The organism is Catenulispora subtropica, assembly GCF_039531675.1.
Classification (GTDB): Bacteria; Actinomycetota; Actinomycetes; order Streptomycetales; family Catenulisporaceae; genus Catenulispora; species Catenulispora subtropica.
Genome location: NZ_BAAAQM010000017.1, coordinates 1 through 113823, shown reverse-complemented (window position 1 = coordinate 113823; position 113823 = coordinate 1). Strand labels below are relative to the sequence as shown.

The 113823-nt window shown below is 70.0% G+C and carries 109 protein-coding genes (1 of these 109 only partly in view); 61 read left to right on the top strand and 48 right to left on the bottom strand.

Annotated elements, in window-relative coordinates; genetic code table 11:
* Positions 1-1063, top strand: partial view of a glycosyl hydrolase family 57 gene (locus ABD466_RS16910; RefSeq protein WP_344658014.1) — the 3' portion only. 383 nt of this gene lie to the left of the window's left edge; only the last 1063 of its 1446 coding nucleotides appear in the window; its start codon lies off the left edge, out of view; it ends in the stop codon at positions 1061-1063.
* Positions 1064-1312: 249 nt separating this feature from the next.
* Here the strand turns inward: ABD466_RS16910 and ABD466_RS16905 are convergent, their stop codons facing one another.
* Together ABD466_RS16905 and ABD466_RS16900 are read right to left on the bottom strand one after the other, a co-directional pair.
* Positions 1313-3097, bottom strand: a complete 1785-nt coding sequence (locus ABD466_RS16905) for a thiamine pyrophosphate-requiring protein (protein ID WP_344658013.1) — start codon at positions 3095-3097, stop codon at positions 1313-1315.
* Between the two features lie 280 nt (positions 3098-3377).
* Positions 3378-4031 (bottom strand): alpha-hydroxy acid oxidase, encoded by a 654-nt coding sequence (locus tag ABD466_RS16900; RefSeq protein WP_344658012.1) that lies wholly within the window; start codon positions 4029-4031, stop codon positions 3378-3380.
* Positions 4032-4172: 141 nt separating this feature from the next.
* Between ABD466_RS16900 and ABD466_RS16895 the strand changes: the two genes are divergently transcribed.
* Complete coding sequence (locus ABD466_RS16895; protein WP_344658011.1) at positions 4173-4514, top strand: STAS domain-containing protein; 342 nt, start codon at positions 4173-4175, stop codon at positions 4512-4514.
* Positions 4515-5218: 704 nt separating this feature from the next.
* Here the strand turns inward: ABD466_RS16895 and ABD466_RS16890 are convergent.
* From ABD466_RS16890 to ABD466_RS16880, 3 genes are all read right to left on the bottom strand, one after another.
* Entirely contained in the window at positions 5219-5602 is a 384-nt protein-coding gene (locus tag ABD466_RS16890; RefSeq protein ID WP_344658010.1) for a DUF2255 family protein, read from the bottom strand.
* Between the two features lie 35 nt (positions 5603-5637).
* A complete protein-coding gene (locus ABD466_RS16885; protein ID WP_344658009.1) occupies positions 5638-5760 on the bottom strand; it encodes a hypothetical protein in 123 nt (40 codons plus the stop codon).
* A 76-nt stretch (positions 5761-5836) separates the two neighbouring features.
* Positions 5837-6673, bottom strand: coding sequence for a class II glutamine amidotransferase (locus ABD466_RS16880; protein ID WP_344658008.1), 837 nt, complete (start codon positions 6671-6673; stop codon positions 5837-5839).
* A gap of 177 nt (positions 6674-6850) precedes the next feature.
* Here ABD466_RS16880 and ABD466_RS16875 point away from each other — a divergent pair, with 177 nt between their 5' ends.
* On the top strand, positions 6851-7456 hold the full coding sequence (locus ABD466_RS16875; RefSeq protein WP_344658007.1) for a dihydrofolate reductase family protein: 606 nt from the start codon (positions 6851-6853) through the stop codon (positions 7454-7456).
* A gap of 277 nt (positions 7457-7733) precedes the next feature.
* Complete coding sequence (locus tag ABD466_RS16870) at positions 7734-7859, top strand: hypothetical protein (RefSeq protein WP_344658006.1); 126 nt, start codon at positions 7734-7736, stop codon at positions 7857-7859.
* Positions 7860-7926: 67 nt separating this feature from the next.
* Here the strand turns inward: ABD466_RS16870 and ABD466_RS16865 are convergent, their stop codons facing one another.
* Complete coding sequence (locus ABD466_RS16865) at positions 7927-9645, bottom strand: hypothetical protein (RefSeq protein ID WP_344658005.1); 1719 nt, start codon at positions 9643-9645, stop codon at positions 7927-7929.
* A gap of 295 nt (positions 9646-9940) precedes the next feature.
* Between ABD466_RS16865 and ABD466_RS16860 the strand changes: the two genes are divergently transcribed.
* Positions 9941-10522: a TetR/AcrR family transcriptional regulator gene (locus tag ABD466_RS16860; RefSeq protein ID WP_344658004.1), complete on the top strand. Its 582-nt coding sequence runs from the start codon at positions 9941-9943 to the stop codon at positions 10520-10522.
* 65 nt (positions 10523-10587) lie between these two features.
* On the opposite strand, the gene ABD466_RS16855 is transcribed toward ABD466_RS16860, so the two are convergent.
* Entirely contained in the window at positions 10588-12000 is a 1413-nt protein-coding gene (locus tag ABD466_RS16855) for a luciferase domain-containing protein (protein ID WP_344658003.1), read from the bottom strand.
* A gap of 79 nt (positions 12001-12079) precedes the next feature.
* Between ABD466_RS16855 and ABD466_RS16850 the strand changes: the two genes are divergently transcribed.
* The 3 genes from ABD466_RS16850 (at position 12080) to ABD466_RS16840 (ending at position 18055) form a co-directional block, all read left to right on the top strand.
* Complete coding sequence (locus tag ABD466_RS16850) at positions 12080-12472, top strand: winged helix-turn-helix transcriptional regulator (protein ID WP_344658002.1); 393 nt, start codon at positions 12080-12082, stop codon at positions 12470-12472.
* A gap of 196 nt (positions 12473-12668) precedes the next feature.
* The gene (locus ABD466_RS16845; protein ID WP_344658001.1) at positions 12669-16274 is read left to right on the top strand and encodes a hydantoinase B/oxoprolinase family protein; all 3606 of its coding nucleotides are present in this window, start codon (positions 12669-12671) and stop codon (positions 16272-16274) included.
* A 317-nt stretch (positions 16275-16591) separates the two neighbouring features.
* Positions 16592-18055: a non-reducing end alpha-L-arabinofuranosidase family hydrolase gene (locus ABD466_RS16840; protein ID WP_344658000.1), complete on the top strand. Its 1464-nt coding sequence runs from the start codon at positions 16592-16594 to the stop codon at positions 18053-18055.
* A 225-nt stretch (positions 18056-18280) separates the two neighbouring features.
* On the opposite strand, the gene ABD466_RS16835 is transcribed toward ABD466_RS16840, so the two are convergent.
* A complete protein-coding gene (locus ABD466_RS16835) occupies positions 18281-20941 on the bottom strand; it encodes an MGH1-like glycoside hydrolase domain-containing protein (protein WP_344657999.1) in 2661 nt (886 codons plus the stop codon).
* 182 nt (positions 20942-21123) lie between these two features.
* Here ABD466_RS16835 and ABD466_RS16830 point away from each other — a divergent pair, with 182 nt between their 5' ends.
* Together ABD466_RS16830 and glgB are read left to right on the top strand one after the other, a co-directional pair.
* Entirely contained in the window at positions 21124-22431 is a 1308-nt protein-coding gene (locus tag ABD466_RS16830) for a glycosyltransferase family 4 protein (protein WP_344657998.1), read from the top strand.
* On the top strand, positions 22428-24434 hold the full coding sequence (glgB, locus tag ABD466_RS16825; RefSeq protein WP_344657997.1) for a 1,4-alpha-glucan branching protein GlgB: 2007 nt from the start codon (positions 22428-22430) through the stop codon (positions 24432-24434). Before ABD466_RS16830 ends, glgB begins: the two co-directional genes overlap by 4 nt.
* Before the next feature lie 317 nt (positions 24435-24751).
* Here glgB and ABD466_RS16820 read toward each other — a convergent pair whose 3' ends face one another.
* Together ABD466_RS16820 and ABD466_RS16815 are read right to left on the bottom strand one after the other, a co-directional pair.
* Positions 24752-26956 carry a sensor domain-containing protein gene (locus ABD466_RS16820; RefSeq protein ID WP_344657996.1) on the bottom strand — a complete coding sequence of 735 codons (2205 nt, stop codon included), beginning with the start codon at positions 26954-26956 and terminating at the stop codon, positions 24752-24754.
* A 151-nt stretch (positions 26957-27107) separates the two neighbouring features.
* Positions 27108-28112, bottom strand: a complete 1005-nt coding sequence (locus ABD466_RS16815) for an alpha/beta fold hydrolase (RefSeq protein ID WP_344657995.1) — start codon at positions 28110-28112, stop codon at positions 27108-27110.
* A 120-nt stretch (positions 28113-28232) separates the two neighbouring features.
* Here ABD466_RS16815 and ABD466_RS16810 point away from each other — a divergent pair, with 120 nt between their 5' ends.
* A complete protein-coding gene (locus tag ABD466_RS16810; protein ID WP_344657994.1) occupies positions 28233-30992 on the top strand; it encodes an AAA family ATPase in 2760 nt (919 codons plus the stop codon).
* A gap of 174 nt (positions 30993-31166) precedes the next feature.
* Here the strand turns inward: ABD466_RS16810 and ABD466_RS16805 are convergent, their stop codons facing one another.
* Positions 31167-32291 (bottom strand): glycosyltransferase, encoded by a 1125-nt coding sequence (locus tag ABD466_RS16805; RefSeq protein WP_344657993.1) that lies wholly within the window; start codon positions 32289-32291, stop codon positions 31167-31169.
* A gap of 309 nt (positions 32292-32600) precedes the next feature.
* Here ABD466_RS16805 and ABD466_RS16800 point away from each other — a divergent pair, with 309 nt between their 5' ends.
* Both ABD466_RS16800 and ABD466_RS16795 read left to right on the top strand, forming a co-directional pair.
* The gene (locus tag ABD466_RS16800) at positions 32601-33515 is read left to right on the top strand and encodes an NAD-dependent epimerase/dehydratase family protein (protein WP_344657992.1); all 915 of its coding nucleotides are present in this window, start codon (positions 32601-32603) and stop codon (positions 33513-33515) included.
* A complete protein-coding gene (locus ABD466_RS16795) occupies positions 33512-34447 on the top strand; it encodes an RNA polymerase sigma-70 factor (protein WP_344657991.1) in 936 nt (311 codons plus the stop codon). Before ABD466_RS16800 ends, ABD466_RS16795 begins: the two co-directional genes overlap by 4 nt.
* On the opposite strand, the gene ABD466_RS16790 is transcribed toward ABD466_RS16795, so the two are convergent.
* Positions 34444-35151: a class I SAM-dependent methyltransferase gene (locus tag ABD466_RS16790; protein ID WP_344657990.1), complete on the bottom strand. Its 708-nt coding sequence runs from the start codon at positions 35149-35151 to the stop codon at positions 34444-34446. The genes ABD466_RS16795 and ABD466_RS16790 overlap by 4 nt on opposite strands.
* A gap of 224 nt (positions 35152-35375) precedes the next feature.
* On the opposite strand from ABD466_RS16790, the gene ABD466_RS16785 reads away from it, so the two are divergent.
* From ABD466_RS16785 to ABD466_RS16715, 15 genes are all read left to right on the top strand, one after another.
* On the top strand, positions 35376-35615 hold the full coding sequence (locus tag ABD466_RS16785; RefSeq protein ID WP_344657989.1) for a hypothetical protein: 240 nt from the start codon (positions 35376-35378) through the stop codon (positions 35613-35615).
* A 62-nt stretch (positions 35616-35677) separates the two neighbouring features.
* Positions 35678-35956: a Na(+)/H(+) antiporter subunit B gene (locus ABD466_RS16780; RefSeq protein ID WP_344657988.1), complete on the top strand. Its 279-nt coding sequence runs from the start codon at positions 35678-35680 to the stop codon at positions 35954-35956.
* A complete protein-coding gene (locus tag ABD466_RS16775) occupies positions 35956-36375 on the top strand; it encodes a hypothetical protein (protein WP_344657987.1) in 420 nt (139 codons plus the stop codon). Before ABD466_RS16780 ends, ABD466_RS16775 begins: the two co-directional genes overlap by 1 nt.
* A 16-nt stretch (positions 36376-36391) precedes the next feature.
* Entirely contained in the window at positions 36392-36553 is a 162-nt protein-coding gene (locus ABD466_RS16770) for a hypothetical protein (RefSeq protein WP_344657986.1), read from the top strand.
* Positions 36554-36704: 151 nt separating this feature from the next.
* A complete protein-coding gene (locus ABD466_RS16765; RefSeq protein ID WP_344657985.1) occupies positions 36705-37265 on the top strand; it encodes a hypothetical protein in 561 nt (186 codons plus the stop codon).
* 5 nt (positions 37266-37270) lie between these two features.
* A complete protein-coding gene (locus tag ABD466_RS16760) occupies positions 37271-38344 on the top strand; it encodes an SRPBCC family protein (protein ID WP_344657984.1) in 1074 nt (357 codons plus the stop codon).
* 71 nt (positions 38345-38415) lie between these two features.
* Entirely contained in the window at positions 38416-38859 is a 444-nt protein-coding gene (gene gvpJ, locus ABD466_RS16755; RefSeq protein ID WP_425558665.1) for a gas vesicle protein GvpJ, read from the top strand.
* A complete protein-coding gene (locus ABD466_RS16750; protein ID WP_344657982.1) occupies positions 38856-39650 on the top strand; it encodes a GvpL/GvpF family gas vesicle protein in 795 nt (264 codons plus the stop codon). Before gvpJ ends, ABD466_RS16750 begins: the two co-directional genes overlap by 4 nt.
* Positions 39651-39652: 2 nt before the next feature.
* On the top strand, positions 39653-39904 hold the full coding sequence (locus ABD466_RS16745) for a gas vesicle protein GvpG (protein ID WP_344657981.1): 252 nt from the start codon (positions 39653-39655) through the stop codon (positions 39902-39904).
* 6 nt (positions 39905-39910) lie between these two features.
* Positions 39911-40399, top strand: a complete 489-nt coding sequence (gene gvpO / locus ABD466_RS16740) for a gas vesicle protein GvpO (RefSeq protein WP_344657980.1) — start codon at positions 39911-39913, stop codon at positions 40397-40399.
* On the top strand, positions 40392-40727 hold the full coding sequence (locus ABD466_RS16735) for a gas vesicle protein (RefSeq protein WP_344657979.1): 336 nt from the start codon (positions 40392-40394) through the stop codon (positions 40725-40727). Before gvpO ends, ABD466_RS16735 begins: the two co-directional genes overlap by 8 nt.
* A complete protein-coding gene (locus ABD466_RS16730) occupies positions 40724-41509 on the top strand; it encodes a GvpL/GvpF family gas vesicle protein (protein WP_344657978.1) in 786 nt (261 codons plus the stop codon). The genes ABD466_RS16735 and ABD466_RS16730 overlap by 4 nt, the downstream gene beginning before the upstream one ends.
* A 5-nt stretch (positions 41510-41514) precedes the next feature.
* The gene (locus tag ABD466_RS16725) at positions 41515-41754 is read left to right on the top strand and encodes a gas vesicle protein (RefSeq protein ID WP_344658057.1); all 240 of its coding nucleotides are present in this window, start codon (positions 41515-41517) and stop codon (positions 41752-41754) included.
* On the top strand, positions 41732-42061 hold the full coding sequence (locus ABD466_RS16720) for a gas vesicle protein K (RefSeq protein WP_344657977.1): 330 nt from the start codon (positions 41732-41734) through the stop codon (positions 42059-42061). The genes ABD466_RS16725 and ABD466_RS16720 overlap by 23 nt, the downstream gene beginning before the upstream one ends.
* 63 nt (positions 42062-42124) lie before the next feature.
* Positions 42125-42358 carry a hypothetical protein gene (locus ABD466_RS16715; protein ID WP_344657976.1) on the top strand — a complete coding sequence of 78 codons (234 nt, stop codon included), beginning with the start codon at positions 42125-42127 and terminating at the stop codon, positions 42356-42358.
* Between the two features lie 86 nt (positions 42359-42444).
* Here ABD466_RS16715 and ABD466_RS16710 read toward each other — a convergent pair whose 3' ends face one another.
* Positions 42445-43464, bottom strand: a complete 1020-nt coding sequence (locus tag ABD466_RS16710) for a polyprenyl synthetase family protein (protein ID WP_344657975.1) — start codon at positions 43462-43464, stop codon at positions 42445-42447.
* Between the two features lie 356 nt (positions 43465-43820).
* Here ABD466_RS16710 and ABD466_RS16705 point away from each other — a divergent pair, with 356 nt between their 5' ends.
* Genes ABD466_RS16705 through ABD466_RS16680 form a run of 6 tightly spaced genes read left to right on the top strand, consistent with a single transcriptional unit; the run spans position 43821 to position 50877 of the window.
* On the top strand, positions 43821-44477 hold the full coding sequence (locus tag ABD466_RS16705) for a methyltransferase family protein (protein WP_344657974.1): 657 nt from the start codon (positions 43821-43823) through the stop codon (positions 44475-44477).
* Positions 44474-45139: a nitroreductase family protein gene (locus ABD466_RS16700; RefSeq protein WP_344657973.1), complete on the top strand. Its 666-nt coding sequence runs from the start codon at positions 44474-44476 to the stop codon at positions 45137-45139. The genes ABD466_RS16705 and ABD466_RS16700 overlap by 4 nt, the downstream gene beginning before the upstream one ends.
* Positions 45136-47874 (top strand): PEP/pyruvate-binding domain-containing protein, encoded by a 2739-nt coding sequence (locus ABD466_RS16695; protein WP_344657972.1) that lies wholly within the window; start codon positions 45136-45138, stop codon positions 47872-47874. The genes ABD466_RS16700 and ABD466_RS16695 overlap by 4 nt, the downstream gene beginning before the upstream one ends.
* A complete protein-coding gene (locus ABD466_RS16690) occupies positions 47874-48806 on the top strand; it encodes a hypothetical protein (protein ID WP_344657971.1) in 933 nt (310 codons plus the stop codon). The genes ABD466_RS16695 and ABD466_RS16690 overlap by 1 nt, the downstream gene beginning before the upstream one ends.
* Entirely contained in the window at positions 48803-50107 is a 1305-nt protein-coding gene (locus ABD466_RS16685; RefSeq protein WP_344657970.1) for a cytochrome P450, read from the top strand. The genes ABD466_RS16690 and ABD466_RS16685 overlap by 4 nt, the downstream gene beginning before the upstream one ends.
* A complete protein-coding gene (locus tag ABD466_RS16680; protein ID WP_344657969.1) occupies positions 50104-50877 on the top strand; it encodes an AfsA-related hotdog domain-containing protein in 774 nt (257 codons plus the stop codon). The genes ABD466_RS16685 and ABD466_RS16680 overlap by 4 nt, the downstream gene beginning before the upstream one ends.
* 70 nt (positions 50878-50947) lie before the next feature.
* Here ABD466_RS16680 and ABD466_RS16675 read toward each other — a convergent pair whose 3' ends face one another.
* Positions 50948-52102, bottom strand: coding sequence for a hypothetical protein (locus ABD466_RS16675; protein WP_344657968.1), 1155 nt, complete (start codon positions 52100-52102; stop codon positions 50948-50950).
* A gap of 587 nt (positions 52103-52689) precedes the next feature.
* Here ABD466_RS16675 and ABD466_RS16670 point away from each other — a divergent pair.
* Both ABD466_RS16670 and ABD466_RS16665 read left to right on the top strand, forming a co-directional pair.
* On the top strand, positions 52690-54003 hold the full coding sequence (locus tag ABD466_RS16670) for an erythromycin esterase family protein (RefSeq protein ID WP_344657967.1): 1314 nt from the start codon (positions 52690-52692) through the stop codon (positions 54001-54003).
* Between the two features lie 45 nt (positions 54004-54048).
* Entirely contained in the window at positions 54049-55185 is a 1137-nt protein-coding gene (locus ABD466_RS16665; protein WP_344657966.1) for a serine hydrolase domain-containing protein, read from the top strand.
* Positions 55186-55216: 31 nt separating this feature from the next.
* Here ABD466_RS16665 and ABD466_RS16660 read toward each other — a convergent pair whose 3' ends face one another.
* The 8 genes from ABD466_RS16660 to ABD466_RS16625 form a co-directional block, all read right to left on the bottom strand.
* On the bottom strand, positions 55217-55612 hold the full coding sequence (locus ABD466_RS16660; RefSeq protein ID WP_344657965.1) for a hypothetical protein: 396 nt from the start codon (positions 55610-55612) through the stop codon (positions 55217-55219).
* Positions 55613-55686: 74 nt separating this feature from the next.
* Positions 55687-56544, bottom strand: coding sequence for a TNT domain-containing protein (locus ABD466_RS16655; RefSeq protein ID WP_344657964.1), 858 nt, complete (start codon positions 56542-56544; stop codon positions 55687-55689).
* Positions 56545-56688: 144 nt separating this feature from the next.
* The gene (locus tag ABD466_RS16650) at positions 56689-58152 is read right to left on the bottom strand and encodes a MurL-like N-terminal domain-containing (protein WP_344657963.1); all 1464 of its coding nucleotides are present in this window, start codon (positions 58150-58152) and stop codon (positions 56689-56691) included.
* A 206-nt stretch (positions 58153-58358) separates the two neighbouring features.
* Positions 58359-60035, bottom strand: a complete 1677-nt coding sequence (locus tag ABD466_RS16645; protein WP_344657962.1) for a SulP family inorganic anion transporter — start codon at positions 60033-60035, stop codon at positions 58359-58361.
* Positions 60036-60167: 132 nt separating this feature from the next.
* Positions 60168-60434, bottom strand: coding sequence for an alkyl sulfatase C-terminal domain-containing protein (locus ABD466_RS16640; protein WP_344658056.1), 267 nt, complete (start codon positions 60432-60434; stop codon positions 60168-60170).
* Positions 60435-60442: 8 nt separating this feature from the next.
* A complete protein-coding gene (locus ABD466_RS16635; RefSeq protein WP_344657961.1) occupies positions 60443-60880 on the bottom strand; it encodes a hypothetical protein in 438 nt (145 codons plus the stop codon).
* Positions 60881-61034: 154 nt separating this feature from the next.
* Positions 61035-61712, bottom strand: a complete 678-nt coding sequence (locus ABD466_RS16630) for a GAP family protein (protein ID WP_344657960.1) — start codon at positions 61710-61712, stop codon at positions 61035-61037.
* Positions 61713-61827: 115 nt separating this feature from the next.
* Complete coding sequence (locus ABD466_RS16625) at positions 61828-63222, bottom strand: sulfatase-like hydrolase/transferase (protein ID WP_344657959.1); 1395 nt, start codon at positions 63220-63222, stop codon at positions 61828-61830.
* A gap of 177 nt (positions 63223-63399) precedes the next feature.
* Between ABD466_RS16625 and ABD466_RS16620 the strand changes: the two genes are divergently transcribed.
* On the top strand, positions 63400-64425 hold the full coding sequence (locus ABD466_RS16620; RefSeq protein ID WP_344657958.1) for a formylglycine-generating enzyme family protein: 1026 nt from the start codon (positions 63400-63402) through the stop codon (positions 64423-64425).
* On the opposite strand, the gene ABD466_RS16615 is transcribed toward ABD466_RS16620, so the two are convergent.
* On the bottom strand, positions 64355-65137 hold the full coding sequence (locus tag ABD466_RS16615) for a hypothetical protein (RefSeq protein WP_344657957.1): 783 nt from the start codon (positions 65135-65137) through the stop codon (positions 64355-64357). The two genes, ABD466_RS16620 and ABD466_RS16615, sit on opposite strands and share 71 nt — an antisense overlap.
* 180 nt (positions 65138-65317) lie before the next feature.
* Between ABD466_RS16615 and ABD466_RS16610 the strand changes: the two genes are divergently transcribed.
* Entirely contained in the window at positions 65318-66292 is a 975-nt protein-coding gene (locus ABD466_RS16610; protein WP_344657956.1) for an ArsR/SmtB family transcription factor, read from the top strand.
* A gap of 63 nt (positions 66293-66355) precedes the next feature.
* Here ABD466_RS16610 and ABD466_RS16605 read toward each other — a convergent pair whose 3' ends face one another.
* Positions 66356-67342 (bottom strand): LuxR C-terminal-related transcriptional regulator, encoded by a 987-nt coding sequence (locus ABD466_RS16605; RefSeq protein WP_344657955.1) that lies wholly within the window; start codon positions 67340-67342, stop codon positions 66356-66358.
* Positions 67343-67638: 296 nt separating this feature from the next.
* Here ABD466_RS16605 and ABD466_RS16600 point away from each other — a divergent pair, with 296 nt between their 5' ends.
* The 4 genes from ABD466_RS16600 to ABD466_RS16585 all read left to right on the top strand — a co-directional run bounded on the left by ABD466_RS16600 (position 67639) and on the right by ABD466_RS16585 (position 71799).
* Positions 67639-67776 carry a hypothetical protein gene (locus ABD466_RS16600; RefSeq protein ID WP_344657954.1) on the top strand — a complete coding sequence of 46 codons (138 nt, stop codon included), beginning with the start codon at positions 67639-67641 and terminating at the stop codon, positions 67774-67776.
* 4 nt (positions 67777-67780) lie between these two features.
* The gene (locus tag ABD466_RS16595) at positions 67781-68104 is read left to right on the top strand and encodes a hypothetical protein (protein WP_344657953.1); all 324 of its coding nucleotides are present in this window, start codon (positions 67781-67783) and stop codon (positions 68102-68104) included.
* A gap of 58 nt (positions 68105-68162) precedes the next feature.
* On the top strand, positions 68163-69623 hold the full coding sequence (locus tag ABD466_RS16590) for an NlpC/P60 family protein (protein ID WP_344657952.1): 1461 nt from the start codon (positions 68163-68165) through the stop codon (positions 69621-69623).
* 82 nt (positions 69624-69705) lie between these two features.
* Positions 69706-71799 (top strand): glycoside hydrolase domain-containing protein, encoded by a 2094-nt coding sequence (locus ABD466_RS16585; protein ID WP_344657951.1) that lies wholly within the window; start codon positions 69706-69708, stop codon positions 71797-71799.
* Positions 71800-71952: 153 nt separating this feature from the next.
* On the opposite strand, the gene ABD466_RS16580 is transcribed toward ABD466_RS16585, so the two are convergent.
* Entirely contained in the window at positions 71953-72387 is a 435-nt protein-coding gene (locus ABD466_RS16580; protein ID WP_344657950.1) for an Hsp20/alpha crystallin family protein, read from the bottom strand.
* A 111-nt stretch (positions 72388-72498) separates the two neighbouring features.
* On the opposite strand from ABD466_RS16580, the gene ABD466_RS16575 reads away from it, so the two are divergent.
* The 3 genes from ABD466_RS16575 to ABD466_RS16565 all read left to right on the top strand — a co-directional run bounded on the left by ABD466_RS16575 (position 72499) and on the right by ABD466_RS16565 (position 75854).
* Positions 72499-73176: an HSP18 transcriptional regulator gene (locus ABD466_RS16575; protein WP_344657949.1), complete on the top strand. Its 678-nt coding sequence runs from the start codon at positions 72499-72501 to the stop codon at positions 73174-73176.
* A gap of 125 nt (positions 73177-73301) precedes the next feature.
* Positions 73302-75221 (top strand): molecular chaperone HtpG, encoded by a 1920-nt coding sequence (gene htpG / locus ABD466_RS16570; protein ID WP_344657948.1) that lies wholly within the window; start codon positions 73302-73304, stop codon positions 75219-75221.
* 93 nt (positions 75222-75314) lie between these two features.
* Complete coding sequence (locus ABD466_RS16565; RefSeq protein ID WP_344657947.1) at positions 75315-75854, top strand: hypothetical protein; 540 nt, start codon at positions 75315-75317, stop codon at positions 75852-75854.
* Here the strand turns inward: ABD466_RS16565 and ABD466_RS16560 are convergent.
* Positions 75839-76915: a class I SAM-dependent methyltransferase gene (locus ABD466_RS16560; protein ID WP_344657946.1), complete on the bottom strand. Its 1077-nt coding sequence runs from the start codon at positions 76913-76915 to the stop codon at positions 75839-75841. The two genes, ABD466_RS16565 and ABD466_RS16560, sit on opposite strands and share 16 nt — an antisense overlap.
* 228 nt (positions 76916-77143) lie before the next feature.
* Complete coding sequence (locus tag ABD466_RS16555; protein ID WP_344657945.1) at positions 77144-77683, bottom strand: TetR/AcrR family transcriptional regulator; 540 nt, start codon at positions 77681-77683, stop codon at positions 77144-77146.
* A gap of 136 nt (positions 77684-77819) precedes the next feature.
* Between ABD466_RS16555 and ABD466_RS16550 the strand changes: the two genes are divergently transcribed.
* Entirely contained in the window at positions 77820-79235 is a 1416-nt protein-coding gene (locus ABD466_RS16550; RefSeq protein ID WP_344657944.1) for a flavin monoamine oxidase family protein, read from the top strand.
* A 17-nt stretch (positions 79236-79252) separates the two neighbouring features.
* On the opposite strand, the gene ABD466_RS16545 is transcribed toward ABD466_RS16550, so the two are convergent.
* The 5 genes from ABD466_RS16545 to ABD466_RS16525 form a co-directional block, all read right to left on the bottom strand.
* Positions 79253-79543, bottom strand: coding sequence for a hypothetical protein (locus ABD466_RS16545; RefSeq protein ID WP_344657943.1), 291 nt, complete (start codon positions 79541-79543; stop codon positions 79253-79255).
* 288 nt (positions 79544-79831) lie between these two features.
* Positions 79832-81580 (bottom strand): flavin monoamine oxidase family protein, encoded by a 1749-nt coding sequence (locus ABD466_RS16540; protein ID WP_344657942.1) that lies wholly within the window; start codon positions 81578-81580, stop codon positions 79832-79834.
* An 86-nt stretch (positions 81581-81666) separates the two neighbouring features.
* Positions 81667-81879, bottom strand: a complete 213-nt coding sequence (locus ABD466_RS16535) for a hypothetical protein (RefSeq protein WP_344657941.1) — start codon at positions 81877-81879, stop codon at positions 81667-81669.
* A gap of 316 nt (positions 81880-82195) precedes the next feature.
* Positions 82196-83533, bottom strand: a complete 1338-nt coding sequence (locus ABD466_RS16530; protein WP_344657940.1) for an ATP-binding protein — start codon at positions 83531-83533, stop codon at positions 82196-82198.
* Between the two features lie 113 nt (positions 83534-83646).
* On the bottom strand, positions 83647-83817 hold the full coding sequence (locus tag ABD466_RS16525; protein ID WP_344657939.1) for a YciI family protein: 171 nt from the start codon (positions 83815-83817) through the stop codon (positions 83647-83649).
* A 15-nt stretch (positions 83818-83832) separates the two neighbouring features.
* Between ABD466_RS16525 and ABD466_RS16520 the strand changes: the two genes are divergently transcribed.
* Together ABD466_RS16520 and ABD466_RS16515 are read left to right on the top strand one after the other, a co-directional pair.
* Positions 83833-84081, top strand: coding sequence for a hypothetical protein (locus ABD466_RS16520; RefSeq protein ID WP_425558664.1), 249 nt, complete (start codon positions 83833-83835; stop codon positions 84079-84081).
* A 136-nt stretch (positions 84082-84217) separates the two neighbouring features.
* On the top strand, positions 84218-85270 hold the full coding sequence (locus tag ABD466_RS16515) for a zinc-dependent alcohol dehydrogenase family protein (RefSeq protein ID WP_344657938.1): 1053 nt from the start codon (positions 84218-84220) through the stop codon (positions 85268-85270).
* A 123-nt stretch (positions 85271-85393) separates the two neighbouring features.
* Here the strand turns inward: ABD466_RS16515 and ABD466_RS16510 are convergent, their stop codons facing one another.
* The 3 genes from ABD466_RS16510 to ABD466_RS16500 form a co-directional block, all read right to left on the bottom strand.
* Entirely contained in the window at positions 85394-85729 is a 336-nt protein-coding gene (locus ABD466_RS16510) for an RNA polymerase-binding protein RbpA (RefSeq protein WP_344657937.1), read from the bottom strand.
* Positions 85730-85912: 183 nt separating this feature from the next.
* Positions 85913-86116: a cold-shock protein gene (locus ABD466_RS16505; RefSeq protein ID WP_344657936.1), complete on the bottom strand. Its 204-nt coding sequence runs from the start codon at positions 86114-86116 to the stop codon at positions 85913-85915.
* Positions 86117-86341: 225 nt separating this feature from the next.
* A complete protein-coding gene (locus tag ABD466_RS16500; RefSeq protein WP_344657935.1) occupies positions 86342-88543 on the bottom strand; it encodes a hypothetical protein in 2202 nt (733 codons plus the stop codon).
* Between the two features lie 285 nt (positions 88544-88828).
* Here ABD466_RS16500 and ABD466_RS16495 point away from each other — a divergent pair, with 285 nt between their 5' ends.
* From ABD466_RS16495 to ABD466_RS16480, 4 genes are all read left to right on the top strand, one after another.
* A complete protein-coding gene (locus ABD466_RS16495) occupies positions 88829-89353 on the top strand; it encodes a hypothetical protein (RefSeq protein WP_344657934.1) in 525 nt (174 codons plus the stop codon).
* A 103-nt stretch (positions 89354-89456) separates the two neighbouring features.
* Positions 89457-90755 carry a phosphoribosyltransferase family protein gene (locus tag ABD466_RS16490; protein WP_344658055.1) on the top strand — a complete coding sequence of 433 codons (1299 nt, stop codon included), beginning with the start codon at positions 89457-89459 and terminating at the stop codon, positions 90753-90755.
* Between the two features lie 13 nt (positions 90756-90768).
* Complete coding sequence (locus ABD466_RS16485; protein WP_344657933.1) at positions 90769-91791, top strand: ATP-binding cassette domain-containing protein; 1023 nt, start codon at positions 90769-90771, stop codon at positions 91789-91791.
* Between the two features lie 12 nt (positions 91792-91803).
* Positions 91804-92682 (top strand): ABC transporter permease, encoded by an 879-nt coding sequence (locus tag ABD466_RS16480; RefSeq protein WP_344657932.1) that lies wholly within the window; start codon positions 91804-91806, stop codon positions 92680-92682.
* 28 nt (positions 92683-92710) lie between these two features.
* On the opposite strand, the gene ABD466_RS16475 is transcribed toward ABD466_RS16480, so the two are convergent.
* Entirely contained in the window at positions 92711-93637 is a 927-nt protein-coding gene (locus ABD466_RS16475; protein ID WP_344657931.1) for a universal stress protein, read from the bottom strand.
* Positions 93638-94036: 399 nt separating this feature from the next.
* Here ABD466_RS16475 and ABD466_RS16470 point away from each other — a divergent pair, with 399 nt between their 5' ends.
* Positions 94037-94399 (top strand): SPW repeat protein, encoded by a 363-nt coding sequence (locus ABD466_RS16470; RefSeq protein ID WP_344657930.1) that lies wholly within the window; start codon positions 94037-94039, stop codon positions 94397-94399.
* 87 nt (positions 94400-94486) lie between these two features.
* Here the strand turns inward: ABD466_RS16470 and ABD466_RS16465 are convergent, their stop codons facing one another.
* Positions 94487-95386, bottom strand: coding sequence for a slipin family protein (locus tag ABD466_RS16465; protein ID WP_344657929.1), 900 nt, complete (start codon positions 95384-95386; stop codon positions 94487-94489).
* A 287-nt stretch (positions 95387-95673) separates the two neighbouring features.
* On the opposite strand from ABD466_RS16465, the gene ABD466_RS16460 reads away from it, so the two are divergent.
* Both ABD466_RS16460 and ABD466_RS16455 read left to right on the top strand, forming a co-directional pair.
* Positions 95674-96540: a universal stress protein gene (locus ABD466_RS16460; RefSeq protein ID WP_344657928.1), complete on the top strand. Its 867-nt coding sequence runs from the start codon at positions 95674-95676 to the stop codon at positions 96538-96540.
* Positions 96541-96615: 75 nt separating this feature from the next.
* Complete coding sequence (locus ABD466_RS16455) at positions 96616-97476, top strand: universal stress protein (protein WP_344657927.1); 861 nt, start codon at positions 96616-96618, stop codon at positions 97474-97476.
* Between the two features lie 12 nt (positions 97477-97488).
* Here ABD466_RS16455 and ABD466_RS16450 read toward each other — a convergent pair whose 3' ends face one another.
* Positions 97489-98235: a sigma 54 modulation/S30EA ribosomal C-terminal domain-containing protein gene (locus tag ABD466_RS16450; RefSeq protein ID WP_344657926.1), complete on the bottom strand. Its 747-nt coding sequence runs from the start codon at positions 98233-98235 to the stop codon at positions 97489-97491.
* Positions 98232-98948, bottom strand: a complete 717-nt coding sequence (locus tag ABD466_RS16445; protein WP_344657925.1) for a CBS domain-containing protein — start codon at positions 98946-98948, stop codon at positions 98232-98234. Before ABD466_RS16445 ends, ABD466_RS16450 begins: the two co-directional genes overlap by 4 nt.
* A gap of 183 nt (positions 98949-99131) precedes the next feature.
* Between ABD466_RS16445 and ABD466_RS16440 the strand changes: the two genes are divergently transcribed.
* Genes ABD466_RS16440 through ABD466_RS16415 form a run of 6 tightly spaced genes read left to right on the top strand, consistent with a single transcriptional unit; the run spans position 99132 to position 104492 of the window.
* On the top strand, positions 99132-100346 hold the full coding sequence (locus ABD466_RS16440) for a 4Fe-4S dicluster domain-containing protein (RefSeq protein WP_344657924.1): 1215 nt from the start codon (positions 99132-99134) through the stop codon (positions 100344-100346).
* The gene (locus ABD466_RS16435; RefSeq protein WP_344657923.1) at positions 100339-100878 is read left to right on the top strand and encodes a Crp/Fnr family transcriptional regulator; all 540 of its coding nucleotides are present in this window, start codon (positions 100339-100341) and stop codon (positions 100876-100878) included. The genes ABD466_RS16440 and ABD466_RS16435 overlap by 8 nt, the downstream gene beginning before the upstream one ends.
* A 41-nt stretch (positions 100879-100919) precedes the next feature.
* Positions 100920-101783 (top strand): FAD/NAD(P)-binding protein, encoded by an 864-nt coding sequence (locus tag ABD466_RS16430; protein ID WP_344658054.1) that lies wholly within the window; start codon positions 100920-100922, stop codon positions 101781-101783.
* A complete protein-coding gene (locus ABD466_RS16425) occupies positions 101783-102583 on the top strand; it encodes an NADH-quinone oxidoreductase subunit B family protein (RefSeq protein ID WP_344657922.1) in 801 nt (266 codons plus the stop codon). Before ABD466_RS16430 ends, ABD466_RS16425 begins: the two co-directional genes overlap by 1 nt.
* The gene (locus ABD466_RS16420) at positions 102580-103887 is read left to right on the top strand and encodes a Ni/Fe hydrogenase subunit alpha (protein WP_344657921.1); all 1308 of its coding nucleotides are present in this window, start codon (positions 102580-102582) and stop codon (positions 103885-103887) included. Before ABD466_RS16425 ends, ABD466_RS16420 begins: the two co-directional genes overlap by 4 nt.
* Entirely contained in the window at positions 103884-104492 is a 609-nt protein-coding gene (locus ABD466_RS16415) for a hydrogenase maturation protease (RefSeq protein WP_344657920.1), read from the top strand. The genes ABD466_RS16420 and ABD466_RS16415 overlap by 4 nt, the downstream gene beginning before the upstream one ends.
* A 74-nt stretch (positions 104493-104566) precedes the next feature.
* On the opposite strand, the gene ABD466_RS16410 is transcribed toward ABD466_RS16415, so the two are convergent.
* From ABD466_RS16410 to ABD466_RS16370, 9 genes are all read right to left on the bottom strand, one after another.
* Positions 104567-106921, bottom strand: a complete 2355-nt coding sequence (locus ABD466_RS16410) for an arylsulfatase (RefSeq protein WP_344657919.1) — start codon at positions 106919-106921, stop codon at positions 104567-104569.
* A gap of 51 nt (positions 106922-106972) precedes the next feature.
* On the bottom strand, positions 106973-107344 hold the full coding sequence (locus ABD466_RS16405; RefSeq protein WP_344657918.1) for a hypothetical protein: 372 nt from the start codon (positions 107342-107344) through the stop codon (positions 106973-106975).
* A gap of 4 nt (positions 107345-107348) precedes the next feature.
* Complete coding sequence (locus ABD466_RS16400; RefSeq protein WP_344657917.1) at positions 107349-107984, bottom strand: GAP family protein; 636 nt, start codon at positions 107982-107984, stop codon at positions 107349-107351.
* Between the two features lie 153 nt (positions 107985-108137).
* On the bottom strand, positions 108138-109007 hold the full coding sequence (locus ABD466_RS16395) for a universal stress protein (RefSeq protein ID WP_344657916.1): 870 nt from the start codon (positions 109005-109007) through the stop codon (positions 108138-108140).
* A gap of 199 nt (positions 109008-109206) precedes the next feature.
* Positions 109207-109584, bottom strand: coding sequence for a hypothetical protein (locus tag ABD466_RS16390; RefSeq protein WP_344657915.1), 378 nt, complete (start codon positions 109582-109584; stop codon positions 109207-109209).
* The gene (locus ABD466_RS16385) at positions 109571-110251 is read right to left on the bottom strand and encodes a V-type ATP synthase subunit D (protein ID WP_344657914.1); all 681 of its coding nucleotides are present in this window, start codon (positions 110249-110251) and stop codon (positions 109571-109573) included. Before ABD466_RS16385 ends, ABD466_RS16390 begins: the two co-directional genes overlap by 14 nt.
* Positions 110248-111612: a V-type ATP synthase subunit B gene (locus ABD466_RS16380; protein ID WP_344657913.1), complete on the bottom strand. Its 1365-nt coding sequence runs from the start codon at positions 111610-111612 to the stop codon at positions 110248-110250. Before ABD466_RS16380 ends, ABD466_RS16385 begins: the two co-directional genes overlap by 4 nt.
* Positions 111609-113318 (bottom strand): V-type ATP synthase subunit A, encoded by a 1710-nt coding sequence (locus tag ABD466_RS16375; protein ID WP_344658053.1) that lies wholly within the window; start codon positions 113316-113318, stop codon positions 111609-111611. The genes ABD466_RS16380 and ABD466_RS16375 overlap by 4 nt, the downstream gene beginning before the upstream one ends.
* A gap of 116 nt (positions 113319-113434) precedes the next feature.
* Positions 113435-113823, bottom strand: a 389-nt coding sequence (locus tag ABD466_RS16370; protein ID WP_425558663.1) for a hypothetical protein, incomplete at its 5' end; no start/stop codon positions are given.

The following is a 113823-nucleotide window of genomic DNA, read 5'->3' as shown; positions in this document are numbered from 1 at the left end:
GATGGGCCTCGACGAGGTGTTCGACGAATTGCGCTACCTCGCCACCGACCCCCGGGCCCGCCAGGCCGTCGAATGGCTCGGCAGCACCTGGGGCCACGCCGTCGCCCCCTCCACGCCGGTCCAGGACTACCGGCTGCACGTGCGGGCCTGGCAGCACCACTTCGCCGGGCTGTTCGGGCTCGAGGCGCTCTCACGGGTACGGGGGTTCTCCCCGGCCGAGATGGCGCTGCCCAACCACCCCGACGTCGCCTACGCGTTCGTGCGGACCCTGCTCGACTGCGGCTACGAATGGGTCCTGGTCCAGGAGCACACCGTCGAGGAGCTCGACGGCAGTGGTCTCGCAGATCCGCACCTGCCGCACCGTCTGGTGTGCACCAACTCCGACGGCGAGACCGCCGCCATCACCGCGATCATCAAGACCCAGGGCAGCGACACCAAACTCGTGGGCCAGATGCAGCCCTACTACGAGGCCAAGTCTTCGCAGCCACGCGACCTGGCCGGGCACCGCGTCCCCCCGCTGAGCGCCCAGATCGCCGACGGCGAGAACGGCGGGGTGATGATGAACGAGTTCCCCTCCAAATACCTCGAGGTCATGCGCGAGTACTCCGGCACCTCGGTGGCGGCCGTGAACGGTACCGAATACCTCGAAGCGCTACGCCGCCTCGGCGTCGGACCCGCCGACCTGCCCCCGCTCCAGCCGCTCCACCAGCATCGCGTCTGGCGTCACCTCGAGCCCGGCCAAGGACCCGAGCGCCTGGCCGCGGTGATCGACAAGCTGCGCGCCGAGGACGACCGGTTCCACATGGACGGCGGGAGCTGGACCGGGGACGTCTCCTGGGTCCGCGGCTATGACAACGTCCTCGTCCCCATGGAGCGTGCCAGCGCCCTGTTCAACTCCCACATGCTCACCACGAAGACCCCCACCGACGACCCTCGCTACCGCCGAGCACTGTTCTACCTGCTGGCCAGCGAAACCAGCTGCTACCGGTACTGGGGCCAGGGCGAATGGACCGACTTCGGCGCCGAGATCGCCCGCCGCGCAGCGACCGCCGCGCAGGCCTGAGAGAGCCGCTGACCTGGCGCTGGATCGCGCCTTGAAGCGGGCTCAGCGGTGGCGGGCCGTGGGGATCGGCACGATCGGGCCCACGAATTTCGAATCTCCGTGGACGGCGTGATGCGGGACAACGGCCCGCCGGCCCCGGCCCGTATGCGCCGCGGCTTCCCGCATCGAAGCGGATTTCCCCGTCGACCTCCTTACGCAGCGCCTTTTCCAGAGCTGCGAGATCCACTTCGTCGAAGCCGCCGGCCATCGTCAGCTCCCGCTGCCGGGCAGGAACTCCTGCACCTTCGCCTTCACCCCTTGCCGGATGACGGATGCTCGATCGCTGTCGCCGTGCAGGACCGCGGCGGCCGCGGCCTTGATCTGGTCCCAGGTGGCGTGCGGCGGGATCGGCGGCACGGCGGGGTCGGTGCGGAAGTCGACGACGAACGGTCGGTCCGCGGCCAGCGCCTGGCGCCACGCGGAGACCACGCCGTCGGGCTGCTCCACCCGCACGCCGTCCAGGCCGAACAGCTTGGCGACGTCGGCATAGGGGACGTCGGGCAAGTGTTGCGAGGGCTCGAACTGCGGCGCACCCTGCATCGCGCGCATCTCCCAGGTCACCTGGTTGAGGTCGCGGTTGTTCAGGACGGCCACCACCAGGCGCGGGTCGGACCACTCGCGGTAGTACTTGGCCGCGGTGATGAGCTCCGCGAGGCCGTTCATCTGCATCGCGCCGTCGCCGACGATCGCGATCGCCGGCCGGCCGGGCTGGGCGAACTTCGCTCCGATCGCGTACGGCACACCGGGCCCCATGGTGGCCAGAGTGCCCGACAGGGAACCGCGCATGGTGCCGCGCATCCGCAAGTGGCGGGCGTACCAGTTCGCCGCCGATCCGGAGTCGGCGGACAGCATGACGTCCTCGGGCAGCAGCTCGTCGAGCGCGTGGACGACGTACTCCGGGTTGACCGGGTCCGCGGTGACTTCGGCGCGGCGCTGCATGACCTCCCACCAGCGGGCGGTGTTGTCCTCGATCGTCTTGCGCCACGAGCCGTCGGACTTGCGTTCCAGCGAGGGCATCAGACGGCGCAGGGTCTCAGCCGAGTCGCCGACGATGTTCACCTCGAACGGGTAGCGCAGCCCGACCATCGACGGGTCGATGTCGATCTGGACCGCCCTCGCCTGGTCGAAGTCGGGCAGGAAATTGCTATAGGGGAAGCTGGAACCGATGACAAGCAAGGTGTCGCAGTCGCGCATCATCTCGTAGGAAGGCCGGGTGCCGAGCAGTCCGATCGACCCGGTCACGTACGGCAGCGTGTCCGGGAAGGCGTCCTTGCCGAGCAGCGCCTTGGCCACACCGGCGCCGAGCATCTCGGCGACCTGCTCCACCTCGGTGCGGGCGTGCCGGGCGCCCTGGCCGATCAGGATCGCGACCTTCTCGCCCTGGTTGAGGATCTCCGCCGCCCTGGCGAGGTCTTCGTCGGACGGAACGGGGGCGTAGTGGGGGAGGCCGAGGCTGGAGGGGACCTGCTTGAAGGCGTGCGCCGGCGGCTCGTAGTCGAGCTCCTGAACGTCGGCGGGGATGATCAGCGCGGTGACCGTGCGGCGGGTGGCGGCGACGCGCATGGCCCGGTCCAGCACGTTCGGAAGCTGCTCGGGGACGGTGACCATCTCGCAGAACTCCGAGGCGACGTCCTTGTACAGATTGACGAGGTCGACTTCCTGCTGGTACGAGCCGCCCATCGCGGTGCGGTCGGTCTGGCCGACGATGGCGACCACCGGGACGTGGTCGAGCTTGGCGTCGTACAGGCCGTTCAACAGGTGGATCGCCCCGGGACCGGACGTGGCGGCGCACACGCCGGTGCGGCCGGAGAACTTGGCGTAGCCCACAGCCTGGAACGCGGCCATCTCCTCGTGCCGGGCCTGGATGAAGCGTGGCTGGTTCTCGGCCCGGCCCCATGCGGCGAGCATTCCGTTGATGCCGTCCCCGGGATAAGCGAAGACGTGCTCGACCTCCCACTCCCTCAGCCGCTGCAACAGGTAGTCGGCCACCTTCATTGTCTGCTCCTCCTGGTCCTGGCGCTGGCCGCCGGGGGTGACGGGCCGCACCCCGCGAACGCGGCCAACCGTCGGCGGCGGGCCGCTGGGACTCGAACTGAGTCGGCACGAGGCGTTGGGAAGGCTCGTCGTGCCCGCGTTCGGAGAACCCAAACAGAACCCGCGGCAACGCTCCCGCTCCGCGAGCCGCGCTTGCTCGATCAGCTGCTCCGGGGTGAACTCCTCGCAGGACAGAAGGCATCCGAAGGTAGTCATGGGGCCCGCTGTGCCCCCGAAGCGATCAGGTATGCGCCGCGGGCGCTCCGGAATCCCGCTGGACGAGGCTGCGGTCGAGCTCGGCGATGCTGGTGGCCGCGCACAACTGCATCGTCATACGGAGCTCGCGGCTGAGGATGTCGACGCAGTGCCGCACGCCGGCCTCTCCGGCCGCGGCCAGCCCGTACAGGTGGGCGCGGCCGAGCAGGACGGCCTTGGCGCCCAGGGCGAGGGCGGTGGTGATGTCGCTTCCGCGCCGGAATCCGGAGTCGACCAGCACCTCCGTCCGGTCGCCGACCGCGTCCACGATCTCGGCCAGCACGTCGATGGTCGCCGGGAGACGGTCGAGCTGCCGGCCCCCGTGGTTGCTGACGATCACGGCGTCCAGGCCGTGGTCGACCGCCTGCGACGCCTGGCCGACGGTGGTGACGCCCTTCAGCGCGATGGGCCCGTCCCAGATCCGGCGGATCCAGGCGAGGTCCTCCCAGCTGATCGTCCCGTCGAACATCTCCGGCAGCACGTCCAGCGACCGCTGGTCCGCCGGGCCGATGTCGGGGAAGCTGATCGTCGAGGATGTCAGGAAGTGCCAGGCCCACGCTGGGTGGAGGGCGCCCTCGAAAAGGGTCTTCAGGGAGATCTGCGGCTCGGGGAGGATCAGCCCGGCGTGTTTCTCCATCATGCGCCGCGTTCGCGTCACCGAGCTGCTGCCGGTCTCGTGATCGATGAGCGCCGTGTGGTGCGCCTGAACGCTGAATCAGCTGATCGACCGGCGTAAGATGAGGGAAGCAGGCCGCGCGGTTTCGTCGGGAACGGAGCAGGCATGGAGTTCTCCTGCACTGCGCAACAGACCGAGGGGCGGGTCGTCCTCACTGTGGTCGGTGATGTCGACATGTCGGCCCACGAACAGTTCCTAGCCGATGTCGAGCCCTGGGCGTCGGGCACAACGGACGTGGTTCTCGACTGCTCGGGCGTGACCTTCATGGATTCGATGGGGCTGCGAGTTCTGGTGTTGCTTCGACAGCGGGCTGCCGACAACGGCCATGAGTTCGTTCTGCGCTCGCCTTCCCAGCCGGTCACTCGCGTCATGGAAGCTGCCGGGGTGAGCGAGCTGTTCACTGCGACCAGTGCGGATTCGGGTGCGGGTGCCGAGCCGTTGACGTGACCGGGAGGCTCGCCACGGGGTTGAGCGTTTGGTGTTCGACTGAGGAAATCCGCACTCGAACATGACCGGCAGCGTCCAGTGATGCCGTTCGACACGGAGCAGTTGCCAACCCTGTAGCCGGAGCTGTAAAACCTGGATCGGTCGGGAGGCAGCTTTAGCTGCTCGAAGGGCTGCTGCCAGAGACTCAGCCCGCGGCCTCGCCACACCCTGCAAGTATTTCGCGGAGGTTCGATGCCTGCGCCGAGCCGGTGCAGTGATGACTGCGTGAAAGGGCTGCGCCGTTGCGAGCTGTCAGCCGGTGGGCCCTACTTGCGGCTGTGCTGCTGGTGAGCAGCGCAGCATGCACGGTTGATGAGTTCCGGTTCGCCTCCGTGGTCAACGGATGCGGGCACCCGATCCAGGCGTTCTTGGCCGAAGGGGCCCCGCCGGCCGGGGACATGGCTCCGCTGGTAGGGGATGCCGATTGGGCCTCGTTGGCGCCGGAGGCTTCGTATCTCGCCGGCTACGTTCCGGGGCCTCGCGACCCCGAAGAGCTCTACCTGTGGGTGCGCACCGGCCCTGGCGTAGCACCGAAGGGCTCCCCGATCCCGTACGGCCCACTTGTCAAGGTCAAAGGAAAGAAATACACGGTCGTTGTCGAGGTTAGCGGGGACAGGTGCCCTTGAGGCCTCAGATCGGCCCAGTTGGTGCCCGACGCTTCGGTGTCACCGCGGGACGAGTCGCATGGTGGTGGCCCGAGCCTTCGCAGAGGTGATCGAGGCGACCGGCCCCGGATAACGGTCGTACTTCGCGTGGTACTCGGCATCGATCCGGGCCTGGAGATCGTCGGAATCCTCGACGTCGAGGAACGCGACCTCCTTGTCGACCGCGCCGGCGTTCACGTGGCCTTCGCCGCGGCTGCGAGTGGTGCGATACCAGGCGCCCTCCACACCCTTGACCGAGCGGATGTAGACGTCGTCACCGACGCGCACCATCCACACGATCCGCGGCTTCGTCAGGGTGCCGTCGGTGCGGCGGGGCGCGACGCGCATTTCGTCACGGGTGGCGATCTCCTCGAGTTCGCCGGTGCTCCAGGCGGTGGCGGTCATCATTCCTCCTCGCAATCGGTTCGGCGCGGGGAGCCTCAGCGCTCCAGCATCCGCGTCTGGGCCTTGTTCAGGCCCTCGCGGCTGTAGATGCCGGCCATCGACATCACGCCCAAGCCGATGCGGGCGACGTCCAGGGATCCGAGAGTGACGTGCTGCATGACATCAAGGCGCTGCTGAGCGTCTGACAGAGCTCTGCCCTGCCTCGCCCTGGCGGCGCTGTACTGTTCGCCACTGTCAGTCAGGGTTCTTGGGCGTGAAGGTATGCAGTGAGTCGTGCCCCTTGCGGACCACGCCCCAGGAGGCTTCCGGCACCTCGACCCAGGCGCCGGGCAGGTTGCCGATCGGCTCGGAGACGACCAGCCGGGCGTCGTCCGACACGTGTTCCAGGACCGCCAGGCCGGGGTGTTCGCGGCGCAGCGTGGGTACGTCGCGGGTGACGAACAAAGTCCGCGACTTGCCCGCGCTCGAGTACCGGAACGCCCACATGGACTCTCCGTCGCTGGTCGCGATCGTCCCCTGGAAGGGATGTTCGATGCCGGCCTCCCGGCCGCGGGTCTCGACGTACCCGATCGTCTTCGCCACCGCGTCAGCCGGGTCCTCCCGCAGGCCGAACGTGAGCGCCAGATAGAAGATGAGTTCGCTGTCGGTGGTCCCGGTGATGTGGGGGTACAGGTCGGGATCGACGGCGAAGGCGAGGTCGCGTTTGATCTCCGCGTAGCCGTCGATGAAGCCGTTGTGCATCCACAGCCAGTTCCCGTACCGGTAGGGATGGCAGTTGCTCTGCTGGACGGACGAGCCGATGGCGGCCCTGATGTGGGAGAAGAACAGCGGCGAGGTGATGTGCCCGGCCACCTCGCGCAGGTTCGCGTCGTTCCACGCCGGTTCCACGCTCCGGAACGTCCCCGGCTCCCGGCTGTAGCCGTCGTACCAGCCGATGCCGAAGCCGTCTCCGTTGGTGGTCTCGGCTCCCAGCTTGGAGTGGAGACTCTGATCGATGAAGGAGTGGAGCGGCGTGAAGAGGACGTCCTTGAGCAGAATGGGTGAACCCGAGTAGGCCAGCCAGCGACACACGCCCCTTGGTCCTTATCTTCCGTAGCGGTATACGAGCCCGACAACGAAGCCCGTCGTCCGGCCGCTCCGGTCCTACCCGGCAATCGCCCTCGTCAACGTCGGGGCGGGTCGGCCTTAGGCCGTTCGGGCGAGACGCAGGCGCGATGAGGTCGCGGACATGCTGAAAGGATCAGAAGCGTGAGCAAAACCGTGCTGTACATGTCGATGTCCGTAGACGGGTTCATCGCCGGGCCGAACGTGGCGCCGGGCAACGGGCTCGGTGACGGAGGGCAGCGGCTGCACGCGTGGTTTCTGCAGGATGCCGACGCTGATGCCGACCACAGGACAGTCAGCCACCTGGCGGGCGTGAACCGTGAACTCATGGACGAGGTCATGGCCACCGGCGCGGTCGTCGTCGGCCGGCGGACGTTCGAGCTCGCCGACGGCTGGGGCGGCGACCACCACGACGGCGTCCCGATCGTCGTCCTGAGCCGCCGCCGGCCCGAAGCCAGGCTGTCATGGCCCGGGGTCACCTACGTCAGCGATATCAAAGCCGCGATGACCATGGCCAAGGACGCGGCCGGCGACCAGGACGTCCTGGTCCACGGAGCCCGCACCGCTCAACTGGCACTCGCCGCACGCGTTCTGGACGAACTGCAGATCCACCTGGTCCCGGTCCTGCTCGGCCAGGGCGAACCACTCTTCGAGGACATGCCGGCCGAGCACATCGAGCTCGAACTGCTCCGAACCGTGGACGGGCCGGGTGTGACTCACCTGCGCTATCGCGTGCGAGCGGCGGGCTGAGACGACGGCGCCGAGGCGACCGGGACTTTCGGCTCTGACGCTGTCATGCTGCGCCGCGCCATGGTGAAGACGTGAGCGAAGGATTGCGTGTCTCAGAACGCGCCACGGCCGCGGAGATCCATCTCGTCTCCTTCGGGACGGATCCGAACGCGCCGTGGGAAGTGGTGGGCACCGACAGACAGCACCCTGACTCTGCGGGCTGGCACTGGGGCACCCTGGCACGTCAGCGTCAAGCCGTTCGCGGTGAGCGCGGTCTGTACAAGACGAGGTGGTAGTCATGAAGCGCGAGTTCTGGCTCGCCGTGTTCATCGCCCTGGTAATCGCCGGCCTGATCGTGAACAAGCAGGCGCCGGGCGGATATGCGCCGCCGCCGGCCCCGGTGCCGGCCGTCGTGAGCCACTGACGACCAGCGACAGACGCCGGTGAGGCGCGGCCCGGGTTGTTCCGGGCCGCGCCTTCACGTTCTTCGATCAGCTTACTGTGGCGTCGTCGTACAGGGTGTAGGTCGGGTCACCGCTGTAGTTGTCGTCGTGTGAGATGAGGGTCAGGGTGTAGGAGTGGCCGGCGGTCACAGCCTTGGTGATCTGCTTCCAACCGGAGTTGGAGACACAGGTCTTGGCCAGCACCGTGGAGGTGGTGCCGGTGGTGTTGTCCTTCAGGGTGGCGGTGGCCCAGTCGTAGGTGACGGTGTCCGGGCAGACGGTGTCGTACCAGAAGGCCAGGGTGGTGGTGCCGGTCGGTGCGGTGAAGGTCTGAGCTGCGGCGGAGTCGCCATTCGTCGGGGTGGTGCCGCCGAGGCGGGCTGCGTGGGTGCCGGAGTGTGCCCCGGTGGTGACGATCGAGGTGGACGCACCGGAGGTGGTCCAGCCGGAGAAGTCACCGGTCTCGAAGCCGCCGTTGGTGATGCCTCCGGTCCCGGTCTGGTTCACCGTGAGCGTGTACGTCGCGGTGTGTGACAGCGAGCCCGAGGTGCCGGTCACCGTGATGGTCGAGGTGCCCGCCGGGGTGCTGGCAGAGGTGGCGATCGTCAGGGTGCTGGAGGCGCCCGCCGTGACCGAGGTGGGGCTGAAGGTGGCGGTGGCGCCGGCGGGCAGGCCGGTGGCGCTGAGCGCGATCGTGCCGGTGAAGCCGCCGGATGCGGTGGTGGAGACCTTCGTGGTGGTCGAGCCGCCGGCGGTCACCGCGCCGGAGGCCGGTGAGGCGGACAGGGAGTAGTCAGGGCTCGAAGACCCGCCCTGTGTCACGCACGCGTTGGCCTGGTTGGACCAGATCCCCTGCATGTCGTACGTGCCGGTCGACAGGGTGAGATAGGCGTCCAGCTGCTGGCATTCGTCACCGATCTCGCCGCCGCTGCTGTTGTACCAGCCGGTGGTCGGCCAGAAGTCGGTGACGGTCTCGGCGTACTCGTGGGTCTCGGTCGACTCGATGCCGGACAGCAGGCGGCCGTCGGTGAGGGTGGTGCAGGCCCCGGCTCCGCTGTCCGGTATGTAGGGCAGGTTGGTGTAGGCCAGCGTGCCGTAGGACGTGGAGGTCTGGTCGTGCCAGGCGCAGAATCCGCTGTTCGGGAAGCCGTCCGGATGGGTTCCGGTGGCCGAGACGATGACGTACTGCGCGTTGGTGTTCGGGGCCTGCGTGGTGTTGCCGAAGTGCGCGGCGGCCTTGGCCGCCTCGTTCGCCAGGTCGCCGGCGGTCGGGTTGGCCGGCTCCGCGGAGGCGTTGTCGACCCAGGATCCGGCCAACGGCGAGGAGGCCGGATGCGCCACCGGGGTGCCCTGTCCGGCGCAGTCGGTCGTGCCCGCGGCCAAGCCCTCGCAGTACTGGGTCAGCACCGTGCCCCAGGTGTCGCTGCCGCCGTACAGGCCCCCGAACATGCCCTTCATGTCGGCCTGCACCCCGGCCGGGTCGTTACTGTTCCACTGGCTACCCCAGAAGACGAGGTAGACGGTCGGCTGCGGCGAGACCGCACCGGTGGTGTTCGAGGTCTGCAGCGACAGGGTGTTGGCACTGGCGGCGGTGTGCGCGCCGCCCGCAGCAGCGCCGGGATGCATCAGCTTGATGCCGTAGTGGTGCGAGCGAGCGTTCGCGGTGCCGTTCGGCGTGGCGAGGGCCGTGCCGGCCGCGGCCGTGCCGAGGGACAGCACGGTGGCCGCGGCGACGATGGCACGCCTGAGCGAGGGTTTCGAGCGCATGCGGAATCTCCCGGGGGTGGCGATGGGGGACGCAGGACTTTCGGCACCACGCAGGCATTGATACAGAACTTTGCGATGTGCCGCTGTTTTCAGAGACTGATGGAGGCACGCGAACCTGTAAATGGCTGCAAGGTAAAGGGCAGGTAGATCGTTTCGGCGAGGTGATCGACCGCAGGCCGGCCGAGGCGACGCCGCGGTCCGGCGACCAGCGCCCCGGCCATCCCGGCCACGACGCGGTCAAGCGTCGCACTTCCGGGTGAATGACGAATCATCAGGCCGCTATTACGGTCGAAGAATGGCGACCCGAACCGACTGGCTGGACGCAGGTCTGGATGTTCTGGCTGCACATGGCCATCCGGCGCTCATCGAGGACCGGGTGGCCATGCGTCTCGGGGTTGACCCTAAGGAGGGTTCCTTCTGCGAGCACTTCGGCGATGAGGCAGGGTTCCATGAAGCTCTGCTGACGCACGCGGAAGCCTGCTATACGAACGCCTATATCACCCGAGCCGATCCCTCCGGCCCGGGGGAGGACAGCGGCTTGACGCCGCAGGACAGGCTTGGCCGGCTGGCCGACGCCGTGCTCTCCGACGGTGCACGCCCCGACCTTGAGGTCGCCATGCGGAGCTGGGCCAGACACCACGCCGCTGCCGGGGTGATGCAGGAGCGGATCGACAGGCGGCGGGTGGACTACGTTCGGGGCCTGATCGCGGAGGCGACCGGTGATCTGGAACATGCGGAGCGGCTCGCGCGGCTGATGTATCTGGTGCTTGTCGGCGCCCGGCAGGTGGTGCCGTCCGCTTCGAACAGCGAACTGCGTGAATACTTCGGCCTGGCCATGGCCGCAATCCGGGCTGGAGATGCGCCGCAGCCCTCGTAGTTACGGGTACGGGGATACGGCTGCCGCGAGACCGCACCATGCGATCGGTTTCGCGCGAGCGGACCTCAGATCCGCACCCCGAGCTTTCCGACCGTTCCGCCCCCGAAGTCCGCGAAGGCCTTGCCGAACTCGGCCAACGGGTAGGACGTGACAGTGAGCTTCAGCCGGCCGGCGGCCGCCTCGGAGGCGAGCAGTTCCAGGGTGGCGCGGTCGGGGTCGGCCATGACCGCGGTCGCCACGATGTCCGGACGCTGCGGGGCGAAGTGCATCGTTGAGGCGAACCGTCCGCCCTCGACCAGCAAGCTGGACACCGCTGCCCCGTCCCCGGCCAGGTGCAGGGCGCCGTCGACGCCGTTCGGCGCCACGTCCCGGACGCCGGCTTGCAAGGCTGCGAAGTCGACCGCGTGCGCCGCACCCAGTCGGAGCGCGTGTTCGCTCTCGTCGCCGGGGCGTGCCGTCGCGATGACGGTCGCCCCGCGCGCGGCGGCCAGCTGCACCGCGATCGTCCCGACCCCGCCGGTCGCGCCGGAGATCAGCACGGTCTCGCCAGGTTTCGGGGCCACGGCGTCCACGGCGTTGAGCGCGGCTGTCGCCGCCAGGCCCAGGGCGCCCGCGGTGTCGTCGTCGAGCGTGTCAGGGATGAGCCCCACGCCGATCGACGCGGGAACGGCCAGGTACTGCGCGAAGCCTCCCTGTCCCAGCGTCGGACGCATCACGACGCCGAACACCCGGTCGCCGACTGCGAAGTCGGACACGCCCGCACCGAGTGCGGTGACCCGGCCGGCGAAGTCCTTGCCGAGGACGACCGGGAACTCGTACTCGTAGACGCCCTGGAGGTGTCCGCCGAGGACTCCGAAATCGAAGCCGTTGACGGAGGAGGTGGCGACTTCGACCAGAACCTCGCCGGCGGCGGGCGTCGGTATGGGGAGGTCGTGGGGTTCGGGTGCGGAACCGTGATCGGCGAAGGCTATGGCACGCATGGTGGCGGTTTCCTTTGCGGCGGTGTTGCTCGGGGTGGAATCGGAGGAGGCGCCCGTGGCATGGCGGTGGGAGACCCGGAGGACCTCGGCGACGATTTCGAGTTCTGTCTCGTCGCGCGGGGCGTAGAGCATGATGATCGTGTCGGGCCACTCGGGGCGGCGGCTGATCGGATGCGGCTCGGCCCAGCCTGCCTCGATCAGCGGTGCGACCCAGGAATCGGGCACCGTGAGGTGCAGGAATCCGGCGCGGTGAACGTGGCCGAACTCATCGCGGCTCGGGTGCAGGAACGCTTCCCACGGCCCGGAGGGTCGACGCAGCCGCAGAGCGATGGAGGCGGGTTCTGAAACCTGGCTCGGCCCGAGGAAGACACCGTCGAGACGTTCCGCCGCCGCGAGCAGGGCGTCGCGTATGGCAGGTGGTGAGAACTGGTCGAGCTGGTCGTGCGGGATCTCCCGGCCGGTGGTGGTCGGGCGGGGGCCGCGACGTACTGGCAGCATGGTGTGGTCCACTAGTACAGCACTTTCTGTTGGCTACATACTTTTTGTGCGCGACTCCAGTGTGGATCCGGAGGAGAAGATGACGGAAGAAGGCACTTTGACCAGCGCACCGCACACCGATGTGCGCCGGTGTGAGCTGCGGGAGGTCCTGGACCGGATCGGCGACAAGTGGAGCGTGCTCGTGATGGCGCTGCTGAGCGACGGCACCAAGCGGTACTCGGAGCTGCAACGCGCGATCGAGGGGATCTCGCAGAGGATGCTGACCCTGACGCTGCGAAGCCTGGAACGGGACGGGTTGGTGGAGCGGCTGGTGACGCCCACCTCACCCCCGCGCGTCGACTACCGGCTGACGCCGGTGGGAGAGACGCTTTCCGGCCAGGTCAACGCCCTGATCGGATGGGCTGATGAACACCGTGGGTATGTGCACGCCGCAAGAGATGCCTTCGACTCCCGCCAGCAAGCGACGGCTTGAGTGCGACTGTTCGCAGAGCTCGAAGCCGGCCGCCGGATCGGCCAGGCCGCGGGCCGAGGAATGAAGGATGCTTGGACGATGTGTCAAATGCCGACTCTCTGCTACATTTCTGATCGAATCCGTCACCTGGTTCAGGGTGATGCCGATGATGTCTGAAGCCGCCAGCGCGGTGCCGGGGTGACGGAAGGAGCGGTGAGTGGTCGGCGGCATGTGGCAGTTCTGGGTGGACCGGGGCGGCACCTTCACCGATGTCGTCGCCCGCCGGCCGGACGGGCGGCTGGTCACGCACAAGCTGCTGTCCGACAACCTGAAGCGCTATCCGGACGCGGCTGTCGCCGGAATCAGGGCCCTGCTGGGGATCGCGGGCGAGGAGCCGATCCCCTCCGCGCGGATCGAGCAGGTGCGGATGGGCACCACGGTGGCGACCAACGCGCTGTTGGAGCGGAAGGGCGAGCGTACGGCGCTGGTCATCACGAAGGGTTTCGGCGACGCCCTGCGGATCGGGTATCAGAACCGGCCCCGCATCTTCGCGCGGCGGATCGTTCTGCCCGAGCTGTTGTACGAGCGTGTGATCGAGGTGGATGAACGCATCGCGGCGGACGGCACGGAGCTGCGGCCGGTCGATCTGGACACCCTCGCCGCCGATCTCGAAAGGGCGCACGCGGACGGCATCGACGCGCTGGCCGTCGTCTGCATGCACAGCTATCTGCATCCCGAGCACGAGCGGGCGATCGGGGAGCTCGCGGAACGGATCGGATTCCGTCAGATCTCGCTGTCGAGCGAAGTCAGCCCGCTGATGAAGCTGGTCTCGCGTGGCGACACCGCGGTCGTCGACGCCTATCTCTCGCCGGTGCTGCGTCGCTACGTCGAGACGGTGGCGGGGGAGCTGCGCGACGTGCGGTTGATGTTCATGCAGTCCAACGGGGGGCTGGCTGAGGCGGGGCATTTCCGCGGCAAGGACGCGATCCTGTCCGGTCCGGCGGGCGGGATCGTCGGGATGGCCCGGGTGTCCCAGGCGGCCGGCTTCGACAAGGTCATCGGGTTCGACATGGGAGGCACCTCCACCGACGTCTCGCACTTCGCGGGCGATTACGAGCGGGTGTTCCAGACCCAGGTGGCGGGTGTCCGGCTGCGGGCGCCGATGCTGGACATCCACACCGTCGCCGCGGGCGGCGGTTCGGTCCTGCATTTCGACGGCAGCCGCTACCGCGTCGGCCCGGATTCGGCCGGCGCCGATCCGGGGCCGGCGTGCTACCGCAACGGCGGTCCGCTGGCGGTGACCGACGCGAACGTCATGCTCGGCCGCGTTCAGCCCGCGCATTTCCCGAGCGTGTTCGGGGCCGGAGGCGACGAGCCGCTCGATGTCGGCATCGTCCGGCGGCGCTTCGACGAGCTCGCGGCGGAGATCCGCGAGCGGACCGGTGACACGCGCACCCCGGAGCAGGTGGCTGAGGGCTACCTGCAGATCGCCGTCGCCAACATGGCCAACGCGGTCAAGCGCATCTCCGTGGAGAAGGGCCACGATGTCAGCGGCTACGTTCTCACCACGTTCGGGGGAGCCGGCGCGCAGCACGCGTGTGCGGTGGCCGACTCGCTGGGGATCCGCACCGTGCTGGTGCCGGCGATGGCCGGCGTGCTCTCCGCGCTCGGAATCGGGCTCGCCGACGTGACCGCGATGCGGGAGCAGTCGGTGGAGGTCCGCCTCGACGCCCATGCCGAGCCGCGGTTGCGCGACGTCGCCGAGACGCTGGAGGGCGCGGCCCGGGCGGAACTCCGCGACGAGGAGGTTCCCGAGGACCGGATCCGGATCACGGCGCGCGTGCATCTGCGGTATGAGGGCACAGACACCGCCGTGCCGGTCGAGCTGGCCGGCATCGACGCCATGACCGCTGCCTTCGAGACGGCCTATCGGCGGACGTACTCCTTCCTGATCGACCGTCCCCTGATCGCCGAGGCGGTGTCGGTGGAGGCGGTCGGCCTGACCGAGCAGCCCGACCTGACCCGGATCAGCGAGGGCGGGTCCGCCGCGGCCGAGCCGGAGGAGCGGGTTCGGCTGTACACCGGCGGCTCGTGGCGCGAGGTGCCGCTGTGGGTGCGCGAGCGGATGAGGCCCGCGGACGCCGTGACGGGCCCGGCGATCATCGCCGAGGCCGATTCCACGACCGTGGTGGATGAGGGCTGGCGTGCGGTGATGACCCCTGCGGGGCACCTGTTGCTCGAACGGGTCGACGCGCCCGAGGCGGCCCAGGTGGGCGGAGAGGCCGACCCCGTCCTGCTGGAGATCTTCAACAACTTGTTCATGTCGATCGCGGAGCAGATGGGTGCGGCGCTGGAGTCCACGGCGCAGTCGGTCAACATCAAGGAGCGGCTGGACTTCTCCTGCGCTCTGTTCGACCCGGACGGCAATCTCATCGCCAACGCCCCGCACATCCCGGTGCACCTGGGCTCGATGGGCACGAGTGTCAAGGAGGTCGTGCGGCGCCGCGGCGGCACGATGAAACCCGGTGACGTCTACGCGGTCAATGATCCCTACCACGGAGGCACCCACCTGCCGGACGTCACCGTGATCACTCCGGTGTTCGACACCGGCGGCGACCGGATCCTGTTCTTCGTGGCCTCTCGCGGTCACCACGCCGAGATCGGCGGCCTCACGCCGGGCTCGATGCCCGCGCACAGCCGCACCGTGGACGAGGAAGGCGTGCTGTTCGACAACTGGCTGCTCGTCGAGAACGGCGAGTTCCGCGAGGCCGAGACGCTCCGGCTGCTCGCCGAGGCGCCGTACCCCTCACGCGATACCCGGACCAACCTCGCCGACCTGCGCGCCAAGATCGCAGCCAACCGCAAGGGCGTGGAAGAGGTCGGCAAGATGATCGACCACTTCGGGCTCGACGTCGTGCAGGCGTACATGCGTCATGTGCAGGACAACGCCGAGGAGGCGGTCCGCCGCGTCATCGACGCGCTCCAGGACGGTCACTACCGGTACGAGATGGACTCAGGCGCGCGGATCAGCGTCCGGATCACCGTGGACCACGAGCGGCGCGAGGCCACCCTCGACTTCACCGGGACCTCCCCTCAGCTGGACACGAACTTCAACGCCCCCTCGTCTGTGGTCACCGCGGCCGCCCTGTACGTCTTCCGCACCCTGGTGGCCGACGACATCCCGCTCAACGACGGCTGCCTGCGCCCGCTGCACCTGGTCATCCCGGAAGGTTCGATGCTCGCACCGGTCCACCCGGCCGCGGTGGTGGCCGGCAACGTCGAGACCTCGCAGGCGCTCACCGGGGCGCTGTACGCGGCGCTGGGCGTCCAGGCCGAGGGCTCCGGCACCATGAACAACGTCACCTTCGGCAACGAGCGGCATCAGTACTACGAGACGGTCGGCTCCGGCTCCGGGGCAGGGGACGGCTTCGACGGCGCATCGGTCGTGCAGACCCACATGACCAACTCGCGCCTGACCGATCCCGAGGTGCTGGAATGGCGCCTGCCGGTACTCCTGGAGGAGTTCGCGATCCGCCGCGGCAGCGGCGGAGCCGGCCGCTGGCACGGCGGCGAGGGAGCCGTCCGCCGGATCCGCTTCCACGAAGCCATGACCGTCAGCACGCTCGCCGGGCACCGGCGCGTCCCGCCCTACGGCATGGCCGGCGGGTCGCCGGGCGCGCTCGGGGCCGGCCGCGTCGAGCACGCCGACGGCTCGGCCACCGAGATGGCTGGCTGCGACTCGATCGAGGTGGGAGTGGATGACGTGCTGGTGATCGAGACGCCCGGCGGCGGCGGGTACGGCCGTGCCGATCAAGGGACCTGACCCGGGAGAGCGCTGTCGACGACAGCATTGGTGTCGTGCGCATGGATCCGTCGTGCCTGACGCCTCGATCTGAGATAAGAGGCCCAAGTGCGGCGCTGATGTCCACCTCCCGACACGCGCCGACAGTCCCGTAACTTTCACCGGCCCGCTGCCCTCCGTGAAGAGGGGAACGCGGCATGTGAGCTGGCCGAGTCGGCCCAACCTCGCCGTCCGGGTCCACCGGCCGCCGGGTGCGCCGGTTGACAGCTGTCGGCTTCGCGCTCAGGCTGACGCGACGAATGTTAACGGTAACACCTGCTGAGCGGGAGAAGGTCGGAATGAACAGTGGGAGTATCAGCCGCCGAAGTCGATCGCTGATCGCCGCGCTCACCGCCCTGGCGCTGGCCGTGGTGGCGTTCGCGGTCACGGTGGGGGCGGGCCCGGCTCGGGCCGACGTCACCGGGGCGCTGCGCGGTGTCGCGTCGGGCCGGTGCCTGGATGTACCGAACGCCAGCCAGACCGATGGCACCTACCTGCAGATCTATGACTGCTCCGGGGGCGCGAACCAGCAGTGGACGCTGACGGCCGGCGGTCAGTTGACCGTGTACGGCAGCAAGTGCCTGGACGTGCCTCACCAGGCGACCACAGCCGGGACCCGGGTGGAGATCTGGACCTGTAACGGCGGAGCCAACCAGCAGTGGCGGGTGAACTCCGACGGCACCGTGGTCGGGGTTCAGTCCGGGCTCTGCCTGGACGTCACGGGTGCCGCTACGGCCAACGCCACCGCGGTGGAGATCTGGACGTGCAACGGTGGTGGCAACCAGAAGTGGACGGGCCTGTCGCCCACGCCCCCGCCGACGTCGCCGACCACGACCACGAGCACGACCGGGGGAGGCGGTTGCTCGCTTCCGTCGACGTACCACTGGACGTCGACGGGCCAGCTGGCCAACCCGGCGAACGGGTGGGTCTCGCTCAAGGACTTCACCGACGTCGTCTACAACGGCAAGCACGTCGTTTACGCCTCGAACGTCTCCGGATCGTCGTACGGCTCGATGGCCTTCGCTCCTTTCACGAACTGGTCGGACATGGCCTCGGCCGGTCAGACGGGGATGAGCCAGGCCGCGGTGGCGCCGACGCTGTTCTACTTCGCGCCGAAGAACATCTGGGTGCTGGCCTACCAGTGGGGTGCCTGGCCGTTCATCTACCGCACGTCGAGCGACCCCACCAACCCCAACGGCTGGTCCGCGCCGCAGCCGCTGTTCACCGGCAGCATCCCCAACTCCGGCACCGGCCCGATCGACCAGACGCTGATCGGCGACGGTACGAACATGTACTTGTTCTTCGCCGGTGACAACGGCAGCATCTACCGGGCGAGCATGCCGATCGGGAACTTCCCGGGCAGCTTCGGCTCGTCGTACACGACGGTGATGAGCGACTCCCAGGCCAACCTGTTCGAGGCGGTCCAGGTCTACAAGGTCCAGGGCCAGGACCAGTACCTGATGATCGTCGAGGCGATGGGCGCGAACGGGCGCTACTTCCGCTCGTTCACGGCCACCAGCCTGAGCGGCTCGTGGACTCCGCAGGCCGCCAGCGAGAGCAACCCCTTCGCGGGCAAGGCCAACAGCGGCGCCACCTGGACCAACGACATCAGCCACGGTGACCTGGTCCGCAACAACCCGGACCAGACCATGACGATCGACCCCTGCAACCTGCAGTTCCTCTACCAGGGCAAGAACCCCAGCGCCGGCGGGCCGTACGACCAGCTGCCTTGGCGGCCGGGCCTGCTGACTCTGCAACGCTAGCCGGCTCCACCTGACCGACACCGTCCGGGGGAGGGATCCAGCCGTTCAGCGGCGGGGTCCCTCCCCGATCCAGCAGGTCGGCGTGCCAGGCCCCTGACACGAGCGGTTGCCGTGGTTCCGTCTCGGATTTCACGCCGAGCAAGGGGGCGAGGAGCTCCAGTCGGAGTTCTCGGGTGGTGTCTTCGGCGGCTGAGCACCGGAGGGGATGTCGGCGCGCGACAAGATCTACGCCGGTGTACTGAACGAAGACTGTCGCAGGATCAGGTTGATCACCAGCGCGGTCCAACCTGTCTGGTGAGAGGCGCCGAGGCCGGCGCCGGTGTCCCCGTGGAAGTACTCGTGGAAGGGGATGAGATCGTGCCAGTCCGGGTTCTTCTGGAACAGTTCGGTCTGGCCGAACACCGGTCTGCGGCCGTCGGCGTCGTTGAGGAACAGGGACACCAGCCGGCGTGACAGGTCGTCGGCTATCTCGCCGAGGGTTGCCTCGCGGCTTGGGGCCGCGTGTGGTGCGGAGTGGGTCGGATAGGGGACGCGCAGGCGGTCGCCGAAGAAGCGGTGGTGGCGGTCCAGGGCGTCGATGAGCATGTAGTTCACCGGGAACCAGATCGGGCCGCGCCAGTTGGAGTTGCCGCCGAACAGGGTCGAGCGGGATTCGGCCGGTTCGTAGCCGACGCTGTAGTCGGTCTCGCCGAGGCGGACCGTGAAGGGGGAGGCGAGGTGGGCTCGTGACAGGGCCCTGAGGCCGTGTGCGGACAGGAACTCGTCCTCGTCGAGCATCCGCTCCAGCAGGCGCGGGAACTGGTCGTGGCGGACCATGGTCAACAGGCGGAGGTCGCTGGCCGGCATCATGCGGCCGTGCAGCACGTCGGCGTAGTGCGGCTTGTTGGTCCGGTACCAGGCCACGCGCTGTTCCAGCTCCGGGATCGCCGCCAGGGCCGCTGACGACACCGTGGCGGTGGCGCTCAGCGGCAGCAGGCCGACCACCGAGCGGACGCGCAGCGGTACGCCCTCTTGGCCCGGGACGCGGATCACGTCGTAGTAGAAGCCGTCCTCTTCGTTCCACAGGCCCTGGGTGTTGGCCGCCTCGACGATGAGGGCGAAGTGCTCGAAGAACTTGGTGACCATCTCGCCGTACGCGCTGTCCTCGTTCGCCAGGACCAGCGCCATGTCCATCATCGTGAGCGTGAACAGAGCCATCCAGGCCGTGCCGTCGCTCTGCTCCAGCTGCCCGCCGGACGGGACGCCGGCGCTGCGGTCGAACGGGCCGATGTTGTCCAGGCCCAGGAATCCGCCCTCGAAGACGTTCTTGCCGTCGGCGTCCAGGCGGTTGACCCACCAGGTGAAGTTCAGCAGCAACCGGTGGAAGACGCGCTTGAGGAAGGCGAAGTCGCGGCCGCCGTCCGCTGCGAAGACCTGGAGCGCGGCCCAGGCGTGGACCGGTGGGTTCACGTCGCCGAAGTTCCACTCGTACGCGGGCATCTGGCCGCTGGGATGCAGGTACCAGTCGCGCAGGAGGAGGTGCAGCTGCTGCTTGGCGAAGCCCGGGTCCACCCGCGCCAGAGCGACCGCGTGGAAGGCCAGATCCCAGGCGGCGAACCACGGGTACTCCCAGGTGTCCGGCATCGCGATGACGTCGCGGGCCGACATGTGCCACCAGTGCGCGTTGCGCCGCGCCGTGCCGCCGACCGGTGCCGCGTGGCCGGGATCGTGGTCCAGCCAGCGCGGCACGTTGTAGTGGTAGAACTGCTTGGACCACATCAGGCCGCCGACGGCCTGGCGCAGCACCATGGCCTCGTCGTCGGTGCAGGAGGGTGGGGTCAGTGCCGCGAAGAACTCGTCGGCTTCCTGTTCGCGCTGCTCCATCACCGCGTCGAACCCGCGGCCCAGGAGCCTGGCGCGGGTCAGCTTCGGGACGTCGGGGCCCGCCATCCGCAGCCGCAGCCGGATCTCCGCCGACTTCCACGCCGGTACGGTCAGCACATACCGCAGCGCCGCCTTGGTGCCCACGCGGTCGGGGTTGACGGTCGCGGCGCCGTCGACGACGTGGTCGTTGATCCCGTCCTTGGGGAACCGGCTGTAGCCGCCGTAGCCCCACAGCCGCTCGCTGTTGGTCTCGTTGTCGCAGACCAGCACCTCCGGGCTGCCCTCGCCCACCAGTGACAGCGGCCTGAGATGCTCGTGCTCGCCGGCGAGCCGCGCGCCGTGGACCGTGATCCTCGGCACGGCGTCGCGGTCCGGCAGCCCCCAGGACCACGTGTTGCGGAACCACAGGGTCGGCAGCACCTGCAGCGTCGCCGGCTCCGGGCCCATGTTCTCCACGCGCACCCGGATGCACATGTCGTGCGGCCCGGCCTTCGCGTAGTCGGCGGTGATCGCCCAATACCGGTCGTCGTCGAAGATCCCGGTGTCCACGAGCTCGTATTCGGGGTCGGCGCCGCCCAGCTTGCGCGCGGTGTCCAGCAGTTCGTGATACGGGAACTCGCGCTGTGGGTAGTGATACCGCCACCGCATCCACGAGTGGGTGGGCGTGGAGTCCAGAAACCACCAGTACTCCTTGACGTCCTCGCCGTGGTTGCCCTCCCGGCCGCTGACCCCGAACAGCCGCTCCTTGAGGATCGGATCCACGCCGTTCCAGAACGCGAGCGCGAAGCAGAACCGCTGCAGTTCGTCACAGATCCCGCCGAGGCCGTCCTCGTTCCAGCGATAGGCACGCGACCGGGCATGATCGTGCGGGAAGTAGTCCCAGGCGGTGCCGCCTTCGGAGTAGTCCTCGCGGACCGTCCCCCACGCGCGCTCGGCGAGGTACGGGCCCCATTCCCGCCAGGGCACGCGGGCGTCGCCCTCGGCGTCGGCGGCGCTCAGGCGGATCCGCTCGGCGTCTTCCATGCGGCCCAGTGTGGACCCCTGTGATTTCGGCCTGTTTCCGAACAGCCCATACTCGCGAATCCCGAACACTACGGCCTCACCAGTGCAACATGCGTGCAATCTCCGGGCGCGATGCTGGTCGCACAGCCGGGAACACGCCTTGAGCGGACGGCATCCGTGATCCCTGACGAGGAGGCGAACCGATGACCGCGACGACACCGTTCCGCAAGAGGAAGGTCCTCATGCTCTCCTGGGAGTACCCGCCGGTCATGGTCGGCGGCCTCGGACGGCATGTCCACGCCCTCGCCACCACCCTGGCGCGTGCCGGGCACGACGTCACCGTGGCCACCCGCCACGCCCCCGGCGCGCCGCTGGACGAGGTCGTCGACGGGGTGCGCGTGGTCCGGGCACCGCAGGACCCGCCGGTCATCCCGCTGGACACCGAGCACCTGCTGGCCTGGGCCGTCGCCTTCAACCACACCCTGACCCGCACCGCGCTGCACGCCGCCCGCGGCGAGGGCTTCGAACTCGTCCACGCCCACGACTGGCTGGTCACCCACGCCGCCGTCACCGTCAAGGAACACCTCGGCATCCCGATGGTGGCCACCGTCCACGCCACCGAGGCCGGCCGCCACCAGGGCTGGCTGCCCGGCGACCTGAGCCGCGGCATCCACTCCATCGAGTGCTGGCTGGCCCAAGAAGCCTCCCGCGTGCTGGTCTGCTCCCAGTACATGCGCCGAGAAGTCTCAGTACTGCTCGACGTGCCGACGGAGAAGATCGACGCCATCCCCAACGGCGTCGACATGCCGCGCTGGCGAGCCACCCCCAAGCAGGTGGGCCTGGCACGCGCGAAGTACGCGGGCAGCGGCCCGCTGGTGGGTTTCGCGGGCCGCCTGGTCCACGAGAAGGGCGTCCAGCACCTGCTGTACGCGCTGCCCGAGCTGCGCCGCGCCCATCCCGGGCTGCGCGCGGTGATCTGCGGTGACGGCCCGAACCGCGGCGAGCTGGAGGACCTGTCCCACCGGCTGGGGCTGGAGCAGGCGGTCAGCTTCGGCGGATTCGTCGGCGCCGACCTGTCGGCCACGATGGCCGCCACCGACGCGATGGTCGTGCCGAGCCTGTACGAGCCGTTCGGCATGGTGGCGTTGGAGGCCGCCGCGGCCGGCGCCCCGCTGGCCGTCTCGGCGACCGGCGGCCTCGCCGAGATCGTCGAGCCGGGCGTCACGGGCGTGACGTTCCCGGCGCGCGACGAGGGGGCGTTGGCACAGTCGGTGTCCACGCTGCTGGCGGACCGCCCCGGCGCGCGCCGGATGGTGGTCACGGCGAAGGCGATGGTGCGCCGCCGCTACGGCTGGCCGACGGTGGGGGAGCAGACCGCGGCGGCCTACGCGGCCGCCGTCGACGGGGCGCCGGCCGTGCCCGCCGGACCGGAGGACCTGTGGCGGTCGCGGCAACGGCCGATCGCCATACCGGAGGGCAACCTGCTGGTGTCGGCGGGGCTGGCGGCTTGACCGGCGGGCCTCGCTACTGGGACCGGTTCGGCGCCCACCTGGAGCCGGACGGAGCCCGCTTCGGGGTGTGGGCGCCGAACGCGCGGCGCGTGCAGGTGGCCGGCGACTTCAACGACTGGGATCCGCACCGTGCCGCGGAGCTGAGCCGCGACGATCGGACCGGCTGCTGGCACGGCTTCGCCGAGGGCGCCGGGCAGTGGGACCGGTACAAATACCGCGTGCTGTGCGCCGACGGGGTGTGGCGGCTGAAGGCCGATCCGGTGGCGTTCCACACCGAGACGCCGCCGGCGGACGCCTCGCGGATCTTCGCCTCGTCGTACCAGTGGCAGGACGCTGATTGGCTGAAGGCGCGCCGGGAGGCGGCCGGAGAACTCGTGGCGCTGCCGATGTCGGTCTACGAGGCGCACCTGCCGTCGTGGCGACCCGGGCGTTCGTACTGGGACCTGGCCTCGGAACTGGTGGACTACGTGCACGAGCACGGCTTCACGCATGTGGAGTTCCTGCCGGTGATGGAGCATCCGTACGGCGGATCCTGGGGCTACCAGACCACCGGCTTCTTCGCCCCGACCTCGCGGCTGGGGCATCCCGACGACCTGCGACACCTGGTGGACCGGCTTCACCAGGCGGAGATCGGCGTGCTGTTCGACTGGGTCCCGGCGCACTTCCCCCGGGACGCGTGGGCCCTGGCGCGCTTTGATGGGACGGCCCTCTATGAGCATCCGGATCCCCGGCGCGGCGAGCATCCCGACTGGGGGAGTCTGATCTTCGACTTCGGGCGTCAGGAGGTGCGCGACTTCCTCATAGGTTCGGCTCTGTACTGGATCGAGGAGTTCCACGCCGACGGCCTCCGCGTGGACGCGGTTTCGTCGATGCTGCATCTGGACTATTCGCGGGCGCCCGGCCAGTGGGAGCCGAACATTCACGGTGGCACGGAGAACTTGGAGGCCACTTCACTGCTGAGGAGACTCAACGACGAGATCCACCTCAGCCACCCCGACGTGGCGATGATCGCCGAGGAGTCGGCGGCGTGGCCGGGGGTGACCCGGCCGACTGCCGAGGGCGGCCTCGGGTTCGACCTGAAGTGGAACATGGGCTGGATGAACGACACGCTGCGGTACGTCGTGCGAGATCCCGTCCACCGCCGCCACCATCATCGTGATCTGACACAGCCTTCGACGTACGCGTTCGGCGAGAACTATCTGTTGCCTCTGTCGCATGACGAGGTCGTGCACGGCAAACGCTCACTGGCCGGCAAGCAACCCGGCGGGCGCAGAACACAGCTGAGCGGCCTCCGCGGCCTGCTGGCGTACCAGTGGGCCTTCCCCGGCAAGAAGCTGCTGTTCATGGGCGGCGAATTCGGGCAGCGGGCCGAGTGGAGCGAGGAACGCGGATTGGACTGGACCGACGCCGACGAAGGGGAATCCCGCGGCCTGGCCCGGCTGCTGGCCGACGCGAACGCCTGCTACCGCGAGAACTCGGCACTGTGGACCCGCGACGCCGACCCGCTGGGAACCCGCTGGCTGGTCTCCGACGCCGACGCGAACCTGCTGGCCTTCGCCAGGTTCGGACGCTATGGCGACGGCACGGCGCTCGTGTGCGTTGCCAACTTCTCCGGAGCGCCGGTCCGGGACCACCGCGTCGGCCTGCCCTGGCCCGGAACGTGGCGCGAGGTCCTCAACAGCGACGCGACCGCTTACGGCGGTGACGGCGTCGGGAACCTCGGGGCCGTGCTCGCCACCGGCCGGCCGTGGTCGGGCGAACCGGCCTCGGCCCGGGTGACGGTCGGAGCCGGGGCGGTGGTGTGGCTGGCGGGACGGCATCCGTCGCTTGCCGGTGAGCTGCGCGCCAGGGGCGGACGCGGACAGGGCTCTGCGACGTCACCGGTTCACGGTCGCGGAGGAACAGCGAGTGAGCCCCAGGGCGCCGGCCTGACCGGCGTACTGGGATCTGCCAAACGCCGTCGATGGGATGTCGGTGTTCAGGACGGCTGTTCGAGCCGCTGACGGCATGCGACTATGTAGGGCTCAAGCTGGTTGTCTTCTGGCATGGCAAGGAGATCCGCTGCAGCAAGAAGGCGGGTCCAGTACTCGGCTGGCATCGGAGGCTGGCGCTGACCTCCGAAGGTGACCATCGAGATGAATGCTTCGGCCAGGCGCCCAGTCTGCAACTTGCGGCTCAGCCCGTGCGCGTATCCGCTGGGTAGACCGCCTAGGGCGGCGAAGGCCTGTTCCACAGCCTGGTCGAGCAGAAGGCGGATGCGCTGCTCACGTTCATCGAGCGGCGGGCCTCTCACCCAGGCCGGCGGTTTTTGACGATCCTGTCATCCTCGCCTGTCAGGCCCGCCGCCATCGCCGAGATGAAGAGCCTCGAAGGCCGCGGCGGACACCGGTTCGGCGAACAGATAGCCCTGCCCTTGATCGCAGCCGAGCGCCCGCAAGCGGTCGTACTGGGCTTCGCTCTCGATGCCCTCGCCGATCGTGGTCATGCCGAGAGCGTGGGCCATGGTGATGACGGCCGTGACGATCGCGGCGTCACCGTCACCGTCATCGTCCTCCAGGCCGTTGACGAAGGCGCGGTCGATCTTCAGCACGTTGACCGGTATGCGCCGCAGGTGGCCGAGGGACGAGTAGCCGGTGCCGAAGTCGTCGAGCGCGATCTGCACTCCGAGCTCTGAGAGCCGGGACAGCACGGTCTGGGCGGACTCGGGAGCCTCGTGGACGGCGGTCTCCGTCACCTCGAGGCACAACTGCTCGGGCCGCAGCCCGGTGCTCTGGAGCGTGTCCGAGATGTACGTGACCAGCCCGTCGTCGTCGAACTGTCGCGGGGACAGGTTCACCGCCATGGTCAGCCGCGGCCGTGCGGAGTCCCGGAGCCGGTTCCAGGCGGACATCTGCCCGCATGCTTCGCGCAGGACCCACCGGCCGATGGGCAGGATCAGGTTGCACTCTTCGGCGACCGCGAGGAACGTGGACGGCGGCAGCAGGCCCCGTTCAGGGTGCTGCCAGCGGATCAGCGCCTCCATCCCCGTGATCCGCCGTTCACGCAGGTCGTAAACGGGTTCGTAGACGAGGCGGAATTCCCCCTCGTCGAGAGCCCGCCGCAGCTCGCCTTCGATCCAGAGCTGGGAGACCACCTGCTCGCGCACGCTGGAGTCGAAGAAGAGGTAGCCGCCGGACCGGTGGCCGCGCGCCTTGACCCGGAACATGGCCGCGTCCGCGTCCCGCAGCAGGGTGTCCGCCGTCGTCGTCGGGTCCGAGGTCATGGCGATGCCGATACTCGCGCTGATGTGGATCGGCTGACCGTCGTGTTCGAAGGGGGCGGCGAGCGCCCGGGAGATCCGCCCGGCCATCGCTGCCGCGTCCTCGCGGCCGTGAACGTGTTCGCACAGGACGACGAACTCGTCGCCGCCGAAGCGGGCGACCAGGTCGCCGCTGCGGCGTACCGCACTGCGCAGCCGGGCGGCGGTCGCGATGAGCAGGGCGTCGCCGGCGGCGTGCCCGAGGCTGTCGTTGACGACTTTGAAGCGGTCGAGGTCGAGGAACAGCACCGCCAGCCAGCCGTCGTGGGCGTGGATCCGGGACAGGGCCTGTTCGATGCGGTCGATGAGCAGCGCGCGGTTGGCGAGCCGGGTGAGCGGGTCGTGCACCGCCTGGTCGGCGAGGGCGTCCTCGATCCGTTTGCGGTCGGTCAGATCATGACCGACGGCCAGGACGCTGACCACGCTGCCGTCGGCGTCCTTCTCCGGAATCAGCCGGATGTGCAGATAGCGCCGGGTGCCGGCGATGAGGACGTTGGACTCCACATCGCTGCCGACCCCGGTTCGCAGCACCTCACGCAGCGCCTGCTCCCACTTGCGCACGAAGTTCTGCGGGTGACCGAGTTCGCGGTTGGTGCGGCCGACCAGCTCGTTCTCGGGCACGCCGGCGAGAATCTGGGCCGCGGCGTTGGCGTAGGTGTAGCGGAGCTGCCGATCGAAGCGGGCCATGGGGTCGGGGCTGGACTCCAGCAGGGTCCGCAACTCCTTGCTGATCCGGTCGAGTTCCGCCGTCTTGGCCAGGAGCTGCGCCTCGGTGGTCTTGCGCGCGGTGATGTCACGGGAGATGCCGAAGATGCCGATGATCTTCCCGTCGAAGTCGCGCAGCGCCTGTTTGGTGCTGCTGAGCACCCGCCCGGCCGCGTGGGGCAGGGCGTTCGTCTCGTGGACGTCGAACATCGGCACGCCGGTGCGGATGATCTGTTGCTCGTTCCGGAGGGTCGTCTCGGCGTGCTCGGGGCTGAAATAGTCGAAGTCGGTCTTCCCCAGCATCTCCTCCGGGTTCGCGGCCCCGGTGAGATCGGCCTGACTGCGGCTGACCCGGATGAAGCGGGATTCACGGTCCTTGAAGAAGATCGTGTCGGCGCAGGTGGACAGCAGGTTGTACAGGCAGATACGGTCGAGTTCGTCTCCGCCGAGCCGGGGCGCGGCGCCGGCGTGTCCGGACTGGTCCGCGCCCGGACCCGGCTCTTTCTTCTTCTCGACGGACATCGCGCCGGCCGATCCGCACATGGCTGACCGTTCGAGGCCGCCATGTGCTGCTCTCGTCAATGCATACAGTCCTTTACATGGTATGCCCTTGTGATCGTCTTCTCGGGACGTGGACGAGATGCTCCGGCGGCTGACGGCGTAGCGGTCGGGCTCATCGCCTGAAGAAGCTGTTCAGCAGCTGCAGAACGAAGGCGGGCTGCTCCTCCATGACCCAGTGGTCGGCGCCGGGGACGACGGCGGTGCTGGAGTGCTCGGCGACGCGCGGCAGGTCCTGGCCGATCTGGGCGCCCATGCTGTTCTGGCCGCCGACGCCGAGGACCGGGATGGTCAGCTTGCCGTCTCGGGCGATGAGCTGGTCGACTGCGGGCTCGCCTTGGTCCTGCTGGCGGAAGTACTCGAAGCCGGCGTGGGTGTTGGCGGGGCGGCCGTAGGAGGCGAGGTAGCGGTCGACGGTCGCGGCGGGCAGGGCGCCACGGTAGATCGAGGTGTAGAAGACCCGCGGGTCGTGGTCGACGAGTTGTTCGGCGACGCCGGCTTGCGGGCCGTTGACGAACCAGTCCCACCACAGGACTCCCGGGCGTTGACGGACGAGGTTGAGGTAGTCGGCGGTCGGCGGCGCCTCCAGGACGGCCAGTTCGGTGACCTCGGTGCGGTACTCGACCGCGTAGGCGAGGGCGACCGCGCCGCCCCAGTCGTGCCCGGCGACCTGCGCGGTGGTGAAGCCCAGGTGCCGGACGACGGCGTGCACGTCGTCGGCCAGCGTCAGCGCCTCGTATGATCCCGCGCCGGAGGACGCCGGCTGGGAGTCGCCGAGGCCGCGCAGGTCGATCGCGATCACGGTGTGGTCGCGCGCCAGCGACGGCATCAGGCCCGACCAGGCGTACCAGGTCTCCGGCCAGCCGTGCAGCAGTACCAGCGCGGGGCCGTGCCCGCCGGTGACGTAGTGGATCCGGATGCCGTCGTCGCTCGCGTACCCGTCGTGGAATCCCGGCAGTGGCGTTCCGCCGGCGTGCGGCCCCGCCGCGGCGGCCGGGGGACCCGACACGGCGGACGTGGCGGAGGCGGCGGTACCGCTGGCGGCCAGCAGCCCCGCGCTGACCGCGATGGCTGCCAGCGCAGTCCGCCGACGCCGTGGCATCGAGGTGGTGCCGAACATATGAGACCCCTTAATCGTAGGCTGTCTTCCGGTCGTCGTGCTCCGACCGGGTTTGACGTTACGAGCCGAGGCCGCGGGCGGAATCTGTCATGCAATAGGTACTTCCGTAAGATCGAGCGCGTGGTGATCGAGCGGGGCGCGGAACGTGCGGCGATCGACGAACTGGTCGTGGCCGCCCGCGCCGGACGCAGCGGGGTGCTCGGCTTTCGCGGCGCGGCCGGCATCGGCAAGACGACCCTGCTCGAGTACGCGCTCGCACAACCCGGCTGGGCCCGCGTCCTGCGCGCGGACGGCGTCGAAGCGGAACGCGACCTGCCGTACGCGGGTCTGAACCTGCTCCTGCGTCCGCTTCTCGACCACGTCGAAGGGCTCCCCGAACCGCAGCGGGCGGCGCTCGGATCCGTCTTCGGCGCCGGGAACGGCATGGGCCGCGCGGCAGACGAGGGCGGGGGAGTCGACCACCCTGACACCCGGTTCCTGCTCGGCCTCGCCGTCCTGTCGTTGCTGGCCTCCGCGGCCGCGGACGGCCCGCTTCTGTGCCTCGTCGACGATGCGCAGTGGTTCGACGACGCCTCCGCGCAGACGCTGTTCTTCGCTGCCCGCCGGCTCGACGCCGAAGGTGTCGTCCTGCTCTTCGCCACGAGCGAAGACGATCAGCGCACGTATTCCCCGCGCGTCCTCGACGTGCCACCGCTCAGCGCGGCGGGAGCCGGCGCGCTGCTGGCCGAACGTCGTCCCGATCTGGCGGGAGGGGAGCGATCGCGGATCCTCGACGCTTCCGCGGGCAATCCGCTGGCTCTGCTCGAGCTACAGCCGCAGGGTGCTGACTTGCCCTTGACCGGGCGGCTCCGCTCGGCGTTCGAGGACCGTCTTCGCCCACTTCCCGACGCCACGCGCCGATTACTGCTGATCGCCGCGGCGGACGGCGCTCGCGACCTCGGGATCGTCCTGCGCGCCGCCGACACCGATGCCACCGATGCCACCGATCCCATCGGTCCCACCGGCCCCATCGATCTCACCGATCTCGACATCGCGGAACAGGCCGGACTGATCATCCTCACCGGCACGCAGATCGCGTTCCGTCATCCCCTCGTGCCCGCTGCCGTCTACCAGTCCGCGCCGCTGTCGGCGCGGATCGCCGCACACGCCGCCCTCGCCGGCGTGCTCACCGATGCCGGCGACCGGGACCGCCGGGCCTGGCATCGGGCCAAGGCCGCGACCGGATTCGACGACCCGGTCGCGGCCGACCTCGAGGACACTGCGGCGCGCGCCCGGGAACGCGGTGGCTACGAGGCCGCCGCCGCGGCCTACAGCCAGGCTGCGCGGCTCAGCTCCGTCCCGGCGGACCGGGCACGGCGGCTCATCCTGGCGGGCGAGATGGCTTCGGAGACGGCCCGACTGGACGAGGCCCGGACCGCCGCGGAGCACGCGGCGCGGCTTCCGACCGGGCCCGCGCTACGCGCCAGGATCGCCCGGGTCCGCGCGACCGCCGACTTCAAGCAGGGCCGGCCGCGTTCGGCCCACGCGCTTCTCACCGAGGGCGTGGCCCATGTCGCGGGCACGGACCCGCACCAGGAACTGCGGATGCACCTCACCGCGGCCCATGCCGCATGGACCCTCGGCGATCCCGAACTGCTCGCCGTCACCTACGACCGGCTGTCGGCGCTGCACCTGCCCGAGGGCGACCCGATGGTGTCGGTCCACCGCTTCCTGCTCTGGATGACCGCCCTGGCCGCCGGACCATCCGGCGCCGAGCCGCCCCCGCCGGACCGGATCATCGCCGAGGCCCGGCAGGCATCGGTCCGCTGCCCCTACGACCTGTCGTTCATCGCGGTCGGCGGTCTGGTCGCGGGCCAGGAACGCGCGACCCGGGACGTGGTCGCCGCCATGGCCGAGGAGAGCCGGCGCGGCGGCCGGGTCGGCTGGCTGGTCGCGATGCTGAGCCTGCAGGCGAGCTGCGAGCTGCTGCTCGGCGAACACGGTGCCGCCCGTTCCCGCGCCACCGAGGCACTGGACCTCGCGCGCGACGTCGGGCTGGGCAAGTGGATCCGGTACGCCGCCGGCACGCTGGCCTACCTGGCCGCGGTCGAAGGCGACGAGGACGGATGCCGCGCGGCGGCCGGCGAGGCGCTCGGCAGCCCGGTCACCGAGCACACCAGGCCGGGGAACACCTGGGCGCACTGGGCGCTCGCCGTCCTGGACCTGGCAGCCGGCCGCGCCGAGCGCGCGGTGCGGCGCCTGGACTTCGACGTCCGCGACGCCGGAGGCCTCGATCCGCCGGCGCTTCGCAGCGTGCCGGACGTCGTCGAGGCCCTCGTCCGGCTCGGCCGCCGGGACGACGCGCAGCCCGGCGTCCAGCGGCTGGAACGCTGGGCCGCGCGGATCCGGCAGCCGTCCGTCGACGCCCTGGTCAGCCGTTGCAGAGCCCTGATCTCGGAGGAGCCCGAACAGCTCTACCGGGAGGCGCTTGACCGGCATCGGGCCGACTCCCGCCCCTTCGACCACGCCCGGACCGCGTTGCTGTACGGCGAATGGTTGCGCCGCAGTCGGCGCAAGGCCGACGCACGCCCCCATCTGGCCTGCGCCCTGGGCATGTTCGAATCGCTGGGAGCGCGTCCTTGGGCCGACCGGGCATCCGCGGAGCTGGAAGCCACGCAGGCCCGCCGGACGCCGGAGAGCGTCGCGGCCAGCGGTCTCACCCCGCAGGAAAGCAAGATCACAAGCTTGGCCGCCGAGGGGCTGTCCAACAAGGAGATCGCGGCGCGGCTGTTCCTCAGCCCTCGCACCGTCGCCTACCACCTGAACAAGGCGTATCCGAAGCTCGGCATCCTGTCCCGCAGGGAACTCGCCGACGGTCGTGGGGAGCATCGGCGATCATAGTCCGTGTGAGCACGCTGACCCGGGAGGAACTGGTCGACTTCCTCCAGCGCGCGCGACTCGGCCGCCTCCTGTGGCAGGGCGTCTGAGACGACTCCCCCGGGGTGCGGCAGTTCCACCGGATGAGCAACCCGGTGTTCCTCGACTCGGACATCGGCATGTTGCGGGTGTCGACCATCAACGCTGATACGGAACGACGACCGGTGAGCTCTGCCGCGCTTCGTCGGCGGCCGCGGCGCGGATGGCGTCGGCTATCTGGCGGGCGACGACCGGCCAGACGAGCTCGGCGCCCGCCGCCCACGCGGCGTCCGCGGCCAGCGACCGGTGGCCGTGGTCGGTGAGCATGCGGCGCAGGGCCTCGGTGTAGGCCTGGGCGTCGCCGGGTTCGGCCAGCAGTCCTGCTCCGCCGGCCAGCATGTCCTGGGCGTAGAAGAACGAGGTGGACACCACCGGGCAGCCCGCGGCCAGGGCGTAGGTCAGGGCGCCGGAGCTGATCTGGTCGCGGGAGCGATAGGGGGTCAGGAAGGCGGTGCTTCGCGCCAGGACCGCGGCGACCTCGGCCTCGGTGAGGTAGAAGTCCAGGAACTGGATCCGGTCGGTGGCGCCCAGTTCCTCGACCAGTTCGCGCAGGGACTGGCGGTAGCCCTCGCCGTGGCGGTGGACGACTTCGGGGTGGGTGGCACCCGCGATGAGATAGCGGAGGTCGGGCAGGTCGCGAGCGAGGTCGCAGACGGCGGCGATCGCCGTTTCGAGCCCCTTGTTCACCGACACCAGGCCGAAGGTGCTCACGACGGTCGCGTTCTCGACCGTTTCCAGCGCCGCGGCGACCTCGGGCCGGATGGCGGCGCGGGCGCGGTGGCGGGGAGAGCGCAGGGTGGCCGGGGCGCCGTGGGGGATGGTCGCGAAGTGGTCGACGCCGATCCCGGCGGCCGCGGCCAGGCGGCGTGCGGTGGGGGTGAAGACGGTGACGGCTGCGGCCCGGCGGCACAGCTGCTGCAACACGCCGGTCTGAGCTCGGCTCGGTGTGCCCGGGACCGTGTGCAGCGTGACGAGGTAGGGCACGCCGGCCGATGCCAACTCGGCGGCGAAGGAGGTGATCCACGCTCCGTCGGGGCCGCCGTAGATGCCGAACTCGTGCTGGATCAGCACTGCGTCGACGCCCGCGGCCGCCAGCCCGGCTGCGGTCTTCGGGTAGGCGGCCCGATCGTCCTGCTTCAGGACGGCCGCGACCTCGCCGCCGTACCGGAGTCCCTGGTGGTCCACGGCGCACACCAGCAGTTCCAGGTCGGGCGCCGCGTGCACCAGGCTCTTGTACAGTTCCGCCGCGAACGTTCCGATGCCGCACTGACGGGGCGGATACGTCGACAGAATTGCGACTTTCTTCGGTTTTCGATGAGGCTCGAGAAGCTGGAGCTGAGCTCTGGGAGCAGTCAACGTGGCTGCCATAGCGAAACCCCCTCGCAAATGACGAAAACCTTCCATACACGGTAGAAGTCCTCAATCGGGATGCGCCAGTCGGGCCCGGCCGGGGACGCCGGGGGGATGTCACAGGCGGCCGCGCTGTCTCGACTCGGGTTGTGAGAAAGCGTTGGCGAACGGAAGGGTGAGATCATGCGCGTGTTCGTGGCGGGCGGTACCGGAGTGCTCGGGCAGCGGCTGGTGCCGCAGCTGGTGGCCCGGGGTCATCAGGTCACGGCGACCACCACGGGCGCGGCCAAGCTCGACCTGCTGGCGAAGCTGGGCGCGGACGGGCTCGTGATGGACGGGCTGGACGCGGCGTCGGTGGGGGAGGCGGTGGCCGTGGCCCGTCCGGACGTGATCGTGAACCAGATGACGGGGCTGTCGCAGACGCACGCCGGCAAGCTGAACCCCCGGAAGGCCGAACGGTTCTTCGCCGCCACCAACCGGTTGCGCACCGAGGGGATGGACAACCTGCTGGCGGCCGCCGAGGCGGTCGGAGTGGGGCACGTGGTGGCGCAGGGACACGCCAGCTTCAACGGGATCCAAGAGGGCGGCTGGGTCAAAACCGAAGAAGACCCCCTGCAGGTGACTGAGGGCACGAAGGCGCTGGTCCATCTGGAGGACGTGGTCGTCAAAGCCGGGGGCGCGGTGCTGCGCTACGGCGCGTTCTACGGGTGCGGCGCGACCGATGAACAGGTCGCGCTGGTGCGCAAGCGTTTGTTTCCGCTGATCGGCGGCGGCACCGGCTACTCGTCCTGGGTGCACGTGGACGACGCCGCGGCTGCCACCGTCCTCGCGGTGGAACAGCACGCGACCGGCGTCTTCAACATCGTCGACGACGAACCGGCCCCGGTCAGCGAGTGGCTGCCGTATGTCGCGCGGTGCCTCGGGGCCAAGCCGCCGCGTCGCGCGCCGGCGTGGCTGGCCCGGCTGCTGGCGGGGGAGATGGCGGTGGGGATGATGACCAAGGGGCGCGGCTTCTCCAACGCCAAGGCGAAGCGGGAGCTGGGATGGCAGCTGCGTTACCCGTCGTGGCGTGAGGGCTTCCAGCAGGAGCTGGCGTGAGCGTGAGCACGTCCGCGCCGGAACGGGCCGAGGAGTTCCAGGAACTGCGGCCGCTGCTGTTCTCCATCGCCTACCGGATCCTGGGCAGCGTGGCCGAAGCCGAGGACACGGTCCAGGACACCTGGCTGCGCTACGCGACCTCGCCGACCGTGCCCGCCTCGGCCAAGGCGTTCCTGTCGGCGCTGGTCACACGGGCTTCGATCGACGTACTGCGCTCTGCCCGGGTGCGCCGGGAGACGTACGCCGGACCCTGGTTCCCCGAGCCGCTCCTGTCCGACCCGTATGAGGATCCCGAGCGGTCGGCGGAGTTGGCCGACTCGGTGTCGATGGCGGCCTTGCTGCTGCTGGAGCGGCTGTCCCCGCTGGAACGGGCGGTGTTCGTGTTACGGGAGGTGTTCGCCTTCGGCTTCCCCGAGGTCGCGGACGCCGTCGGCCGCTCGGAGGCGGCGTGCCGTCAGCTCGCCGTGCGGGCGCGCCGGCACATGGACCTCGGGCGTCCCCGGTTCGAGGCCGACCAGCACGAGCGCGAGGAACTCGCGGCGCGGTTCTTCGGCGCGCTGCGCGACGGCGACGTCGAGGGACTGCTCACACTGCTGGCCGCCGACGTCCAGCTGGTCGGTGACTCCGGAGGCAAGGCGCCCGCGCTGGCCCGCAGCGTGGTCGGGGCCGGCAACGTCGCCCGCCTGCTCGCCGCGGTCTTCCCCACGTTCGCCCGGACCGCGCAGGTGGAGCGGCACGAGGTGAACGGCCAGCCGGGCGCGGTGCTCCGGGACCGGGACGGCAACGTGGCCGGCACTCTGGTCCTGGACGTCGCCGAGGGACGGGTCCAGATGATCCGCTCGGTGGTCAACCCCGACAAGCTGGGGCACCTGGGACCGCGGGCGGATCTGTGGGCGGTGGTGCGGGAGGTAAAGGAGAAAATGCGTCGCTAAGCGCGGGCTGCCGGTCCCAGGACTGCGCGCAGAAGACCATCAGCCCCCTCCCTCACAGACAGTCCGGCTTCGCAGAGTTCGCCGACCAGGGTCTCAGGCGGTGTGGGCCACATCGTGAACTGCTCGACCGCCACGCGCACGACCTCGTCCTCGCGCTCGACGCGGTAGGTGAAAGTGACCGAAAGGAGCCCGCGATCCTGCCGGGTGGACACCTGCGCGCTGTAGGTGTCCGCCCCTACCAGCACAGGCGCGATGTCCTCGACCGTCGGGGAGCCCGGAACCGTGGCCGGAGGCGGCTCGAGCAGCAGAGTCCCTCCGGGCACCAGAGCGGACGCCGTCGCCTGCCAAAACGCTCTGCGCTCCGCCGGCTCCAGGACCCCGACGATGTTGGAGCAGATCACCAGGTCGGCCACGTTCGTGAGATCGGACTTCTGGAGCGTCGTGGGATGGACGGTCACCCGGGCCCGCTGCTCCGCGCGCAGTCCCGCCAAACGCGTCAGCAGCGCCACCCGCATGGCCGCGGCCGGCTCCACGGCGTGCACCGGCGCCGTGGAGCTGCCGAGCAGCACCTCGGTGACGATCCCGGTGCCCGCGCCGACGTCCACGATTCCCACCCGCGCCGCGCTCGCCGCGGAGGCGAATCTGCGCCCGGCCTGTCGGCGATCCTCCGCGGCCTGAAGGATGTCGTAGAACTCTGCGGTCACCGCATACGGTTCGGCTGGACCTGACCCGTCACCTGACCCGTCGTATCGATCTTGAAGCATGGTGATCCCATACCTAGGAGGCCGGAGCTTGCGCGTCTTCCGGGACGGATACCGGCCGGTGGGAGCCGCCCGATCGGAGCAGCGCGAGTGTACGAGCGGATCCGGGCCGGGTACGGCGCCAGGGTCAGCCGCCACCCGCGGAAGCACCGGCCCGGAGGGACCCGATGTCCAGCCTCAGCGCCGCCCTCACCCGCACGTTCGCGCTGGCGTGCTGGGCCATGGGCGTCTGGGTGCTGCTGACCTGGACCCGCACCGCGGAGCAGCTCGTGGTCGGGGCCGTGGTCAGCGTGGCTGTCGCGGCGGCCCTGGCCCCGCTGGGACCGGTGGCCGGGCCCTGGCGTCTGCTGGACCCCCGCGTAGCCCGCCGCGTCGCGGGGCTGGTGGGAGGGAGCGGTGCGCGATGAGGCGGCCGAGGCCCGGCAACGGCGGGAACGACGTCGAGAGGAGCGCGGGGAGGAGAGCTGAGATGACCATCTTCTGGCTGATGGACTACTTGGCCCTGGCTCTGATTCTGTGCTGTGCCGTACTGGTGATCCGGCTGCGCAACCTCAACGGCGCTGTCATGGCGCTGTCGGGCGTCGGCGCCTTCCTCTCCTTGTTGTTCGTCGTGGTCGGTGCACCGGACGACGCGCACTCGGAGATCGTGGTGGGAGCGATCGCCCTGCCGGTGCTGTACCTGGTCGCGATCGGCAAAGCGCGCGCCGAGGTGCACGACTCCGGTGAACTCGACGAGCGGACCCGGTGATGACGGCCCAGCCCTCCCCGGGCCACGAGCCGCACCACCGGACGGTCCTGGGCGCGGTGCTGACCGCCGGAACCGCGGTGGTGCGCGCGGTCGGCTACCTCCGGCTGCCCCGGGAGCACGCCGCCCTGCCGGCCGTCGCCCGCTACGCGATGGAGGTGGCGCTGCCGACCTGGAAGCTGACCGAGCCGGTCAACGAGGTCGTGTACGGCACCCGCGGCTTCGACACCTTCGGCGAGACCTTCCTGCTGCTGGCCGCGGTCATCAGCGTCATCCTGATCGCCCGGCCCCGGGAGGCGCGCCGCGGCTACTTCGGCGAGGAGACCGCGCTCATCATCGGCACCGAGGCCCTCGGCCTGGTGCTCAGGTCGGGGACAGGCCTCGCAGATCCGCGCCGACTTCACCTATTTCGATCCCGCTGAGCTGGCGATCGCGCTGGTGAGTGTCTTTCTCGGCATCCTGGCGGCGCGCAGAGTGGTCCGTCATCGTCCGCCGCGCGCCATGGTCCTGCTCAGCCGGCTGCACACCGGGTCGGTCAACGACTACGCCGGCTTCGCGGTCGGCGGGATCATCGCGGTGGTGGCGGCCTTCCTACTGTGAGGGCTGCGACGGGTTTCATATTTTCTCCTGATTTGCACCGTTTAGTCTCCCTGGTTCTGGGGACGGGGCGCGAAGTACGTGATACCGACTCCCGTCCGCGGCCGGCCGGTCGTGGGGCGAGGTAGCTGGCAGACAATCACGAGGACGAATCATGAACAACGTTAAGTGTGCCTTTGCGGTGGGAGCCGCTTACTTCCTCGGGCGTTGGCACAAACTCCGCTGGGCTCTGGCATTGGCCGGAGTCGCGGCCGGCACGAGATTCAGTACCAATCCGAGAGTTCTCATAGGGCAGCTCGCCGATGCGATGCCGCAGGTGCGCGAACTGGTTGAAGACGTTCGCGGGGAACTCGCCGAAGCGGGGAAGAAGGCCGCCGTCGCCGCGGCGGGGAACCGGATCGGCGAGGTCACCCAGCAGTTGCGACAGCGAACCGAGTCCCTGAGGGAGGACAACAAGGGCGAGGACGAGGAGGAGGAAGAAAAGCCGCAGCCGACGCGCAAGACGTCGCGCAGCAGTGCTTCCTCGAAGTCGCGCAGCAGTGCCTCCTCGAAGAAGACGAGTGGTACGACGCCGCGCAAGCGCAGCAGCGCGACCGCCTCCAAGACCAGGCCCGCCACGAGGAAGACGGCCTCATCCTCATCAGGCCGGAAGACGTCAGGAGCTTCTGCTCGGAAGAGCACCAGCAAGAGCGCGTCGACGCGTAAGCAGGAGTGAGTGTGATGGCCAAGCAGTCCAAGCAAAGTGACAGCGGATCCAGCGGGCTTTTGGAAGGCCTGCCCACCGACGAGCTGAAGGACCAGGCACGAGACTTCATGACGGCGATGGGGGAGCGGGCCGTGACGGTGGCGGCCGGCAAGGTCAGCGATCTCGCGGGCCGGCTCGTCGACTACGCCGACGGTGGGGGCGACGGTTCCAAGGGCGGCCTGTTCGGGCAGATCCTGGGATCCACCGCCTCCAACGTCAAGGACAAGATCACCGACAAGTTCGGCGGGAGCTCCAAGGGATCCGGTGGCGGCGACAAGTCCAAGCTCACGAACATCCTGGAGCAGATCGAGGTCGGCGTCCCGGTCCGGGTCGCCTACAACCAGTGGACCCAGTTCCAGGACTTCCCGGACTTCACCAAGCGCATCGAGTCGGTGAAGCAGGTGTCCGACGAGAAGGTCACCTGGAAGGCCGGGATCTACTTCTCGCACCGCAAGTGGGAGTCGACGATCATCGAACAGGTCCCGGACGAGCGCATCGTGTGGCACTCCGAGGGAGACAAGGGCTATGTCGACGGAACGGTGACGTTCCACGAGATCGCCCACAATCTCACGAAGATCCTCCTGGTGCTGGAGTACCACGCCCAGGGCTTGTTCGAGAAGACCGGCAACATGTTCCGGGTCCAGCGTCGGCGGGCGCGGCTGGAACTCCACCACTTCGATCGTCACGTCATGACCCAGACCATCCTCGATCAGGACATCGAAGGCTGGCGCGGTGAGATCCGCGACAGTGAGGTCGTGCGGACCCACGAAGAGGCCCTTGAGGACGAGGAAGAAGAGTACGACGCCGAGGACTACGAGGACGAGGAAGAACCCGCCGACGAGGACGACTACGAAGACGAGTACGAAGACGAAGAAGCGGAAGCGGAAGCCGAAGACGAAGCCGAAGACGAAGCCGAAGACGAAGCCGAAGACGCAGACGAAGAAGCCGAAGACGAAGAATACGAAGCTGACGAAGGCGAGGACGGCGAGGACGACGGTGGGCGGACATCCACGCGCGGTCGGCGGCGCCAGCCCGCGAGGAGTAGGTGAGAACGATGACGACAGTCGCCCACCGAGGCGGAGGTTACGTCGCCCGGCCGACGCCGAGCGGTCTGGTCGATGTGGTCGACCTCATCCTGGACAAGGGCTTGGTCATCGACGTGTACGTGCGGGTCTCGCTTGTCGGTATCGAGCTGCTGACGATCGACGCCCGGATCGTCGTGGCGAGCGTGGACACGTATCTGCGCTTCGCAGAAGCCGTGAACCGGCTGGACCTCGCGCAGGGCAAGGAAGAGACGCTGCCCGAACTGCTGCAGGACATGCAGGAAGGCGGTGCCAAGCACAAGACCAAGGGCGCCTTGGAAGGGGTCAAGGACACGGTTTCGGACGTGGCCGATCGCATCCGGGGCCGCAAGGACGAGGACGAGGACGACGAAGACGAGGAAGAGGAAGAGGAGGAGATAGACGACGAGGACGAGGGCCAGGAAGAAGAAGACGAGGAGGAACCGGAGGAGCAGCCGAGGCGCCGTCGCGCCCCCGCGGCTCGGAGGAGGCGTGAACGGTGAACGGCGCGACCACGTCCGCCCAGGCGGAGGACCAGGCTTGTTACGTGTACGGCGTCGTCCCCGACGCCGCGCCGAAACCGGCCGACGCCGCCCCAGGCGTCGGGAACCCCCCGTCGCCGGTCACCCTGATCCACCATGGCGAGGTCGCCGCGCTGGTGAGCGAGATCGACCCCGAGGCGCCGCTGGGTTCTCCAGACGACCTGCGCGCCCATGCCGAGGTGCTGGACACCGCGGCGAAGCGGGGCCCCGTCCTGCCGTTCCGGTTCGGAGGCGTGGTGCGTGACGCCCAGGCCGTGACCGACGAGTTGCTCGATCCCTTCGAGGAGAGGTTCGCGGCAGCGCTGGAAGACCTCGACGGCCGAGCGCAGTTCGCCGTGCGAGGCGCCTATCGGCAGGGCCGGATCCTCCAGGAGATCCTCGCCGACCGTCCGGAGATCGCCGATCTCAACGCGCGGACCAAGGCCTTGCCCGAAGAGGCCGGCCGGTACGAGCGCATCCGGCTGGGCGAGATGGTGGCCCAGGAGATGGCGGCGCGAAGCGCGGCCGATTCCCGGGCCCTGCTGGAACGCCTCGCCCCGCTGGCCGTGGCGACCTCAGACGGCGCACCGGCGGCCGACCTGGCCGTCGACGCCTCGTTCCTCGTCGACCCCGGCCGGCGCGAGGAGTTCGAAGCCGCGGTCGAGGAACTCGCGGGAGTGTGGGCCGGGCGGATCGATCTGCGCCTGCTCGGACCGCTGGCCCCCTACGACTTCGTGACCGGGCTCATCGAGCGGACCGTGGAAGCGTCCTAGCCATGGGCCTCATCACCGGACTCCTGACCCTCCCGCTGACACCGGTCCGCGGAGTCGTGTGGGTGGCTGAGCGGCTGCATGAGCAGGCTCAGCAGGAACTCGGCGATCCCGCGACCCTCAGGCGGCGCCTCAGCGAGGTGGAGGCCGCGCGACAAGCCGGTCTCCTCGGCGACGACGAGGCCGCCGAGCAGGAGTCGCAGCTCGTCGGGCTGTTATGGGAGACCCGGCGGGCGGATGAGGGCCGGAAGGGGTGAGCACCGATGCCCGAACACGAAACCGAGTCGGCCGCATCGCGCGGCGAGAAGAAGACCACCGGGCCGGCCAGACGTCGTCAGGCGGCTGAGCCCAAGCGCTCCGCGCCCAAGCGTTCTGAGCGCGACCACTCTGAGCGCGAGCGCTCCGAGCCCAAGCGTTCCGCTCGACGGGACACAGCCGGGGAAGACACCAGGTCGCGCTCGCGGCCGCGCAGTGCCGGAGCGTCCGCGGTCGACGCTCGGAAGGCCTCCAGCGCCGCCGCCCGGTATGCCCAGGAGCTGACGGGGCGCCGGCCGGAAAGCATCACGTCGCTCGAACGCACCGACGATGGATGGCAGGTGGGTGTCGAGGTCGTGGAGTCCCGCAGGATTCCCGACTCGACCGACATCCTGGCCGTCTACCAGATCGCCCTGGACCGGCAAGGAGACCTCGTCTCCTACCGCCGTGAATCCCGCTACCACCGCGGCAGGGTGGAACGGAGCAGTGATGAGTGACCAGGTCGACTGGAACAGAGCGAGTCCACTGCCGGCGACGAGGAGGACCTCGCCCGCGCCGCAGCCCGCGAATCTCGCGGATCTGCTTGAACGAGTGCTGGACAAGGGCCTCGTCATCGCTGGTGACATCCGGATCAACCTCCTCGACATCGAGTTGTTGACCATCAAGATCAGGCTCCTGATCGCTTCCGTGGACAAGGCCAGGGAGATGGGCATCGACTGGTGGGAGCACGACCCCACCCTGTCCTCCGGCGAGCGGGACCTGGCCGGGGAGAACAAGCGCTTGCGCGAGCGGCTCCACGAGCTCGAAGCACGGAGCGGACCATGACCGCGGACCACGTGTGGCTCTATGCGGTGGTCTCGGCCGACGGGCCTCCGCTCCCCGATACCTCCGGCGTGGCGGGCGAGTCCCCGTACCTCGTGCCCGGGCCGGGCGTCGCCGCCGTGGCCGGACGCGTGCCCCGCGCCGATTTCGACGAGGAACCGCTGCGTGCCCGCCTTGAGGACGTCGCTTGGCTCGACCGCACAGTGCGGACGCACCATCGGGTGATCGCCGCACTCGCCACGACCCGCCCCGTTCTGCCCATGCGCTATGCCACCGTGTACCGCGAAGACTCCGGTGTCTCAGCCATGCTCAGCGCCCACCGCGACGAACTCCTCGCCATCCTGGAACGGATCACGGGCTGCACCGAATGGGGCGTCAAGATCTATCTGGCCCACGCGTCGTCCGCGCTGTCCGACAGCGATAGCGTTCAGCCGGCGGACGAACAGCGCCCGGGAACCGCCTACCTCCTCCGCCGCAAAGCGCAGCGCTGGGACCGCCAGGAGACGCTACGCCTGGCCGCCGACGAGGTCGGCCGATTCCACGGGGCGCTCGCCGCCACCGCGGTCGAGCGCGCCCGGCATCCGCTCCAGGACTCGGAGACGTCCGGGCGCCGGGAGCCGATGCTGCTCAACGGCGCGTATCTCGTGGCCGACGAACACCTGCCGACCTGGGAGAAGATGATCGCCTCGTTCGTGGCGGACCACGATGAGCTGAGCGTCGAGGTGACCGGTCCGTGGCCCGCCTATTCGTTCACCGACCTCGGCGGCCGACCGGAGGAGACGTGAGAACCATGCCCCTGCCTTCGCCGGCCGACCCGGGCGGAACGCGCCCGGCCTGGTACGAACACGTGGCGCTGGTCGACCTCCTGGACCGGCTGCTCGCCGGCGGCGTGGTCATCGCCGGCGAGATCACCCTGTCGATCGCCGACGTGGACTTGGTCCGGATCAGCCTCCGGGCACTCATCGCGTCCGTGCGCGCGGCGGTCGGGCCGGTGGAGGGAGGACGCCGTGACGAAGCGTCAGCCGCTTGACCGCGGCCGGTCCGCCGTCGACGCCGTCGACGGCCGGCGCCTCTCGGTCGACCCCGAGACCGTGGGGCGCGACCTGGTCTGCCTGGTCCTCACCGTGGTGGAACTGATCCGGGAGCTCATGGAACGGCAAGCCCTGCGCCGCATCGACGAGGGGGATCTCACCGACGAGCAGATCGAGGCCATCGGGGTGACGTTGATGGCTTTGGAAGAGCGTATGGCGGAGCTCAGGAACCACTTCGAGCTCACGCCGGAAGACCTCAACATAGATCTCGGGCCGTTGGGGCCCCTGCTCGCCCCCGAGGGGTGACTCCGCCTCCGGCCTGCGGTTTACCAGGTTTATCCCTCCTCGACCGGGGTGACAAAGATCCTGATGAAAGGTGACCGGGTCGAGGTCGTCGTCGACGTCGGCGACGGCTCTCGCAATTACGAGATCGTGGCGACCCGCGCCGGGCGCCGGGTCGAGGTGCACATCGCCCGCGGGGTGGTCGAGGTCAGCGAGGTCACCCGGACCGGCGTCGCGGTGCGCACGGCACGATTCATGTCCAGCCGCATCCTGGCACTGGTCGAGCATCCGGTGGAGAGCAAGTCCCCGGACGAGGAGTGACGCCACGCCAGCGCGCGCCCGCGGTTCAGCCGTGCCGATTCGCTGCTCGGCGCGGTCCTGAAGAGCGTCGGCGACCGGTCTGCCGGTCAGCCCCGGGACCCGAGCAGGAATTCCGGATACAGGTTCACCGTCTCCTCGATCAACCCGTGCAGACCGGCCACGTACTCGGCCACCCCGCCGACCTCGTCGACCGTCGCGTGGAGCCCGTCGATCAGCGGCTTGACGGTCCCCGCGAACGCACGCAGCCACCCCGGCTCGGTCAGCCGCGCCGCGAACTCGTCCCGGGCTGCGGCTGAGTCCGCGGACCCGACAAGCAGCTTCTCCGCCACCGCGCGCTCCTGTTCGGACAGAGACTCCAGATACCGCACCACCATGTATGTGGCGGTACCGTTGCGGAGGTCCTCGTACCGACGCGATGCGATGTCCCGCTGGTCGTTGACCACCTGCCGCAGGATTCCGAACCGCTCCCCGAAGTCGCGCAGCAGGTCCACCTGCGCCGGGCGACAACCGGCGAGCGCCGCCCCCATCGCCGCGGCCATGGCGTAGGGCGCGCCGGTCTTGCCGCGGTAGCCGGCCATGACCTCCTCGGCGGTGGCCGTCGCCGCGGTCGTGGCGAGGTCTGTGAGCTGTCCGGATATCGCCCGGTGCCAGCACCGCGACAACTCCTGGCGCAGTGTCAGCGCCCGCGCTGGATCGTCGCGGCACGCCTGGTCCAGGACCGTGGCGGACAGATGGCAGGCGATCCCGACCGTCGCGAGCAGGTCCCGGTCCGCGCCCGGGGCGGCGAAGGCCCCCGGCCCGGTGTCGGACAGGTCGTCCAGGTGGCGCGCCGACACCCACCACAGCACGTGCGCCATCGCGGCCGGTTCCGCGGCCGCCGGGTCGCCGGAGTACATCCCGTGCACCAGGAACGGCAGTGCCACGATGCCGTCCACCGCCGGCCCCGAGCCGCGTCCGGCGATCCGGTCCAGGAAGCCGGTCAGCGCTTCCCCCATCGCGCGGTCGGCCGTGCCGCCGGGACCGGTCGAAGCGGCCAGTCCCGCCCCCAGTTCCCGCAGCCGCCGCAGTACGCCGGCCGAAGACCAGGTGAGTGTGCCCTCCGTCATGTGCCCCCCGCCGTCCGGGCCGGTGTGGAACCGGCCGCCCGCCACGCGAACGGCAGGATTCTTGAGCACGTCCTCTGATTCGTCAATCAGCCCGCTGAGACGTCCGCTGAGACGCTAGCGTACCGGCGGGGCCGCTGGGCGGCCTGAGGCTGTGAGCTGAGATGAATGAAACAACCCTTCTCATTCATCTCAGCTGATGTAAGCTCCCGCATGAAGCAGGTCGTGGTGCGGTCCGCCGAGGGCGTCTCGGCTCGGCGTGTCCAAGCGCTCCACCGCGGCACGGCGAAGCGCTCGGAAACCGGGGCGCGCAGGACTTCGGGCCACAGGTCCGTCGCTACGAGGGGGAGGTGACGCCGGTGGCCGACGTGGACCAGCGGTTCGACTGGCGGCAAGCGATCACGCCCGCGCTGTTCGGGATCGGCCTGGTGGTGAACATCACCGGGTTCGCGATCGTCCTGGACCGCCCCGACGAGCCCGCCCGCGCCTTCGCGCTGGTGTTCATCGGCGCCAATCTCCTGTGGCTGCTGGCCGAGGCCCCGGTCAGCCTGGGCAAACCCGGCACGCCGCCGCGCGAGGTGACCACGCTGATCGCCTACGGCCTCACCCGGTTCGCCACGGTCGCCGCGGCCCTGTTCCTCCCGTCGCTCGGCACCGAGTCGCCGGTCCGCGAAGCCGTCGCGATCGCGGTGTTCGCAGGGGGCGTCACGCTGCGCCTGGTGGCCATCAGGACCCTCGGACGCTTCTACTCCCATCATGTGATCCGCCACGACGAGCACCAAATCGTCTCCTCCGGCCCGTACCGGCTGATCCGGCACCCGGCCTACGCCGGCATGCTCCTCGGGCACGCCGGCCTGATCGTGTTCTTCTTCGACTGGCCGGCGGTGGTGCTGCTGGCCGGGCTGGCCGGCGTCCTGTCCTGGCGGATCCGGGTCGAGGAGCGCACGCTGCTGGTGCTCCCGGCCTACCGCGCCTACGCGGCGCAGCACGCCCGCCTGCTGCCGGGGGTCTGGTGAGTCTCCCGACCGGGATACCCGGGCTGGACGTGGACGTCTGCGACACGCTTCTGAGCACCACACGCTCGGTACGCCGAGCACTGGATCTGGAACGTCCCGTCCCACGAGCCGTCGTCGAGGACTGCCTCCGCCTGGCGCTCCAAGCGCCGAACGGCGGCAACCGGCAGGACTGGCGCTGGGTCCTCATCAGCGATCCGAAGCGCCGCGAGCAGGTCGCCGAGATCTACCGGAGGGCCTTCCACGGAAGGTACGGTGACGCACCTCGGGAGCACGGCGTCCTGCGTGACGCGAGCGAGCTGGCCGACCGCCTGCACCGCGTCCCGGTGCTGGTCCTGTCCTGTCTCCAGACCGCCGGGCCCCTCCCGGCCGGCAATCAGGCCGGCGTCTGGACCTCGCTCCTCCCGGCCGCGTGGAGCTACGCGCTCGCCGCGCGCAGCCGAGGCCTCGGAACCACGGTCACCACGGTCCACCTCGGCCTGGAGGCCGAGATGGCCGCCCTGCTGGGCCTGCCGGAGCACGTCCACCAGGGACCGCTCATCCCGACCGCCTACACGCTTCGGGAGACCTTCGGGCCCGGTCGGCGGCGCCCGCTGGAGGAGGTCCTCCACGTGGACGGCTGGCAGCCCGAGACTGTGACGGCGGCCGGGGAGCCGGTCCGATGACGGCCCTCGACACCCAGGGCTCTGCGAGACGGCGGGGCCCGGGCCCCGGCACGTCGCCGGATCTGCTCCGTGGCGAAGCCCTGCTCGATCCGGCCGCGGCCGGCCACAAGTTCTCCCGGCTCGCAGAGCTGCGCGCCGCGGGATTCGCCGTCCCCGACCTGTTCGGTATCCCGGCGGCCGCCTTCGACCGGGCGCTCGCGCCGGTGCTGGCAGACCTGGACCCGCCGCCGGCCGCCGCGGTGCCCGAAGCCGTGCGGCGCTGGAGCGGGAAGGCCCGCGCCGCCGTGCTATCCCTCGACGTGGGCGAGGAGCTCGCCGACGCCGTCTCCACCGCGTTCGACGACGTCATCGGGGCCGGCGGGCTCGCCGCCGTCCGGGCCTGCGTCGTGCCCGGGCCGGGCCAGCAGGGCGAGGACAGCTCGGCCGATCCGTTCGCCGGGCTGAGCGACAGCTTCCTGTACGTCCCGCGCGCCGACCTGCTCCGGCGCATCGTCGAATGCTGGGCCTCCGCCTACAACCCCGAAGGGGTCCTGTACCGGCTGCGGCGCGGCGCCGACCCCGGTGCGGCGCGCATCGCGGTCGGCGTTCAGCGGATGGTGCTCGGCGCCAGCTCGTTCGTCGCGTTCACCCGCGACCCGCGCGACGGCGCCGACCGCGTGGTCGTGGCGGCGGCATACGGCATCGGCGAAGGCGTCGTCCAGGAGCGCGCCGATGTCGACCACTACTTCACCGAGCGGGCCACCGGCGCGGTACGGAAGGAGATCGCGGTCAAGCGCCGCATGGTCGGGGCACCCGCACCCGGGGGGCCGGCCGAGCCGGCGGAGTGCGAGGTGCCCGAGGAACTGGCCGGGCAGCCCGTCCTCCAGGACGGCGTCCTGGCCCGGGTCGTGGAGACGGCCTGCCGGATCGAGGACCATTTCGGCTGTCCGCAGGACATAGAAGGCACCTTCGCCGCTGACGGCGAGCTCTGGATCGTGCAGTCCCGGCCGCTCGCGGACCTTCCCGAGCAGGTGGTGTGGAGCAACCACAACATCACCGAAAGCTATCCGGGAGTCTCTTGCGCGCTGACGTACTCGCTCGCGCGCGACTTCTACAAGACCGTCTTCACCGACCTCTACCGCCGCATGGGCGTCCCTGAGGCGCGGCTGTGCGAGAACGCGCATCATCTGGAGCGCATGGTCGGCCTGCGCGAGGGCCGGGTCTACTACCGGCTCGACGCCTGGTACGCGCTGCACGGCATGATGGCAGAGTTCGAGTTTATCCGGGGCTGGTGGGAACACTCGATGGGTCTGCGGCCCGGGCCGGGGATGGACCTGTCACCCGGCTGGCGCGGCCGGGCACTGCGCACGGCCCCGGGTGCCCTGCGCCGCAGCGCACGGCACTTCCGCCAGGTGGGCGGGTTCCTCGCGTGGTGGGATCGGACCGCAGCCGAAGCCGGCGACCTGGAATCCCTCGACGCTGAGGCCCTGGTCGCGTTCTATCGCGGCCTGTGGGCGGAAGTCGGCGCGCAGTGGGGCGTCACCCTGACCAATACGGTCCTGGGCATCTTCCCAGCCGCGGGCTACGAAGGCTTGCTGCGCCGCTGGACCGGCACCCGGCACCGGGCCCTGTTCGGCGCGCTGCTGGCCGGCGGGCCGGAGAACCGCACGCTGGCCGGGCTTCGCGGCGCTTTGCAGTTGTCCGACCTGATCTGTGCGCGACCGGAGGCCCGCGACCGGATCCTGAGCGCCGCGACCGCCGCGGAAGACGCCGCCGTGTGGCAGGAGATCGTCGACGGCGTGTACGGGCCCGACATCGCCGACGCCGCCCTGCGCCAGATGCGTGTCTACGGTGACCGGGCCGTCGGCGACCTCAAGCTCGAACAACTCACCCCGCGGCAGCGGCCGGCCATGATGCTCGACATGGTGCGCCCGCACCTGCGGCAGGGCACGGGCGCCGAAGCCAGCCGCGCGGACGAGCGCAAGATCCGCGCGGACGGCGAACGCGAGCTGCGTGAGCACTGCCGCAATCCGCTGCGACGCGCGATCATCCGGGCCTTCGCCTCCCGGATGCGTGCCCACCTCAAAGCCCGCGAGGACACCCGGTTCTGCCGCACCGAACTGTTCGGCCTGTCGCGGCGGGTCCTGCTGCGCCTGGGCGTCCTGCTGGCCGGCGCCGGGCGGCTCGACGGCCCGCGCGACGTCCTGGACCTGACCGTGGAGGAGGTCCTCGGCGCGTTCGACGGGACCCTGCCGGGCAGCGACCTGCGCGCGCTCGCGGCCCTGCGCCGCGCCGACCGGGAGCGGTGGGAGGCGCTGCCGGCGCCGCCGCCGCGGTTGGTGAGCCTCGCGGGGCGGCCGCTCGACGTGGCCCGTCCAGCGACCGCCGCCCCCGTGGACGGCGCCGCCCCCGACGCCGCCACCGTGCTGCGCGGCCTGGCATCCAGCTCCGGCGTGGTCCGGGCCCGCGCCCGCGTGGTGCTGGACCCGGACGTCCCCGCCGACACCTGCCGCGACGCCATCCTGATAGCGCGGGAGACCGACCCCGGCTGGCTGTTCCTGATGACCGCGGCCCGCGGGCTGGTGGTCGAGCGCGGGACGCTGCTGTCGCACACCGCCGTCACCGGCCGGCTCCTCGGGGTGCCGACCGTGGTCGCGGTCGCGGAGGCCACCGCCCGGATCCCGGACGGCGCCCTGGTCGAGCTCGACGGCGGAGCCGGCACCGTGCGGATCCTGGCCGAGGAGGCGGAGCTGTGATGCTGCGGCTGCGCCGCTATGTCCGGGGCAGCTTCCCTCCCGCCGTCTACCTGCCCTACGCCCTGGCCTGGGCGCTCGGCGGGACGGCCATGTTCGCCCTTGGACAGCACGGGAAGCACGGGCAGCGCGGCCCGCGCGGCGTGGACGGCGTGGGCACGTGGCAGCCGGGCTGGGCCACGCTGGCCACGGTGGCGTCGTTCACGGTGCTGCTGCTGATGGTCCGCGCCGTCGACGACCTGCGCGATCTGGACTACGACCGGGTGCACAACCCGCGGCGGCCGCTGGCCTCCGGCGCGGTCGCGGTCGGCGACGTCGGCCTGCTCATCGGTGCCGGGACCGTCGTCGTCCTGCTGCTCAACGCTCCGCGCGGCCTGGCCCTGACCGGTGCGGCCACGGCGCTGCTCTATTTGGCCGTGCTGCTGGCCGCCGACCGGCTGGCGCACTGGCCGTCCGGCGACGCACTCATCGTCAGCGCCCTGATCAGCCTGCCGGTGCAGCTGCTGCTCGGCGGCTACCTCTACGCCACACTGTTGCACGACTCCCACCAATCCGCCGGGCCCGCCGCGCTCCTGCCGCTGGCCGCCATGCTCGCGGTCTTCACACACCTCGAACTCGCCCGCAAGACCACCCGCGCGCCCAAGCCTGGCGAGCGCGCCTACACGACCGTGTTCGGCGTCGAAGCGACGGCGCGCGCCGCGCTCGGCGCCGCTGCCGTGGCGACGGTTCTCGCGCTGATGCTGACCCAGCCCTGGAATCCCGGCGCTCAGGCCGGGTGGCTCGTCCTGCTACCGGCGGCTCTGCCGGTGCGGGGCGCGCTGCGGTTCTGGCGCGGCGGCGCCGAGCGCTGGCCGTCGGCCGATGCGGGGTTCTACGTCCTCGCGGCGTTCACCGCGTTCCTTGTCGTCGACCTTGTGGAAAGGCACACGCCATGACCGACGAGCCCGACGAGCCGCCGGCCTTCCCGTTCGCCCACCCGTCCAGCCCGCGGCCGCCCGCACGGTTCGCCGAGATGACCGCCGAGCCGGGGCTGCCCCGGGTGGTGCTGTCCAACGGCGCGTCGGCCCTGCTGGTCAGCCGCTACGCCGAGGTGCGCGCCGTACTGTCCGACGATCGGTTCAGCCGGGCCTCGTTCACCGGCAAGCCGATGTTCGCACGCTCCACCGCCTCGCTGGCGCTGGCCACCAGCGACCCGCCGGTGCACAGCCGCCGGCGGCAGGCCGTGGCCGGTGAGTTCACGGCGCGGCGCGCTCGCGAGACGGCGCCGTGGCTGCGGGAGCTCGCGGCGTCCGGTGCCAGGCGGCTGCGTACCCTCCCGCAGCCTGCGGACCTGGTCGAGGAGTTCACCGTCCCGTTCGCCCTGCGTGCCGCCGCCGAACAGCTCGGCCTGCCGTATGACGACGCGGTCAAGCTGCGTCCGGCCATGGCCGTGATGATGTCGTGGGGAAGCCGCACCTCCGAGGAGGTGGCCGCGGCCCACGCCGAGGCGCACGGATATTTCGGGGGACTGGTCGCCCGGCGCCTCGCCGACGCCTCCGCCGGGCGCCCGGCCGACGATCTGCTCACCCGGCTGCTCCTCGGCCGGGGAGCCAGCCGCCTCAGCCACGAGGAAGTCGCGGTCTTCGGGGCCGGGCTGCTGATGGCGGGCTTCGACACCACCTCGCGGCAGCTCGCGATGGCGGTCCTGATGGTGCTGCGCGATCCGGCGCTGACCGCGCGCCTGCGGGAGCAGCCCGGGGCGCTGGCACCCGCGTTGGAGGAGGTCCTGCGCTGGAGCTCGCTGATCGCGACCGGCGGCGCGGCCCATGTGGCACTCGAGGACGTCCGGCTCGGGGACGTCCTGGTGCCGGCCGGGGAGGTGGTGGTGCCGCTGACCGCCGCCGCGAACCAGGACGCGTCGGTCTTCACCGAACCGGACCGCTTCGACCCCGGGCGCGAGGACAATCCGCACATCGCGTTCGGCCACGGCCGCCACTACTGCCTCGGCGCGCCGATGGCCCGGCTGCAGTTGGAGGTCGGGATGGCCGCGCTGCTGGCGGAGTTCCCGGCACTGCGGCTGGCCGTCCACGAGGACCGAGTCAGGTGGACCACGGGCCAGTTCATCCGCGGACCGCTCGAACTGCCGGTGCGCTGGGACGGCGAGGGCCGGCCCGCGGCGGCCTCCCCGGCCGGGGAACCCGCCGTGGCGGCGTCCGGATGTCCGTGGTCCCCAGACAGAGGAAGCGAGGAACCATGAACCCACCGTCCGCCGCGGCGCCGATCGTCCTGGTCGGCAGCCGCTTCGACTCCTTCATCGCCGCCGGCCTCGGGGTCAGCGCCGCCGATTTCGCCGAGGCCGTGGGCCACGGCGGGTACGACGGCCTCGCCGAGCCGGTCCCGGTCCACCTGGGGCAGGGCCTGGACGAGGCCGCGGTCGCGGGCGCCGGCGAGGCCGTCGAACGCCGGGGCCTCGGCGACCGGCTGCTGCTCGACCCCCGCGACCTCCCGACTCCGATCGAGGCGCGTGCGGTCCACAAGCAGGACGCCCGCAACGTGCTCCTCGCGGACTTCGAATACTGCGGCCCGGACGCCTTCGAGGCATCCTTGCGCCTCCACAACGACAACGAGCTGGTCCAGGACCACCAGTCCAGCCCGCACCTGCAGGGCATGGTCCTGGTCGAGGCCGCGCGCCAGATGTTTCTGGCGGCGTGCGAGCTCGAATATCTGCGCCCGTGGCCGGACCGGAAGTTCTCGTTCCTGCTGACGCGGATCGACACCCGGTTCGACCGGCCGGTGTTCCCACTGCCGTTGCGAATGCGGCTGACCGCGCACCGCGCGGAGACCCACGACGTGAACCGGATGCGGTTCCACGTGGAGACACGGTTCGTCCAGTGCGGGTGTGAGGCGGCCAGGTCCGAGGTGGCCGCCGCGGTGCGGCCGCTGGGTCCGACCAGGCGAGTAGAGCTCCGCCACGCGGAAACCGCCATCGCCGCTCTGGAGAAGGCTCGGCCGCTGGCCGGGTGGTGAGGCTCTGCAGCAATAAAAGGCGGTCCGGAGTCACCGGCATGTGACTCCGGACCGGGTGCTTGGCAATGACCTACTTCGGGGTGAAGACGAGAAGCCGGTCCATCAGGAGCGAGGACAGAGCAGGGCGGGTCAGAGTCGCGGGTTGCATGTAGGCGCGGCCGACCTCGGTGATCGTGCTCATGTCGACGGGCCTGCTGGCGCCGTACTGCGCGCAGAAGTCCGTGTTGACCGGCGGGAGCATGGTCACGTGTGGTCCGGACGGGCCGGAGTCTCCTGCGCGGCTGAAGGTCCAGGCGTAGAACTTGTCCGCATTCGGGGCGTCGGCGATGAAGTCCCGTGCGCTGCCTGCCATCTGGCCGTTGTTCTCGGCGGCCATGGCGACGGCGGCATGGTCGTCGGCGTAGAGCGTGACGCTGGAGTAGCTCGCCTGCCCGGTGGCCACGTGATCGGTGCCGTAGGAGACGACGAACGAGCCGTCGGGCAGACTGAAGTCCGGGCTGAGCGGGTCGTCGGCGTCGTTGGACAGGGCGTCGGATCCCGCCGTGGGCGGATTGGTCTGCAGGTTCGTCTGGAACGCCGGGTTCGCCTCTTCGAAGCCGCGCCCGAGTGTCAGGTCGTGGGCTACATACCCCGGGTGGGAGTCGATGATCCGCTGGCGCAGCAGTTGCAGCGTGGGGTTGAGGTTGAGTTCGGTGGCGCCGGTTCCGGAGACGCGCAGCGGGGGGACGGGCAGCGGTTCCGGCGGGTACACCGGTTGGGTCTCGTTCCCCGAGCTGTTCGCCGGGCGCACTCGGAAGACTTGAAGCGGGGGGTTGGCCCGGTAGTCGTCGAGTGCCTTCTCGAAGCCGGGCTTGGGGGCGACCGTGCGCAGCCCCACCAGGAACTGGTCGGTGCTCGCGTCGTCGAGGCCCAACCGGTACATGGCCGAAGGGATCGTCTGGTCGTTCGTCGCGTCGCCGAGCCCGGAGTCGGCCAGCATCCTGTCCACCGCCGCACGGGTGCGCCGGTTACCCGTGATCACCAGCGCGAACGACTGGCTGTAGGGGGATCGGCCGCTCGTGCGGATCGTCTTGTTGTTGAACGGGTCGCCCACCGAGGTCCATACCACCGGACCGGTATGCAAGGGGCCTTTCACCGTGGTGAGGTCGAAGTCGAAGTACGCCTCCGGCGGAGGTGTCACGCCGATCATCACGACGGCTTCGTCCTGCCGGATGCGCCACGTCACGGGTGGGTTGGTGTTGGGTACTTGTCCCGGCACCTCCGGCAGCCCGGTGAGAACGTAAGGCGACTGGGGATTGGGCCACAAGCCGCTGAAGACGGCGCCCTCGCAGTACCTCCGGTTCAGATCGAATACTTCTTCGGTCCCCGACTGTGAGTCGAAGTTCCACTTGGCGAGCTGACGTTGGAAACGCGCTACCTGGCGGCTGGTGTCATCCGCCGGATGGTCTCGCCCTCCGGTCGCGATGGCGTCGTATGTCGAGCCGCCCCCATGTGGCGCCGGGGTGGCTCCCGTGGCCGCCGCGCACGGGGCGGCCAGAAGTGCCCCCGCGGCGACGGCGAGGGCTGCGGGATATCGGCGCAGAAGGAATCGTGCCATGGCACATCCATACACGGACGACACATCCATCCTGTCCGACCAGGCCGAAGTCGTTCAACGGCTTCACCCATCCGGAATATCGAGACTGTGCGCGCCGGGTGTGTCACGCACGCAGGCCGGCACGGCTGATGACCATAATTCCCTCGGGGGCGTCTCGTGGAGAAAGGTGATCTGTGCAGCCGCCTCATCGTGTGCGTCTCATCCGGCGCGTCGCAATGCCCGTGCTCATCCCGGCACTGGTGCTCGCCTCGCTGTCACTGTGCGCAGCGCCTGCCGATGCTCGCACCCGCCCCGATCCGGTCGTCAAGGCGCTGGCCCGCGCTGCGCACCCGCTGTCCACCACCGAGCCCGTCGACGGGATGGCCGACCTCGAGCCGTTGGGCCGCGAGATCGGCGGCTCCGTGATCGTGGGTGTGGGCGAGGCCACGCACGGCTCGCACCAGTTCTTCACGCTGCAGGACCGCATCTTCCGCTACCTGGTGGCGAACAAGCGCTTCACGTCCTTCGCGCGGGAGGCGGGCTGGAACGCCGGGCTGCGCATCAACGCATGGTTGCTCACCGGCCGCGGGGACATCCGCCAGATCATGCGGGAAGTCTTCCAGTCCGCCGACCGCCTCTGGAACAACCAGGAGTATCTGGAGCTGTTCGAGTGGATGCGGGCCTACAACCTGCGGCATGCCGAGAAAGTCCAGTTCACGGGGGATGACATCTACCCCGTCGAGCCCGAAATCTACACCCGAGTGCTCGCCTATGCGGCCGACGACTGTCCGGCGCTGTACCCGGCGATCGCCTACCTGTACCGCGGGCACCCGACCGGCAGCGTGCTCGATGCCACCCACGAGTTCCGCAATCTGCCTCAGGACCAGCGCTTGGACTTCGCAGGGCGCGCTGAGCAGGCGTACGAACTTCTGAAGACCTGTCATCCCAGTCCGGACCGCACGCGCTTCGAGTGGCGCGTGCAGGACGCCCATGTCATCGCCCAGAACACCCGGTACCTGTCCTACGACTCCGAGACCCAACTCCCGCAGCAGGATCTCTACCGCGATGCCCAGATGGCCGCCAACCTGACCTGGTGGCACGAGCACACGGGCGGCAAGACGATGCTGGCCGCGCAGGACGATCACGTCGCTCTGGTCACCGACGACCCGGACTACCCGCGGACGGAGGGCTCGTTCCTGCGCGAGCAGTTCGGCAGGGGGTACCTCAGCATCCGAACGAGCTTCGGGGGCGGTTCCTTCGTCGCCTTCGTCAATACCAGCGAGTTCCCGCCGCCGGTGCAGGTGTTCCCCGTGGGCCCGCCGGACCCCGACTCCAACGAGTACACGCTGGACAAGGTGAGCTGTGGCGACTACTTCATGGATCTGCGGAGCGTCCGCCCACCGGCCAGCCAGTGGTTGACCGTGGCCCGGCCCACCTTCGACATCGGGTCCGTGGGGCCCGCGTACACGTCTGACGCCGCGCTGGGCCCGAGCTCCGACGTGCTGTTCTACCTTCACCACGTCGACGCGGCGCATCTGCTGCCCGCATGAGCGTAGATCTTCGAACACTTCCCGGCCGACACTGAAGGACGTCGCATGCGCCGATCGAGGCTGTCCACCGCGGTCCTCGCTGGACTCGTCTTCGTACTCAGCGTGGGGCCGCACGTCGCCCCGGCCCCAGCCGCCGAGCGCCACGGCCGTGGCCTGCTCGATGTCCTTGAGGGCGCCGTCGAGCAGGGCTCGCCGGGCGCGCTCGCGCAGTCGCGCGTCGGGCGTTGCGTGTGCGACCTGGCGGCCGGCGTCGCCGACGTCCGAACCGGTCGATCACCGCGCGCGCCGATGCGGCTGCGCATCGGCAGCGTCACCAAGACGTTCGTGGCGACCGCCGTCCTTCAACTGGTCGCCGACCACCGCCTCGGGCTGGAGGACACGGTGGAGAGGGTCCTTCCCGGCGTCGTCGACCGCAACGGCAACGATGGCTCGGCGATCACGATGCGCATGCTGCTCAACCACACCAGCGGCCTGTACGAGTACACCGAAGACCCCCGGATCGAGCAGATCGCGACGCAGGACCCGGCGCACTGCTTCACCCTGCGCGAACTGGTCGACGCCGCGATCGACCACCGGCCCGAGTTCGCCCCCGGCGCCTCCTGGGCGTACTCGAACACCAACTATTCGCTGCTGGCCATGGTCATCGAGAAGATCACCGGCCGGTCCTACGGCGACTGGATCACCAGCACGATCCTGCGCCCCCTGGGGCTGGCCGCCACGGACTTCCCCGGCTGTTCCGCCGTTCTGCCCAGCCCGCGCCTGCACGGCTACACCAAGCCCGACCCGGCCGGCACGCAGATCAGCGACGTGACCGACTACAACCCCTCCTTCGCCGCGGGCAACGGCGACATGATCTCCACCGTCGGAGACCTCGACCGCTTCGACTCCGCCCTGCTGCGCGGTCGGCTGGTGCCGGACGGGCTGCTTCGCATGATGCTGTCCCCGACCCCGGGTTCCTTCCCCACCACCGACGTGTTCCGCTATGGCCTCGGTGTGGTGATCGCACGAACCTCTTGCGGTGTGACCGTCTACGGCAATTCAGGCTTGATCCAGGGCTACGAGACGTGGATGAGCAGCACTCGCGACGGCCGCCACACCATGTCCTTCGCCTTGAACAACGATTGGACCGACCCGACCGAAACCATCATTCAGGCGATCTCCGCGGAGTTCTGTGCTCGCTGAGCCGGCCGAGGACGTCGTGGCCGGCGCCGGGTCAGCCCGTGGGCGGCGGCTCCGTACGGCCGTCGTCGACGTGGGCTCGGCGGCGGGCCTCGCCCAGGGCCCGCTCGAAATCCTCGCGAGCCCTGCGCTGGATGTCCTCGCTGCCGTAAAGGAGCGCGGCCGCCTCCTCGGAAGTGGGAGGAACGGGAGGCGGCCCCTGATCGGTCAGCCGGTCGAAGAGCCACTGGCACGCCCCGTCTTGGTGGGCGAACCGCGCCAGCACCTTCTTGCTGCCACGCTCGTGGACTCCCACGACCCACACTCCCGCGCGCTCTTCGAGGAAGTAGCGGTCGGCCGGGTAGGGGCCGTGAGAACAGCCGGGGATCTCGTAATACATGTCCGGGATCCCGGCCGCCCGAAGGGCCTCACAGAGCTGGAACCGGTCCATGGAGCCAGTTTCCCACCGCCGAGGCCGAGCGCGGCCTCGGCGGTGTCGTGTCGTAACCGGGCTGTGCACCTATCTCACTTTGCCGGCGAGTTCTCCTTCTGCGGCGCGGCCTCCTGAGCAGGTACAGGTACCTGGAGACGCACCAGGCTGCCGTTGGACACCAGGCTTCCCACGGTGACGTTGGTGGGGAGCGTCGGGCAGACCTTGCTCGACGTGACGTACTGCATCCCTCCGCCCGGCTGCTCGAACGCCGGAGCGGCAGGGCCCGCGCACACGGTGACGTCCTTGGCCACCCGGTACAGGTGGTAGTTGTACGGGTAGCGGGGGTCGTTGGTGTTGAGGTTGGCCGGCGGGATCGCCCGCTGTCCGAACTTCGTGCCCGCCGGAGACAGGAACGTTCCCGACTCGTTGCCGAACCGGTCGACCATCAGGTTCTGTCCCGCGGGGAGCACCATCGGCACCGCGATCGGCTGGCCCAGGGCGTCGTGCGCGAAGCCGTCGTCCTTCGGGTAGTCCCAGCCGCCTTGGCCCGAATCGGCGGCGGGAAGCCACCACGCGTTCAGGAACTGAACGGCTGTGAGGCCCCCGAGCCGGTTGTAGCCCTCAAGGATGTTCCCCAGAACCCCGCGATTCGGCAGCCGCTTGGGGCCGAGCCGCCAGTCGCCGCAAAAGAAATACGGCTGGTAGACCTTGGGAATGGGGTACGGCACCAAACCCTCGCACACGCGAGGCTGCCCGGACCCGCCGTACGTGTCTGGTCGCGCCGACGGCTCCGCCGCCTGCGCCCCCGGCCCGGCCCACAGGACGTGCCCGGAAACCTCCGGAACCTGCCCGGCCACGGTGGCAGCCGACGAGGCGGAAGCACCTGTGAGCAGGGAACCGGCCAGTCCGGCCGCGGCGATGAACCCGGCACACCATCGAGACGATCTCACCGAACCTCCTTGATGATCTAGATGACGAGATCACTGAAGCCGGAGGAGGTGAGGAAGGGCGGGTAGACATGCCGGACGTAGGTCCGAACGGGTTCAGAGAAGAACCTAGTCAGAGTACACATTCGGCCGCGCCGAAGGCGACGGCTACCGCACCTGCGATAGGACGCCCGAATTTCTCGTCAGGTCACGGACGGCTGCCGTGATCGGGGCGGGAACTCTTTCCCAGTCGACGTCGACGAAGCGTGCGCGGAGCCGGGCGGCCGTAGCGGGGTCGGGCGCGTAACGGCGCAGCACCGGGTAGTCGATGCCCCGCGCCAGGCATTGATCCACCGCGGTGACAACTTCCTGATGAGAAGGCACGCATTCCCAGGCCACCTGAGACGAGTCCATGAGCGATGCCCACACCGGGAGGTTCCGCGGATCCGCCAACAGGCTTTCCCTCACGCCCAGCAATCGGCGCGCGTAGTCCTCGCCGAGGAAAGCGGACGTCATGAGGTAGCAGAAGCAGCACTTGGGGCAGTGGCCGCACCAAGGTTTTCCGTAGTTGCACGAGTGGGTTCGCTGAAGAAGATCCGGGCGGGTGGCGACTAGGCGATATATGGCGTGGTCATAGAGGCCACGTAAGGTGGAATCGAACCCCTTGAACCAGTTGCATCCGGTGAGCTCCGAGAACAGGTGCGCTGATATCGCCTGATATTCCTTGCTCTTGCACCACTGATGGCTGATTTGCTCGCCGTGCCACGTCACGTGCGAATCATCCGCGGATCGTTCGATGTTGAACCAGACGCGATCGTAGCCGCCATGAAGGATGATCGGCATGTAGCCGACGTAGTTGGCGGTGTGACCGACCGCGAAATCGGTCAGATAGTGATCCACCTTCACGCCGGCGTCGGCGAAGACCGAGGCCGGCCTGCGGTAGAAGTCGTCGTGGACGTACACGCGGACCACGTTGGTGTGGTGCGTCGCCGCACTGGTCCTCAGGTCGTCCAGCAGGCGCCGCTGGAGTTCATGGTCGCCGCCGACCGGCAGATAGCCTTCGTAGACGTCGTGATCGATTCCACTCCCGTTGAGGATCAGCATTCCGGCCAGGCTGTCCTTGCCGCCGCCGTTGGCCAGCAGGGCGCGGCTTCCGGTGCGCGGAGTGGCGCCCCCTCCGGGCAGCTCTTCCGCCCACGGAGGCGTGGGCGAGAGCAATTCCGGCATTCTGCCGTGGTAGCGGATGCCGTTGCGGTAGCGCCACTCACCGAACTGGCTCAGGAAGCACCGGCGCCATATCGCGCTGACCGTGGCATCGCAGGGCAGCCCGGGCGGCAGCACCAGGCGCTCGCCGCCCAGGGCGAGAAACCGCATGGCGTCCCAGGCGATCAGCGCACTGACCAGTCGCAAGGCGTTCTTGCCCACGGGGAGGACGGTGAATACATCGGACCACCCGGGGATCGACATATAGGAGATGCTGGACGAAAAAGTCAGATCTCCGACGTCCACCCGATAGTGCAGGCTGGCCGGTCCGTCATCGAGTACGAATTCACGCACGACGACATCGAATTCTGGTCGAGCGGTGAGGGGACTGCCGGGAGCGGAAGGAGATGAATAGTGTTCCTCGGCCATGAATGTGCTCCTCAAGGCGAGGTGGCGTCCTTGGGGCGTCTGCGGTCCAGGCTGGAAACCGGGCCTTCGCTATAAGATCACGATAGTCCCGGTGCGGGAGATGTGCCGACCGGTCAAGGCTGAGCAGGCGTTCTGGCTGCTTCCCGGCATCGCCGCCTCATCTTTGCGGAAGTTCCTCTCGTGGCGGCGGAGCGCCTCGCCGGCGATCATTCGCCGGAGGCGCCGCTCAGTGCTCTTACAGCCGCCGTCACGGTGGGGTGGATGCGTCCCGGGCTGAGGGTGGCGTGGAGCGGGTGCCGGGACAATGAGCGCGCCGGCCGGGCTCGGACGCGGGCCAGGTGCAGTTCGAGGCCACGGTGGTCGAGGTCGGCGGACAGGTCCGCGAGGGTGTCCAGGACCGGCACGCCGAGGCGGTACGTGGCCGTCAGGTCCACCACGATCGCACGCGGCGCGGCGTCCGTGTCCAGGGCCAGGCGTTTGACCGCGCTGCGGATCCGGCTGGCGTTGCCGAAGAAGAGTTCGCCGTCCGGCCGCAGGACGAGGATTCCCGGATGAGGCACAGCGTCCCGGTGTTCTTGGCGATCGCCCCAGATGTCGGTGCCGGGCAGCCGGCCGAGCGTGGCGACTCGAATCGTGCTGGCGTGGGCGATGAAGAGCAGCAGGGACAGCACGACCGCGAGCAGCAGGCCCGGCAGCAGGTCGACGACCAGTACGCCGATCAGGGCGGTCAACGCGACCCACAGGCTCGGCCTGTCGTCGGCGGCATAGCGGCGCAGCTCGGCGACGCGCAGGAACCCCCGCACCGCGATGATGACGATGGCCCCGAGGACTGCCTCGGGCAGGGGGGTGAACAGCGAGGTCAGGAAGGCCCCCGTGAGCACGACGAGGATCGCGGCTCCCAGAGAGACCATCGGGCTCCGCCCCCCGGCGCCTTCGGCGGCCGCACTGCGCGAGGCGCTGCCGGAGACGGCGAAGCTGCGGAAGAAGCCGACGGCGAGGTTGGCCGAGCCGACCGCGATCATTTCGCGATCGGCGTTCAGCTCGTCTCCATGGATGCGAGCGAAGCGTTCGGAGATGCTGTAGGACTCGGCGAACGCCACGAGGGCGACCCCGAGTGCGCCGCCGGCGAGCTTGGCCCAGTCGGCCTCCGGGATACCCGGCAGATGCGGGATCGGAACGGCCGACGGAACTTTGCCGACGGTCTGCACGCCGTGCGCTTTCAGGTCCAGGGACTGGGAGACGATCAGGCCGGCTGCCAGAACGATCAGCGACGCGGGGAGACGCGGCAGGTAGCGTTCGAGCACCAGCAGCCCCGCCAGGGCCGCGACTCCGACGGCGACGGTGGTCCACGACCACTCCCCGGCCTGGCTCAGCAGCTTGGCCAGTCGCTGGAAGAAGTCGCCGTCTCCGCTGGAGACACCGAGGATCTTCCCGGCCTGCCGGACCATGATGGTCAGAGCCATGCCGAACAGGAACCCGACGAGGACCGGCTCGGCCAGGAAGTTGGTCACGAAGCCCAGCCGCGCCACTCCCGCCGCGATCAGCACCGCCCCCACCAGGACCGCCAGCGCGGTCGACAATCCGATCTCGACCTGCGGATCCCTGCTGACACCGGAGACCGTCGAAGCCGACAACACCGCCGCGGCCGACGTCGCGCCCACGACGAGGAACCGGGACCCTCCGATCAACGCGTAGACCACGAGGGCCACCGGTGCGCCGTAGAAGGCGTTCTGGGGAGGCACGCCTGCGATCTCCGCGTACGCCACGGACTCCGGCACGATCAAGGTCCAGACGGTCAGAGCCCCGAGCAGGTCACCGCGGAGCATCGCCTTCTGGTAACCCCGCGCCCATCCGGCGATCAGGTGCTGCGGGGCGAGTGTCATATAGGCAGTTTCAAGCGGCGCTGGTCGCGGCGCATGTCAGAACGCCTCCGCACCGCTGACAACGAGCACCCGCAGCGCGTGCGGGCATATAAACGTTCGATCGTCGAGCCCGGCCCGGCATGGCGCCGTCCGTCACGGCGTGACGATCGGGAAGTTCGGGTCGAAGTCGTCGAGGAGCCCGGCGAGTCTCTTCAGGGCCGTTTCGTCTCCGGCCAGGGTGATCTTCTCGGCCCCGGCCAGCTGGTCGGCGGCGGCGGGTTTCAGCAGCACTACCGCGATGGCCGCCTTCGGCCCGGAGACCGTGAGCTGGGGGTCGCCGGAGGCGCCGCGGCGGGCGTTGAGGACGCCGCGGCGGATCCGCATCGACCAGGTCTCGTCTCCGACGTCCGTGAAGCACAGGTCGATCCTCAGGTCGGCGTCGGCTGCCTTGTCGCCGGCGATGTGGATGGCGACGACTGGGCCGCGGCCTCGACCGAGGTCATGCAGTCGATGACGACCAGCCCGTCCGGGCCCTCGACGACGGTGAGGTTGGCGATGTCGGTGTTGCGCACCTGATAGATGCCGTCGACGACCTTGAACAGCCCGCCCTTCGTGATCAGCTGCGACTGCCGCCACAGACTCGGCTCGACGGTGTCCGGCGCCGGGGCGTCGTCGGCGATGTAGTCGAACACCGCGGGATCGAAGATCACCCGGCCCTCGGCGTCGTGCAGCTTCTCTGTGAAGGGCGCGATCAGGCCCTTGTCCGTCGCGGCGAAGTCCCGCCGGTCGTCCATGGCGTAGCGAGCGACCGCCTCACGGTTGGCGGCGACGGTCTGCGGCGTTGCGGGCTTCGGTTGATAAGCCATGGTCGTGCCTCCGGTGACCCGATGGGCGAATCGGCCCGGTTGCGGAACGCGGCCGGGCCCTGCCTGGGGCTCAGCATTTCCAGACACCGCCGCGGCGGCAACGTCGACCATCTATTCGGAGGAATCGCCCGCGGAGGCGGTCCTGGACGGCCTGCTAGGAGCTCAGCACACCGATCGCGTCACCGATCAGCTTCACGCCGATCAGGAGACAGAGGACAGCCATGATGACGGCGTTGTTATGGGCCATCCAGTCCTTCAGGCCGCCGAGCACATGGGGGGCCCGGTCGCCGAGGGCGAAGTAGATCACTACGGGCGCGGCCACGCCGATCGTGGCGATGACGGCGAACACGGTGTAGGCGACGGCCTGCTGACCACCGGGGATGCTGGTCTGCGCGATACTCGTCGCGGCTGCCACGGCGAGCAGCAGGTTCTTGGGGTTCACCGCGGCCAGGGCCGCGGCCAGCGCCAGGGCGCGAACCGGGCTGATCCGTTCCACCGCCGCCAGCCATTTGGGCATGTCCGGACTCTCGCCTTTCTTCGGCCGGCCGCGGAACTGCCTGAATCCGGCCCTCAGCACGAGGAGGCCGAGCACGACGTCGAGCCAGCCCACCCACGTGGCCGGGGTTCCCGCCTCGCCCGCCGATGCCGAGCCCGCGACGAGCAGGACGATCGTGCCGACGACGGCCAGGCCGATCAACCAGCCCAGGACGAACACCAGCCCGTTGACGCGGGCCCTCTCACTGGTGAGCATGAGCACGACGGCGATGATCGGCAGCGGGCTGAGAGCGACACCGATCGCGAGGCTGATCGTGCTCCCGATCGCCTGACCCATCTGGCCTCCTGTGATACGGCGACGCGCCGTCCGCTGTGGTCTACAGCCCACGATGTCGGACTTCGGGGCGAACGGATATCAGGCCGGGCCATCAGAGTGGGTCACGGGGGACGTCTCAGCGCTCAGCGGCCCTCGGCACGAACTCCAGCGGGGCGACCGCCGGGATGAGCGGCTCGCGCCGGACGCTGGCCTGGAAGTCGGCCAGGACCTGGTTGATGTGGGTCATGACCCAGGTGTGCAGCCACGGCAGGTCGTACGGCTCGCGTTCCTGGGGATCGGTCACCAGGTTGATCAGGTGCGGGGTGGCGAGGTCGGTGACCGCGTCGGTCAGGTGCACCTGATTCTTCATGATCATCTTGAAGTTCCTCCACTTGACGCCGTACAGCTCCGGCCCCATCCAGTACGGGTACGCCTCGCGCGCCGATTCCGGCGCGGCCCCGGTCAGCCAGGGCAGCTGGTTCACGCCGTCGATGATCCGGTCGTCGGGCGCGGGGACTCCGGCGGCGGCGAGCATCGTGGTGTACCAGTCGGTGACGTGCATGATCTCGTCGCTGACCGCGCCCGCCTGGACGCGGCCGGGCCAGCGGGCGATGCACGGTGTGCGCAGGTTGCCCTCGCCGCCTGCGAAGTACGAGCCCTCCCAGTAGCCGGGGGTGCCGCGCCAGTTCAGCACCTCCTCCGGGCCGTTGTCTCCGGCGAAGACCACGAGCGTGTCCTCCGAGACGCCGAGATCGTCGAGGAGGTCCAGCAGCCGCCCGAAGTCGGCGTCGAGCTCGAGCAGCGCGTCGGCCCACGGCCCGTTGCCGCTTCGGCCTGCGAACTCCTCCCGCGGGATCACCGGTAGGTGCATCATCGAATGGTTGAAGTACACGAACACCGGCGTGCCGGCCTCGGCCCCGGCCCGGATGAACTGCTCGGCCCGGTCGAGGTAGTCCAGATCGCAGTCGCGGCGCACGTCCAGGGTGAGCTGCTCGCCCTCGGTGACGTCGGTGTCCCCGGCCTTCGCCGTGACCATCCGGGACACCGGGTCGCGGCCCGGCCGGTACCAGGGGTCCTCCGGCCACAGCGACTCGTCGTAGGTGCGCGGCGGCCCGGACCACTCGGCGAAGCCGTGATCCGTCGGCCAGCGTCCCGGGCCCTCGCCGACATGCCACTTGCCGTACACGGCACAGGCGTACCCGGCGTCCGTCAGCACGTCGCCCAGCGTCTTCTCCCACGCCACCAGGCCCCAGCCGGTCGCGGCGCCCACGGGGGCGGTGTGCGTCCCGGAGCGGATCGAGAACCGGCCGGTCAGCAGCGCCGAACGGGTCGGTGTGCACTGTGCCTCGGGCGCGTAGTTGGTCAGCCGGAAGCCCTCGGCGGCGAACGCGTCGATGCGGCGGGTCCACGCCCCGCGAAACGGTCCGCCGCTGTAGCAGCTCACCTCGCCGAACCCGAGGTTGTCCACGTGGAAGAACAAGATGTTCGGACGGGCCGCCCCTGCCCGCTCGTCCGTCGGCACCTCTGCCATGTCCGTACCTTCCGTGGCTCGCCCGCCGGCCACCCGTCGCATGGGCTCACTCCATGCGACCACGGGTACTGAGCCGTGTCGCGCGGTCCGTGCCAGGGCTGCTGCCCTAGAGTGATCACACGGCTGGCGAACCGACCGGACGCAGCCCGCCCCCGGACCGTAAGGGAGCCTTCCGCCGTGAGCGTCACCGCGACGCGCGTGCCGCTGCCGGGCGGCGTGTTCACGTTCGGCTCCGACGATTTCTACCGCGATGAGCGGCCCGCCCGCCCGGCCTCCGTCGGCGCGTTCGCCCTCGATCGGCATCCGGTGACCAACGCCCAGTTCGCGGCTTTCGTCGACGCCACCGGGTATCTCACCACCGCGGAACGTCCGCTGACTCCGTCGCAGTTCCCGGACCTCGCCGACGAGGACCGCGAGCCGGGCTCGCTGGTGTTCACCGGCACCGCGGGGCCGGTGCCCCTGACCGACTCCCGCCGCTGGTGGTCCTGGGTTCCGGGAGCCAACTGGCACCGCCCGCGCGGACCCGGCTCGTCGCTGGACGGCCTCGAGAAGCATCCCGCGGTCCACGTCAGCTTCAACGACGCCACCGCCTACGCCATCTGGGCCGGCGGCCGCCTGCCCACCGAGGCCGAGTGGGAGTACGCCGCCCGCGGGGGCCGACCCCCGACCACCTATGCCTGGGGTGACGAGCGCAACCCCGGTGGCCGAGTCATGGCCAACACGTGGCAAGGCGCCTTTCCGTACCGCAACGACGGTGCTGCGGGCTGGAAGGGGACGTCCCCGGTCACCGCCTTCCCGCCCAACCCCTTCGGCCTGCTGGACATGATCGGCAACGTCTGGGAATGGACTGCCGACGACTATCGTCGGCCCGATCCGACCGGTGCCCGGCCCTGCTGCGCACCCGCAGCTCCGGCAGGCCACTGCGACACTCGACGCGTGCTCAAAGGCGGCTCCCACCTGTGCGCTGCGGAATACTGCCTGCGGTACCGCCCCGCGGCACGGTCACCACAAGACCCCGACTCCTCCGCGAGTCACATCGGCTTCCGCGTCGCCTACGACATCCAGGACCGGACGACCCGGTCGGCGGGGCGACCGGGACAGACCGCGCCGCGATCGCATCAAGACCCCGAACTCATCCAGCCCGGTGAAGCTCGTGGTGAAAGACGGAGGATGCCCGGAAGAAGTCGACGATCGCTGGGGTGATCGTGGCTGCGGCGGGGTTGTGCGGCCGGTCGGGCAGTGCGAGCCGTTGGCCGTCGGGGAGAGCGGAGACCATGGCGTCGACGGCGGCTGTCGCCCAGTCGGTCGTCAGGGCCTCGACGACCAGCACCGGGATCTCGACTCTCTTGAGGGTCTTGAAGAGCTGGGCGAGGTCCACGAGCAGCGCGGCCAGGTCGGTGCTGTGTGCCGCTTCCCAGAAGGGAGCGGTTTTCAGCTGTGCGACGAATTCGGCGCTCAGGCCGATGCCCGCGGTGAGGAACAGCTCGACCACGGCATCCATGCGGCCGTCGGAACGTCCTGCTTCCCGCCGGTTGATGAGGGTGGGGGACTGGGTGTTCCGAGTGTCGGGAGTATAGGGCGGCTCCCATAGCACCAGGCGGGTGAAGGGGATCCCGCGTGCGGCCGCCTCCAAGGCGATACGGGCACCGGCCGCTGCCCCGAAGGCCATGGCCTTTCCTCCAGCCGCCTCGACGAGTGCAGCGATGTCGTCGTATTCGCCCTCTGACGCGCAGTGGCCGACCCGTTTGCCGTCAGAGCCGCGCTGCCGGTGATGATAGACAGTGAAGTGCTCGGCGAGTTGATCGGGAAGGTCGTCCCGGAGGCCGGCGGAATGGGCCTCGATCAGGAGAACCGCGGGTCCGGTTCCCCGGCACTCGTAGGGGATGCGTGTCCCGTCAGCAGAAGGGAGATGCATGGAGAGTGCTTGTCCAGATGCCACATCGATGTCCTCGCCTGTCTCGTGGTCGTGAAGCCATCGTGGACGATCGGCAGTTGGCACTGCCAACGGTTTCATCCCCTGCTTAAAAGGCCTGGTAACCGTGCCGAGCCGACGTGGCCTTGACCGGTCCCGAGCGCTGCCCGGATCATCAGAACCGTGCTGCGGATCCGGTTCACCGATGAAGATCTGGCTCGAACCCGGCTCGCCGAAGGACCCGACCTCGGTATGGAGTTGTCGCTGAGCGTTGATGTGCTTCACCGCCGCTCGCGCGATCTGCGCTACCGCGGTTGGCGTGAGGGTCTGGATCCCAGGTGGCGTTCGGCCGCTTTTCCCCTCCTCGGCTTCTGTGGCCCCCGGTACGCCACCGACATGTTCGATGATGTGGTCACTCCGGATCCGGACCTGACTGCCGAGAACCTCTTGCGGTTCCCCCGTGATCTGCGACGAGGGTCGTTGCGGGAACTCGTGGCGGTCCGACGCCCCACGATGCTCGTCGAGCGGCTCGCCGCCGATGACCCGGAAGCGCTGCGAAGGCTGGCCGAAGTCGTCCGTGCTTATCAGAACTCAGTGATTCGGCCGGTGTGGGAGCAGGTCCGTGCGGTGATCGAGGCCGACCGGGCCAGGAGGATGCGGGCGTTGGCGTCCGGAGGAGTCGAGCAGCTGCTCAGCACGTTGCACCCGGCGGTGAGTTGGCGGGCGCCGGTCCTTCAGGTCGCTTCCCTCAGTGGTATCGACTCGGACGTCAGGCTGAAGGGCACCGGTCTGGTTCTGCAGCCGGCAATCTTTGCGATGAAACATCCGTTGTTCGCCTCGTACTGGCGTTTCGAAGACAGCCCGACCCTGGTGTTCCCGGCATGTGGCGACGGCATGGTCCTGGGCGCCAGGGAGCCTCGTTCGCTCACCAGAATCACGGCACTCCTGGGCCGTGGACGCGCCGCGACGCTGGAGACGATCGCCCAGCAGGAGGGCCTGACCACCGGGGAGATCGCACGGCGCCTGGGAACGTCCGCCGCCGCCGCCAGCCAGCACACGGCGGTATTGCGAGACGCCGGCCTCATCGCGACGCGGCGCAACGGAAGCAGTGTCCTGCACACCATCACGCCGCTGGGACAGGCGCTGTTGGGGCAGTGACGATGCACCGCACGACCTTGTGGACACTTCGGTTGTCGCGCACTCATCGACAACCGACCACGGTCACAACCACCCGCGCTTCGCGGCCATGATCCCCGCCTCGAAGCGGCTTTCCGCATCCAGGCGTTCCATGAGCTCCGCCATGATGCGGCGGACGGTCCGCCCGGAGACGCCGAGGCGCTTGGCGGCGGCATCGTCGGTACTGCCGGCGGCGAGCATCTGCAGGAGGGCGCGCTCCATGCTGGTCAAGCCGGTGGCGTTCTCCATCGGCCGCGGCTCGGCCAGTGGTGTCGCGGCCGCCCACGTCTGCTCGAACAACGTGATCAGCTGGTGCACCAACCCCGGATTGGTCGTGTGGACGCGTCCGGCCCACGGGTCGTCCGGATCCAGGGGGAGAGCGGCCGCCGAGCGGTCGACGATGAGCAGACGCTGGGCCAGCACCGGCGTGGTGCGCACCTGCGCGCCGTTCTCGGTCAGCCACTGCCCGTAGGCCAGTGTCGGCGGATGGTTCCGGATCGCATCCTGATACACGATCCGGCAGTTCACGCCGCGGCCCAGGATGACGGCGTCCGCCGTCTTCGCCGCTTCGAGCGTCTCCGCCGGCACGGCGGACCCGGGGATCAGCGACAGCACCTCGGTGCCGGCACCGGCCACCATGGCGTCCAGCCGGTCCTGGATCGCGTCGAGATTCGTGAGGTGCTCGGTGTCGCCCGAACCGATTTCGGCCGCCTGCCGCTCCGTGCGTTCGACGACTATGCGTTCCGCCGCGGCGCGGGTCTGCTCGATCGCCCAGCCGCGCGTCGCGAGCTCTTCCTCCTGGCGGCGGATCAGCAACTGGAGCCCGACCTCGGGCGGTACCGGGACGAGCCTGTCGGGCTGCTCGCGGGACTGCCGCAGCAGGGCCAGTTTCGCCAGTTGGTCCAAGGCCGTCCGGACCTGGGACTCCTCCACCCCGAGGATGGAGACCAGTGAGTCGACCCCAGCTTCGGGGTCGCCCAGCATCGCGGTGTAGACGGCCTGCGCGACGGCGTCCAGCCCAAGCGTTTCCATATCCAGTGCACCCCCGTGAGAACCACCTGCCCCGTACTGGAATCGACCATGGCACGTGTATGCGTGCCCTGCAATAGCCTCCGGAGGCTTCCGGGCGCGTGCCGGACCTGCGGCTTCGTCGTCACAAAGCGGCCAGGCCGCCGGTGGACAGGCCGGAAGCCTTCCCCGGCCGCCGCGCCGCGGCCACACTCGAACTCATCAGGCCGGGACGCCCGGCACATCGGGTGAGCAGCATCGATGCCCGCGACACCCGACTGGATGATCTTCCTCTTCCTCTGCCGATCGGAGCTACTTCCATGTCCAAAACCGTCCGCGCCCTGGCCCTCGCCGCCCTGCTGACCGTCCCCGTGCTCGCGAGTGCCACGGCGCATCCGCAGGCCGTCGCGGCCAAGGACCGGGTCGTCTCCGCTCCCTGCATGGCCTGCGCGAGCTGACGCCGTGAACCTCGTCCTGATCACGCTGACCGCCCCGGACGGCGTGATCACCGCGACCGAGATCGACGCGCAGATGCTCACCGACATCCTGTGGGCCAACGTCGTCGCGGGCGACCGCATCGAGCACATCAGCGTCCAGGCCGGCATGTGCCAGAACTCTTACACGGCGGCACTGTTCCTGTTGCCCGCATGCCCCGGCCGGCACGTCTCGGGCAAGGCGCTCGCCGAGACCGCGGCCCGCGTGTGCCGGACGGCGATCGCCACCTCGCCGACCCTCAACGGCTGGACCGCCAGCGCTGACCTCGTCGGCCTGCTGTCCGGCGACTGAGCCCGTCTATATCAGCCATCTACAACAACCATCGATCACCCAGGAAAGGGACGCCACCATGTCTTCCAAGCCGTCTTCCAAGACCATCGGAAAGCGCACCACCCGCATCGCCATGACGCTGGGCGCCGCCGCCCTCGCCATCGCCGGAACGGCCCTGCCGGCCCACGCCACCTACGGCCCCGTCACGGATCCGACGTCGACCGGCACCATGGGACCCGGTTTCGGGGCCCACATCACCCGCGACCAGGTCCTCGCCCGGGCCAAGGAGTGGCTCACCGCGGACGGCGGCAGCGGCGTCGCCTACAGCGAGAGCGCGGCCTGGAAGGACGGCGCGACCGGCGGCCCGTACCGCACCGACTGCTCCGGGTTCGTCTCGATGGCCTGGGCACTGGACCAGAGCCGGGTCACCCAGACCCTGCCGGAGGTCGCCACGCAGTTGGGCAGCCTGGACGATCTCAAGCCCGGCGACATGATCGACCACACCTCGACCCACGTCGTGCTGTTCGAGAGCTGGACCGACAGCAGCCACACCGTCGCGAACATCATCGAGGAGCCGCACTCGGGAGAGACCGCCAAGGAGACCACGTTCACCCGCGACTACCTGACCTCCAACGACTTCCTCCCGTTCCGCTACAACAACATCGTCGACTCGTCGTCCGGTGACGTGTGGGAGCGGGTGCGGACCGCGGACGGGAGCTGGGCCTCGTCCGCGACCAAGGTCGACGCGAACACGTCGATCACCTCAGAGTCCCTGGCCACGCTCCCGGATGGTACGGCGCACCTGTTCACCGTGGTCCCCGGCTCCGGGGTCTGGGAGCGGGTGCGCGCGGCGAACGGCACCTGGCAGGGCAGCGCGACGCAGGTCGCCACCAACGGCGCCATCACCGCGGTGACCGTCGTCGGCCTGCCGGACGGCAGCATCCAGCTCGCGGATCTCATCCCGGGCTCGGGTGTGTGGCTGCGTACGAAACTGGCGAACGGCTCCTGGTCGAGCACCGCGACCAAGATCGACGCCAACGGCTCGATCTCGGGGCTGGCCTCGGCCGTCCTCCCCGACGGCTCCGTGCATCTGTTCACCGTCGTGCCCGGCGCCGGGGACTGGGAGCGGGTGCGCAGCGCGAACGGCACGTGGGCCGGCAGCGCCACCCAGGTGTCCACCAACGGCAGCATCACCGCGGTGACCGCAGCCGGCCTGCCGAACGGCACCGTCCAGCTCGAAGCGCTCATCCCGGGCTCCGGCGTGTGGCAGCGCACCAGCGCCGCCAACGGGACGTGGCCGAACAACGTCACCCAGATCTCCACCACCGGCTCGATCTCCGCCATCGGCTCGGCCGCTCTGCCGGACGGCACCACCCACCTGTTCACCGTGGTGCCCGGCGCGGGGGTCTGGGACCGCATCCGGGCGGCCGACGGCACCTGGGCCGCAGACGCCGCCCAGATCGCGACCAACGGTTCCATCTTCGCCGTCGCCGCCGCCGGGCTGCCCAACGGTGTCCTGGACCTCACCGACCTCGTCTAAGAGCCCTGTCGTTCCAGGGAGCCGGCCCATCGCGGCCGGCTCCTGTCATCCCAACCGATTCATCGCATCTGCAGGAGATCCCATGCCTTCCATCGCCGGCGTCATACGCCAGCCGAAGCGAGCGTTCGCCGTCGCGGCCGCCGCGACCGCGTTGCTCAGCTCCTCGCTCACATCCGCACAAGCCGGTGCCACAGCAACGCCGACTCGGACGGTGACGTATCAGGGATATCGGTTCACTGTTCCCCAGGACTGGAACGTCGTGGACCTGGCCGCCCATCCCGGCCAGTGCGTTCGCTTCGATCAGCACGCCCTCTACCTCGGTACCCCGTCGCCGGACCAGAACTGTCCCGCCGGGCTGATCGGCCGGACCGAGGCGATGCTGGTTCAGCCCGCGCAGAGCAGCCCAGGGGAGCGGGGGACCGTGCTCAACTCCGTCAGCCACGAGTACACCGCCACCGCCGAGGGGATTCGCGTGACGGCGACCTACGCCGGCGCTGCGGGTCTCGTCCGCTCCATCCTCGGCCGGGCCGGTCTGCCGACTGGCGCGCCTACCGCCCGGACTACAGCTGCGATGGATGCTTCCACTGCCGCTTCCACTGCGGCTTCCAACACCGCGTCCACCGCCGCCACCCTCTCCGCGGCCGCGACGAACTACACCGGAAAAGCCTTCGACGCCTGCACCGCGCCCTCCTCCAGTGCGATGAGCACGTGGATGGCGTCCTCCCCGTACGGCGCCGTGGGCATCTATTTCGGCGGCGACAAGCGAGCCTGCGCCCAGCCCAACCTGACGGCCTCCTGGGTCCAGCAACAGGCCACCGCTGGGTGGCGGTTCATACCGCTCTACGTGGGCCCGCAAGCAGGTGAGATCAGCTCCCCGAGCAGCGAGGGCACCGCCTGCGCCGACGACGCGGTCGCCCAGGCGTCAAGCCTCGGATTCGGGCCGGGCTCGGTGCTGTACTACGACATGGAGAGCTACAGCTCGGGGACCTCCACCGTCCTCACCTTCCTGTCAGCTTGGACGGCAGAGCTGCACGCCAAGGGCTACAAGTCCGCCGTCTACAGCAGCTCCTCGACCGGTATCGCCGACGTGGTCAACAGTGTCGGCTCCGGCTACCACCTTCCGGACGTGCTGTACTTCGCCCGCTGGAACGGCACGGCCGACACCGACGACCCGGTCATCCCGAGCTCGGAGTGGGCCGGCCACCAGCGGGTCCACCAGTACAGCGGCACCCACACCGAGACCTGGGGCGGCACGTCCCTCGGCATCGATTCGGACTACATGGACGTCTCGGTAGCCTCCTCGAGCGGTTCCTCCGGCGATGTGTGGGAGCGGGTGCGGACCGCGGACGGGAGCTGGGCCTCGTCCGCGACCAAGGTCGACGCGAACACGTCGATCACTGCCGAGGCCTCAGCCGTGCTGCCGGATGGCACGGTGCACCTGTTCACCGTGGTCCCCGGCTCCGGGGTCTGGGAGCGGGTGCGCGCGGCGAACGGCACCTGGCAGGGCAGTGCGACGCAGGTCGCCACCAACGGCGCCATCACCGCGGTGACCGTCGTCGGCCTGCCGGACGGCAGCATCCAGCTCGCGGATCTCATCCCGGGCTCGGGTGTGTGGCTGCGTACGAAACTGGCGAACGGCTCCTGGTCGAGTACCGCGACCAAGATCGACGCCAACGGCTCGATCTCGGGGCTGGCCTCGGCCGTCCTCCCCGACGGCTCCGTGCATCTGTTCACCGTCGTCCCCGGCGCCGGCGACTGGGAGCGAGTGCGCTCCGCGGACGGCACCTGGGCCACCAGTGCCACGCAGGTCTCGACCAACGGCAGCATCACCGCCGTCACGGCGGTCGGCCTACCCGACGGCACCCTTCAGCTTGAGGCCCTCATCCCGGGGTCGGGGGTCTGGCAGCGCACCCGCGCCGCGAACGGAACCTGGCCCAACAACGTCACCCAGATAGCCACCACGGGTTCGATCTCCGCGATCGGTTCCGCCGCACTCCCGGACGGCACGGTGCACCTGTTCACCGTCGTACCCGACGCGGGAGTCTGGGACCGGCTGCGCTCGGCGAACGGTACGTGGGCGGCCAACGCCGCGCAGATCGCCACCAATGGTTCGATCTTCGCCGTCGCGGCGGTCGGACTGCCCGACGGCACTCTGGATCTCACGAACCTCGTCTGAAGTACCGGGAGTCGAGGACTTCGGGCGTATGCGGGGTACGGGCGCAGGCTGGAGAAGTCAGCGCTGAAAGCGGTGGCCGCCGGGGTCGTGGCGGCCACCGCTGGATCGTCCCTGGCGCCGCCGGGTGCCGGCGTCAGGGGCTGATCTCCTTCGTCAGGCGCTGATCTCCTTCTTGGAACCGGCGGTGATTTCGATCTTGCGGGGCTTGGCCTTCTCGGCGATGGGGATGCGCAGGGTGAGAACGCCGGCGTCGTAGTCGGCCTTGACGTTCTCGGAGTCCAGGGTGTCGCCGAGGAACAGCTGGCGGGAGAACGCGCCCAGGGGCCGCTCGGAGATCTCGGTCTTGGCCGTGCCGGGGGCGGTGGGGCGGCGCTCGGCCTTGACGGTCAGTACGTTGCGCTCGATGTCGACGTCGATCGCGTCCAGGGACACGCCGGGCAGGTCGAAGCAGACCACGAACTCGCTGTCCTCGCGCCAGGCGTCCAGGGGCATCGGGTTCGGGCGGGACCAGGTGCCCGCGGCGGTGGTCCCGAGAAGCTGGCTGGCGATGCGGTCCAGGTCACGGAACGGGTCGGTGCGCATCAACATGGGGGTCACCTCCAGGTGTGTGTCCGAGTCGGGGTCGACTCGCTGACGACTCAGGTATAACATGTCGTCGGAGCGACGACAAGCGAAGACGTCGCCGAAAGGATGACGTCAATGGGACACGCGGAGAACCACCCGGACCCGGTGGCCGCGGGCGGGTTCGACACCGGCGCGGCCCTGGGCCAGATCACGCGGGCGATGCACGCGGTGCACACGCCGGACGGCGCGTCCGGTGCCGCCCCGGCGGCGCTGAGCGCGAACCAGGTGCTGGCCGCGCTGACGCTGCTGCGCGAGCTGCGCACGCGGATAGCCGGCTGGGAGCCGGAGCTGATCGAGGCGGCTCGTGCGCTGGGCACCAGCTGGGCCGACCTGGCCCCGGCCCTGGGCGTGGCCAGCAGGCAGGCCGCCGAGCGCCGCTATCTGCGGCTCCGGCCCTCGCCGGACGACACGGTCAGCACCGGTGACCAGCGGGTCGCCGCCGAGCGGGACAAACGGGCCGGTGACAAGGCGGTGGCGACGTGGGCCCGGGACAACGCCGGGGATCTGCGGCAGCTGGCCGGGCAGATCGGGGCGCTGGGGGACCTCGGCGCCGGGGCCGATGCCGACCTGGCCGCGCTGCGCCGGGCCCTGGGCGGCGACGACGCCGCCGACCTGCTGGGGCCGCTCGCCGACACCCGTTCCCATCTCACGGCGGGCCACCCTGGTCTCGCGGAGCAGATCGGCGATGTGAGCCGTAGGACCGCTGAGGTGCGCGCCGCCTCCGACCGGGCGCGCCGGCCGGTCCAGCCCTGAGGAAGCCCGACAGACAAGACCGACCGAAGCCCGACCGAAGACCGACCGACCTGTCGCGGGCCCCGCGTCCGCGGCCGTGCCCCGTCAACCGGATCATCACCAACCACGCGAAGGAGCATCCGCAGGTGGCCAGTAACAGTAGTGCCCAGACCCTGGAGTTCCAGGCCGAGACCCGTCAGCTGCTGCAGCTGGTCATCCACTCGATCTACTCGAACAAGGACATCTTCCTGCGCGAGCTGATCTCGAACGCCTCCGACGCCCTGGACAAGCTGCGTCTGGAGTCGCTGGTCGATTCGGGGCTGGACGCGGACACGTCCGACCTGCACATCGTCCTGGACGTCGACAAGGACGCGCGCACGCTGACCGTGCGGGACAACGGCGTGGGCATGACCCGCGACGAGGTGGTGGAGCTGATCGGCACCATCGCCAAGTCCGGCACCGCGAGCCTGCTGGAGAAGGTCAAGCAGGCCAAGGACGCCGAGGCGGCCCAGAACCTGATCGGGCAGTTCGGCGTCGGCTTCTACTCGGCGTTCATGGTCGCCGACAAGGTGAGCCTGCGGACCCGTCGTGCGGGTACGGACGAGGGCACGTTGTGGGAGTCCGACGGCCAGGGCACGTACGAGATCTCGGCTGTCGACGACCTGCCGGTCGGCACGACCGTCACGCTGCATCTGAAGGAGGCGGACAGCGAGGACGGGTTGGCGGACTATCTGGCCGAGTGGAAGATCCGGGCCATCGTGAAGCAGTACTCGGACTTCATCCGCTGGCCGATCCGCATGCCGGTGGAGCGCGGCGAGTCCGAGGGTGTGGCCGTGACCGAGATGCAGACGCTGAACTCGATGAAGGCGTTGTGGTCCAAGGCGCGCAGCGAGGTGACCGAGGCCGAGTACAACGAGTTCTACAAGCAGATCAGCCACGACTGGACCGATCCGGCGCAGATCGTCCACATGCGCTCGGAGGGCACGTTCGCCTACGACGCGCTGCTCTTCATCCCCTCGCAGGCCCCGTTCGACCTGTTCGCCCGGGAGACCAAGCGTGGCGTTCAGCTGTACGTCAAGCGCGTGTTCATCATGGACGACTGCGAAGCGCTGATGCCGAACTACCTGCGCTTCGTCAAGGGCGTCGTGGACGCCCACGACCTGTCGCTGAACATCTCCCGCGAGATCCTGCAGCACGACCGCCACATCCGCGGCGTGCGCCGCCGCCTGGTCAAGAAAGTCCTCGGCACCCTCAAGGACATGCAGGCCGGCGACGCCGAGGGCTACGCGAAGCTGTGGGGCCAGTTCGGCCGGGTGCTGAAGGAAGGGCTGATCGAGGACCCCGACAACGCAGAGGCCTTGCTGGAGCTGATCTCGGCGGACTCCACCCATGACGCCACCGCGCCGACAACGCTGCGCGAGTATGTGGAACGGATGAAGGACGGCCAGGACGTCATCTACTACCTCACGGGTGCTTCCCGGGCGGCGGTGGAGAACTCCCCGCACATGGAAGCCTTCCTCGCCAAGGGGTATGAGGTCCTGATCCTCACCGACCCGGTCGACGAGGTCTGGGTCGAGCAGGTCTCCGAGTTCGGCGGCCATCGCTTCCAGTCCGTCGCCAAGGGCCAGGTGGACCTCGACGACGCCGAGGGCGACGGCGACGGCGACGGCGAGAAGGCCAAGCGCGAGGCCGACTTCGCCGCCCTGCTGCCGTGGCTGGCCGCCACGCTGGGCGACCACGTCAAGCAGGCGCGGTTGTCCAGCCGGTTGACCACATCGGCGGCTTGCGTCGTCGGTGACGCCGACGACATGACCCCCATGCTGGAGAAGATGTACCGGGCGATGGGACAGCAGATGCCCCCGGTGAAACGCATCCTGGAGATCAACCCGCAGCACCTGCTGATCACCGGGCTGCGCACGGCCCACGAGAAGAACCCCGACGATCCGGCACTGCCCGAGCTCGCCGAGATCATCCTGGGCACCGCGCTGCTCGCCGAGGGCGGCGACCTGCCCGACCCCGCCCGCTTCGCCCGGCTGCTCAACGACCGCCTGGCGCACCAGTTCTGATCGACGACCGGGCGCGGTCCGCCGGCTGGCTGGCCGCGCCCGACTTCTTCGCACCTTCCATCACCACCAGCACCGGACCCATTCGCCCGCACCATGACCGTAGTCGCGCTTCCCGACACCGCGCTCCGCGAACCCGCGCTCCCCGAACCCGCGCTCCCCGAACCCGCGCTCCCCGAACCCGCGCTCGCCGCCCAGCGGCTGTCGCCCGACCTGGACGCCGCCACCCATGCCTCGGTCGACGCCCACGAAGCGACCCGCGCCCTCACCGACACCGTGCTGGCCTGCCGATACCTGCCCGCGGAGATCTACCAGTACGCACCACACCTGTCGTACGCCCTCGCCGCCGTCGTGGCCGCTGCTCGCGCCCTGACCGGCATCACCCGCTACGCCACCGCCCACCCCAGCCCTGACCGCCTCGCGGCCCTGCGCCAAGCCACGGCTGACCTGACCGCTTCCACGACGACACTGCGGGCTCAGATCTCCGCACTGGCCGACGCCGCCGCCCTTCACCACCAGCACGCCGCGCTTCCGGCCCAGCAGCCCGCCGAACGTCCGTTGCCAGCCGACCCGCGCTCAAGAAGAGGGCCCGAAGTCGACGCCGCTCTGCACCCACGTCTTCACCGGAGCACGTAGAGGTTGTTGAACGGATTCTCCATCTCGACGCGCCGCACCTCGCTGAAGCCCGCTTCGGCGGCCAGCTCGCGCAGCTTGGCCTCCGGCAGCCCCAACGTGCCGAGCCCCGCGCCGCCGCGGGCCAGCGAGGTGGTCATGCAGTAGAGGAGCGAGAAGCCGTATAGCAGCGTCGCGATCGGCCCCGAGTTCTGGTCCGGGTCGTCGGCGCAGTTGATGTCGAGGCAGACGTAGACGCCGTCCGGTTCCAGGGCGTCCCGGATCGACGTCAGCAGGGCGAGCGGGTCGACCGCGTCGTGCAGCATGTCGAAGGTCGTGATGACGTCGAACTTCTCCGGCAGGCCGGCGGCGGCGTCGCGGACTTCGAACCGGAGGCTGTCGGCCAGGCCGGTGGCCTCGGCTTCCCGCTCGGCCCGGTCGATCACCCCGGCGTTCTCGTCGTAGCCGACGTAGGTGCCGTTCGGGAAGTGCTGCGCCAGAGTGCGCAGCGCGTGCCCGGATCCGGTCCCGACGTCGGCGACCCGGGCGCCCGCCTCGAGCTTCGCCCTTACCTCGGGAAGCAGCGGCAGCCACAGCTGGACCAGCATGTTCTGGTGCCACTGCGCGGTGAAGCGGGAGGTGCCGACCCAGACGTCCTCGTCGAGCTGGTCCGGTGCGATGCCGCCACCCTGGCGGAAAGCGTCGACGAGCTCGTGGTATCCCTGCAGTGCGCCGAGCAGCTCTTGGTGCACACCGCCGAAGAAAGCCGGGCCGGGCTCCACCGCCAGCACCGGCGCGTGCGCCGCCGGGAGGGCGAACCGGCCGTCCGGCTCGCGGGTCAGGTAGCTCGCCGCCGTCATGCCGCGCAGCCACTCCCGGACGTAGCGCTCGTCGCAACCGGCTCGGTCGGCGAGTGCGGCACTGTCGGCCGGTCCGTGCTCGGCGAGTTGCTTGAACAGGCCGAGCCGGTCGCCGAGGGCGGCCATGAAGACGGTCGCCGCGGCCGCCGTGTCGCCCAGGACGCGCCCGGTGAAGGCGTCGACCGCCTGCTCATCCGGTGCTGCGACATCGCTGTCGGCCGCCATGGAATCCTCCTTGGATGACTGGTTTCTCACCAGCCTCGGACGAGGTCCCGTCCACCAGACACCTGAGCAGGGCTGTATGGGTGAGCGGCACGACCTCGACGGCATGACCGCGTTCCCGACCCAGCCGGGTGGAGTCGGTCGCGGCCCGCGAGCATCACTTACGGGAGCTGAGGAGCTGAGGAGCTGTTCGCCGACGCCGACGCCGAGGCCGTATCTGGTGACCTGGAGTTAAGCGCCGGCGCCGTGGAGCAGGATCGCGGTGATGAAGTCGGGGGCCTGGCGGGAACCCATGTGGCCTTCGAGCGTGAGCTCCCATGCGGTCTCGGCCAGGCCGCAGAACGTCGAGGCCAGCCAGGTGGCCGGCATGTCCTTGCGCAGCAGTCCCAAGTCTTGGCCGCGTTGCATGAGCGTGACGGTCCGCCTGAAGACCGCTTCTGCCCGGTCGCTGGCGTCCGGCACGCCGAGCACGTCGGGCTCGACGTAGACGAGGTTCCACAACTGCGCGAACGGACGGTAGTCGGCGACCATGGCGGTCAGCACCTGCTCGATCGGTGAGGTGTCCTTCTCGGCGTGGGCCAGGGCCCGGTCGCAGTCGTCGAGGATCTTCACGGCCATGGCCTGCACGAGGTTCTGGCGGGTGGGGAACAAGCGGGTCAAAGTGGCCCGGCTGATGCCCGCGGAGGCGGCGATGGCCTGCATCGACGCTCCCCGATCTTTGGCCAGGACCGGGATGGCCGCGTCCAGCACCTCCGTGGCATCAGTTCGCATCGCCGTATCAGCTCCCGCCAGTCTCTATTGAAACATCTATGTCTCAATGTATGCTTGCAAGCATCAAGAGCATTCTAGCGGGCGGGGATGCCACCCACCTCATAGAACAGAACAGATAGGCAGACCGACCGTGGAGATGCACCGCCGACGTTTCCTGCAGAGCGTGGGCCTGGGCCTGCCCAGCCTGGCCGTTCTCAGTTCCCTGTCCGCCTGCGGAGGCGGCGGCGACGGCGCCGCGACCGCCGGTTCGCCGTCGACCGCCGGTTCCACCCCGGCCGCGGGCGAGAACGTGATCGTCGTGGGCGCCGGGATCAGCGGTCTGGCCGCCGCCCGCGCCCTTGCCGACCGGGGCCTGGCGGTGACGGTGCTGGAGGCCCGGGACCGGATCGGCGGCCGCGTCTGGACCAGCACCGCCTGGCCCGGTCTGCCGCTCGACCTCGGCGCCTCGTGGATCCACGGCGTCGACGGCAACCCGCTCACCGCACTGGCGGCCAGGGCGAACGCGAAGACGATCGTGACCGACCTCGACAGCACCACCGACTACTCGGCGGACGGCAGCGAGCTGACCGCCGCCCAGACCCAGGCGCTGGAACGCTGGCGGAAGGCCGCCGCCGACGCACTCACCAAGTTCCAGGCCGAGGAGGACAAGGACGCGCCGGTGCGCGCCGTCGTCGAGGACGCGGTCGACTGGCCCTCACTGTCGGACGAGGACAAGGCCCTGCTCAACTGGGACCTGAACGACTACGAGCACGAGTATTCCGGCAGCGTGGAGCAGATGTCGGGTCTGTACTTCGACGACGACGCCAAGATCAACGGCGCGGACGTGCTGTTCCCGCAGGGCTACCACCAGATCACCGACCTGCTCGCCGCCGGGCTGACCATCCGGACGGGACAGGTCGTCCAGCGCGTCGACTGGACCTCCAGCGGCGTCACGGTCACCACCGGCAAGGGGACCTTCCAGGCCGACCATGTCGTGGTCACCCTGCCCTTGGGTGTGCTGCAGAGCGGAGCCGTCACGTTCGGTCCCGGCCTGCCCGCGGAAAAGGCGGCCGCGATCAGCAAGCTCGGCATGGGTGTGCTCGACAAGTGCTACCTGCGTTTTCCCAAGACGTTCTGGGCCGACACCGACTGGCTGGGCTACGTGCCGGACCTCGAGCACTATGGCCAGTGGGCCCAGTGGGTCAACGTCGCGCGGCCCACCGGCCAGCCGGTGCTCCTCGGCTTCAACGCCGCCGACTTCGGCCGCACCATCGAGAGCTGGAGCGACGCCCGGATCGTCGACAGCGCCATGGCCACGCTGAAGACCATCTACGGCGGCGACATCCCCGCACCGCTCGGATACCAGATCACCCGTTGGGCCTCAGATCCCTACGCGCTCGGCTCCTACTCCTACAACAAGCTCGGTTCCACTCCGGCCATGCGTGACCAGCTCGCCGCCGCCATCGCGGGCCGGGTGCACTTCGCCGGCGAAGCCACCGACAAGATGAACTTCGCCACCGTCCACGGGGCTTACAACTCCGGCCTTCGAGCCGCCAAGGAGATCACCGGCTGAGAACGCTCGCTCGGTGCTCAGCCGACGACACCGTCACCGGGCAAGGCGAGCCCGTGGACCGACGAGGCCAGCGTACGAGGCGTCACACCGTGTTGCTCGGCGTCAGGGTCGGCGCCCAATTCGATCAACCGCATGACCACGTCGGCGTACTCCGGCCAACTGCCGGCGCCGTAGGCGCTGACGGCGTTGACGAGCAACAGCCAGCTGTGCGCGCGCAGCGCGGGGAGATCGAGGCCGGAAGGATCGGCGAGAGCGGTCAGAGACAGCTCGGGACCGTCGCAGCCGATCACATCGAGCAACGCCTGCATGCCGTCGTGGTCCGTCAGCCTTTCCTGCCCGCGCCCGAGTTGCCGCCAACTCTGCGGTACGAGAGGGCCGAACGGGGTCTGGGATCCAGGCGCACCACCCACAGCGGTCTCCTCTCGGTCGGGGTGAGCTCATTCATATCAGGGGGCGAGGACTTCCTTGGCGGCGCGGAGGCCCGAAAGACCGCCGTGGAAGCCCAGCGCGGGCGGGTATGCCCGGCCCCGCTTGGCGTGGGGGCGGTGACCACGACCGTGGTCACCGCCCGCCGGTTCCGCCGTCGCGGCGTCAGCTCAGGCGGTGATGCCGAACTTCGCCAGGAGTGCGCGAGCGGCGATGTTCCCGCTCTTGACCGCTCCGCTCATCATGCCGCGTTCGGCGTAGGGCGCCGTGTGCTCGCCACAGAAGTAGACGCCGCCCTCCGCCGTCGCCTCATAGCCGCCGAAGGCCGCCCATTGTCCCGGCCGGTAGTAGCAATAGCTGCCTCCGGCGAAGGGATCGTTCACCCAGTTGTCGAGGTAGGCCTTGCCGTTGAAGGAAGCACTGGCCTTCGGGCTCGGATAGAGGGCGTCGTCCGCCGCCAGGATCTGCGAGACGACCGCGGCGGGCGCCGGGCCGTGGTCGGGATAGGCCGAATAGTCGGCGTTGTTGAGCACGACCTGGAGCGGAGGGGCGAAGCTGCTGCCGCCGTAGGTCCCGTTGGTGTTGATGTACGAAGCCTGCCACCCCTCGGAGACGACGGTGTCCGATTCGACGTCCCCGCTGTAGCTGTTCGCTCCCCAGACCTGGTCGGTGAACTGCAGGGTGATCTTCGAGTTCGTGCCGTTGGGTTTCTGGAAGCTCGCGAGTTTGAGGGCGGACAAGCCCGCCTGCGTCATGTCCACGGCCTGGATCACCTTGCCAGTCGGCACGGCGAGGAAGACGTAGTCGCAGACGACCTGGGAGAGCACGCCGCCTGAGCTGAACGTGAGCGTGTAGGTGTTGTCCGTGTTCTGCTTGACGGCTACGAGCTGCTGTCCGAGATGCACGCTCCCGGCGGGGAGCTTGCTCGCGATGGTCTTCGCGACGTTGTCGTTGCCGCCCGGCACGCCCCAGCGCTCGTCGTAGGTGGAGCGACGGTAGGGGAAGACCTGAGTCGTCGTGCCGAGATCCGCGATGAGGTGGAAGGCGCTGATGTCGTCGGGGCGCGCTCCGTATTCGCCGCCGGTCATGGCGTATGCGATGTCCTTGCCGGCGGATCCGGTCATGCCTTCCGGGACGTAGGCATCGATCCATTGTGTCGCGGTCATCCCGGCGTACTGTCGGTTGAAGGCGTTCTGGCTTGCGTACGTGAACGGCCACACGCTCTGGTCGAACTGGCTCGACGCCGCGTTCTCGGCGGCGGTGTAAGCCGAGTCGTCCAGCCCGTCCGCGCCGTTGAAGAAGTACTGGTCGCCTCCGTTCGGGTAGTTGAGCCAGAGGTCGTACATCGATCCCATGCCGAGTTCGTTGATGAGGGCGCCGATGCCGTCCGACTGATAACCGGCCTTCTCGTTGGTGTTGACCCCGCCACCACCGTGCTCGAACCACTGTTTCGCGTTGAAGTAGGACTTGTCGGTCCACGTGCGTCCACCGACGCGTGTGCGTGCCTCATAGACCTGAACCGGCCAGCCCGCGCCCTTGAACATCCGCCACGCCGCCGTCAGCCCGGCGTTGCCCGCCCCGACCACGACGACGCGAGGTGCGGTGACCGCGCTCGCCCGGCTGGGGAGCAGGATGTTGGCGCTGAAGGCGGAGGCCGCCCCGGCCGCGACCGCTGTGCCCGCGCCTCGCTTCAGCAGCTGGCGGCGGCTGAGCCGGCGGGCCTCCGCCTCGCGGCGCTCGGCCGACTCGTCCCTCTCCCGCTGCCGACGGGCCTCGAACTCGGCGGAACGGCCGATACTCTCGCGGACCGCGGCCATCTCCCGGTCGAAGATCTCCTGGGACGGCTGCCCGGTCTGCCGGCTCTCCTTGACCGCCCCCACCCATATGTGGCGTCGAACTTTGTGGATCCCACCTGCCATGAAGACCTGCCTCCACTCTTGGCCCGATTGGTGATCAACCGCAGTACCTAGTGATGCTCCCAAGAGTAGAGTGAGACATCGTTGTGTCAATAGAGGCGGAGCGATAGCGCTGTCGCCGTGCGGGACAGCACGAAGCAGACCTCGGTGTCCGAACGCTCGGTGACCGGCCAGCCGCCGGGCCGGCATGACCAGACGCCGACGTCGCCGACCGGACCCGCGACGACTTCGAGCAGGCCGAGGCGCGGGTCGCCGCTGTCGGCACCAGGGCGGAGGCCCGCCTCGGCGAGCGGTCCGGTCACGGTGGCCGACGGGGTGTGAATGAGCGAGGGCCTGGTCGTGTCTCCTTGGGGCCGAGTCGGTGGAGCGGTCTCTGACGAGGTCGCGGGCGGTCGCAGGGGGCTGAGGACTCGAACGCTTGTGTCGCAGTCCTGTAACACCGCCCGAACCGCACCGTTTGACGCCGGACGGGTCAGGTCATGCGGACGTCGGCAGCCGGACCAGCCGGCTTGCATGACAGGACGGAGAACACGATGTACATCGGCATGGGAACCGTCGTCTTGATTCTGGTCATCCTGCTGATCCTCTTCCTCGTCCGTCGGTGAGCGGACGTGCCGGTCACAGCCGGGCGTGGGTGGCGATGTCCTCGCTGAACGCCCGCAGCAGGTCCGGGGTCGCGGTCGGGCGGCACTGGGCGAGGGCCGCGAGGTAGTCCCCTGTGGAGGCGCCGGCCGGCATCCCGTCGGCGGCAGGGGTCTCGGTGCGGCGTCGGCCGTGGATGCGGCCGACGCCCGGCAGGCCGTCGTCCTCGGCGAAGACGGCGCGTTCGAACGCCGTCTGGGCGGCGATGCGCGCGGCGTGGCCGATGTCGGCGGGGCTGAAGCCGTCGCTGGCGGCGACCAGCGCGTGCAGGTCGACGGCGTGGTGCGAGGTGCGGGCGTGCTGAGCCCAGATCGCCTCGCGGGCCGCCGCGTCCGGGGGACCGATCGGGATGACGTAGTCGAAGCGGCCCGGGCGGAGGAAGGCGGGGTCCAGGGCTCGCACCGAATTGGTCGCGCACACCAGCAGCCGGCCGGAGTGCTCCCGGAACGCCGGGATCAGTTTGAGCAGCTCGTTGGTGACGCCGTGCGGGCCGGAGGACGGTGCGCCGTCGCGGACCGCGGCGATCTCCTCGACCTCGTCGATGAAGACGACGACCTGCTCCACCTCGGCGAGCAGGCCGAACGCCTCGCGCATCGCCGCGGCCAGGTTCCCGCCGTCGGCCAGCCGGGACGGCAGCAGCTCGACGAACGGCCAGCCCAGCCGGGAGGCGATGGCGCGGGCGAACGTGGTCTTGCCGGTTCCGGGCGGTCCAAACAGCGCGATCGCGCGCGGCGGCGCGACCCCGTGCGCCGCAGCGAGCTCCGGTTCGGCCAGCGGCAGCACGACGCAGCGTTCGATCAGGCTCCGCTCGGCCGCCATGCCCGCCAGCTTGGTCCACAGATCGCCGGGCAGCGTGCGCCCGCCGAGCCGCTCCAGCGCGTCGGCGCCGGCGGCGGCGACGGGCTCGACCCGCTCGAAATAGGCCACGGCGGAGCGGCGTTCGTAGCCGGCGTTGCGGAGTCCCTCTCCGAGCAGCTCCTCCTCGGGGAGGATGTAGGCGATGCGGCGGACCCGGCTCTCCACCAGGCGCCGCTCCAGCTCGAACAGCAGCCCGCTGGCCAGCCCCCGGCCCCGCCACGCCGGCTCGATGGCGATCCTCATGATCCACGCCCGGTCGCCGTTGACGGATGCGAGCGCGGCGCCGACCACCGTGCCGCCCTGGGTGACGACGGCTGCGGGCTGCCGTGTGGTGAGGGCGTTGATGCATTCGCCCAGCGAGAACACGGACTCCTGGCCCAGGGGCGCGGTCGTGTCGATCAGATGGACTACCGCCGCGAGGTCTTCCTCGCGGTATTCACGGATCAGCCAATTCACGGATATCGGGCTCCTGACGACGCAAGGTTTCGTCTCTGTGCGCAGACCGTAGGGCACCCGCTCAGCGCGCTGGAACCAGCCGGAGTGGCAAGCGACCGGCCGAGTCGGCGACATCATGTATGTGGCAGATGGTCGGTGAGGTAGCCGAGAACGGGATTCCACTCGTGGATGCGGACCCGGGAAAGCACATCGGCGGCGGAGTACGGGTCGCGGTCCACCAGCTCCCAGACCTCTGCTTCGTCCTGGGTGTGGAAGATGAGCAGCCCGCCCGTGTCGCTGACCAACGGCCCGGACAGCTCGTGGACGAGCCGAGGATGGCGGTGGTCGCCGCGGACTGCGACCTCGCCGCACGGGAGCACCTGGCTCTGGCGGACCTCGTGGGCCGGCCGATCGCCGTGAACACCGTGGCCGGGACGACCACCCTGGACCTGTGGCCCGCCGCGGCACGCCCCGCCGAGACGATCGAGGTCACCAACACGGACGACTGGCTCACCGTGATCGCCGCGGGCCGGGGTGAGCTCGTGGCGGGGGACCGGACGGAGGGGTAAAGGTGGGACATTCCTCAGAATCCGCGTGCTGGGAATCTTCCCGGCCCTAGTGGTGCTGAGGGTGTCGCCGACGGCGCCGCACAGTCTCCGTCGGCCGCGGCGCACGTCCGCCGCGTTTCCACCATGGAGGAGAGCGATGCAGAACGATCAGCCCGGCATGAACGAACGTCCCGAGATGCGGGCTCTCGTCCTGGAGGAGTTCGGGACCGAGCCCGTGCTGCGCAGTGTCGAGCGCCCCACGCCCGGACCCGGCGAGGTCCTGGTGCGGATCGAGGCCAGCGGGGTGAACCCGCTGGACCTCAAGATCAAAGCCGGGGCCGCCGGGCACGCCCGGGTGACGCCCCCGGCGGTCCTGGGCATCGACCTGGCCGGTGTGGTCACCGAGGTCGGGCCCGGCGTGACCCGGTTCGACGTCGGCGACGAGGTGTACGGCATGGCCGGTGGCGTCGGCGGCCTGCCCGGCACGCTGGCTGAGTACTCGGCGGTGGACGCCGACCTGCTGGCTGTCAAACCCGCACGGCTCACCATGGCCGAGGCGGCCGCCCTGCCCCTCGCCCTGATCACCGCGTGGGAGGGCCTGGTGGACCGGGCCCGGGTGGGGGAGCACGACTCGGTGCTGGTGCACGGCGGCGCCGGCGGCGTGGGCCACGTCGCGGTGCAGCTGGCCCGGGCGCACGGCGCGAAGGTCTTCGCGACCGGCTCGGCCGGCGATCTGGAGACGATCCGGGCGCTGGGCGCCGAGCCCATCGACTATCGGGCCGTGCCGCGGCAGGACTACGTCGACAAGTACACCGCGGGCGAAGGCTTCGACGTGGTGTTCGACACCATCGGCGGCGCGACGCTGGACTCGTCGTTCGCGGCCGTGCGCACCTACACCGGCCGGGTCGTCAGCATTCTGGGATGGGGCGAGCACAGTCTGGCCCCGCTGAGCTTCCGCGGCGCCAGCTACTCCGGAGTGTTCACCCTGCTGCCCCTGCTGACGGGCCGGAGCCGGGCCCATCACGGCCGGGTGCTCGCCGAGGCCGCCGAGCTGATCGATGCCGGGAAGATCACGCCCATCCTCGATCCGACGCCGTACCACCTGGGTACCGTCGAGGAGGCACATCGTGCGGTGGCCGAAGGGACACGCCGTGGAAAGGTCGTGGTGCAGGTCGGCGGCAGTGCGGAACCGCCTGTGAGCCGGGGCTGAATCAGGGCTGAACCAGGACTGGATCAGCGCCGAGTCAGGGCTGCGCCGCCGCCGCCGGCGCCGCCGACGCTGATCAGGTCCATGTCACGCCTTGCGGACCAGCGGGTCGCCCCCGCGACCACCTCAGGACGCCGCACGCAGTTTGGCCAGCGCCTCAGTCAGGATGTCCTCGGCTTCGGTGGCGCTGCGCCGGTCGCGTACGTACTGCAGGTGCGTCTTGAACGGTGCCACAGCGCCCGTGGCCGGAGGGCTCTCGGGGTCGAGCCCGGCAGGGAGTGCGCAGTGGTGGCAGTCCCAGGTCTGCGGCAGGTCGGCGGACAGGGCGAAGATCACAGGGGTCGAGTGGCCGGCGCCGCACCAGAACGTGATGCTGGTCCGTTCGGCCGCGGGGCCCCGTTCGGAATGGCCGGAAGGGCCTGACCCGATTCTGCTTCCGCGAATGCCGCTGCCACGTGACATGGTCGGAGCCTCCAAAGATTGGCCAACCCCGGACCGAAAGTGGTCGAGCCGCGCCGCCCTGCTCACAGTACGCGCTTTCGGCGCCGCCCATAAGTACCGTGGGGGAAAAGCGCGGGCCCGCACCTCGATGAGGTGCGGGCCCGCGCTCAAGGAACCGACTCGGTCACGGTTCTCAGGCCGCGGTCACTCCGCGACGATGGCGACCGCCTGCGGGCCCTTCTGGCCCTGCGTGACCTCGAAGCTCACCCGCTGGCCTTCCCGCAGCTCACGGTAGCCGTCGGCCGCGATGTTCGAGAAATGCGCGAAGACGTCGGGGCCGCCGCCGTCCTGCTCGATGAACCCGAAGCCCTTTTCCGCGTTGAACCACTTCACAGTACCGGTGGCCATGATTTTCTCCTCCTGGTGGGGGTGGACGAAGAGACTTCCGCACCGTGCGGAGTCCCGGTCGCTGAAATGACCCCGATCCGGAGGTTTCCGGAGAAAACAAAAAAGCGCCTGGAGCCGCAAAGCGTCAGGCGCACACTGAGTTCATGGGTACCACAACTGCAACGACCCAAATGTAGCACAGGTTGACGGGCTGGACGGGCAGGGGTGGGGACCGGGAGACCGACGTCAGCCCGTCACGCGGACCGCCGCCATCCACGTGAACAGTCGCTGAACGCCGGGCGAGTACTCCAGCCCTTGTTCCACGGCGGCGTCCTTCAGGTTCTCAGGGAACGCTGCGTCCGTTGCCATCCGCTCGCGCAGCTGGGACGGCGACTCGACGCCGAGCCCGGTCAGAAGTCGCAGCATGTCGGCATCATCGAAATCCGGATGGACCTCGCCCAGGGCCGCGATGCCGTGCAGCCGATCGATCGTCGCGGGCAAGGTGGCGAGGTACAGAGCCGTCTGCTGCCGCTGGCTGCCGGTGCGAGTCGCCCGCGCGAAACGAGCCGGGGTGGTCAGTCCGGCGGTCGTCAACTGGGCCCGGAAGGGCGCGAACGGCCCGAAGCCGACGAAGTCCGAAGGATGCTTGACCAAACCCATGAACCGCTCGTCGCCGCGTACCGAGGACAGGTCGGGGTCGGTCTGAGCCCGCCTCTTCGCCTCCTCGGTTCCGGTCGCGAAGGCGAGATCCCGAATCAGAGCGACCTCGATCTGGTGCTTCCTGGCATCGGTTGGGGGCAGGCAGGCGATTGCGTGCGCGTTGAGGCATGCGGAGTTGTACGCCAGTACGGGAGACGCCATCCCGCCGCTCTCAGACCAGGGACCATCGTTCAGGACTGTGACGATGCTCCGGACCTTCTGTGCGAACGGCAGGAGCGATCGCGCCTTCGCCGCGATCTCGTCGTCGGGTCTGGGCCGCGTCAACACGACCTTGCAGGCCCTTTCCAGCTCTTCGGCGTAGCCGTCTGCTCGCTCGCCATCGAAAGGGTCGTACTTCCCACCTCTCACGCACCGGCGGAGGGTGGCGTTCGAGGCCCTGTAGAGAGCGCTCAGATAGAGCGATCCCCAGCCCCTCTTGAGGCAGCCCCCTGCGTAGGCCTCGTCCCTGAGCGCCTCGTACATGCCCAGGATGGTCGCGTCGTACGGCTCGTGGAGCTGTTCCTCGAGCCTGCGAACGTATTCGTACCGCGCAATGGCATTGCCGGGATCCATGTTGGAGGCCTTGCGGAGCAGTGCGGAGGCATCCTCATGGCGCGCGAGCGAGGTGCTGGTGGCGATGACCTGCAGCGTCACGCTCCGCCATTCCGTGGCTCCGCAGAGCCCCTCTTCGAGCGATGGATGCACATGGCTGAGTTCAGTGACTATGAAAGCCGCGGCACCGGTGAGCAGTTGCGCCTTCGCCAGGTTCTTGGAGGTCCCGTCGGCGCTCCCATCCTCGGCAAGCGGATTGAGGCCCAGATCGCTCCGACTGAAGATGCTGGCGCGTGCCAAGCGCCCATTGCGCAGCAGCCGCATGGCCAGGCGATCGTCGTCGACGAAAGTGATCTGGGCCCGCCAGGTGAGGTCCGGCCGCAGGGTCGCCCAGAACCTCATCAGCGTCGCGGCGACCTGGTTGCCGGGGATTCCGCTGAGGTCCTGCTGCTCCAGCGAACTCAGAGACGTGGGCAGGCTGGACAGGTCGGACATGTCGATTCCGCGCGTCTGTTCCTTGCCCAGCGTCCTGAGCCGGCCGAGCAGGTAGCCGGTGGCGGACGCGTACGGTCTGCCGTCGGCGTCCTGCACACCGACCTCGAGGCGGCATCGCTGACCGGACGAGGTCGCGGTGATGACGATGCCCAGCGCCAGCAGCGCGACATAGGTGATACAGAGTCTCCGCCAGGGGGTGTCCTCGCCCATGGCTCCGAGGAGAACCGAAGTCGCCAGGACGGCCACGCCGATGATGGCGGCGACCACGGCCGGGGGCAGCCACCAGTCTTTGGCGAAGTGCCGCCAGTCCGTCGTGGAGAAGTACGCCCAGACGCACAGTCCGGCGAACAGCGTGCCGACCGTGGCCAACACGCCCCACGACCACCAGCCTTCGACGTCGGCCGCCTGGAAAGGCTGGAACATGCCGTAGAACGGCAGGAGTGCCGCCGCCCCGAGGATCAGGACGCTGCCGAGCGCCCGGGCGCACCTCTGCGCAGGCCCGGGCCACACCACGGCATCGACTCGGACGAAGAACCTGCTGGTCAACGCGCTGGCTATGGCCAATGCGACCGCGATGACGAGGAAGGCGCCGATGAACCGGAACGCGGGCTGCAGCGTGCCGTCGTAGAAGGTGTCCCAGTCGCTGATCGCCTTCGACGCCGCCTCATGGGCCGCTCCGGCGGCCCCCTGGTTCCGTACCACGCGCCACTCCGCTTCCTTCGGCTTCCAGGATCGGCGACCTCACGGTCACCCGGCCGGGCCGAAGGTCCAGTCGGGTGACCTTCGACCCTGGTGATGCCGCGCCCGAAAGCACACGCTGGGTGTATGGGTATCGCGCGCAAGTCCCTCGGTGCCGCGGCGATCGGAGCGGGCGTGTACGCCCGATGGCTGCGTCCTCGGCTCTGGCGGTGGGGCGCGACCGACGCGGAGGTCGCCGGGGCGTTCCCCGGCGCCGGACTGGTTCCCGGTGGAGTGCGTGCCGCGACGATGGCCGTCACCATCGAAGCGCCGCCCGAGCAGGTCTGGCCGTGGCTCGTCCAGATGGGCGGAGACCGTGCGGGCTGGTACTCCTGGGATCGGCTCGATAACGGGGGGCGCCCGAGTGCCACGCAGGTGCATCCCGAGTGGCAGGACCTCGCCGTCGGCGACCAGGTGAAGTACTGGTCGCGCAAGGGGCCCGTGTACGCGTGGCGGGTCGCCGCGCTTGAACCGAACCGGTTCCTGGCGCTCCAGGCGCTGGTCGATCTGCGTGGCCGGCGGCTGGATCCGGAACGGCCGCGGCCGTCGGCTTATCTGGAGGGACTGTGGGCCTTCCTGCTGAAGGAACAGCCTGTCGGGCGTACTCGTCTGGTGATCAGCGGCTATCAGGCCGTGCGGCCCCGATGGCTCGAACGGTTCGCGAACTACTGGATCTACCTGCCGCTGACCTGGCCGATGCAGGCGCGCATGCTGGTGGTGCTGAAACGCAACATCGAGCGCGTGGCGGAGCGCCGTGAGGCGCAGGTTCCCTGAGCGAGGGGACACTCGAGGGACTTTCGCCCCTATTGTTTCGATTTCCGGTATTTCACTCTGAGAGAGAGCCATCAAGGATCTTCGCGTGGAAGAAGGCCGGATCATGTACTTCGTCGATCGCCACGACGCCGGACGACGCCTGGCCCGGGAGCTGTCGAGTCTCCGCGGTCACGACGTCGTCGTCCTGGGCCTGCCGCGCGGCGGCGTACCGGTCGCCGCCGAGGTCGCGCAAGCCCTCGACGCGCCACTCGACGTCATCATGGTCCGAAAACTCGGCGTCCCCTACCAGCCCGAGGTGGCCATGGGCGCCATCGGCGAGGACGGCGTCCGCGTCGTCGACGACGCGATACGGCACGCCGCCGGCGTCTCCGACGCCGGCCTGGCCGCGGTCCAGGACCGCGAGACCGCGGAGCTGGAACGGCGGGTCGTCCGCTACCGCCGCGGCCACGCCCGGGCAGACCTGGGCGGACGGACGGCGCTCGTCGTCGACGACGGCGTGGCCACCGGCTCCACCGCGCGGGCCGCGTGCCTGGTCGCGCGCGCCCACGGTGCCGCCCGCGTGGTGCTGGCCGTGCCGGTCGTGTCGCCCGACCGGATCTCGGCCCTCGCCGACGTGGCCGACGAGGTGGTGTACATCGCGGCGCCGGACGGCTTCCGCGCCGTCGGGCAGTACTACCGGGACTTCGCGGCGACCTCCGACGACGAGGTCATCCAGTGCCTGGACGACGCGATGCGCCGGACGCACGCCGAGCCCGGACTGTCCCGCGAGGTCGTCGTCCAGGCCGGTTCGGCACGGCTGGAGGGCACCCTCACGATGCCGTCCGGCGCGACCGGGATCGTGGTGTTCGCCCACGGCAGCGGGAGCAGCCGCCACAGCACGCGGAACCGGTTCGTGGCGCGGGCTCTCAACGACGTCGGCCTGGCGACCCTGTTGTTCGATCTGCTCACGCTGGAAGAGGAGAGTGATCGGGCGAACGTCTTCGACATCGTCTTCCTGGCCGAGCGCCTGTCCGGGGCCACCCGGTGGCTGCTGGAGCAGCCCGAGGTCCGGGGGCTCCCCGTGGGCTACTTCGGTGCCAGCACCGGAGCGGCCGCGGCGCTGTGGGCGGCCGCCGAACCGGACTCCCCGGTCGCCGCCGTGGTCTCCCGAGGCGGCCGGCCCGACCTGGCCGCCGCGCGCCTGCCCATGGTCACCGCGCCGACGCTGCTCATCGTCGGCGGCGCCGACCAGGCGGTCCTGCGCCTGAACCGCCGGGCTCAGACGCTGTTGGGCGGCCCGAGCCACCTGATGATCGTCCCGGACGCGACGCACCTGTTCTCCGAACCCGGAGCCCTGGAACAGGTCGCCCAGCTGGCCGCCGACTGGTTCACCGAACGTCTCGCCCTCGCCCACCACAGCTGAAGGACTGTTCGGCATGGGCGTCGACATCGACGGGGCCGCACCGTCCTCCGCGAGGCGCTGGGGGTCGCCGGCGGTGGTCGCCGCGGCGCTGTCGAAGATCTACGGCGAGGTGCGGGCGGTCGACGACGTCTCGTTCTCGGTGGATCGCGGCGAAGTGTTCGCGTTCCTGGGGCCGAACGGCGCCGGCAAGACCACGACGATCAAGATGCTCTGCACGCTGGCCCGCCCCACCTCGGGCCGGGCGCTGGTGGCCGGTTACGACGCAATGCTCCAGCCGCGGGCCGTGCGGCGCGCCATCGGGCTGGTGTTCCAGGAGCAGACTCTGGACGACCAGCTCACGGCCGAGGAGAACCTGCGCTTCCACGCCGTGCTCTACCAGGTCCCCACCGAGGAGGTGGCGTCCAGGATCGACCGGGTGCTGCGCCTGGTGGCGTTGGAGGACCGGCGTCGCGACCTGGTGTCCACCTTCTCCGGCGGGATGGCGAGGCGGCTGGAGATCGCCCGCGGGATGCTCCACACTCCGTCGGTCTTGTTCCTGGACGAGCCCACCATCGGCCTGGATCCGCAGACGCGGGCCCTGATGTGGGAGGACGTGCTGCGCATGCGGGAGGAGGAAGGGACCACGGTGTTCCTGACCACGCACTATCTGGACGAGGCCGAGTACGCCGACCGGATCGCGATCATCGACCACGGCAGGATCGTCGCGCAGGACACGCCCGAGGCCCTCAAACGCGGCATCGCGGCCGACACCGTCGAGCTGGCCACGGCCGACGACGAGCTCGCCGCGGCCCGCCTGGCCGAGGCGGGCTACCGGGTCCGCCGGGACGAGCGCTCGCTGACCGTGCTCACCGCCGACGGGGAGGCCCAGGTCGGGCGGCTGGTCGGGACCGTCGGGGTCCCGGTGCGGACCGTCCGGGTCCACCGGCCGACCCTGGACGACGTGTTCATGCACTTCACCGGCCGCACCATCCGCGACAGCCACGCCGAGCGGCTCACCTCCCCGCGGGTGCGGGCCTTCACCGCTCGGCGGCGATGATCGGAACACACCATGACGACTGTCCTACCGCACACCGCCGGCGGCGATCGGGTCGCCGTTCCGGCCGACGACCGCGACCATCCCCGGGCGTGGCTGCGTACCGCGGCGATGGTGTGGCGGCGGGAGCTGATCCGGTTCAGCCGGACCAGGACCCGCCTCCTGTCCGGCTTCGTCCAGCCGATCCTGTTCCTGTTCGTCCTCGGCTACGGGATGACGAGCCTGGTCGGCACCACCGCGGGCTTCGACTTCAAGAAGTTCCTCTTCCCCGGCATCGTGGCGATGACCGTGGTGACCACCTCGATCTTCTCGGCGATCTCGATCGTGTGGGACAAGGAGTTCGGCTTCCTGCGGGAGATGCTCGTGGCCCCGGTGAGCCGGAGTTCTCTGGTCGCGGGCAAGACCGCGGGCGGCGCGAGCATCGCCACGGTCCAGGGCACGATCATGCTCGTCCTCGCGCCGCTGATCGGGGTGCGCCTGACCCCGACGGTGGTCGTGCAGGTCATCGGCTGCGAGCTGCTGATGTCGGCCGGGATGACGGCCTTCGGCGTGTTCGTGGCCAGCCGCATCCAGCGCATAGAGGGCTTCCAGGTCGTCATGCAGCTGCTGCTGTTCCCGATGCTGTTCCTGTCCGGAGCGTTGTTCCCGCTGAACAATCTGCCCGCCTGGCTGACCGTCATCACCCGGATCAACCCGCTCACCTACGCGGTCGACCCGCTGCGGCGCGTCGTGTTCGGCGCCCAGGACATGCCGCCCGCGGCCGCCGCACGGTTCCCCACCGGGGTCACGCTGTTCGGGCACACCTTGCCGATCGGGCTCGAGTTGGGCATCTTCTGCGTCTTCACCACCGTGTTCCTCACCTTGGCGGTCCGCTCGTTCGGGCGCGCGGAATAGCCGCCCACCCGCAGCGGACGACTGCGCATCAGGACGGAAGCGGCTCGCTGCCGGATGACTCCTCCGGCGCCGAGCCCTGGGGAACGACGGCGACGGGACACTCGGAGTGCTGCACCAAGGTGTGCACCACGGGGCCGATCCACTGACGGTGCCGCCTTCCGGCACTCTGGCGCCGCGCGCCGACCACCATCAGATCGGCGGACCGTGACGCCTCGACCAGCGTGTCGCCGACCGCGCCGGTGTCGACTCGCCCGACCGGATCGACACCGGGATGGCGACGGCCCGCGCTCAGGAGCAGTTCGTCCAGCCGGACCCGCAGCTGCGTTTCGCGAAGTGCGGTGTCCCGGCCATGTCCTGCGGTGTGCCGCGAATGCTTGTGGTCCTGCGGTCCCTCTGCCACGTGGACCACTTCCAGGGGCACGTCGCGTCGGCCGGCTTCGGCGAACGCGAAGTCCAGCACCTCGTCGCAGGGTTCGTCGACGTCGATGGCGGCGACCACCGGCCCCTCGTCGGTGGAACGGCCGGCCGGGACGACGATCACCGGGCAGGCGGAGTCCGCCGAAAGCCGAAGCGCCACCGCGCCCGACGACACGTCGGGGAACCCCACTCCGCTGTGCTTGCCCACCACGAGGAGCGCGGCGTCGACGCTGGCCTCTTGCAGACACTCCCTGACGTGACCGGCGACCACGTGGCCGAGGACCTGCAGCTCCGGAAACCATTTCTGGGCGAGGATCACACCGTGGCCCACCAGCCTGTTCGCGGAATCGACCAGATTCGTGGGAGCCCAACTGCTCGTGTCCGGCACCGGAAGCGTCGCGCCGGACGGGATCGGCGGAGGGCAGACGTTGAGGACGGTGAGCGGTGCCTTCCTCCGGAAGGCCGCCCTGGCAGCCTCGGCGAGGGTGTGGTCAGCGGACGGCGACTGGTCATAGCCGACGACTACGGCGTCGTTCATGGCTCCTCCTGACTTCGGCGGTCCTGCTGACCGTCGCGGTCCCATTCGTCGCGTGCGGGACGCAGCATGATCGAGATCATCCCGATAGTCATGCTGCCGGGTGCGGTCGATGGTCGCCACAGATGTCCGGCTCGGGTGGAGGAGGCCGTTCGCCCCCGTGCACGATGGCGCCGGCGTTGCCGGTGAGGTGGCCGAGGACGCTGTGGCGTCCTTTTAAGGTCCAAAGACTCTTTTGCCCGATCCGAGAAGAACCAAGGATGGCACTGAAAGCGGAAGATCGAGATCAGGGAAGGGAAGTGAGGGCTTGTGTCCACTCCAAGCGCCTCTATCACCGGACATCCGGATTTGGCAGATATGGAGAAGAGGTTCGCGCGTGCGTTCGAGGGGTACAGCGCGACGATGCTGGACGGCGTGGTCCTCCTGCTCGGCCTGTACCTCGCGGTGTCGCCGTGGGTTCTGAACATCCATGCCACCAACCCCAACGTGGCGACGAACAACCTGGTGATCGGCTTGTCGCTGGCTGCCTTCGGCTTGGCCCTGGCGCTGCTGCCGACGCGGATGTACCGGCTGGGCTGGACAGCCATTCCGATCGGCGTCTGGATGATCATCTCCCCGTGGGTGGTGACCGCCGGCCACAATCCCACTTCGAACGTCATCTGGAACAACGCCTGGACCGGAGGGATCGCCGTGGTCCTCGGCCTGGCGATGGCTACCATCACGTTCAGGGCCTGGCCACGTCGCCCAGGAACCCGCGGGGCATGAATCAGGGGAAACCGTGGTGTCGCCTGTCCGGCCGGAGCCGGACAGGCGACCCGCGTATCGGCGCGTTACTTGAGCGATCCGACGGCTCTACTTGACTGATTCGACGGGGGCGTCGACGGGGGCGCGGACATCGCCCGTGTCGGCCGGAGCGGTCCTCCGGCGGGCGGCCGCTCGATCGGGCCGAGAGATTCCGTCACGCCGGGCGCGTGCACTGCCGGAGGCCGGCCCGTCGGGCAGAGAGCGCGGAGAACTCTCCTCTTCCGTATCGCGCACCGCTTCCTGTTCGGCGAAGTGCTTGAGGGCCTGGACGCTTTCCATGAACTGGGCGGGGAAGATGATCGTGGAGTTCTTCTCGGCGGCGATCTCGGCGAGGATCTGCAGGTTCCGCAACTGCAGAGCCACCGGGTGGCCGGCGATGACGTCGGCGGCCTCGGCGAGCCGTCCGGCCGACAGCGCCTCGCCGTCGGCGGCGATGATCTTGGCGCGCTTCTCCCGTTCGGCCTCGGCCTGCCGGGCCATCGCCCGTTGCATGCCGCCCGGCAGTTCGATGTCCTTCAGTTCCACCAAGAGCACGTCGACGCCCCACTGCTGGGTCAGCGCGTCGAGGATCTCCTTGATCCGCTGGTTCAGCGTCTCGGTGTCGGTGAGTACCTGGTCCAGTTGCGAGCGGCCGACGACGTTGCGGACCGTGGTCTGGGCGATCTGGCCGATGGCGGCCGAGACGTCCTCGATCTCGATGATCGACTTCACCGGGTCGACCCGGCGGAAGTAGGTCACGGCGGCCACCCCTATGGAGACGTTGTCCTGGGTGATGACCTGCTGGGACGGGATGGGCATGGTGATGGTGCGCAGGGTCACCTTCATCATCTTGTCCGCCAAGGGGATCATGAAGCGGATCCCGGGTTCGCGGACGTTGTGCAGGCGGCCGAACCGGAACACGACCCCACGCTGATACTGCCGCACGATGGCGACTCCCAGATTCGACACGGTGACCGCCTCCTCGGGACCGGCATTCGGGTTCGACGGCCGCGCGGCCGCCAGCCGGCGCCACTACCAGTTGATCACCGACCCCGAGGCGACGGGCAGGGCCGCAAGGCCCGCCTGGACAGGGCCTATCGGACCTGCTGAAGACGACGGCCGACCCGCCCCACGATCTCCATGAAGTGGCGCGAATGGGCCTAAAGGCACTACCGGGCCGCGCCGGCGTCGGCTGGGCTTGATCCCATGAAGACCCATGCCGAGCCGGATACCGGGTCCGTCTGCGAGGATCTGAAATGACGAGTACGAGAAAGCGCATCGTGGTCGGCGTCGACGACTCCGAGGCGAGTCGGATCGCTGTCCGGGCGGCCTGCGCGGAAGCGATTCTGCACCATTGCCCGCTGCACATCGTCCACGCCGATCCCTTCGGAGAGCCGACCCATTCGGCAGCGGGCCCCCTGCCTGACGTGCAGGGGTACGGATTGGTCGACGCGCTGACGCGGGCCCGGGAGGCGACGGCGCGGATCGCCGTCACCGGTGAAGTGGCCCGAGGGTTTCCAGAACCGGTGCTCATCGCGATGTCACGACAAGCCGAACTGGTCGTCATCGGCCATCGCGGCCTGGGCGCCCTGGCCAGGGCGCTGTTCGACACGGTCGGAAGCGAGGTGACGCGGCGGGCGGGCTGCCCGGTCCTGGTGGCGCGCGCTCCCGACCTTCCGGACGGCCCTGTCGTCGTCGGCGTCGACGGTTCGCCGGATTCCCAGGCCGCGGCCGAGTTCGCCGTGGTGGAGGCCGGTATGCGTGGCTGCGCCGTGCACGTGATGCACGTGTGGTCGCGGCCGGGACCACACGCCCCGGGCTCAGTCCTCCCGGTCGACCTCGACGCCGAGTCCGTCCAGGCCGGCGCCGAACGGCTGCTCTCCGAGACGATGGCCGGCTGGGGCGATGCGTACCCCGACGTGGACATCCAGCACTCGCTCGTCCACGGGCACCCGCGACAGGTTCTGACGGAGGCCGCCGCAAGCGCGTCGCTCCTGGTCGTCGGGGCCCGCGGCAGGACGACACCGCCGGTTCCCGGCCTGGGATCGGTGAGCCGGCATCTGCTCCACCACGCCGCGTGCTCGCTGGCCGTCGTGCCCCGGCACCTGCCTGAGGGTTCTTGAGGCCGTCACCTGGCCATCGCTTGTCGGCGCGCCGGACGACCGGGAGCGGTCCGGCTGAACAGGAAGGCAGACATCATGGCAGCCATCGTCGTCGGTTACGACGGGTCGCCGGCCAGTGAACCGGCTCTGGAAGAAGCAGCCGCGGAAGCTGAGAGGCGGTCCGCCGAACTCACCGTCGTGCACGCATTCCGATCCGTGCTGATCACCCCGCCGCCCTTTGAGATGCCCATCCCGGGGTACTCGGCGCATGACGCGGCGCTGCGCCTCGCCGGGCAGGCCGCCGACCGGATCCGGGCCGATCACCCCGGCCTGACGGTCCGAGCCGAGGCCCGGCACGGCTTGGCCCCGGCCGTGCTGGCCGAGAGAGCGGCCGACGCGGACCTGCTGGTCGTCGGCCACCGCGGTCACGGCGGCTTCCCCGGCCTGGAGCTGGGCTCCGTCGCCCTGCGCAGTGTCACCCGTTCTCCGGTCCCGACGCTTGTCGTGCGCGGTGGACGCCCCCGGCCGCGCGGCACGGTCCTGGTCGCGGTGGACCTCGCCGAAGACGCCGACGAGATCGTCGACTTCGCGTTCAGCGAAGCCGCGCTTCGCGGAGTACGGCTGACCATGGTCAGCGCATGGGACGCCCACTCGTCTCCGGCGTATGCCGGCGACCCCGGCCGAGTCCGCTACGCGGCGGATCCTGCATGGGAGCGCGCCGACGCCGCCCTGGCCCGAAGGCTACGTCCGTGGCGGGACAAGTACCCGGGCGTCGTGGCCGAGCACAAGCTCGCCGACGGGGAGCCCGCCACGGTCCTCGTCGCCGCCACCTCCCATGCCGACCTGGTCGTCATCGGTATATGGCGCCCAGACGGCCACAACACACGTCCCGGTCCGATCGCCCAGACGGTCCTGCGGTACGCCGACTGCCCGGTCGCCGTCGTCCCGCACGGCTGAGCCGCCGGCGGTTCAGGCGGGCACGATCAGCCCGTAGCCGCCGTCATACCGGCGGTACAGCACGTTGCCACGACCGGTGTCCTCATCCGCGAAGAACAGGAACGGCGACTCGAGGGTCGCCAGTTCCTTCTTCGCGTGGGAAACCGGCATTCGGGGAGCGGGGACGGCGTTGACGGTGACGGGCACGCGGGTCGCCCCGCGGATCGCGGGCCCCGGTTCGACCTGCGCCAGGATGTACTCTTCCGGGGCCCCACGGTAGATCACGCTGTCGACGCCGGATTCCGCGTCGACGAACAAATGGAAGTCGTAGTCCCGGCTCTCCAGCGTGTCGGCGGCCTCGTCAGGGGTCTGGGCCTCCAGCGCGAACACCTTGCGACGGACGATCGTCCGTCGGGCGGGGTGGGCGCCGGGCCCTCGCCGGTCGGCCCGAAAGGGGCGCGACGTGTGGCCGAAGTGGCGATCACGGTGTGCCACAGCCTCCGTCAGCTCGCGCAGTCGCGCGACCGCGAGGTCGACGGCTTCGCGGATGGTCACCGCCGCCGCCTGGACCCGAAGCGGGCAGTCGTCGACGGTCAGATTGACCTGGACCACGGCTGGGCGGCCGGGTGCCGCCGCACCGGCTTCCGTGCCTCCGGTGAGCCGTACGCTCACCGCCGAGACCCGGCCGTGTGCCCGAGCGACCGTCTCGGCGATGCGATCGTGCGCCCACGCGGCTTCGTCGTCGGAGAGCGCCCCCCGAACCGTGATGCCGACCGTCACCGCCGGAAGATCCCGAACGGGCCGGTCTTGCGGGCTTCGGGCCGGGAGTCGTCGTGGTCGTAGCTGATCTCGTTGACGACGGCCACGACCCCGTCGGTGCGGCGGACCATGCCGCAGATCGCTTCGGCCTCGCCCCAGGTCTCCATGTGGCCGCGCAGGCGCACCACGCCGTCCTCGACCCGGATGTCCATCGTGGCCGGGTTGATCCAGAACGTCCCGCGGACGACGTCCTCGACGATCTCGCTGCGGATCGCCTCGTCGCTGCGGGCGAAGACCTTCAGCACGTCGCGGCGGCTGATCACGCCCCGCAGACCTCCGCGTGCGTCGGTGACGACCAGGCGTTTGACGTGACGGTCCACCATCATGCGGGCGGCCTGGACGACGTCCTCGTGGGCGCCGATCGTCACCGGCGGCTTGGTCATCAGCTCGGAGGCGGTGATCCCGGCCGCCTTGTGCAGCACCCGCCGCTTGGCACGGCCGGCGAACGGGTTCTCGTGCCGGCCCGGCTCCCCGGACTCCACGCGGGACTCCTTGGCCAGCAGATCCTCCTCGGACACCACACCGACCACGTGACCGTCGGCGTCCAGGACCGGGGCGGCGCTGACCCCATGCTCGCCCAACAGAGTCGCGATGTCCTTGTATCCGGCGTCGACCTGCACCGAGACCACGCGTTCGGCCGGGGTCATCACGCTGTACACCTTTCTGTGCTCCATGTTCCTTCCGCCCTTCGCCGGCGTGGCGGTACTTCTCCGAGCCTGACCACGCCCCACCTGGACTCATCCTGCGACAGCCGCCGTGGCTTCGCCACGCGACGGGCCGCGGCCCGATCCCCTCCCGCTGGGCTGTTCGAGGGTCAAGACGTTTGGAACCACACCCCGGCATGGAATCCGGGGATCATGGTCTCGCATGTCGGGTCCGTGAAGCGGGACGGGCCGGCGGTGATCGGAGTGGACGCGCTTCCGGCGCTCTTCGCCCTGCTGCAGGAGCAGGGCCGCACCGTCGTCGGCCCGACGGCGCGGGACGGCGCGATCGTGCTCGCCGAGCTGGAGTCCGCGGACGAACTGCCCTACGGATGGGGCGTCGACACCGAGGCCGGGTACTACCGGCTGCGGCAGCGCGACGACACCGCCGCGTTCGGGCACTCCGCCGGACCCCAGTCGTGGAAGAGCTTCCTGCTGCCGGCCCGGACCCGCATGTGGTCGGCCGATCGCGAGGACGGAGTGGTCCGCGTCGCGGAGCCCGACGAGCGGCCCCGCTACGCCCTGTTCGGGGTACGGCCCTGCGATCTGCGGGCGATCGGTGTGCTGGACCGGGTGCTGATCGGTGGGCGGCACGTCGAAGCCGACTACGGAGCGCGGCGGGACGGCGTGTTCGTCGTCGCGGTGGACTGCACCGAGCCCGGGGCGACGTGCTTCTGCGTATCGATGGGAGGCGGCCCGGGCGCGGAGGCCGGGTTCGATCTCGCCCTGACCGAGGTCGTCGACGGCGGCGATCACCGGTTCGTGGCGCGCGCCGGAACCGAGGCCGGCGCCCACGTGCTCTCGCTCCTGCCGCGTCGGGACTCCGACACCGAGACGGCGGGCCGGGCCGCGGCGGCGGTGGACCAGGCGGCGACGCGGATGGGCCGCACGATGCCCGCGATGAGCCTGCGGAAGCTGATGGCGGACAGCCGGGAGTCCCCTCAATGGGACGACGTCGCGTCGCGCTGCCTGACGTGCGGCAACTGCACGATGGCCTGTCCCACGTGCTTCTGCACCACGACCGAGGACGTCACCGATCTGACCGGCGATCACGCTGAGCGCTGGAGGGTGTGGGATTCCTGCTTCGCACTGGATTTCACCGGCATGCACGGCGGACAGACGCGCACCAGCGGGCAGAGCCGGTACCGGCAGTGGATCAGCCACAAGCTGGGCACCTGGTACGACCAGTTCGGGGAATCGGGATGCGTGGGCTGTGGCCGGTGCATCGTGTGGTGCCCGGTCGGCATCGACATCACCCAGGAGGCCGCCTCTCTGGCCGCCCTGCTCCCCGCGGCGAGTCGGGACCATGCGGAATCCCAGGACCATGCGGAATCCCAGGACCATGCGGAATCCCAGGACCACGATGGCTGACACCTTGCGGCTCAGGATCGCGGCCCATCCGTTCTCCGCGCCCTTCCCGGAGGACCAGCGTGAGCTGCTGGCCAGGGAGGCCCGGCCCGTCGAGTTCGAACCCGATGAACGCATCTTCGCCGAGGGAGGGGCCGCCGACCGGTTCTGGCTGATCGAGACCGGCCGCGTGGCTCTCGACATGTGGGTGCCCGGCCGCGACGAGCAGGTCGTGGAGACTCTGCCGGAGGGCACGGTGCTGGGCTGGTCGTGGCTGACTCCGCCGTACCGGTGGCATTTCGGCGCCCGGGCCCTGGAACACACGACCGCCGTGATGATCGACGCGGCGGCGGTGCGGGAGCGCTCTGCGGCCGATCCGGTGTTCGGGTACGCCGTGCTGAGCCGGTTCGCGCCGCTCATCATCGAGCGCCTGCAGGCGACCCGGCTGCGGATGCTGGATCTGCACGCGACGCCGCAGGAGATCGCCGAGACCCGAGCGCGCCGCGCCATCTCGCCGGACTCGCCGGACTCGCCGGAACCCGGGAGCGCGCGGTGACCACATCGTTCGAGACAGGGACCGCCACGCCGGCCGATCCGATGGTGCCCCGGTTCTACCAGGTGACCTCCCGGCGCGAGGAGACTCGCGACACCGTGACGTTGGAGCTGACGGCCCCCTCCGACCCACTCGGCGCTTTCGCCCCGGGCCAGTTCGCGATGCTGACCGTCTTCGGCGTCGGCGAGGCGCCGATCTCGGTCAGCGGGCTCGGCGGCGCCGCGGACGACGACCACCGCCACCGCCGCCCCCACCACGCCGATGCCGACGGGCTCGCGCTGCGTCTCACGCACACTGTGCGCGGCGTCGGGGCGGTGACCCGCGCCCTCCAGGCCGCCGAGCTCGGGCAGTCCATCGGGGTCCGCGGCCCGTTCGGCACGGGGTGGGACGTGCCGTCGGCCGCCGGCCACGACGTCGTCGTCATCGCCGGCGGCATCGGCCTGGCGCCGCTGCGTCCGGTGGTGCTGGCCGCGCTCGCCGAGCGGCGTGCCTACGGGCGCGTCGTGCTGCTGTTCGGCGCCCGTTCTCCCTCCGACCTGCTGTACACCGGGGAACTGGAGTCATGGCGTTCTCGCGGCGTCGAGGTCGCGGTGACCGTCGACCGGCCCGAACCGGGCTGGCGGGGGCACGTCGGCCTGGTGACCTCCCTGATCGGGCCCGCGCGCCTGACGGCGGACCGCGCCGCCGTGTTCCTCTGCGGCCCCGAGGTCATGATGAAGCACACCGCCGACGCCCTGGTCGCCTCGGGCGTACCGCCGCACCGGATCCGGATGTCGCTGGAACGCACCATGCACTGCGGGGCCGGCTGGTGCGGGCACTGCCAGCTCGGACCGGTCCTGCTGTGCCGGGACGGGCCCGTCGCCGGCTACGACGAGGTCTGCGACCTGCTGCGGATCCGGGAGCTGTGATGGGCCGGCCGACCTTGGCGGTGTGGAAGTTCGCCTCCTGTGACGGGTGCCAGCTCACCTTGTTGGACTGCGAGGACGAACTGCTGGCCCTCGCCGACCGGGTCCAGATCGCGTACTTCCGGGAGGCCAGTAGCGAGGTGCTGCCCGGGCCCTACGACGTGTCGCTGGTGGAGGGTTCCATCACCACCGCCGAGGACGCCGCGCGGATCCGCGCGGTGCGGGCGGTGTCACGGACCCTGGTGACGATCGGGGCCTGCGCGACCGCCGGCGGAGTCCAGGCGCTTCGCAACTTCGCCGACGTGGAGGAGTTCCGCTCGGTGGTCTACGCCCGGCCCGAGTACATCTCCACGCTGGCCGATTCCACGCCCATCGCGGCGCACGTCGATGTCGACTTCGAGCTGCAGGGCTGTCCGATCGACCGGCGTCAGCTGCTCGAGGTCATCACCGCGTCGCTGGTCGGCCGCAAGCCCAACGTCCCCGCGCACAGCGTCTGCTTCGAATGCAAGCAGCGCGGCACCGTCTGCGTCGTCGTCGCGCACGGCACACCGTGCCTGGGCCCGGTGACCCACGCCGGATGCGGGGCGATCTGCCCCGCGTACGACCGGGGCTGCTACGGCTGTTTCGGACCGATGGACTCTCCCAACCTGCGGGCGCAGGCCGGCTTGCTGCGCGCCACCGGAGTGGGCGACGACGGCATCCGGCGTGCCGCGCGGACGTTCAACGCCGGCGCGCCGGCCTTCATCGAGCTTTCCCGAGTCGCCGTCCGGCCGCGGACACCGGAGACCGGAGGACCACGATGAGCCACGTCCACGAAAGGACCCTGCGCGTCAGGTCGCTGGCCCGCGTCGAGGGCGAGGGCGCGATGCGGGTCAAACTCGTCGACGGCCGCGTGCGGGAAGCCCGGCTGGACATCTACGAACCGCCCCGCTTCTTCGAGGCGTTCCTGCGCGGCCGGGCGTACACCGAAGCCCCCGACATCACCGCCCGGGTCTGCGGGATCTGCCCGGTCGCGTACCAGACCAGCGCGTGCCGGGCCATGGAGGACGCCTGCGGCGTGCGCGTCCAGGGGCAGCTCGCCGAGCTGCGCCGCCTCCTGTACTGCGGGGAGTGGATCGAGAGCCACGCGCTGCACATCCATCTGCTGCACGCGCCGGACTTCCTCGGCTGCCCCGACGGGATCGCCCTGGCCCGCACCCACCGCGCCGAGGTGGAACGCGGGCTGGCGGTGAAGCGGATCGGCAACGCGTTGATGGAACTCCTCGGCGGGCGCGCGATCCACCCCGTCAACGTCCGACTGGGCGGCTTCCACCGGCTGCCCACCCGCGCGGAGCTGCGGGCCTTCACCCCTTCCCTGCGCCAGGCACTCGACCTCGCGCTGGAGACCACGGCGTGGGTCGCCGGATTCGCTTTTCCCGAGGTGTCCGTCGACCACCGGCTCGTGGCCCTCGACCAGGGCGACCGCTACCCGATCGACGGCGGCGACCTGGTACGGACCGACGCCGGAGACGTGTTCGAGGTCCGTGACTTCGAGGACCGCGTCCGCGAACACCAGGTCCCGCACTCGACGGCGCTGCACGCCGAACTGGTGGGCGTCGGCAGATATCTGACCGGGCCGCTGGCCCGTTACACGCTGCACTCCTCCCGGCTGTCGCCTCAGGCCGCGGCCGCGGCCCGGGAAGCCGGGCTGGGCCCGGAGTGCCGCAACCCGTTCCGCAGCATCGTGGTCCGAGCGGTCGAGACGGTCTACGCGATCGAGGAGGCCCTCCGCATCGTCGAAGACTACGATCCGGACCCGTCGCGACGGCCGGCCGTCGACGTGCCACCGCGCGCCGGGCGGGGAAGCGGCGCCAGCGAGGCCCCGCGTGGCCTGCTGTACCACGGATACGACCTGGCGGCCGACGGCGTCATCACGCGGGCGCGCATCGTGCCGCCCACGGCGCAGAACCAGGCGGCCATCGAGACCGACCTGAGCACCCTCGTCGCGGACCACCAGGACCTGGACGACGCGGCACTGACAGCGCTGTGCGAACGCGCGATCCGCAACCACGACCCCTGCATCTCCTGCGCGGCACACTTCCTCGACCTCCACGTGGAGCGGACGTGAGCCCGCGCGACGCCGTGGTCATAGGCGTCGGCAACACATACCGGCGTGACGACGGCGCGGGGCCCGCCGTCGTGCGGGCCCTGGCGGCAACGCCTTCGGCGCTGCCCGGCCACGCGCGTCTGGCGGTCTGTGACGGCGAGCCGACCCGGCTGATCGACCTGTGGCGGGGTGCGGACCTGGCGATCGTCGTGGACGCCGTGTCCGCTGACCCGGACGCCGGCATGCTGCCGGGGAACGTGATGCGTTGGGAGTGGGACGAGCGGGTGGGCGGGTTGATCGGCGACGAGCACGGGGCGGAAGAAGGCGCTCAGGGAACCGTGGCGGGCGCCGTGACGACGGCGGACGACGATCAGGACGACGACGAGCCCGGGCTCGCTCCGGCGTCCCACTCGGCCTCCCGGCCTCCGCTGGTGGAACCGGCCGGTACGCACGCCCTCGGACCCGGGGCGGCGATAGACCTGGCCAGGGCGCTGGACCTCCTGCCGTCCCGATTGGTCGTGCTGGCCGTCGTCGGAGACGACTTCGGCCAGGGTCCGGGGCTGTCCGCCCGCGCCGCGGCAGCCGTTCCGGTCGCCGTGGACCGGATCGCCGCTGAGATGCGGTGACGGGTCCGGCCCGGGGCGGACCCGTCGGATCCGCCTTGTCGTCCCGTCTCGGGAGTCGCGTCTCGGGGGTCGCGTCAGTCGATCGCGAACCAGCCGCGGACCCGGGCCTCGTGGTCGACGTAGGGTTCGCCGGAGACGTCGACCACGACCTTGTCGATGGTGCCTCCGGTGAACGCGAACGGAGGTTGGTAGTCGGTGGTGACCGATGACGCGCTGTCCCGGCCGACGCAGATCCCGTCTCCGACGGCGCAGAAGTAGCCGGGCTGGGTGATGATGTCTCCGGCCCCGATCTTCTCGTCGTCGAGGTAGAGGGTCAGCGTGCCGCTGGCGCCGGGCATGGCGGGGTCGGTGCTGCGGCCGGTGGCGGTGAACTCGGCGGTGAGGACGTGGCCGCCCTCGGGGATGTCGCGGTCGCCGTGCACCGTCTGAAGGTGGGTGCCCACCCAGTTGAAGACGTAGTGCAGACGCCGGTCCTTGATGTACAGGCTGTGGCCGCCGGCGATGCCGCCGTGGGCGAACAGGACGCCCTGGGCCTGACTGGACTGGATGTCGACGCCGGCGGCGATGGTGTAGGAGCGTCCGCCGATCATGACTCCGGACTGCTCCGGGACCGGCGCGCAGTCCGGGTAGTAGATGTACTGGTTGCGCGGCGGAGTGCCGTGGGGGCGTTCGGCCAGGGACTCCTCCAGGGCGGTTCGGTCGTCCAGGGGCAGCCCGTTGTAGATGCCGGCGTAGTAGTACCACAGGCTCTTGAGCTTCTCGAGGCGTTCGGGCTGCGTGTCGGCGATGTCGTGGCACTGCGCGCGGTCGGTGGCCAGGTCGTACAGTTCCCATCGGTCGTGCTCGAACTTGCCCCAGCCGCTGAGCGGCGGGTGCACGGTGCATGCCAGCCAGCCGTCGTGGTAGATGGAGCGTTGGCCGAGCATGGCGTAGAACTGGGTCTGCTTGCCGGGGGCTGAGGGGTCGGTCAGTGAAGCCGCGAAGCTCTCGCCCTCGATGGGACTTTGCGGATATCCCTTGAGCACTGCGGGCGGTTCGATGTCCAGGAGGTCGTACAGGGTCGGCACGATGTCGACGGCGTGGATGTACTGGTGCCGTACTGTGCTGTCGGCCTTGATCTTCGCCGGCCATGCGACCAGGCAGGTGTCGGCGACGCCGCCTTCGTAGCCGGCCCAGCGCTTCCAGTAGGGGAACGGTGTGTCGAAAGCCCAGGCCCAGCCGGTGTTGTAGTGGTTGTAGGAAGCCGGGCTGCCGAGTTCGTCGATGTGCTGCAGGGACAGCTCGGCCGGTGTGGGCAGGCCGTTGAAGAAACGCCACTCGTTGAACGTGCCGTCGGGCCCGCCCTCGCCGCTGCCGCCGTTGTCGGAAACCGCGACGATGATGGTGTTGTCCAGCTCGCCGGTCGATTCCAAGAAGTCGATCACGCGGCCGAGCTGGTGATCGCTGTAGGTGACGTAGCCGGCGAAGACCTCGGCCATCCGGACGAACAACCGCTTCTCGTCGGCGCTGAGCGTGTCCCAGGGACGCACGACGTCCAGCCCGGGCCAGGGCTGGCCGTCGGGGCCGGTCGTCGCGGGCTCACCGTGGGGGTTGATCGGGGAGAGTTCGGTGTCCTCGGGCAGCAGGCCGAGTTCCTTCTGCCGACGCAGGATGTCGGGCCTGATCGCCTCGTAGCCCTGGTCGAACACTCCCTTGTACTGGTCGGCCCACTCCTTGGGGACATGGTGCGGCGCATGCGCGGCGTCCAGGGCCAGGTACATGAAGAACGGCTTGTCGGGCTCGACCGAGCGGGCGTCGCGGATGAAGCGGATGGCCTTGTCGGACAGGTCGTTCGCGATGTGATAGCCGTCCTCGGGCCTGGCCGGAGGATCGACCGAGTGGTTGTCGTGGATCAGGTCCGGATACCAGCAGCTCGACTCGCCGCCGAGGAAGCCGTAGAAGCGTTCGAACCCGCGTCCCAGCGGCCACCGTCCCTTGTAGGCGGCCATGCTGGTCTCCTCGCCCGGGGTGAGGTGCCACTTGCCGATGCAGTACGTGTTGTATCCGCGCTCTGCGAGTACTTCGGAGATGAACCCGTTCTCGAACGGGATGCGCGTGGATATCCCCGGGAAGCCCGAACTGAACTCGGCGATCGTGGCCATGCCGTTGGACGTCGCGTTCCGGCCGGTCAGCAGCGAGGCCCGGGTCGGGGAGCACAAGGCGGTGGTGTGGAAGTTCGAGTAGCGCACCCCGAGGTTCGCGATCCTCGTCATCGTCGGCGTCTTCACCGGGCCGCCGAAACAGTCCATCGTGCCGTAACCCACGTCGTCCCAGGCGATCAGCAGCACGTTCGGAGCACCCGCCGGGGCCTTCGGCGCCAGGAAGGGCTCCCAATCCGGCTCGGAGTCGCGGATGTCGAGGGCGATCTTTCCACGGAACTGCTTCGTCATGTACCTGAGGATGGTTTCAGCAGGCGGGGGACGGCGAGCCCCAAGGGCCGGTCAGGTGATGCGGCGTCCGGAGCCGGGTTCTTCGCGGCGATCCGCCCGAGCCGGCGAGGCCGGTTCCCATTCCTCACGCAGGGCGCGCCGCAGGCGGGCCACACCGCGCTTGGCGAGTCTGGCCGCGACCCAGCCGAGGACCAGGCCGGCCCCGGTGCCGCCCCAGACGAAGGCTTCGTGGGGCCGGCCTGCGATGATCACGACGGCCGCCGCGGTCAGACAAGCGACGGTGAAAGCGTCGTAGAACATGCGGAACGTCGCCACGGTCAACCGCGATGCCGTCCGCATCTGCGTGCTGACCTCGGCGAGCAGGGACTGGATGCGAAGGGCACGTCTTCTGGCCCGGCCGGATGTGAGGCCACGGACCGCCACGCCACTACACCAGCTCGACGATCCCGCTGACGACGAAGTAGGTGCCCACGACGCCCGCCGCGCTCAGGCCGATGACGCGGCCGTTGCGGGCCAGCCACTCATTGGCCGACTTCAGGGCCGCCGCGGCGCGCTCCGGGGCGAACACGTAGTACAGGATCGGCAACTCGGCCATCGACAACACGATGGCGGCGAGCAGGATCACGCTGAACACCATGGCCACTCCACTGGGGTTGCCTTTGGCGAGCGCGTGCAGCGAAGCCAGGTACATGGGGGACGGCGATCCCAGCAACAAGCCCAGGCCGACGACCACGAGCAGGCGCATCTCGCGCTGTTCGGGCTTCTTCTTCGGCGCGTGGGGCGGGCGGCGCGCGACGTACGCCCCGAACGCCAGGATCACCAGGCCGATGACCAGATCGATCGTGGGGGGCACAGTGGGGTGCTTGGAGCTGTCGTCGATGCCGGTGCCCGCCAGGACTCCCACGACGACGAAGCCGACCGTCAAGGTGACCGCGGCCGCCGTGATCAGGAAGACCGTGGCATTGCGCAGGGGACGCGCCAGGCCCAGCAGGCCGGCGACGGTCAGCAGCGTCGAGGGTGCGAACGCCGCGGCCAGCGCGGAGGGGATCGCCTCCCAGAGCATGGCCTCACCTCTGATCTCGTCTCGCTGTCCGCTCCGGTTCCGCGCCCGCGAGGATCCTCCTTGGCGGCTCGGCCGTTCACTAAACAAGAGAGGTGACGATGTTGATACGAACGGGTTCCCCGAACTGCGCGCCGTCCAGGGGCATCTCGCCCTTCAGCTCAGCGGCACGACCGCGACCGGGCACTCCGCGTGGTGCAGCAGCGACTGTGTCACGGGGCCGAGCAGCATGCCGTGCCGGCCTTCGGTGTGCCGGCGCGCGCCGGTGACGAGCAGGTCCGCGCGCCGGGAGGCGTCGACCAGCAGCCCGGCCGTCGAGCCGGTGGCGATCTGGTGGAAGGCCTCGGCGTGGTGGCGCTCTTCGGCGGCGCGTACCAGTGCGGACAGGAGGTCCTCCCGCTCGCGTTCGATGCGGGCGACGTCCTCGGCGATGTCGGGGTCCTGCTGGCCGTAGGCGACGATCCAGGGCTCGTCCCAGACGTGGATCACGGTCAGTCCGGCGCCGCGGCGGGCGGCCTCGTCGAAGGCGAAGTCGAGGACGCGGTCGCAGTTCTCGTCGATGTCGACGGCGGCGACGATCCGGTGGTGCGCGTCGAGGGCGTTGCCGCGGACCACGAGCACGGGACAGCAGGCTTCGGCGAGGGTGCGCAGCGACGTGGAGCCCACCTCCAGGCCCTCGAAGCCGCCGGCGCCCCGGTTGCCCACCACCAGCAGGTCGACCGAGTGGCTGGTCGCGGCGAGGATCTTGCCGGCGTTGCCGGCGACGGCGCGTGGCTCGATGGACAGTTCGGGATGCTGCACGCGGGCCTGTTCGGCTCCGTGGGCGGCGATCTCCTCGGCCGTCTTGCGGGCGGCCGACTCGGCCTCGGCGGAGGCCGGACCGGGCGGTTCCGGCGGTGCCGGCCACTGGTAGGCCGTGATGACGAGCAGGGAGCCGCCGCGACGGTCCGCCTCGCGGGCGGCGACGCCGAGTGCGCGCTCGCCCGGCAGGGTGCGGTCGTAACCGACGGCGACGGTGGTGTTCATGGGGGCCTCCGGCGTCTCCGCAGTGGTCGAGGTGGCAGGCGTGGGGCCGTGGTCGTCCGAGCCGCGGCTCCGCGGGCCGTCGGCCCGCGTCCTGCCTCTCCTGCCTTCCCAGTCAATCGTGTCGGCGAACCACGTTTTTAGGGCCGAACGACCCGAATCGCCCCGGATCGGTCGTGCCCGGCGGCCGGGCCGACCCGGCTCACCCGATGTCGTCGACGTCGTACCTCAGCCGCAGATCCACCCGCGTCGCTCCCGGGATCTGCGCGAGCGACCGCCGCAGCCGGGTGACGTCGCTGCGGCGGGGGACCGAGCCGCGCACCCACACCGTGCCCGCGGTCACGACCGCCGTGGTGACCTCGCCTCCGGCGTCCACGACGAGGTCCACGGCGCGGGCGCGGATCTCGTGGTCGTCGAGGGGCTCGGCCGGCGCCGGGCCGGCGGACTTCCCCTGTCCGACCCCCTTCAGATAACGGAGCAGTGCTTCCGTGTGGTCGCCGGAAGGATGCTCGTGTCCGGCGTCGTGCAGCACTGCACGGCGTGCCTCTTTGGCTGCCTCGTACTCATCACGCTCGCTCATGGCTGCTCGCCTCCTCGCTATCAGCGTCCGTCCTCCTCGCCGAGCCGGGCAGGGCCGAAGGTCCCGGCCACGCCCATGCCGTTCGGCGGACCGTGTCCTCGTGGTCGGTCTGCTCCAGGGCGGCCTCCACACCGGCCAGCGCAGCGCTCAAGGTCGGGATCCAGTGCCGCCGCAGCGCTCCGGCCTGGCGCCGCGTGGCGGCCACGGCGTCTTCCAGGTTCCGCACCGCCGCGCGTTCCACGGCGACCCGGGCCGCCGCCGGGACGGCCTCCCGGAACGCGGCCTCGGCGGCCAGCAGCGCGGCCCCGCCGGGGACCGGCAGGTCCGGCGGCCGTTCCGGGATCTCGGTCTCGGCCGCGGCCGGGAACCGGATGCCCATCGACGTCCGCCAGGTGACCGCCACGCGCGCGGGCTCGGGCGGCACGGCGGCGTCGAACGGGCGCCGGCCGCCGAGCACCGCGGCCCGGTCGTCCCACGCCCGGGCGCGATCGGCCAGCGTCCGCCACTCCCGGTCCGCCGCGTCCAGGGCGGCACGGTGGTCCGCCAGTTCGGCGATCAGGGCGCGGAGCTTCTGCTCCAGCAGGTCGGCGCCGCGTTCGGCGACGGCCAGGCGGTGCATCAGGCGCAGCCGGCCCGCTCGCCCCGGGGGGATCCGCAGCGTGGTCATCCGCGCCTCGCGAGCAGGTCGGCCGGGAGCATCGTCAGCTCGTGCCGGGGCAGCGTGAGGACCGCCTGCCAGGCCCGTTCCAGGGAGTCGGTCAGGGTCCGGGCCTCGGAGCGGCCCTGGTCGAGCACTTCGGTGCGGAACCGCTCCTCGAAGGCCAGATACCGGCGGTCCGTTTCACCGAGCGCCGCCTCGCCGACCAGGTCGGCCAGGTCGCGCACCTGGCGGGCGCGGGCCATCGCGGCCAGCAGCTGGGCCGCCAGCCCGAGGTGGTCGTCCCGGGTCTTGCCGGGTCCGGCGCCGGAGCGCATGAGCCGCGACAGGGACGCGAGCGGGTCGATCGGCGGGTAGACGCCGTGCGCGGCGGTCTCGGCGGACAGGACGACCTGGCCTTCGGTGATGTAGCCGGTCAGGTCCGGGACCGGATGCGTGATGTCTCCACCGGGCATGGTGAGCACCGGCAGGACGGTGACCGAACCCGATCGGCCCTTGATGCGTCCGCAGCGTTCGTACAACGAGGCCAGGTCGCTGTACAGGTAGCCGGGGTAGGCGCGGCGGGCCGGGATTTCGCGCCGGGCCGTCGAGACCTCGCGCAGGGCCTCGGCGTAGCTGGTCATGTCCGTCATGACGACCAGGACGTGGCGGCCGCCGCGGAAGGCCAGGTCCTCGGCGACGGTCAAGGCGATGCGCGGGGTGAGGATCCGCTCCAGGACCGGGGCGTCGGCGGTGTTGAGCAGCAGGACCAGTTCGCCGGCGGCGGCGCGCTCCTCCAGCGCGTCGCGGACGAAGGCCACGTCGGGGTGGGTCAGGTCCAGGCCCGCGAACACGACGCAGAACGGCTCGCCGCCGACGCCGGCCTGGGCGGCGATCTGGGTCGCCAGCTCCAGGTGCGGCAGCCCGGGCACGCTGAAGATCGGCAGCTTCTGGCCGCGCACCAGTGTGGTCAGCACGTCGATCCCGGACACGCCGGTGAGCACCGGTTCGGACGGGGGCTCGCGCCACGTCGGGTTGAGCGGCGCGCCGGCCACCGGCATGGTGTCGGCCGCGGAGATCGGCGGTCCGTCGTCGACCGGCCGGCCCCGGCCGTCGCAGACCCGGCCGAGCCACGCGTCGCCGACCGGGATCCGCAGCGGGGATCCGGTGAACGTCATCCGGAGGTCGCTCGGGGTCAGGCCCGCGGTGCCCTCGACGATCTGGACGACCGCCAGGTCCCGGTCCGCCTCCACGACGATGCCGGCCCGGATCCCGCCGTCGTGGCGCACCTGGACGTATTCGTCGTAGCCGACTCCGGCCACGCCCTGCACCACCGCCAGCGGTCCGCGCAGTTCACGGACCCCGGTGTACTCGACCGACCCGGCGCTCACGGCGATTCCTCCTCGATCAGCGCGGCAAGGCTTTCCAGGACGGTGTCCCGGGCCTCGGCCACCGGTGCGGGGTCCAGGGGGCCGGCCTGGTCCCGGGCGCGCACCAGCGGGCCGAAGTCGACGCGCTCCACCCGGGCCGGATCGACGCCGGCGACGGCCAGTTCGGCACAGCGGTCGGTGACCGCCAGCACCGCCTCGGCCAGGGCCGCCGTCTTGGCCGCGGAGCTGGCGGCGTCGTTCTCCGACAAGGCGCTCTGCTGGAGCAGGGCTTCGCGGACCAGGCGGCCGCCGAGCACCGCCATCCGCTCGTCGGCGGGCAGCGCCGCGACACCGACCAGGTCCACCAGGTCCGCGAGCCGGTCGGCGCGGGCCAGCAGGCCCACCACGCGGGCGCGGCGCCCGGCCCAGTCCGGGTCGCCGCCGGCGGCGTGCGCGGCGGCGAGCGTCCCCAGGTCCCGGGAGAACGAGCCGGACCAGGACACGGCGGGATAGTGCCGGGCGTAGGCGAGGTCGCGGTCCAGGGTCCAGCGGCAGCGGACGAAGCGCTCGGTGTGCGCGGTGACGGGTTCGGCCAGGTCGCCGCCGGCCGGGGAGACCGCGCCGATGATCGTCACCGAACCGCGGCCGCCGTCCGCTGTCTCGAACACCCCGGCCCGTTCGTAGAACGCCGCCAGGGCGGAGGCCAGATCGGCCGGGTAGCCCTCCTCGGCGGGCAGCGCGCCGGAGCGGGAGGCGAACTCCCGCAGCGCCTCGGCCCAGCGGGAGGTGGAGTCGGCGATGACGACGGCGTCGTGGCCCATGTCGCGGAAGTACTCGGCGACGCAGACCCCGGCGTAGACACTCGTCTCGCGCGCCATCATCGGCATGTTGGAGGTGTTGGCGATGACGACGGTGCGCTCGGCGAGCCGGCCGCCGGTGCGCGGGTCCTCCAGCTCGGACAGCTCGGCCACCACGTCCGCCATCTCGTTGCCGCGCTCACCGCAGCCCACGTACACGATCACGTCGGCGTCCGACCATTTGGCGATCTGTTGCAGCAGCACGGTCTTGCCGGTGCCGAAGCCGCCGGGCACCGCCGCGGTGGTGCCCTTGGCCAGGGGGAACAACAGGTCCAGCGCGCGCTGGCCGGTGTGCAGGACGGTGTCGGCGTCGACCCGGTGTCCGGGCCGCGGCCGGCGGATCGGCCATTCCCGGGTCAGGCGGACCTCGGTGCCGCCCACGACCGCGGCCACCGCGTCGGCCGCCAGATCCGAGGCCGAAGCGATGTGCTCGACGATCCCGGCCGCCCCCGGAGGCACCAGGATCCAGTGCTCCACGGGGCCGGCTCCGGTCACGACGCCGAGCCGGGCACCCGCCTCGACGCGCGCGCCGCGCTCCGCCACCGGCTGGAACCGCCACCGGCGATCGCTGCCGGCGTCGGCACGGGCACGGCGGGGGCCCAGCCACTCGGCGGCCCCGGACAGCGGGCGCAGCAGCCCGTCGAAGACGCCGCCGAGCAGTTCCGGTCCGAGCCGGGCGGACAGCGGGTGGCCGGAGAGCTCGACCGCGGCTCCGGGCGCGAGGCCGCCGGTGTACTCGTGGGCCTGCACGGTGGCCACGCCGTCCGCGATGGCCACGATCTCTCCGGGCAGACGCTCCTCGCCGAGGAACACCAGGTCGGACAAGGCGGCGGCACCGGCCGGTTCGATCTCGACCAGCGGCCCCGACACCCGGCGGACCCGACAGCAGGGCGCGTGCCGCCGCGGCGCGGGGGCGTGGGCGGGGGAGGGGCTCGGCGTGTGCGCCCGCGGCGGGCCGGTGGCCGTGGTCACGGCAGCGGCCGCGTTCAGACTGTCCACAGGTGGCTCGCCTCCCCCTCGGCGTCCTCGACGGCTCGGGCGGCGATCGCCTCCAACGTCAGGTCCGCACGGCGCCCGGCGGCCCGGGCCCGGAGCCCGCCCGCGGCGTCGTTCTCGATCCGGGCGTCGGCGCCCAGCAGGTCGTGCGCCTGTGCGACGAGGTGCGTCAGCATGACGGGATACTCGGAGGTCTGCCTCAGACCCCTGACGCCGTCGAGGACTGCTTCCCGCCAGGACTCGTAGACCTCGCGCCGGGCCCGCAGCCTGATCGCCCGCGCCTGCCGGCGGGCCCGCGCCGCGCCCGCGCGCAGCGCCCCCTCACCTTCGGCACGGCCGCGGGCCCGGGCCTGGTCGAGGACCGCCGCGGCTTCGGCCC

Bases quoted from the DNA above. Each gene is read 5' to 3' on its own strand.
- ABD466_RS16685 (WP_344657970.1), top strand. From the start codon at position 48,803: ATGACCGACGAGCCCGACGAGCCGCCGGCCTTCCCGTTCGCCCACCCG.
- ABD466_RS16515 (WP_344657938.1), top strand. From the start codon at position 84,218: ATGCAGAACGATCAGCCCGGCATGAACGAACGTCCCGAGATGCGGGCT.
- ABD466_RS16695 (WP_344657972.1), top strand. From the start codon at position 45,136: ATGACGGCCCTCGACACCCAGGGCTCTGCGAGACGGCGGGGCCCGGGC.
- ABD466_RS16840 (WP_344658000.1), top strand. From the start codon at position 16,592: ATGAACAGTGGGAGTATCAGCCGCCGAAGTCGATCGCTGATCGCCGCG.
- ABD466_RS16765 (WP_344657985.1), top strand. From the start codon at position 36,705: ATGAACAACGTTAAGTGTGCCTTTGCGGTGGGAGCCGCTTACTTCCTC.
- ABD466_RS16565 (WP_344657947.1), top strand. From the start codon at position 75,315: ATGACCGTAGTCGCGCTTCCCGACACCGCGCTCCGCGAACCCGCGCTC.
- ABD466_RS16445 (WP_344657925.1), bottom strand. From the start codon at position 98,948: ATGGAGCACAGAAAGGTGTACAGCGTGATGACCCCGGCCGAACGCGTG.
- ABD466_RS16745 (WP_344657981.1), top strand. From the start codon at position 39,653: ATGGGCCTCATCACCGGACTCCTGACCCTCCCGCTGACACCGGTCCGC.
- ABD466_RS16780 (WP_344657988.1), top strand. From the start codon at position 35,678: ATGACCATCTTCTGGCTGATGGACTACTTGGCCCTGGCTCTGATTCTG.
- ABD466_RS16555 (WP_344657945.1), bottom strand. From the start codon at position 77,683: ATGCGAACTGATGCCACGGAGGTGCTGGACGCGGCCATCCCGGTCCTG.
- ABD466_RS16580 (WP_344657950.1), bottom strand. From the start codon at position 72,387: ATGTTGATGCGCACCGACCCGTTCCGTGACCTGGACCGCATCGCCAGC.
- ABD466_RS16455 (WP_344657927.1), top strand. From the start codon at position 96,616: ATGGCAGCCATCGTCGTCGGTTACGACGGGTCGCCGGCCAGTGAACCG.
- ABD466_RS16490 (WP_344658055.1), top strand. From the start codon at position 89,457: ATGTACTTCGTCGATCGCCACGACGCCGGACGACGCCTGGCCCGGGAG.
- ABD466_RS16645 (WP_344657962.1), bottom strand. From the start codon at position 60,035: ATGACACTCGCCCCGCAGCACCTGATCGCCGGATGGGCGCGGGGTTAC.
- ABD466_RS16865 (WP_344658005.1), bottom strand. From the start codon at position 9,645: ATGCGCTCGAAACCCTCGCTCAGGCGTGCCATCGTCGCCGCGGCCACC.
- ABD466_RS16630 (WP_344657960.1), bottom strand. From the start codon at position 61,712: ATGGGTCAGGCGATCGGGAGCACGATCAGCCTCGCGATCGGTGTCGCT.
- ABD466_RS16385 (WP_344657914.1), bottom strand. From the start codon at position 110,251: ATGACCACGCTGCGGATCCCCCCGGGGCGAGCGGGCCGGCTGCGCCTG.
- ABD466_RS16470 (WP_344657930.1), top strand. From the start codon at position 94,037: ATGCTGGACGGCGTGGTCCTCCTGCTCGGCCTGTACCTCGCGGTGTCG.
- ABD466_RS16460 (WP_344657928.1), top strand. From the start codon at position 95,674: ATGACGAGTACGAGAAAGCGCATCGTGGTCGGCGTCGACGACTCCGAG.
- ABD466_RS16735 (WP_344657979.1), top strand. From the start codon at position 40,392: ATGAGTGACCAGGTCGACTGGAACAGAGCGAGTCCACTGCCGGCGACG.
- ABD466_RS16425 (WP_344657922.1), top strand. From the start codon at position 101,783: ATGGGCCGGCCGACCTTGGCGGTGTGGAAGTTCGCCTCCTGTGACGGG.
- ABD466_RS16890 (WP_344658010.1), bottom strand. From the start codon at position 5,602: ATGACCGCCACCGCCTGGAGCACCGGCGAACTCGAGGAGATCGCCACC.
- ABD466_RS16830 (WP_344657998.1), top strand. From the start codon at position 21,124: ATGACCGCGACGACACCGTTCCGCAAGAGGAAGGTCCTCATGCTCTCC.
- ABD466_RS16495 (WP_344657934.1), top strand. From the start codon at position 88,829: ATGGCCGTCACCATCGAAGCGCCGCCCGAGCAGGTCTGGCCGTGGCTC.
- ABD466_RS16900 (WP_344658012.1), bottom strand. From the start codon at position 4,031: ATGATGGAGAAACACGCCGGGCTGATCCTCCCCGAGCCGCAGATCTCC.
- ABD466_RS16730 (WP_344657978.1), top strand. From the start codon at position 40,724: ATGACCGCGGACCACGTGTGGCTCTATGCGGTGGTCTCGGCCGACGGG.
- gvpO (WP_344657980.1), top strand. From the start codon at position 39,911: ATGCCCGAACACGAAACCGAGTCGGCCGCATCGCGCGGCGAGAAGAAG.
- ABD466_RS16715 (WP_344657976.1), top strand. From the start codon at position 42,125: ATGAAAGGTGACCGGGTCGAGGTCGTCGTCGACGTCGGCGACGGCTCT.
- ABD466_RS16505 (WP_344657936.1), bottom strand. From the start codon at position 86,116: ATGGCCACCGGTACTGTGAAGTGGTTCAACGCGGAAAAGGGCTTCGGG.
- ABD466_RS16850 (WP_344658002.1), top strand. From the start codon at position 12,080: ATGACGGAAGAAGGCACTTTGACCAGCGCACCGCACACCGATGTGCGC.
- ABD466_RS16835 (WP_344657999.1), bottom strand. From the start codon at position 20,941: ATGGAAGACGCCGAGCGGATCCGCCTGAGCGCCGCCGACGCCGAGGGC.
- ABD466_RS16435 (WP_344657923.1), top strand. From the start codon at position 100,339: ATGGCTGACACCTTGCGGCTCAGGATCGCGGCCCATCCGTTCTCCGCG.
- ABD466_RS16625 (WP_344657959.1), bottom strand. From the start codon at position 63,222: ATGGCAGAGGTGCCGACGGACGAGCGGGCAGGGGCGGCCCGTCCGAAC.
- ABD466_RS16785 (WP_344657989.1), top strand. From the start codon at position 35,376: ATGTCCAGCCTCAGCGCCGCCCTCACCCGCACGTTCGCGCTGGCGTGC.
- ABD466_RS16690 (WP_344657971.1), top strand. From the start codon at position 47,874: ATGCTGCGGCTGCGCCGCTATGTCCGGGGCAGCTTCCCTCCCGCCGTC.
- ABD466_RS16855 (WP_344658003.1), bottom strand. From the start codon at position 12,000: ATGCTGCCAGTACGTCGCGGCCCCCGCCCGACCACCACCGGCCGGGAG.
- ABD466_RS16590 (WP_344657952.1), top strand. From the start codon at position 68,163: ATGTCTTCCAAGCCGTCTTCCAAGACCATCGGAAAGCGCACCACCCGC.
- ABD466_RS16475 (WP_344657931.1), bottom strand. From the start codon at position 93,637: ATGAACGACGCCGTAGTCGTCGGCTATGACCAGTCGCCGTCCGCTGAC.
- ABD466_RS16560 (WP_344657946.1), bottom strand. From the start codon at position 76,915: ATGGCGGCCGACAGCGATGTCGCAGCACCGGATGAGCAGGCGGTCGAC.
- ABD466_RS16615 (WP_344657957.1), bottom strand. From the start codon at position 65,137: ATGCATCTCCCTTCTGCTGACGGGACACGCATCCCCTACGAGTGCCGG.
- ABD466_RS16410 (WP_344657919.1), bottom strand. From the start codon at position 106,921: ATGACGAAGCAGTTCCGTGGAAAGATCGCCCTCGACATCCGCGACTCC.
- ABD466_RS16400 (WP_344657917.1), bottom strand. From the start codon at position 107,984: ATGCTCTGGGAGGCGATCCCCTCCGCGCTGGCCGCGGCGTTCGCACCC.
- ABD466_RS16725 (WP_344658057.1), top strand. From the start codon at position 41,515: ATGCCCCTGCCTTCGCCGGCCGACCCGGGCGGAACGCGCCCGGCCTGG.
- ABD466_RS16760 (WP_344657984.1), top strand. From the start codon at position 37,271: ATGGCCAAGCAGTCCAAGCAAAGTGACAGCGGATCCAGCGGGCTTTTG.
- ABD466_RS16800 (WP_344657992.1), top strand. From the start codon at position 32,601: ATGCGCGTGTTCGTGGCGGGCGGTACCGGAGTGCTCGGGCAGCGGCTG.
- ABD466_RS16390 (WP_344657915.1), bottom strand. From the start codon at position 109,584: ATGAGCGAGCGTGATGAGTACGAGGCAGCCAAAGAGGCACGCCGTGCA.
- ABD466_RS16665 (WP_344657966.1), top strand. From the start codon at position 54,049: ATGCGCCGATCGAGGCTGTCCACCGCGGTCCTCGCTGGACTCGTCTTC.
- ABD466_RS16605 (WP_344657955.1), bottom strand. From the start codon at position 67,342: ATGGAAACGCTTGGGCTGGACGCCGTCGCGCAGGCCGTCTACACCGCG.
- ABD466_RS16635 (WP_344657961.1), bottom strand. From the start codon at position 60,880: ATGGCTTATCAACCGAAGCCCGCAACGCCGCAGACCGTCGCCGCCAAC.
- ABD466_RS16885 (WP_344658009.1), bottom strand. From the start codon at position 5,760: ATGCAGCACGTCACTCTCGGATCCCTGGACGTCGCCCGCATCGGCTTG.
- ABD466_RS16540 (WP_344657942.1), bottom strand. From the start codon at position 81,580: ATGGCAGGTGGGATCCACAAAGTTCGACGCCACATATGGGTGGGGGCG.
- ABD466_RS16575 (WP_344657949.1), top strand. From the start codon at position 72,499: ATGGGACACGCGGAGAACCACCCGGACCCGGTGGCCGCGGGCGGGTTC.
- ABD466_RS16670 (WP_344657967.1), top strand. From the start codon at position 52,690: ATGCCCGTGCTCATCCCGGCACTGGTGCTCGCCTCGCTGTCACTGTGC.
- ABD466_RS16905 (WP_344658013.1), bottom strand. From the start codon at position 3,097: ATGAAGGTGGCCGACTACCTGTTGCAGCGGCTGAGGGAGTGGGAGGTC.
- ABD466_RS16550 (WP_344657944.1), top strand. From the start codon at position 77,820: ATGCACCGCCGACGTTTCCTGCAGAGCGTGGGCCTGGGCCTGCCCAGC.
- ABD466_RS16480 (WP_344657932.1), top strand. From the start codon at position 91,804: ATGACGACTGTCCTACCGCACACCGCCGGCGGCGATCGGGTCGCCGTT.
- ABD466_RS16650 (WP_344657963.1), bottom strand. From the start codon at position 58,152: ATGGCCGAGGAACACTATTCATCTCCTTCCGCTCCCGGCAGTCCCCTC.
- ABD466_RS16395 (WP_344657916.1), bottom strand. From the start codon at position 109,007: ATGAACACCACCGTCGCCGTCGGTTACGACCGCACCCTGCCGGGCGAG.
- ABD466_RS16775 (WP_344657987.1), top strand. From the start codon at position 35,956: ATGACGGCCCAGCCCTCCCCGGGCCACGAGCCGCACCACCGGACGGTC.
- ABD466_RS16545 (WP_344657943.1), bottom strand. From the start codon at position 79,543: ATGCAGGCGTTGCTCGATGTGATCGGCTGCGACGGTCCCGAGCTGTCT.
- ABD466_RS16710 (WP_344657975.1), bottom strand. From the start codon at position 43,464: ATGACGGAGGGCACACTCACCTGGTCTTCGGCCGGCGTACTGCGGCGG.
- ABD466_RS16510 (WP_344657937.1), bottom strand. From the start codon at position 85,729: ATGTCACGTGGCAGCGGCATTCGCGGAAGCAGAATCGGGTCAGGCCCT.
- ABD466_RS16420 (WP_344657921.1), top strand. From the start codon at position 102,580: ATGAGCCACGTCCACGAAAGGACCCTGCGCGTCAGGTCGCTGGCCCGC.
- ABD466_RS16440 (WP_344657924.1), top strand. From the start codon at position 99,132: ATGGTCTCGCATGTCGGGTCCGTGAAGCGGGACGGGCCGGCGGTGATC.
- ABD466_RS16600 (WP_344657954.1), top strand. From the start codon at position 67,639: ATGTCCAAAACCGTCCGCGCCCTGGCCCTCGCCGCCCTGCTGACCGTC.
- ABD466_RS16860 (WP_344658004.1), top strand. From the start codon at position 9,941: ATGGCGACCCGAACCGACTGGCTGGACGCAGGTCTGGATGTTCTGGCT.
- ABD466_RS16485 (WP_344657933.1), top strand. From the start codon at position 90,769: ATGGGCGTCGACATCGACGGGGCCGCACCGTCCTCCGCGAGGCGCTGG.
- ABD466_RS16870 (WP_344658006.1), top strand. From the start codon at position 7,734: ATGAAGCGCGAGTTCTGGCTCGCCGTGTTCATCGCCCTGGTAATCGCC.
- ABD466_RS16680 (WP_344657969.1), top strand. From the start codon at position 50,104: ATGAACCCACCGTCCGCCGCGGCGCCGATCGTCCTGGTCGGCAGCCGC.
- ABD466_RS16585 (WP_344657951.1), top strand. From the start codon at position 69,706: ATGCCTTCCATCGCCGGCGTCATACGCCAGCCGAAGCGAGCGTTCGCC.
- ABD466_RS16895 (WP_344658011.1), top strand. From the start codon at position 4,173: ATGGAGTTCTCCTGCACTGCGCAACAGACCGAGGGGCGGGTCGTCCTC.
- ABD466_RS16660 (WP_344657965.1), bottom strand. From the start codon at position 55,612: ATGGACCGGTTCCAGCTCTGTGAGGCCCTTCGGGCGGCCGGGATCCCG.
- ABD466_RS16820 (WP_344657996.1), bottom strand. From the start codon at position 26,956: ATGTCCGTCGAGAAGAAGAAAGAGCCGGGTCCGGGCGCGGACCAGTCC.
- ABD466_RS16815 (WP_344657995.1), bottom strand. From the start codon at position 28,112: ATGTTCGGCACCACCTCGATGCCACGGCGTCGGCGGACTGCGCTGGCA.
- ABD466_RS16430 (WP_344658054.1), top strand. From the start codon at position 100,920: ATGGTGCCCCGGTTCTACCAGGTGACCTCCCGGCGCGAGGAGACTCGC.